Origin of the sequence: Enterococcus sp. B2E4, from assembly GCF_030499455.1 — a bacterium.
Lineage (GTDB): Bacteria > Bacillota > Bacilli > Lactobacillales > Enterococcaceae > Enterococcus_D > Enterococcus_D casseliflavus.
In genome coordinates, this window is record NZ_JAUKPK010000005.1 from 403,701 (window position 1) to 519,043 (window position 115,343).

The 115,343-nt window shown below is 44.3% G+C and carries 104 protein-coding genes, 1 pseudogene and 1 other annotated feature (2 of these 106 cut by a window edge); of the genes and pseudogenes, 85 read left to right on the forward strand and 20 right to left on the reverse strand.

Features of this window, described 5'->3' with window-relative positions; genetic code table 11:
• The 4 genes in view from Q1X33_RS05980 to Q1X33_RS05995 are tightly spaced (at most 58 nt apart) and all read left to right on the forward strand, a layout consistent with a single transcriptional unit that may run on beyond the window.
• Nucleotides 1-70, forward strand: the final stretch of a protein-coding gene (locus Q1X33_RS05980) for a methionine ABC transporter ATP-binding protein (protein ID WP_005227207.1). 1,007 nt of this gene lie to the left of the window's left edge; the window shows 70 of its 1,077 coding nt (coding positions 1,008-1,077); its start codon lies off the left edge, out of view; it ends in the stop codon at nt 68-70.
• Complete coding sequence (locus Q1X33_RS05985) at nt 71-751, forward strand: methionine ABC transporter permease (protein ID WP_301969585.1); 681 nt, start codon at nt 71-73, stop codon at nt 749-751.
• A 52-nt stretch (nt 752-803) separates the two neighbouring features.
• Nucleotides 804-1,643: a MetQ/NlpA family ABC transporter substrate-binding protein gene (locus Q1X33_RS05990; RefSeq protein ID WP_005227209.1), complete on the forward strand. Its 840-nt coding sequence runs from the start codon at nt 804-806 to the stop codon at nt 1,641-1,643.
• A gap of 58 nt (nt 1,644-1,701) precedes the next feature.
• Nucleotides 1,702-2,910 (forward strand): M20 family metallopeptidase, encoded by a 1,209-nt coding sequence (locus tag Q1X33_RS05995; protein ID WP_015508853.1) that lies wholly within the window; start codon nt 1,702-1,704, stop codon nt 2,908-2,910.
• Nucleotides 2,911-2,988: 78 nt separating this feature from the next.
• On the opposite strand, the gene def is transcribed toward Q1X33_RS05995, so the two are convergent.
• On the reverse strand, nt 2,989-3,552 hold the full coding sequence (def, locus tag Q1X33_RS06000) for a peptide deformylase (RefSeq protein ID WP_005227211.1): 564 nt from the start codon (nt 3,550-3,552) through the stop codon (nt 2,989-2,991).
• A 246-nt stretch (nt 3,553-3,798) separates the two neighbouring features.
• On the opposite strand from def, the gene Q1X33_RS06005 reads away from it, so the two are divergent.
• From Q1X33_RS06005 to Q1X33_RS06125, 25 genes are all read left to right on the forward strand, one after another.
• Nucleotides 3,799-4,863, forward strand: coding sequence for a DUF871 domain-containing protein (locus Q1X33_RS06005; protein WP_034868856.1), 1,065 nt, complete (start codon nt 3,799-3,801; stop codon nt 4,861-4,863).
• A complete protein-coding gene (gene murQ, locus Q1X33_RS06010) occupies nt 4,856-5,764 on the forward strand; it encodes an N-acetylmuramic acid 6-phosphate etherase (RefSeq protein ID WP_005227213.1) in 909 nt (302 codons plus the stop codon). The genes Q1X33_RS06005 and murQ overlap by 8 nt, the downstream gene beginning before the upstream one ends.
• Entirely contained in the window at nt 5,764-7,776 is a 2,013-nt protein-coding gene (locus Q1X33_RS06015) for a glucose PTS transporter subunit IIA (RefSeq protein ID WP_005227214.1), read from the forward strand. The genes murQ and Q1X33_RS06015 overlap by 1 nt, the downstream gene beginning before the upstream one ends.
• 128 nt (nt 7,777-7,904) lie before the next feature.
• Nucleotides 7,905-8,936: an LPXTG cell wall anchor domain-containing protein gene (locus Q1X33_RS06020; protein WP_034868854.1), complete on the forward strand. Its 1,032-nt coding sequence runs from the start codon at nt 7,905-7,907 to the stop codon at nt 8,934-8,936.
• Nucleotides 8,937-9,202: 266 nt separating this feature from the next.
• Entirely contained in the window at nt 9,203-9,871 is a 669-nt protein-coding gene (locus Q1X33_RS06025; RefSeq protein WP_005227217.1) for a TetR/AcrR family transcriptional regulator, read from the forward strand.
• Complete coding sequence (locus tag Q1X33_RS06030) at nt 9,864-11,591, forward strand: ABC transporter ATP-binding protein (protein ID WP_005227218.1); 1,728 nt, start codon at nt 9,864-9,866, stop codon at nt 11,589-11,591. The genes Q1X33_RS06025 and Q1X33_RS06030 overlap by 8 nt, the downstream gene beginning before the upstream one ends.
• Nucleotides 11,588-13,468 carry an ABC transporter ATP-binding protein gene (locus Q1X33_RS06035; RefSeq protein WP_005227219.1) on the forward strand — a complete coding sequence of 627 codons (1,881 nt, stop codon included), beginning with the start codon at nt 11,588-11,590 and terminating at the stop codon, nt 13,466-13,468. Before Q1X33_RS06030 ends, Q1X33_RS06035 begins: the two co-directional genes overlap by 4 nt.
• 204 nt (nt 13,469-13,672) lie before the next feature.
• Nucleotides 13,673-14,818: an acetylornithine transaminase gene (locus tag Q1X33_RS06040; RefSeq protein WP_005227220.1), complete on the forward strand. Its 1,146-nt coding sequence runs from the start codon at nt 13,673-13,675 to the stop codon at nt 14,816-14,818.
• A gap of 146 nt (nt 14,819-14,964) precedes the next feature.
• Nucleotides 14,965-15,987, forward strand: coding sequence for an N-acetyl-gamma-glutamyl-phosphate reductase (gene argC, locus Q1X33_RS06045; RefSeq protein ID WP_016609579.1), 1,023 nt, complete (start codon nt 14,965-14,967; stop codon nt 15,985-15,987).
• A gap of 78 nt (nt 15,988-16,065) precedes the next feature.
• Nucleotides 16,066-17,256, forward strand: a complete 1,191-nt coding sequence (gene argJ / locus Q1X33_RS06050; protein WP_034868852.1) for a bifunctional glutamate N-acetyltransferase/amino-acid acetyltransferase ArgJ — start codon at nt 16,066-16,068, stop codon at nt 17,254-17,256.
• A gap of 35 nt (nt 17,257-17,291) precedes the next feature.
• The gene (gene argB / locus Q1X33_RS06055; RefSeq protein ID WP_005227223.1) at nt 17,292-18,053 is read left to right on the forward strand and encodes an acetylglutamate kinase; all 762 of its coding nucleotides are present in this window, start codon (nt 17,292-17,294) and stop codon (nt 18,051-18,053) included.
• A gap of 175 nt (nt 18,054-18,228) precedes the next feature.
• Nucleotides 18,229-19,050, forward strand: coding sequence for a VOC family protein (locus Q1X33_RS06060; RefSeq protein ID WP_005227224.1), 822 nt, complete (start codon nt 18,229-18,231; stop codon nt 19,048-19,050).
• A gap of 416 nt (nt 19,051-19,466) precedes the next feature.
• Nucleotides 19,467-20,381 carry a sugar ABC transporter permease gene (locus tag Q1X33_RS06065; RefSeq protein WP_050759610.1) on the forward strand — a complete coding sequence of 305 codons (915 nt, stop codon included), beginning with the start codon at nt 19,467-19,469 and terminating at the stop codon, nt 20,379-20,381.
• Nucleotides 20,382-20,403: 22 nt separating this feature from the next.
• A complete protein-coding gene (locus tag Q1X33_RS06070; protein ID WP_005227226.1) occupies nt 20,404-21,297 on the forward strand; it encodes a carbohydrate ABC transporter permease in 894 nt (297 codons plus the stop codon).
• 65 nt (nt 21,298-21,362) lie between these two features.
• Entirely contained in the window at nt 21,363-22,994 is a 1,632-nt protein-coding gene (locus Q1X33_RS06075; protein WP_005227227.1) for an extracellular solute-binding protein, read from the forward strand.
• Between the two features lie 37 nt (nt 22,995-23,031).
• Nucleotides 23,032-23,733, forward strand: a complete 702-nt coding sequence (locus Q1X33_RS06080; RefSeq protein WP_005227228.1) for a DUF624 domain-containing protein — start codon at nt 23,032-23,034, stop codon at nt 23,731-23,733.
• A 119-nt stretch (nt 23,734-23,852) separates the two neighbouring features.
• Nucleotides 23,853-24,869: a serine hydrolase gene (locus Q1X33_RS06085; protein ID WP_153882985.1), complete on the forward strand. Its 1,017-nt coding sequence runs from the start codon at nt 23,853-23,855 to the stop codon at nt 24,867-24,869.
• Nucleotides 24,870-24,914: 45 nt separating this feature from the next.
• Nucleotides 24,915-25,868, forward strand: coding sequence for a mannose-6-phosphate isomerase, class I (gene manA / locus Q1X33_RS06090; protein WP_170920124.1), 954 nt, complete (start codon nt 24,915-24,917; stop codon nt 25,866-25,868).
• Between the two features lie 199 nt (nt 25,869-26,067).
• Nucleotides 26,068-27,207, forward strand: coding sequence for a cysteine desulfurase family protein (locus tag Q1X33_RS06095; protein ID WP_005227231.1), 1,140 nt, complete (start codon nt 26,068-26,070; stop codon nt 27,205-27,207).
• Between the two features lie 68 nt (nt 27,208-27,275).
• Nucleotides 27,276-27,617 (forward strand): DUF1831 domain-containing protein, encoded by a 342-nt coding sequence (locus Q1X33_RS06100; protein ID WP_005232263.1) that lies wholly within the window; start codon nt 27,276-27,278, stop codon nt 27,615-27,617.
• Between the two features lie 177 nt (nt 27,618-27,794).
• A complete protein-coding gene (locus tag Q1X33_RS06105; protein WP_005227233.1) occupies nt 27,795-28,640 on the forward strand; it encodes an aldo/keto reductase in 846 nt (281 codons plus the stop codon).
• Between the two features lie 41 nt (nt 28,641-28,681).
• Nucleotides 28,682-29,287 carry a metallophosphoesterase gene (locus Q1X33_RS06110; protein WP_005227234.1) on the forward strand — a complete coding sequence of 202 codons (606 nt, stop codon included), beginning with the start codon at nt 28,682-28,684 and terminating at the stop codon, nt 29,285-29,287.
• Between the two features lie 205 nt (nt 29,288-29,492).
• Complete coding sequence (gene amaP, locus Q1X33_RS06115) at nt 29,493-30,056, forward strand: alkaline shock response membrane anchor protein AmaP (RefSeq protein WP_005227235.1); 564 nt, start codon at nt 29,493-29,495, stop codon at nt 30,054-30,056.
• Between the two features lie 11 nt (nt 30,057-30,067).
• Nucleotides 30,068-30,262 (forward strand): DUF2273 domain-containing protein, encoded by a 195-nt coding sequence (locus Q1X33_RS06120; RefSeq protein ID WP_005227236.1) that lies wholly within the window; start codon nt 30,068-30,070, stop codon nt 30,260-30,262.
• Between the two features lie 56 nt (nt 30,263-30,318).
• A complete protein-coding gene (locus tag Q1X33_RS06125) occupies nt 30,319-30,837 on the forward strand; it encodes an Asp23/Gls24 family envelope stress response protein (RefSeq protein WP_005227237.1) in 519 nt (172 codons plus the stop codon).
• A gap of 86 nt (nt 30,838-30,923) precedes the next feature.
• On the opposite strand, the pseudogene Q1X33_RS06130 reads toward Q1X33_RS06125, so the two are convergent.
• Nucleotides 30,924-31,637 (reverse strand): annotated as a pseudogene (locus tag Q1X33_RS06130) (C39 family peptidase).
• A gap of 164 nt (nt 31,638-31,801) precedes the next feature.
• Between Q1X33_RS06130 and Q1X33_RS06135 the strand changes: the two are divergent.
• Both Q1X33_RS06135 and mnmA read left to right on the forward strand, forming a co-directional pair.
• Nucleotides 31,802-32,002: a hypothetical protein gene (locus tag Q1X33_RS06135; RefSeq protein WP_005227240.1), complete on the forward strand. Its 201-nt coding sequence runs from the start codon at nt 31,802-31,804 to the stop codon at nt 32,000-32,002.
• Nucleotides 32,003-32,141: 139 nt separating this feature from the next.
• On the forward strand, nt 32,142-33,260 hold the full coding sequence (gene mnmA, locus Q1X33_RS06140) for a tRNA 2-thiouridine(34) synthase MnmA (protein ID WP_005227241.1): 1,119 nt from the start codon (nt 32,142-32,144) through the stop codon (nt 33,258-33,260).
• Between the two features lie 125 nt (nt 33,261-33,385).
• Here mnmA and Q1X33_RS06145 read toward each other — a convergent pair whose 3' ends face one another.
• Both Q1X33_RS06145 and Q1X33_RS06150 read right to left on the reverse strand, forming a co-directional pair.
• Nucleotides 33,386-34,342 carry a 1-phosphofructokinase family hexose kinase gene (locus Q1X33_RS06145; protein WP_005227242.1) on the reverse strand — a complete coding sequence of 319 codons (957 nt, stop codon included), beginning with the start codon at nt 34,340-34,342 and terminating at the stop codon, nt 33,386-33,388.
• Nucleotides 34,339-35,100, reverse strand: a complete 762-nt coding sequence (locus Q1X33_RS06150; RefSeq protein WP_005227243.1) for a DeoR/GlpR family DNA-binding transcription regulator — start codon at nt 35,098-35,100, stop codon at nt 34,339-34,341. Before Q1X33_RS06150 ends, Q1X33_RS06145 begins: the two co-directional genes overlap by 4 nt.
• A 281-nt stretch (nt 35,101-35,381) precedes the next feature.
• Here Q1X33_RS06150 and Q1X33_RS06155 point away from each other — a divergent pair, with 281 nt between their 5' ends.
• The 6 genes from Q1X33_RS06155 to Q1X33_RS06180 all read left to right on the forward strand — a co-directional run bounded on the left by Q1X33_RS06155 (nt 35,382) and on the right by Q1X33_RS06180 (nt 39,087).
• A complete protein-coding gene (locus Q1X33_RS06155) occupies nt 35,382-35,843 on the forward strand; it encodes a PTS sugar transporter subunit IIA (RefSeq protein ID WP_005227244.1) in 462 nt (153 codons plus the stop codon).
• 20 nt (nt 35,844-35,863) lie between these two features.
• The gene (locus tag Q1X33_RS06160) at nt 35,864-36,163 is read left to right on the forward strand and encodes a PTS sugar transporter subunit IIB (RefSeq protein WP_005227245.1); all 300 of its coding nucleotides are present in this window, start codon (nt 35,864-35,866) and stop codon (nt 36,161-36,163) included.
• Nucleotides 36,164-36,199: 36 nt separating this feature from the next.
• A complete protein-coding gene (locus tag Q1X33_RS06165) occupies nt 36,200-37,591 on the forward strand; it encodes a PTS galactitol transporter subunit IIC (RefSeq protein WP_034868848.1) in 1,392 nt (463 codons plus the stop codon).
• Nucleotides 37,592-37,619: 28 nt separating this feature from the next.
• Nucleotides 37,620-37,871 carry a hypothetical protein gene (locus Q1X33_RS06170; protein WP_008376154.1) on the forward strand — a complete coding sequence of 84 codons (252 nt, stop codon included), beginning with the start codon at nt 37,620-37,622 and terminating at the stop codon, nt 37,869-37,871.
• A gap of 18 nt (nt 37,872-37,889) precedes the next feature.
• Nucleotides 37,890-38,642, forward strand: a complete 753-nt coding sequence (locus Q1X33_RS06175; RefSeq protein WP_010748701.1) for a class II aldolase/adducin family protein — start codon at nt 37,890-37,892, stop codon at nt 38,640-38,642.
• A 154-nt stretch (nt 38,643-38,796) separates the two neighbouring features.
• Nucleotides 38,797-39,087 carry a hypothetical protein gene (locus Q1X33_RS06180; RefSeq protein ID WP_241655670.1) on the forward strand — a complete coding sequence of 97 codons (291 nt, stop codon included), beginning with the start codon at nt 38,797-38,799 and terminating at the stop codon, nt 39,085-39,087.
• Nucleotides 39,088-39,145: 58 nt separating this feature from the next.
• Here the strand turns inward: Q1X33_RS06180 and Q1X33_RS06185 are convergent, their stop codons facing one another.
• The gene (locus Q1X33_RS06185; RefSeq protein ID WP_005227250.1) at nt 39,146-40,006 is read right to left on the reverse strand and encodes an AAA family ATPase; all 861 of its coding nucleotides are present in this window, start codon (nt 40,004-40,006) and stop codon (nt 39,146-39,148) included.
• A gap of 311 nt (nt 40,007-40,317) precedes the next feature.
• Between Q1X33_RS06185 and Q1X33_RS06190 the strand changes: the two genes are divergently transcribed.
• Both Q1X33_RS06190 and Q1X33_RS06195 read left to right on the forward strand, forming a co-directional pair.
• Entirely contained in the window at nt 40,318-40,695 is a 378-nt protein-coding gene (locus Q1X33_RS06190; protein WP_005227251.1) for a DUF1033 family protein, read from the forward strand.
• Complete coding sequence (locus tag Q1X33_RS06195; RefSeq protein ID WP_005227252.1) at nt 40,628-42,700, forward strand: DNA topoisomerase III; 2,073 nt, start codon at nt 40,628-40,630, stop codon at nt 42,698-42,700. The genes Q1X33_RS06190 and Q1X33_RS06195 overlap by 68 nt, the downstream gene beginning before the upstream one ends.
• A gap of 77 nt (nt 42,701-42,777) precedes the next feature.
• Here the strand turns inward: Q1X33_RS06195 and Q1X33_RS06200 are convergent, their stop codons facing one another.
• From Q1X33_RS06200 to Q1X33_RS06210, 3 genes are read right to left on the reverse strand one after another with little or no spacing between them, the layout of a single operon-like run.
• Nucleotides 42,778-44,331, reverse strand: a complete 1,554-nt coding sequence (locus tag Q1X33_RS06200; RefSeq protein ID WP_005227253.1) for a response regulator — start codon at nt 44,329-44,331, stop codon at nt 42,778-42,780.
• Nucleotides 44,309-45,757, reverse strand: a complete 1,449-nt coding sequence (locus Q1X33_RS06205; RefSeq protein ID WP_010748706.1) for a sensor histidine kinase — start codon at nt 45,755-45,757, stop codon at nt 44,309-44,311. The genes Q1X33_RS06200 and Q1X33_RS06205 overlap by 23 nt, the downstream gene beginning before the upstream one ends.
• Nucleotides 45,758-45,767: 10 nt before the next feature.
• Entirely contained in the window at nt 45,768-46,772 is a 1,005-nt protein-coding gene (locus tag Q1X33_RS06210) for an ABC transporter substrate-binding protein (RefSeq protein ID WP_005227255.1), read from the reverse strand.
• A gap of 232 nt (nt 46,773-47,004) precedes the next feature.
• On the opposite strand from Q1X33_RS06210, the gene chvE reads away from it, so the two are divergent.
• From chvE to Q1X33_RS06230, 4 genes are all read left to right on the forward strand, one after another.
• Nucleotides 47,005-48,105, forward strand: a complete 1,101-nt coding sequence (gene chvE, locus Q1X33_RS06215; protein ID WP_005231478.1) for a multiple monosaccharide ABC transporter substrate-binding protein — start codon at nt 47,005-47,007, stop codon at nt 48,103-48,105.
• A gap of 146 nt (nt 48,106-48,251) precedes the next feature.
• The gene (gene mmsA / locus Q1X33_RS06220) at nt 48,252-49,781 is read left to right on the forward strand and encodes a multiple monosaccharide ABC transporter ATP-binding protein (protein ID WP_005231476.1); all 1,530 of its coding nucleotides are present in this window, start codon (nt 48,252-48,254) and stop codon (nt 49,779-49,781) included.
• Nucleotide 49,782: 1 nt separating this feature from the next.
• Nucleotides 49,783-50,979: a multiple monosaccharide ABC transporter permease gene (gene mmsB, locus Q1X33_RS06225; RefSeq protein WP_005227258.1), complete on the forward strand. Its 1,197-nt coding sequence runs from the start codon at nt 49,783-49,785 to the stop codon at nt 50,977-50,979.
• Nucleotides 50,980-50,991: 12 nt separating this feature from the next.
• Complete coding sequence (locus tag Q1X33_RS06230; protein ID WP_010748708.1) at nt 50,992-51,327, forward strand: PTS sugar transporter subunit IIB; 336 nt, start codon at nt 50,992-50,994, stop codon at nt 51,325-51,327.
• Between the two features lie 502 nt (nt 51,328-51,829).
• Here the strand turns inward: Q1X33_RS06230 and Q1X33_RS06235 are convergent.
• The 3 genes from Q1X33_RS06235 to Q1X33_RS06245 all read right to left on the reverse strand — a co-directional run bounded on the left by Q1X33_RS06235 (nt 51,830) and on the right by Q1X33_RS06245 (nt 54,949).
• Nucleotides 51,830-52,939, reverse strand: a complete 1,110-nt coding sequence (locus Q1X33_RS06235; protein WP_005227260.1) for an ABC transporter ATP-binding protein — start codon at nt 52,937-52,939, stop codon at nt 51,830-51,832.
• A 107-nt stretch (nt 52,940-53,046) separates the two neighbouring features.
• Nucleotides 53,047-53,877 (reverse strand): helix-turn-helix domain-containing protein, encoded by an 831-nt coding sequence (locus Q1X33_RS06240; RefSeq protein WP_005227261.1) that lies wholly within the window; start codon nt 53,875-53,877, stop codon nt 53,047-53,049.
• Nucleotides 53,878-54,082: 205 nt separating this feature from the next.
• Entirely contained in the window at nt 54,083-54,949 is an 867-nt protein-coding gene (locus Q1X33_RS06245; protein WP_005227262.1) for an SHOCT domain-containing protein, read from the reverse strand.
• 182 nt (nt 54,950-55,131) lie between these two features.
• Between Q1X33_RS06245 and Q1X33_RS06250 the strand changes: the two genes are divergently transcribed.
• The 5 genes from Q1X33_RS06250 (at nt 55,132) to Q1X33_RS06270 (ending at nt 62,528) form a co-directional block, all read left to right on the forward strand.
• Nucleotides 55,132-56,205, forward strand: a complete 1,074-nt coding sequence (locus Q1X33_RS06250; RefSeq protein WP_034868844.1) for a GntR family transcriptional regulator — start codon at nt 55,132-55,134, stop codon at nt 56,203-56,205.
• A gap of 4 nt (nt 56,206-56,209) precedes the next feature.
• Nucleotides 56,210-57,805 (forward strand): xylulokinase, encoded by a 1,596-nt coding sequence (locus Q1X33_RS06255; RefSeq protein WP_005227264.1) that lies wholly within the window; start codon nt 56,210-56,212, stop codon nt 57,803-57,805.
• Between the two features lie 19 nt (nt 57,806-57,824).
• The gene (locus tag Q1X33_RS06260) at nt 57,825-58,520 is read left to right on the forward strand and encodes an L-ribulose-5-phosphate 4-epimerase (protein ID WP_005227265.1); all 696 of its coding nucleotides are present in this window, start codon (nt 57,825-57,827) and stop codon (nt 58,518-58,520) included.
• Between the two features lie 19 nt (nt 58,521-58,539).
• Complete coding sequence (gene araA / locus Q1X33_RS06265) at nt 58,540-59,964, forward strand: L-arabinose isomerase (protein WP_005227266.1); 1,425 nt, start codon at nt 58,540-58,542, stop codon at nt 59,962-59,964.
• A 197-nt stretch (nt 59,965-60,161) separates the two neighbouring features.
• Entirely contained in the window at nt 60,162-62,528 is a 2,367-nt protein-coding gene (locus Q1X33_RS06270; protein ID WP_005227267.1) for a phosphoketolase, read from the forward strand.
• Nucleotides 62,529-62,656: 128 nt separating this feature from the next.
• On the opposite strand, the gene Q1X33_RS06275 is transcribed toward Q1X33_RS06270, so the two are convergent.
• Nucleotides 62,657-63,577 carry a LysR family transcriptional regulator gene (locus Q1X33_RS06275; RefSeq protein ID WP_005227268.1) on the reverse strand — a complete coding sequence of 307 codons (921 nt, stop codon included), beginning with the start codon at nt 63,575-63,577 and terminating at the stop codon, nt 62,657-62,659.
• Nucleotides 63,578-63,703: 126 nt separating this feature from the next.
• On the opposite strand from Q1X33_RS06275, the gene Q1X33_RS06280 reads away from it, so the two are divergent.
• From Q1X33_RS06280 to Q1X33_RS06335, 12 genes are all read left to right on the forward strand, one after another.
• On the forward strand, nt 63,704-64,858 hold the full coding sequence (locus Q1X33_RS06280) for a cobalamin-independent methionine synthase II family protein (RefSeq protein ID WP_005227269.1): 1,155 nt from the start codon (nt 63,704-63,706) through the stop codon (nt 64,856-64,858).
• 126 nt (nt 64,859-64,984) lie between these two features.
• Nucleotides 64,985-65,219, forward strand: a binding site (T-box leader).
• A 308-nt stretch (nt 65,220-65,527) separates the two neighbouring features.
• Complete coding sequence (locus tag Q1X33_RS06285; protein WP_010748717.1) at nt 65,528-66,172, forward strand: amino acid ABC transporter permease; 645 nt, start codon at nt 65,528-65,530, stop codon at nt 66,170-66,172.
• Between the two features lie 12 nt (nt 66,173-66,184).
• The gene (locus tag Q1X33_RS06290) at nt 66,185-66,817 is read left to right on the forward strand and encodes an amino acid ABC transporter ATP-binding protein (RefSeq protein WP_005227272.1); all 633 of its coding nucleotides are present in this window, start codon (nt 66,185-66,187) and stop codon (nt 66,815-66,817) included.
• Between the two features lie 13 nt (nt 66,818-66,830).
• Nucleotides 66,831-67,634, forward strand: a complete 804-nt coding sequence (locus Q1X33_RS06295) for an amino acid ABC transporter substrate-binding protein (RefSeq protein WP_005227273.1) — start codon at nt 66,831-66,833, stop codon at nt 67,632-67,634.
• Between the two features lie 174 nt (nt 67,635-67,808).
• The gene (locus Q1X33_RS06300) at nt 67,809-68,126 is read left to right on the forward strand and encodes a hypothetical protein (protein ID WP_005227274.1); all 318 of its coding nucleotides are present in this window, start codon (nt 67,809-67,811) and stop codon (nt 68,124-68,126) included.
• Nucleotides 68,127-68,133: 7 nt separating this feature from the next.
• Nucleotides 68,134-68,571 (forward strand): PIN domain-containing protein, encoded by a 438-nt coding sequence (locus Q1X33_RS06305; RefSeq protein WP_005227275.1) that lies wholly within the window; start codon nt 68,134-68,136, stop codon nt 68,569-68,571.
• A gap of 130 nt (nt 68,572-68,701) precedes the next feature.
• Entirely contained in the window at nt 68,702-71,140 is a 2,439-nt protein-coding gene (locus tag Q1X33_RS06310) for a DNA translocase FtsK (RefSeq protein WP_301969586.1), read from the forward strand.
• Nucleotides 71,141-71,181: 41 nt separating this feature from the next.
• On the forward strand, nt 71,182-71,883 hold the full coding sequence (locus tag Q1X33_RS06315; protein ID WP_005227277.1) for a GntR family transcriptional regulator: 702 nt from the start codon (nt 71,182-71,184) through the stop codon (nt 71,881-71,883).
• Nucleotides 71,884-71,944: 61 nt separating this feature from the next.
• Complete coding sequence (gene proC, locus Q1X33_RS06320) at nt 71,945-72,745, forward strand: pyrroline-5-carboxylate reductase (protein ID WP_005227278.1); 801 nt, start codon at nt 71,945-71,947, stop codon at nt 72,743-72,745.
• Nucleotides 72,746-72,791: 46 nt separating this feature from the next.
• The gene (locus Q1X33_RS06325; RefSeq protein ID WP_005227279.1) at nt 72,792-73,466 is read left to right on the forward strand and encodes an HAD family phosphatase; all 675 of its coding nucleotides are present in this window, start codon (nt 72,792-72,794) and stop codon (nt 73,464-73,466) included.
• A 288-nt stretch (nt 73,467-73,754) separates the two neighbouring features.
• Nucleotides 73,755-76,460 carry a YhgE/Pip domain-containing protein gene (locus Q1X33_RS06330; protein ID WP_074934422.1) on the forward strand — a complete coding sequence of 902 codons (2,706 nt, stop codon included), beginning with the start codon at nt 73,755-73,757 and terminating at the stop codon, nt 76,458-76,460.
• Between the two features lie 217 nt (nt 76,461-76,677).
• Nucleotides 76,678-78,501 (forward strand): APC family permease, encoded by a 1,824-nt coding sequence (locus Q1X33_RS06335; RefSeq protein ID WP_005227281.1) that lies wholly within the window; start codon nt 76,678-76,680, stop codon nt 78,499-78,501.
• 71 nt (nt 78,502-78,572) lie between these two features.
• On the opposite strand, the gene Q1X33_RS06340 is transcribed toward Q1X33_RS06335, so the two are convergent.
• Complete coding sequence (locus Q1X33_RS06340; protein WP_005227282.1) at nt 78,573-79,463, reverse strand: transcriptional regulator; 891 nt, start codon at nt 79,461-79,463, stop codon at nt 78,573-78,575.
• A 315-nt stretch (nt 79,464-79,778) separates the two neighbouring features.
• Here Q1X33_RS06340 and Q1X33_RS06345 point away from each other — a divergent pair, with 315 nt between their 5' ends.
• The 10 genes from Q1X33_RS06345 (at nt 79,779) to Q1X33_RS06390 (ending at nt 90,692) form a co-directional block, all read left to right on the forward strand.
• Complete coding sequence (locus tag Q1X33_RS06345) at nt 79,779-81,029, forward strand: extracellular solute-binding protein (RefSeq protein WP_005227283.1); 1,251 nt, start codon at nt 79,779-79,781, stop codon at nt 81,027-81,029.
• A 46-nt stretch (nt 81,030-81,075) separates the two neighbouring features.
• A complete protein-coding gene (locus Q1X33_RS06350; protein ID WP_005227284.1) occupies nt 81,076-81,966 on the forward strand; it encodes a carbohydrate ABC transporter permease in 891 nt (296 codons plus the stop codon).
• A 12-nt stretch (nt 81,967-81,978) separates the two neighbouring features.
• Nucleotides 81,979-82,830: a carbohydrate ABC transporter permease gene (locus tag Q1X33_RS06355; RefSeq protein ID WP_005227285.1), complete on the forward strand. Its 852-nt coding sequence runs from the start codon at nt 81,979-81,981 to the stop codon at nt 82,828-82,830.
• Complete coding sequence (locus Q1X33_RS06360) at nt 82,830-83,255, forward strand: hypothetical protein (RefSeq protein ID WP_005227286.1); 426 nt, start codon at nt 82,830-82,832, stop codon at nt 83,253-83,255. Before Q1X33_RS06355 ends, Q1X33_RS06360 begins: the two co-directional genes overlap by 1 nt.
• A gap of 15 nt (nt 83,256-83,270) precedes the next feature.
• Entirely contained in the window at nt 83,271-84,227 is a 957-nt protein-coding gene (locus Q1X33_RS06365; RefSeq protein ID WP_005227287.1) for a family 43 glycosylhydrolase, read from the forward strand.
• Nucleotides 84,228-84,244: 17 nt separating this feature from the next.
• Nucleotides 84,245-85,867 (forward strand): glycoside hydrolase family 43 protein, encoded by a 1,623-nt coding sequence (locus Q1X33_RS06370; protein WP_005227288.1) that lies wholly within the window; start codon nt 84,245-84,247, stop codon nt 85,865-85,867.
• A 10-nt stretch (nt 85,868-85,877) separates the two neighbouring features.
• Nucleotides 85,878-87,323: an alpha-N-arabinofuranosidase gene (locus Q1X33_RS06375; RefSeq protein WP_034868841.1), complete on the forward strand. Its 1,446-nt coding sequence runs from the start codon at nt 85,878-85,880 to the stop codon at nt 87,321-87,323.
• 4 nt (nt 87,324-87,327) lie between these two features.
• Complete coding sequence (locus tag Q1X33_RS06380) at nt 87,328-87,594, forward strand: DUF6171 family protein (RefSeq protein ID WP_005227303.1); 267 nt, start codon at nt 87,328-87,330, stop codon at nt 87,592-87,594.
• A gap of 137 nt (nt 87,595-87,731) precedes the next feature.
• Entirely contained in the window at nt 87,732-88,658 is a 927-nt protein-coding gene (locus Q1X33_RS06385; RefSeq protein WP_005227306.1) for an AraC family transcriptional regulator, read from the forward strand.
• A gap of 33 nt (nt 88,659-88,691) precedes the next feature.
• On the forward strand, nt 88,692-90,692 hold the full coding sequence (locus tag Q1X33_RS06390; protein WP_005227307.1) for a TIM-barrel domain-containing protein: 2,001 nt from the start codon (nt 88,692-88,694) through the stop codon (nt 90,690-90,692).
• A 123-nt stretch (nt 90,693-90,815) separates the two neighbouring features.
• On the opposite strand, the gene Q1X33_RS06395 is transcribed toward Q1X33_RS06390, so the two are convergent.
• Nucleotides 90,816-92,081, reverse strand: coding sequence for a glycoside hydrolase family 27 protein (locus Q1X33_RS06395; RefSeq protein WP_005227309.1), 1,266 nt, complete (start codon nt 92,079-92,081; stop codon nt 90,816-90,818).
• Nucleotides 92,082-92,201: 120 nt separating this feature from the next.
• Here Q1X33_RS06395 and Q1X33_RS06400 point away from each other — a divergent pair, with 120 nt between their 5' ends.
• The 3 genes from Q1X33_RS06400 (at nt 92,202) to Q1X33_RS06410 (ending at nt 98,099) form a co-directional block, all read left to right on the forward strand.
• Entirely contained in the window at nt 92,202-93,101 is a 900-nt protein-coding gene (locus tag Q1X33_RS06400) for an AraC family transcriptional regulator (protein WP_301969588.1), read from the forward strand.
• 50 nt (nt 93,102-93,151) lie between these two features.
• Nucleotides 93,152-95,092 carry a glycoside hydrolase family 127 protein gene (locus tag Q1X33_RS06405; protein WP_301969589.1) on the forward strand — a complete coding sequence of 647 codons (1,941 nt, stop codon included), beginning with the start codon at nt 93,152-93,154 and terminating at the stop codon, nt 95,090-95,092.
• A 175-nt stretch (nt 95,093-95,267) separates the two neighbouring features.
• On the forward strand, nt 95,268-98,099 hold the full coding sequence (locus tag Q1X33_RS06410) for a discoidin domain-containing protein (protein WP_005227314.1): 2,832 nt from the start codon (nt 95,268-95,270) through the stop codon (nt 98,097-98,099).
• 130 nt (nt 98,100-98,229) lie between these two features.
• Here Q1X33_RS06410 and Q1X33_RS06415 read toward each other — a convergent pair whose 3' ends face one another.
• Genes Q1X33_RS06415 through Q1X33_RS06430 form a run of 4 tightly spaced genes read right to left on the reverse strand, consistent with a single transcriptional unit; the run spans nt 98,230 to nt 101,631 of the window.
• Nucleotides 98,230-98,892: an ABC transporter permease gene (locus Q1X33_RS06415; RefSeq protein WP_005227316.1), complete on the reverse strand. Its 663-nt coding sequence runs from the start codon at nt 98,890-98,892 to the stop codon at nt 98,230-98,232.
• A gap of 4 nt (nt 98,893-98,896) precedes the next feature.
• On the reverse strand, nt 98,897-99,817 hold the full coding sequence (locus tag Q1X33_RS06420; RefSeq protein ID WP_005227318.1) for an osmoprotectant ABC transporter substrate-binding protein: 921 nt from the start codon (nt 99,815-99,817) through the stop codon (nt 98,897-98,899).
• Nucleotides 99,817-100,452, reverse strand: coding sequence for an ABC transporter permease (locus tag Q1X33_RS06425; RefSeq protein WP_005227319.1), 636 nt, complete (start codon nt 100,450-100,452; stop codon nt 99,817-99,819). Before Q1X33_RS06425 ends, Q1X33_RS06420 begins: the two co-directional genes overlap by 1 nt.
• A gap of 3 nt (nt 100,453-100,455) precedes the next feature.
• Nucleotides 100,456-101,631: a betaine/proline/choline family ABC transporter ATP-binding protein gene (locus Q1X33_RS06430; protein ID WP_005227327.1), complete on the reverse strand. Its 1,176-nt coding sequence runs from the start codon at nt 101,629-101,631 to the stop codon at nt 100,456-100,458.
• A 352-nt stretch (nt 101,632-101,983) separates the two neighbouring features.
• Here Q1X33_RS06430 and queA point away from each other — a divergent pair, with 352 nt between their 5' ends.
• Nucleotides 101,984-103,015, forward strand: a complete 1,032-nt coding sequence (queA, locus tag Q1X33_RS06435) for a tRNA preQ1(34) S-adenosylmethionine ribosyltransferase-isomerase QueA (protein ID WP_005227329.1) — start codon at nt 101,984-101,986, stop codon at nt 103,013-103,015.
• 450 nt (nt 103,016-103,465) lie between these two features.
• Here queA and Q1X33_RS06440 read toward each other — a convergent pair whose 3' ends face one another.
• Complete coding sequence (locus Q1X33_RS06440) at nt 103,466-104,176, reverse strand: DUF975 family protein (RefSeq protein WP_005227331.1); 711 nt, start codon at nt 104,174-104,176, stop codon at nt 103,466-103,468.
• Between the two features lie 198 nt (nt 104,177-104,374).
• Between Q1X33_RS06440 and tgt the strand changes: the two genes are divergently transcribed.
• On the forward strand, nt 104,375-105,520 hold the full coding sequence (tgt, locus tag Q1X33_RS06445; protein ID WP_005227333.1) for a tRNA guanosine(34) transglycosylase Tgt: 1,146 nt from the start codon (nt 104,375-104,377) through the stop codon (nt 105,518-105,520).
• Between the two features lie 82 nt (nt 105,521-105,602).
• Nucleotides 105,603-105,944 (forward strand): preprotein translocase subunit YajC, encoded by a 342-nt coding sequence (gene yajC, locus Q1X33_RS06450; RefSeq protein WP_005232170.1) that lies wholly within the window; start codon nt 105,603-105,605, stop codon nt 105,942-105,944.
• A 131-nt stretch (nt 105,945-106,075) separates the two neighbouring features.
• Here yajC and Q1X33_RS06455 read toward each other — a convergent pair whose 3' ends face one another.
• Nucleotides 106,076-106,507 (reverse strand): Hsp20/alpha crystallin family protein, encoded by a 432-nt coding sequence (locus Q1X33_RS06455; RefSeq protein WP_005227339.1) that lies wholly within the window; start codon nt 106,505-106,507, stop codon nt 106,076-106,078.
• 247 nt (nt 106,508-106,754) lie between these two features.
• On the opposite strand from Q1X33_RS06455, the gene Q1X33_RS06460 reads away from it, so the two are divergent.
• The 9 genes from Q1X33_RS06460 to adhE all read left to right on the forward strand — a co-directional run.
• A complete protein-coding gene (locus tag Q1X33_RS06460; protein ID WP_005227341.1) occupies nt 106,755-107,597 on the forward strand; it encodes a YitT family protein in 843 nt (280 codons plus the stop codon).
• Between the two features lie 26 nt (nt 107,598-107,623).
• Entirely contained in the window at nt 107,624-108,352 is a 729-nt protein-coding gene (locus tag Q1X33_RS06465) for a GntR family transcriptional regulator, LSA1692 subfamily (protein ID WP_005227344.1), read from the forward strand.
• Nucleotides 108,353-108,377: 25 nt separating this feature from the next.
• Nucleotides 108,378-109,679, forward strand: coding sequence for a Sapep family Mn(2+)-dependent dipeptidase (locus Q1X33_RS06470; RefSeq protein WP_034868833.1), 1,302 nt, complete (start codon nt 108,378-108,380; stop codon nt 109,677-109,679).
• Nucleotides 109,680-109,803: 124 nt separating this feature from the next.
• Nucleotides 109,804-110,751 (forward strand): N(4)-(beta-N-acetylglucosaminyl)-L-asparaginase, encoded by a 948-nt coding sequence (locus Q1X33_RS06475; RefSeq protein WP_005227347.1) that lies wholly within the window; start codon nt 109,804-109,806, stop codon nt 110,749-110,751.
• A gap of 39 nt (nt 110,752-110,790) precedes the next feature.
• A complete protein-coding gene (locus Q1X33_RS06480; protein ID WP_005227348.1) occupies nt 110,791-111,123 on the forward strand; it encodes a PTS sugar transporter subunit IIB in 333 nt (110 codons plus the stop codon).
• A gap of 68 nt (nt 111,124-111,191) precedes the next feature.
• Nucleotides 111,192-112,547, forward strand: coding sequence for a PTS cellobiose transporter subunit IIC (gene celB / locus Q1X33_RS06485; RefSeq protein WP_005227350.1), 1,356 nt, complete (start codon nt 111,192-111,194; stop codon nt 112,545-112,547).
• A gap of 17 nt (nt 112,548-112,564) precedes the next feature.
• Nucleotides 112,565-113,083: a GrdB-related putative oxidoreductase gene (locus Q1X33_RS06490; protein ID WP_005232156.1), complete on the forward strand. Its 519-nt coding sequence runs from the start codon at nt 112,565-112,567 to the stop codon at nt 113,081-113,083.
• Nucleotides 113,084-113,225: 142 nt separating this feature from the next.
• Nucleotides 113,226-113,717, forward strand: a complete 492-nt coding sequence (locus tag Q1X33_RS06495; protein WP_005227355.1) for an NUDIX hydrolase — start codon at nt 113,226-113,228, stop codon at nt 113,715-113,717.
• Nucleotides 113,718-114,026: 309 nt separating this feature from the next.
• On the forward strand, nt 114,027-115,343 hold the 5' portion of the coding sequence (adhE, locus tag Q1X33_RS06500) for a bifunctional acetaldehyde-CoA/alcohol dehydrogenase (protein WP_010748754.1). 1,275 nt of this gene lie beyond the right edge of the window; 1,317 of the gene's 2,592 nt are visible here — the first part of the coding sequence; the start codon lies at nt 114,027-114,029; the stop codon falls past the right edge of the window.

Genomic DNA, 115,343 nt, shown 5'->3' on the forward strand with positions numbered 1-115,343 from the left:
AGTTTACACCAATATTTTAAAAGAAAATCATGCAGAACCATTAAACAATGTGATTAAAGGAGGATTTTAGATGGCTGCCTTATTAGAAAAATATTTTCCCAATGTTGTTGCGATCCAAGATGAATTTGTGACAGCAACGATCCAAACCTTGTATATGGTTTTTTGGACCTCTTTGATTGCGGGCATCTTAGGTATCTTGTTAGGGATCGTCTTGGTAGTGACTCGACCGAATGGGATTTCAGAAAATCGACCGCTCTTTGAATTTCTCGATAAAGTCATCAATGTGGTCCGCTCGATCCCCTTTATTATCTTATTGACGTTACTAGGAACCTTTACCCGATTCCTTGTTGGAACGACCATCGGCGAAACAGCAGCATTGGTTCCTTTGATTGCTGGGATCATTCCTTTCTTTGCTCGGCAGATCGAGATCGCCTTGCTAGAAGTTGACCCCGGTGTCGTAGAAGCAGCTGAAGCGATGGGCACCAGTCCTTTCGGTATCATTTTTCGGGTCTATTTACCAGAAGGCGTGGCGGGAATCATTCGGGTCTCTGCATTGACCGTGATCAATGTGATCGGATTGACCGCCATGGCAGGAGCTGTTGGCGCTGGTGGTTTAGGCAACTTAGCCATCACCCGCGGGTACAACCGATTCCAGACCGATGTCACGATCATGGCGACCTTGATCATCTTGGTATTCGTTTTTATCAGTCAATTTGTCAGCAACCTACTCATTAAACGAGTATCACACTGACCACTACTTACGTACAAATAAAAAAACAAGCAAGTCTATGGAGGAAGCAAAAATGAAAAAAATCGTACAATCAATCGTCTTAGGGGCAGCATTATTATTTATTACAGGATGCGGAAACAATGGCAGTGCCGCAGCCAATGATCAAGAAGAAGTGACGGTGAAATTAGGGGTGATCGGGGCGGACACCGACGTCTGGGACGATGTCAAGGATCGTTTGAAAGACGAAGGCATCAATTTAGAATATGTCCAATTCTCTGATTACAATCAACCCAATGCAGCTTTAGCTGATGGTTCCATCGACCTTAATTCATTCCAACACCAATTTTTCTTGGACAACTATAATGAAGAATTTGGTACTGATCTCGTATCGATCGGCAATACAGTCAATGCACCATTAGGCATTTATTCCGACAAAGTGACGGATGTCAACGATTTGGCGGAAGGAGCTAAAGTTGCGATCCCTAATGATGTGACCAATGGTGGTCGGGCATTGCTTTTGTTACAATCAGCTGGATTGATCAAAGTGGATGAAGCAGCCGGACAAACACCAACGGTCGCGGATATTACAGAAAACCGTTTGAACTTAGAAATTTCAGAACTTGATGCAGCGCAAACCGCCCGGGCACTTTCGGATGTCGATGTTTCGGTCATCAATAGCGGCATGGCGGTGGATGCAGGATTTGTACCAACCGAAGATGCGATCTTTTTAGAGCCTGTTGATGAAACGGCCCGTCCTTACGTCAACATCATTGCCGCCCGTAAAGAAGAGGAAGACAATGAAGTTTACCAAAAAGTGGTCGCTGCTTACCAAACAGAGGATACGAAAAAAGTCATCGAGGAAACGTCAAAAGGATCAAGCGTTCCTGCTTGGGAAACCTTTGGGGCAAAATAAGCACCATGTAATTTGATAAAAAACTGAAAAAGCATGTATAAAAAGGAGAGATTTGATTATGACAACAGCAACTATTACGAAAGCAGCCATCAAACCATTTATCCAAGAGCGTTTAGCCGCTTATCAAGCCTTGGCATTAGATATCCACAATCACCCAGAAGTCAGCAACTATGAGTTTTATTCAGCCGATGCCCTGATCGCCCAATTAGAAAAAGAAGGCTTTGCTGTTAAAAAGGATGTGGCAGGCCATCGCACCGGCTTTGATGCCCGCTATGTCAGTGGGAAACCGGGTCCGACGATTGCCTTTTTAGCCGAGTATGATGCTTTACCTGGCATCGGTCATGCCTGCGGACACAATCTCTTCGGGACTTATTCCGTCTTAGCTGCCAGTGCTCTGCAACCTTTCATCGATGAGCTAGGCGGGGAGATTCGAGTCTATGGGACGCCAGGAGAAGAAGGTGGAGAAAATGGTTCCGCTAAAGGCAGTTTTGTCCGTGAAGGGTTCTTCGATGATGTCGATGCCGCTCTTTGTGTCCATCCAGCCCATCGCTATGGCAAAACGACGGCTTCATTAGCCAATGATCCAGTGGATATCAAGTTCTATGGTCGGGCTTCCCATGCGGCAGCTGCACCAGAAAAAGGCATCAACGCGTTAGAAGCATTGCTGCAAGTCTTTAACGGGATCAATGGGTTGCGCCTGCATTTACCAAAAGATGTCAATATTCATGGTGTGATCACCGATGGCGGCGTGGCAGCCAATGTCGTGCCAGAATATGCAGCCGGTCGTTTTTATTTACGAGCTGCCAATCGAGCAACCTTGAATGATGTCTACGAGAAAGTCGAAAACATCGTAAAAGGAGCCGCTTTAGCTACGGGAGCGACCTATGAATTTGGTTTGTTCCAAAACTCCGTCGACGATGTGATCGTGACACCAAGTTTTGATGAGATCTTCTTCGCCCATGCCCAAGAAGCGGGCGTACCTGCCGATGAGATCGATACGGAAGCCAAAACAAGCCTTGGTTCGTCTGATGTCGGCAATGTCAGTCAAGTGATCCCGACGATCCAACCCACCGTTTCGATTTCAGATGACTACATTGCGGGTCATTCGGAAGAATTCAAAGCCGCTGCCAAGAGTGAAAAAGGCTTGCAATCGATCGCCATCGCGGCGGAACTTTTAGCGCTGACGGCATTAGACCTTTTTGAGCAGCCAGCGTTATTAGAAAAAATCAAAGCCGATCATCAAGAAAGCCTAGCGAAAGGCAATTAATGCCAAAACCGTGAAGGAAGATAGTCAATAGTATAGAAAAAAAGTCTCTGCCGCAAAATGTCGGTAGAGACTTTTTAGTTAGTCGATGACTAAAATGCCTTCTTTCAATGAAAAAGGATTTTGTTGATTGATATGATCGTAGAACATGACCCCGTTCAAATGATCGATCTCATGCTGAACGACGATCGCAGGATAGTTCTTCAAACGAACTTTTTTCTTTTTGCCGTTGATGTCGTAATAGCTGATCGTGATCCGGGCATGGCGTACCACGTAGCCAGGGACTTCACGGTCCACGGACAGACAGCCTTCGCCTTCACCCAAACAAGCTTCTTGCACGGAATGACTTAAAATTTTGGGGTTGTATAGAACATCTTTAAAATCAGGTTCTGTTTTTTCTGGGTCGCTACTAGGGACGAGGACCGCTGTGATTCGTTTTGAAATATCTAATTGAGGAGCTGCTAGACCAACGCCGCCTCTTAATTCAAGTTCTTCTGCCTTGACTGGGTCTTGGCTATTTTCTAAAAAGGTCATCATTTCTTTTCCTAGTGCAATATCTTCTTCGCTCAAAGGAAAAGGTACTTCTTTTGCTACTTCACGCAAGGTTGGATTGCCTTCGCGAATAATATCATCCATTGTAATCATTGATGATGTGATTCCTCCTACTATGTAAAAATGACGAAAGCAAGTTTCGTTCCTAATAAAGTGTACCATAAGTGTAGAAAGAAGGGCATAAGAAAGTTTAAACGGTAAAGCTTTCTTATTAAATGAAACGATATTTCTATATTAACGATTTAATTATGAAATATAGTTGCGGATGGGAAAAGAATCAGTTATAATGCTTTTATAGAAAACGGTATCACGAAAGTGACCCATCAAGGAGGCAAAGAGATGTTCGGCTTTTCTGTATTTATGAACGAAGACTTGACGGCAGCAGAACTTGAGCAGATGACTGCGATGGCATCAGGCTTTAAAGGGATTTTCACCTCCATGCACATACCAGAAGATGATCGCAGTACTTATCGGCAGCGTTTGACGGACTTGGGAGGTTTCGCAAAAGACCATCAGCTGTCTTTAATGGTAGATATTTCTGGAAACGCATTAGCAGAAGCGGGCTTTTCCATCGACAATCTGGCGGAACTAAGGGAGATCGGTGTCACTGGTTTACGAATGGATTATGCGATCGACAATCAGCAAATCGCAGCTTTTTCAAAAGAAATGACCATCAGTTTGAATGCCAGTACATTGACGGAAAAAGACATTCGAGAGCTGCAGGCGTATGGAGCCGATTTTACTCGTTTGGAAGCTTGGCACAATTATTACCCCCGACCAGAAACGGGACTGGATGTTGGCTGGTTTCAGGAGAAGAACCGCTGGTTGAAAGCACAAGGCTTTTTCGTCCAAGCCTTTGTTCCAGGGGATGCCAAGAAACGCGGACCGTTATTTCAAGGATTACCCACACTGGAAAAACACCGCAACTGGTCGCCTTTTGCCGCAGCGATCGACTTATTGGCAACTGGCTCAGTCGATGCTGTTTACATTGGCGATGGCATGGTTTCTGAAAAAAGTGCCCAGCAGTTTGCGACGTATCTGCAAGAAGCGCGGATCGTTTTGCGGGTCAAAGATCTTGGTTCCACTTACTTTGAACACGTCTTAGGGAATCACCAAAATCGTTACGATGAAGCTCGGGATGTCTTGCGCAGCGCCGATGCCCGTTTCAATGCCATTCCAGAAGTCAAACCTGAACTTAGTCAAGAGCGGCCAGTGGGGGCTGTGACGATCGATAACAAAGAGTACTTGCGCTATATGGGAGAGATCCAGGTGTGCAAACGACCTTTGCCGGCAGACCCAAAAGTCAACCTCGCCGCTCAGGTGATACCAGCCGATCTGCCGTTGATCCAACAAATCAAAGCAGGGATGCGATTTAAATTAGAAAGAGATGATTCCGATGAATAAAATCAATTTAGACAAATTAACGACCGAACGACGCAATAGCGAAACGAGCAATTTAGATGAAATGACGATTTTAGAAGCGTGTCAAAAAATGAACCAAGAAGATCAAAAAGTTGCCTATGCGGTGGAAAAAGAAATTCCTAGTATTGAAAAAGTGATTGAACAAACCATCGTCGCTTTTAAAAAGGGCGGACGCTTGATTTATCTTGGCGCTGGGACGAGTGGTCGATTAGGCGTCTTGGATGCGGCCGAATGTGTCCCAACCTTTGGGGTATCACCTGAGATGGTGGTCGGTTTGATCGCCGGTGGCGAAGAAGCGATGACGGTCGCTGTCGAAGGAGCAGAAGACTCCTTAACGCTAGGGAAACAAGACCTTATCGATTTGAAGTTGAACCAAAATGATATGGTGATCGGGATCGCTGCCAGTGGCAGAACCCCTTACGTGATTGGGGCGCTTGACTATGCCAATGAGCTCGGTGCCACAACGGCTACGATCGCTTGTAATAAAGATGCGGAGATCTCTCAGCATGCCAGCTTTCCAATCGAGGTCGATTGTGGACCAGAATTTCTGACAGGTTCGACTCGTTTGAAATCAGGGACTGCCCAAAAATTGATTTTGAATATGATTTCGACGTTATCGATGGTAGGGATCGGCAAAGTCTACAATAATTTGATGGTCGACGTGAAAGCGACCAACGAAAAATTGGTGGAACGCTCAAAACGGATCATCATGCAGGCGACTGAAGCTGATTATGAAACAGCCGCCGCGGCATTTGAAGAAGCAGATCAGAATGTCAAATTGGCGATCGTGATGCTGTTGACTGATAGCACGAAAGACGAAGCACAAGCAAAACTTGCCACGGCACAAGGGTTTGTCAAAACGGCGTTAGGGGGAGAAAAGTAATGGCAAAAGAAACACTAACGGTAGAAGAGTTAGCGGAGAAGATTTTTCAAGAAGCCGGCGGAATGGACAACGTAGAAACAGTCAATCACTGTATGACTCGCGTACGAATGACCGTCCGCGACCACGACAAGGTCGATCAACAAGGGTTAAAAGAGATTCCCGGTGTGATGGGTGTCGTCAATGACGAGCAGCTGCAAGTCATTATCGGACCAGGGAAAGTCAACAAAGTAGCCAATGCAATGGTGGCAAAAGCTGGTGTTGATTTAGGGCAAGAGATCCCACCGCAAAAATCAGGCAAAGAGGCGTTATCAGAAAAAACGGCAGAGATGAAAGCAGCCCAAAAAGCCAAACAAAAATCATCACCATTAAAGTCGCTGCTGAAAGATATTTCTAATATCTTTGTTCCAATGATTCCAGCCTTCGTTGGTGCAGGACTCGTCGCAGGGATCGCTTCTGTCCTGACCAACATGATCACGGCTGGCCGATTAGATGGAGATACTTGGAATTATTATGTCATGATTTTAAACGTCCTCAGAAATGGGATGTTCACCTATTTAGCGATCTTTACTGGGGTCAATGCAGCGCAGGTCTTTAAAGCCAATCCAACCCTTGGTGGCGTGATCGGTTCGATCATCTTGCTGACAGGTATGAACCCAGAAGCCCCGATCCAAAACTTGTTCACTGGCGAAGCTTTAGCTGCCAACCAAGGAGGGATCATCGGTGTGATCTTCGCAGTATGGCTTTTGGCGAAATTAGAGGCAGTGCTGCATCGAGTGATTCCTGAAGCGATCGATATTATCGTGACCCCGACGTTGTGTTTGCTGATCATCGGTTTGACGGAGATTTTCTTGATCATGCCATTGGCAGGTCTGATCTCTGACAGCTTAGTCGGTTCGATCACTTGGGTCTTGAACGTGGGCGGTGCTTTCTCTGGGTTTGTCTTAGGGGCGGCCTTCCTACCAATGGTCATGTTTGGTTTGCATCAAATTTTGACCCCGATCCACATTCAAATGATCGAAGCAACAGGCAGCACGCAATTATTACCGATCTTAGCCATGGCTGGTGCTGGTCAAGTCGGTGCAGCTTTAGCCTTATGGGTACGACTACGTAAAGACAAAGAGCTTTCTGAAATGATCAAAGGCGCATTGCCAGTTGGGATCTTAGGCATCGGCGAACCATTGATCTACGGAGTGACGTTGCCATTAGGTCGACCATTTATCACTGCTTGTATTGGTGGTGGGATCGGTGGTGCGGTCATTGGCGCTTTGACAAATATCGGCGCAACGGCGATTGGACCATCAGGGCTAGCTTTGATCCCCTTGATTGCCAACGGCCGTTGGATGGGCTATATTTTCGGCTTGTTAGCAGGCTATGCTGGCGGCTTCGTTGCCACCTACTTCTTTGGGATTCCGAAAGATCGCTTAGAAGCAGTCAAAGAAAGCGAGGCAGAAGAAGCAAAACCAGCTGCAACCGTTACTGTGCAACCGCAACCAAAAGAAACGAGTGAAACGGCTGCAAAGGAAACGACAGCAACTCCATCAAAAGAAACGATCGATACCCCTTTATACGCAGTAGCCACAGGCACGACAAAAGCGATCAGTGCATCAAGTGATCCGGTATTTTCGCAAAAAATGATGGGCGACGGGTATTTCGTCTTGCCAGACAATGGTGCGATCTATGCACCAGCAGCAGGAACCGTCACGACGATTTTTCCCACGAAACATGCATTGGGGATCAAGACTGCCAGCGGGCTAGAGATTCTGCTGCACATGGGTGTTGACACCGTCGAATTGCAAGGAGCCCCTTTTGAGATCCTGGTGGAGGAAGGCCAAGCCGTGACACCAGCTACCCAAGTTGCCCAAGTCGATTTGGCACAGTTGACGGCTAAAGGCAAAGCTTCTGAGATGCTCGTGATCATCACCAATATGGAGCAAGTAGCCAATGTCGAAGGGTTACCAGGAACAGAAACAAAAGCGGGTCAAGCCGTCATGCATGTGGCAACGATAAAATAATGTTAAAACCTCTATCGGATAAAGATAGAGGTTTTTTTTAAGAAGTTACTAAATAGATTGCGAAAAATTTTCCTTTATGTTACAGTTTCGTTACAAAGGGAGTGATCCCATTCGAGGAGGCAATGAGGATGAAAAAAATAATTTGGTTCGGACTAATGACGCTAGCTTTTTCACCACTGATGGTTCATGCAGATGAAACAGCTACGAGTGAAAGTGGCAATCAGGCTACCGTTAGCGAGACGCTTTCATCAGAGGAGCAATCAGGAACGGATCAGACACAAGCTCCTGTCCAAGAAAGTACAGTAGAAAATCAAGAGACGGATCAATCCGCTGCTTCAGAAACTACGACTACCGAGAATCAAGAACCAGTCGATTCCGAAGCTGTTATTGCCTCGATCCAAGCAGAGACGGGGACGCAAGATGTCAGTGAGATCAACACGTTAGCCGATGAACCTAGTTCGCTGCGTAGCGCCTTAACCCAAGGGATCACTGAAGGAAGTGTGACCGCATTTACCCAAGAACAGTTGGACCAGTTGACAGATGAAGAATTGACCAATGGCAATCGCCTGGCGCTACGTTATTCCAGTGATGCGATGGGCTTTGATATTGCTTACTTAGCAAAAATCATCGGTGCCTTGTTTGTCGATCAGACGTTATCCTGGGAAGCCATTGAGCCGCAACTGGCTTTTGATGCAAATAGCTACGCCAGTTTTGCTGACTTGATTCCTGTTGTGGATCAGCTGCAGGAATATTTACGGGTCGTCTATCCAGCAGACGGAGTCTTTTTACATTTGAATCAAGCCGTTTCCAACGAATGGATGATCTCAATTTTGACCAATTTAAATCAGATGGAACAAGAGATGCAAGTCGATCCAGGTGCCTTTGTCCCAGGACGGATCTCGTATATCATTCAAGCGGCAAATGATTCCATGTATCTGCCTACAGGCACGCAAACGAGTACGACTGAAGAAGCGACCGCAACATCGACGAGTGCTCAAGAAACAGCGACAACGACTTCTTCGAAAGAGGCCAACGCTACTGCCGATGGTGAAAAAACATTACCTAAAACCAATGAAGCGCCAAGCTATACCTTACTGATCGCAGGTGTTATCCTGCTGCTGATCGTTTTCTTGATTCTATGGCGCCGCAAGAAAAAATGATTGTTATTTATAATCGTCAGAATCAAAAAATAGCAACCTTCGTTTTCCATCAGGGAAACGAAGGTTTTTTGTTTTCAGAAATTTCATTGGTTATTTCTTTTCAAATAACACCCTTTATAAAAAGACCAGAATCGATTCCTTCATAAAAAAGTCAAATTTAAATTCTTGCATTCTCTGGTGAGGAGTGTATAATGACACAGTGTCATATGACAACGTGTCATATCGAGAGCTGTGATTTATTTTAAATTAGAAAGGAGTTGCTTGTGATGCCGACCGATACATTTTTTCACTTGCCGCCAGAAAAACAAAAGCGCATCTTAAATGCGGCGAAAAAAGAATTCTCAAGACTGCCGCTGAAAGACGCCTCGATCGCCAACATCATCAAAGATGCCGAGATTCCTCGCGGGAGTTTTTACCAATACTTCGAAAACAAAGAAGATCTTTATTACTATTATTTCCATACGTTGAAAAAAAATAGTCAGCGAGATCTGCTGAAATCGATCCAACATGAAAACGGGGATCTGTTTGCGGGGTTCGAATGGTACTTTTCACGGATGATCGCCGAGGTTTTCAAAGGCAAAAACGCAAACTTTTACCGCAATTTATTTATGAGTATGGATTATCGTTCCTTCCATAAAGTCGTGCCAGAGATGCAGCACAAGATGCATCAAGAAAACAAAGCCGATCGGCAGAAGCAGCAAGCCATCTTTTTGTCAGAGGTCGACAAAGATTTATTGAAAGTCAAAGACGACCATGAGTTGAAAATGCTGATCCAGCTGCTGATGCATACCGTTTTTTCGACGATTGCCGAAGCCTATCGCCAATCAGCGTTTGATCCAGACTATGATCCTGCCGAAGCGATCGCTGATTTCAACAGTAAAGTCCGCTGGTTAAGAGAGGGCGCAAAAAAAGAAAGAGGGGAAACCTATGATTAAGCTGATAAAACGCGTATCCGTCATTTCCATAATCATGGCAGTGGTGTTTATGGTGATCCAAGTCGTTTCTGATTTGTATCTACCGACATTGACTTCCAATATTATCAACAATGGGGTGGCGACAGGCGACATTGATTACATTTGGAAAACCGGCTTTTACATGATCGGCTTTTCATTGATCAGTATCATCGCCGCTTTAGGAAATACGTATTTCGCAACAAGAGAATCACAAAAATTAGGACAAAAACTACGTTCGGACATTTACCAAAAAGTTGAGAATTTTTCTTCTCGATCTTTTGATAAATTCGGGACCGCATCATTGATTACAAGAACCACCAACGACGTCAACCAAATTCAAATGGTGACGCAAATGTTTTTACGTATGATGATCAATGCACCGATCACACTGATTGGGGCGAGTTTCTTGGCCTATCAAAAAGATGCCCAATTAACAAGAATCTTTTTAGTTGTTATTCCTATCATGCTAGTATTGGTCGGCGGTATTATGTATTTTGCCGTTCCTTTATTCAAAAGTATGCAAAAGAAAACCGACCGTTTGAACTTAGTCTTTCGTGAAGGCTTGACGGGGGTCCGCGTTATTCGGGCATTTGACAAGACGGATTATGAAGCGAATCGCTTTGATGAAGCCAACAAAGATTACACCCACACCGCGATTAAAGTAAACACCATCGTGGCATTGATGATGCCATTGATGACGTTGATCATGAGTGGGACGAACATTGCTATCACATGGTTTGGGGGTCATTATATTGCCGAAATGACCTTAGAAGTCGGAAACTTGATTGCGTTTATGACCTATGCAATGCAAATTTTGATCAGCTTTATGATGCTGTCCATGATCTTCGTGATGGTGCCAAGAGCCCAAGCATCAGCTGATCGGATCAACGAAGTCTTAAATGAAGAAGATGAAATTCTCGATCCAAAAACACCAGCGACATTGAGCTTACAAGGGGACCAAGCAACCTTGGCCTTTGACCATGTGGCGTATCGCTACCAAGGCGCTGAGAAATTGGCGTTGGAAGATATCGATTTTCAAGCAAAATCTGGTGATTTTGTTGCCATCATCGGTGGGACGGGCTCAGGGAAAACGACCTTAGTCAATCTCTTGCCTCGTTTGTACGATGTGGAGTCTGGTGCAATCAAAATCAATGGGGTCAATATTGCAGAAGTCACCCAGCACAATCTACGAGAAGTCGTGGGCTTTGTTCCGCAAAAAGCGGTACTGTTTTCTGGTACCATTCGTGAAAATATGAAATACGGAAAACCCGATGCATCAGATGAAGAAATCTGGCAAGCCTTAGAGATCGCCCAAGCCAAAGATTTTGTCTCCGAACTGGCAGATGGCTTAGATAGCCGTGTAGAACAAGGCGGCGGCAACTTCTCTGGTGGACAACGTCAACGTTTAGCGATCGCTCGTGCGTTAGTGAAACAAGCAGATGTCTATGTCTTTGATGATTCCTTCTCCGCACTGGACTTCAAAACCGATGCTAACTTACGAGCAGCGCTGAAACGCGACATGCAAGACAGCATTATGGTCGTGGTTGCCCAACGGGTCAGCACCGTCATGGATGCCGATACGATCTTAGTATTGGATGAAGGAAAACTCGTAGGAAAAGGGACCCATGAATCATTAATGGCAGACAATGAAACCTACCAAGAAATCGTTTCTTCACAATTGAGAGAGGAGGATCTTGCATGAGTGAAAAGAAAACAACAACACAACACCGTGGCGGACCAATGGGCGGCGGTCCAGGCCGTAACATCGGTGCCAAAGGACCAAAACCAAAAAACTTTTGGGGGACGGTCAAACGGCTTTTCGGGTACATGTCGAAACGGTCCATCGCTATCATTGCCGTCTTCGTTTTAGCGATCGCAGCCGTGATCTTCCAAATCCAAACACCGAAAATTTTAGGGGAAGCGACCACTGAAATTTTTAAAGGTGTCATGATCGGTGCGCAGCAGATGCAAGCCGGCCAACAGGTAACAGAATTTCCTATCGATTTTGAGAAAGTTGGTCAAATCATTTTGATCGCGATCGGCATGTATGTGATTTCAGCCGTCTTCAACTTTCTACAACAGTTTATTATGACCCGTGTCTCGCAACGGACGGTTTATGAGCTGCGTCGAGACTTAGATGAAAAAATGAACCGCTTGCCGATCTCTTACTATGATACTCACTCAAATGGGGATATCATGTCACGGGCGATCAATGATATGGATAATATCGCAAGTACCCTGCAACAAAACTTGACCCAATTTATTACGAGTGTCGTGACCTTTATCGGGGTTTTGTGGATGATGCTGACGATCAGTTGGCAACTGACTTTGGTTGCTTTAGCAACGGTTCCTTTAAGCTTGATCGTCGTGATGATCGTCGCACCAAAATCGCAAAAATTCTTTGCGGCACAACAAAAAAGTTTAGGATTGCTCAATGACCAAGTCGAAGAAACTTACGGCGGTCATACCGTTGTCAAAACCTTCAACCATGAAGCCGCCGATCAAGTCGTTTTTGAAGAAGAAAATGACCGTCTGTATTCCGCTGGTTGGAAAGCCCAATTTATTTCAGCGATCATTATGCCCTTGATGAACTTCATTAAAAACTTAGGCTATGTCTTCGTGGCTGTCCTTGGTGGGATCAAAGTGGCGAATGGGAACATGACGTTAGGGGATGTGCAAGCATTCTTGCAATACACCAATCAATTCTCTCAACCGATCACTCAAATCGCTAGCTTGCTAAACACCATCCAATCAACCGTTGCATCTGCCGAACGGGTCTTTGAAGTCTTGGATGAAGAAGAAATGACTGATGAGCCTTCTGGATTGCCAGTGGAAGACAGTGAATACAAAGTTCGTTTCGATCATGTTCAATTTGGTTATGCCCCAGACAAATTATTGATGACCGATTTTAATCTGGATGTCAAAGCTGGTGAGATGGTGGCTATCGTAGGACCTACCGGCGCTGGGAAAACCACGCTGATCAATCTCTTGGAACGTTTTTATGATGTTTCTGGCGGTAGCATTCGTTACGATGGCAAAGATACCCGAGACTTGACTCGTGATGAGTTGCGTAGTAATATCTCGATGGTGCTGCAAGATACGTGGTTGTTTACTGGTTCCATCTATGACAACATTCATTATGGAAATGAAAAAGCAACCAAAGAGCAAGTGATCGCTGCGGCGAAAGCTGCCCATGTGGATGATTTTGTTCGCAAATTGCCAGAAGGCTATGATACGGTCTTGAATGAAGAAGCCAGCAACATTTCCCAAGGTCAACGTCAGCTGATCACGATCGCCCGCGCCTTCTTAGCGGATCCCGACGTTTTGATTTTGGATGAAGCAACTTCTAGTGTCGATACGCGGACGGAAATCTTGATCCAAAAAGCGATGGGTCGTTTGTTAGAAAATCGGACCAGCTTTGTGGTTGCTCACCGTCTCTCTACGATTCGTGATGCTGACAATATTATCGTGATGAATCACGGGTCCATTGTTGAGACTGGAAATCATGAGGAATTGATGGCACAAAACGGTTTCTATGCAGACCTGTATAACAGTCAATTTTCAGAAGAAGTGGCGTGATCCACTGTTTGTAATGAAAGAAATTCTTCCCCAAATGATGATAAACAGACCGCCAAAGGTTGACTGAAAGAAAGCAGTGATTGTCACTGCTTTCTTTTTTTTATGAATTTTTATCGCTTTAATTTAAATATTTATTGCAATTAACTGGATTAAAATGTATATTAATACATAATTTCGAATAATCCAAGACAAGGAGTGAACCCAATGAGTCATCTTTTTCCTAATTACAGCCGTTTACCCATCGATATCCAGCAAGGCAACGGCAGCTATGTGGTAGATTCGCAAGGCAACCAATATTTAGATTTAACAAGTGGCATCGGGGTCGTTAATCTCGGTTATGGGCATCCCAAAGTGCAAGCCGCGTTGATGACACAAGCAGAGCAGATTTGGCATGTGCCGAATTTGTATGACAGCCAGTTGCAAGAAAAAGTTGCCCAGAAGCTGACCCAAAATCAAAAGAGCGCTTCAGACGAGCCGTATCTGGCTTATTTTTGCAATAGTGGCGCTGAGGCGAACGAAGCTGCTTTAAAGTTGGCTCGCAAAGCGACTGGCCGCAGCAAAGTCATTAGTTTTGAACAATCTTTCCATGGTCGGACCTTTGGGGCGATGTCTTTGACTGGACAAAGTAGTATCCATGATGGGTTTGGACCGTTAGTACCAGAGATGGTGTATGTACCCTTTAATGACCTTGAGGCATTGCAAGCCGTTTTAGATGAGCAGACAGCAGCCGTGTTTTTAGAATTGATCCAAGGCGAAGGCGGTGTGATCCCTGCTGAGGTGGCGTGGGTCCAAGCGGTGGCAGCCCTTTGTCAGGAGTTGGGGGTACTACTGGTGGTGGATGAGATCCAAACCGGGATGGGGCGGACAGGAACACTGTTTGCTTTTGAAGGATATGGCATTGAACCTGATCTTTTTACCGTAGCAAAAGGGCTTGGTAACGGGATCCCTGTCGGAGCGATGCTAGGCAAAAGCCATTTGCAAACGGCTTTTGGACCTGGTAGTCACGGTTCGACCTTTGGTGGCAATAAATTAGCGATGGCCGTTGCTAGTGCCGTTTGCAGTGTGTTGCAAGAAGAGGGCATTCAAGTCAATGTTCAATTGCGCCAGCAGCAGTTTCTCGACGGATTGCAAGGACTATCTAAGGTGCAGGCGATTCGTGGGAAAGGATTGATGATCGGTATCGAATTAGCCGATTCGGAAAGCTTGCAATCCGTGTTGACCCAACTGCGGAACCAAGGCCTCCTCGCATTAAAAGCGGGAACCAAGGTTTTGCGCTTGCTGCCGCCTTTAACGATCTCGCAAGAGGAAACGACAGCAGCCTTGGCGATTTTGCAAGCTGTCTTAGCATAATTGCATAAAAATAGATTTTTCGGGCTTTTTTTCTTATAAAAACCGAATAATAGCGAGTTTATTTTGAATAGTTTTATAAATAATCATTGACAGAGCGATGGGAGTTTCTTATAATCTTAAGTAAATTCTTTTGAGGAGTGACGTGTTTGAAGGCAGCAATCGTTGGTGTAACAGGGTATACCGGAATTGAATTGATTCGTTTGATCCAGCAACATCCCCAATTGGAGGTGGGCACCTTGCATAGTCATTCTATGCATGAAAATTCATCTGTTTTGTATCCTCATTTAATTGGACTGACAGAGCGGCTGATCGAACCTTTTGATGCAGAAAAAATCCAAAAGGAAAATCAACTCGTGTTTTTTGCGACTCCTGCTGGAATCAGCAAAGAACTCGCAGCGACTCTTGTCGCAAATGACTTTCCAGTGATTGACCTTTCTGGTGATCTGCGATTGAAGGATCGGGATAGCTATCAAAAATGGTATCACCAAGAAGCTGCACCTGCCGAGTTGTTGGCACAAGCGACCTATTCGCTGCCTGAGTTTGCAACGACTCCTGGCAATTTGATCGCCAATCCAGGCTGTTATGCGACTGCTGCCATTTTAGCTGCTGCGCCGTTGGTTCAGCAAAAACTATTCAGCGGTACGTTGATTTTTGATGGCAAGTCGGGTTTGTCGGGTGCTGGTAAGAAATTGACGGACAGCAGTCACTTTGCAACCGCTGCGGATAACATGACGATGTATAAGCCAAATCAGCATCAGCATATTCCTGAGATCATGCAACAGTTTCAGCAATGGGATCAGGCAATGCCGCCGATCCAATTTTCTACCAGCTTACTGCCTGTCAAAAGAGGGATCTTTATGACGCTTTATGCGCCTATCAAAGACGCGATTTCGCAAGAGGACATCTATGAGCAGTACGTAAAAACGTATCAAGACCATCCGTTTGTCCGAGTGCAACCGTTAGGAAAGCTGCCCGAGCTGCGGCAAGTGACGGGAACGAATTTTTGTGACATTGGCATATGTTTCAATCCGCTGACCCAAGTGTTGACCGTTGTCGCAGTGATCGATAATTTAGGCAAAGGGGCTGCTGGCCAAGCGATCCAAAACTTCAATCGATGGGCAAAGATACCAGAAACGACTGGTCTTATGCAAGCACCGTTATATCCATAAAATAGCCAACAGACGCGTGAGGATACTCGTGTCAGCCAGTGGACAATCCGCAAAAAGGTGGCAGTAGGAGGAAAGAAAATGAAAGAAATCGAAGGAACGATCGCAACCCCCAAAGGTTTTTTTGCCGACGGTCTGCATTGCGGTCTGAAGAAAGAGAAAGTCGATCTTGGTTGGATCGTCTCTGAAGTGCCAGCCAGTGCTGCGGCAGTCTTTACCACCAATCAAGTACAAGCGGCACCCATTCTCGTTACAAAGGAAAAAATGCAAGCAGGCACCTTGCAAGGCGTGATCGTCAATGCGGGCAATGCCAATGCTTGTACCGGGGAGCAAGGTTTAAAAGATGCACAAGAGATGGCAGAATTGGCAGCAGCCCAGCTGCATACGAGTCCCGAAGCCTTTGCGGTAGCCTCCACCGGGATCATTGGTAAGAGCTTACCGATGGAAAAAATCACTGCAGGGATTCAGCAACTAAACAGGCAAGGGGATGCCCACCGATTTCAAAGAGCGATTTTGACGACGGATCTGACTGAAAAAAGCAGTGTCATCCAATCAACGATCGCTGACAAAACGGTGACTGTTGCGGGCTGTGCCAAAGGGTCTGGTATGATCCATCCCAATATGGCTACGATGCTGGCCTTTGTTACGACGGATGCGGCGATCGCTCCAGCACTCTTGCAAGCACTGCTGAAAGAATTAACCGACGTTACCTTCAATCAAATCACGGTCGATGGCGATACATCCACCAATGATATGGTGTTAGTTTTAGCTAACGGGTTAGCCAAAAATCCAACGATCGAAGCTGGCACGCCAGCTTATCATGAGTTTAAAGGGATGCTCAAAGCAGTTCTGACCGCACTAGCCAAAGCAGTTGCAAAGGACGGAGAAGGCGCCAGCAAATTGATCGAAGCTCATACGAGTGGAGCTGTGACCGATGAAGCAGCCCGAATGATCAGCAAAACCATCGTTGGTTCGCCACTGGTCAAAACAGCCCTCTTTGGCAAAGACCCGAACTGGGGGCGTATCTTATGTGCAGTGGGCTATAGTGGGCAGCCGATCGATCCAGCAACGGTATCGATTGCATTAGCCGACATTCCCGTCTTTGTCCAAGGGACACCGATAGCTTTTGACGAAACCATCATGCAAGAACAATTGGCGGAAAATGAAGTCAAGGTCGTTGTCGAGCTGAAAGAAGGGGCAGGTGTTGGCACCGCTTGGGGCTGTGATCTGACGTATGACTATGTGAAAATCAACGCACTATATCATACCTGAAAGAAATCAGGTACTAGACAAAAAGGAGCGAGTAGATGGAAACGATCGTAGTAAAAATCGGCGGTGTCGCCTCAGACAATTTAACCCCGTCATTCTTTGAGACGATAGCAGATTGGCAAGCTGCGGGCAAAAAAGTAGTCATCGTCCATGGCGGCGGTCACTACATCTCAGAAATGATGGAGAAAATGGCGTTGACAGTCACGATCAAAGACGGCCTGCGGGTGACCGACCCCCAGACGCTTGAAGTAACTAGAATGGTCCTTTTGGGACAAGTTCAACCGCTGATCACGACCGCTTTCCAGCAAGCTGGGTTCCATGCCGTAGGACTGAATGCTGGCTGTGATCAACTGATTCAAGGAGAAGTCATTGATGAAGAAAAATTAGGAGAGGTGGGGAAGGTTCAACAAATCAACGCTGCTTTCCTGCAGCTCTTGACAGAGAAAAAACATGTCCCGATCTTGGCACCGCTAGGAATTACCCCAGAGGGGCAATGGCTGAACATTAATGCCGATGAAGTAGCGTGTCAGGTTGCTGCCAGTTTACAAGCCGAAAAACTATATTTGTTGACGGATGTCCCTGGGATCAAGCAAGAAAGCAAGTGGTTATCGGCTGTTTCTTTTGAAGAGATCCCCCGTTTGATCACCGAAGAAGTAGTCACAGGCGGCATGCTGCCAAAACTAAAAAGTGCGCAGAAAGCCTTGAAAGCAGGGGTAGCTGCCGTTTGTATCACCGATCGAATCGATCATTTAGGAACCCAGATCCTCGCGGCAAGTCCAGCCGCAGCTGTCTGTAGCTGAAGCCATTAGCAACACCCAAATGCCTCTTCTCTACTCATAAAAATGCAAAATTCTGACTTTTCTGTGCTTTTCTTCTTATTTTCTCTAAAAAAAGAATAAAATAGGTAGGGATTTCATTTGCTAGAATTTCGTTTTATCAGTACAATGAGTACATATGTAAGTAGGGGGAGAAACAATGACAGATTTCTTATTGGGGAGCAGTACGAAGTTGCTGACTGTTGCAATCCGGGTAAAAGACCGCGATCAAGCGATTGCCTTTTATCGGGATGTACTTGGTTTTGAGTTGAAAAGAGAAGAAAATGAATTGGCCATCTTTGGTCTAAAAGGATTAGATAGAGAAGTTTTATGGTTGGAAGAAAGCCCGCGTGCCAACGATCACTTCGGCGAGATCAAAAAAATGCAGCGCATCGTCTTAGCCGTATCCTCATTAGAAGAAGCGGCAACTATCGCGAGCAATGCCCAACAAAAAGCGATTGCTTTCGAAGAAGCTCGTTATGAAGCGAATCAATTAGGCTTTATTATAGCTGATCCAGAAGGGAACAAAATTGAAGTCTTATTTACAGCACCCGCAGGAACTGCGGTACCAAAAGACGAAGCAGAATTGATCAAAGCGGCACCTGCAAAAGCGGCTGGCTTATCAAAAGAAACTCATTTTGGCAAGCTGTATTTAAACGTCAGTGATCTAGCCAAAGAGCAGCTTTTCTTAGAAGAAAGCTTAGGCTTGAAAACAAAAGAAGCCGAAACGAAGGAATTTATCCTCAATGATGGTGACTTCCAAGTCGGCTTGACTGAAGCACAAGGTGGTACGATCGATTTGCCGACCCATGAGGTGCTTGGCTTAGACTTCTTGAAAATCTCCATCAGTCAAGAAGATATCGATACATTGGAAAAACACTTGTCTGAGAAGAACCAAGAGTTCTTCATCGACAAAAAACGGAAGTTGTTGACGACCTACGATGCGATCGGTATCGAATGGTGGTTTATCGTTAAAAAATAATAGGTTATGAAAGAAAAAGCAGAGAGGCCGATTCTCTGCTTTTTCTTTTTTTTGTCAAAAAAAGAAACTTTTGTTTTTATTTCGCACGAAAGAGTGCAAAAACCTGTTACATCGATTTGAAGACCAATCATTGAAAAAACGGTAGTTTATCTGTATTAGCAGAGCAGGTCCAATCTATTTGACTTTTCTTGTTTTGTTATTTAATAGTTTGGGTGCTTGTTTTAAAACTTAATATAATAGCCATTATGATTCAAAAAACCTAAACATTATATTGAATTGTGGTTATTATTAATTTATAATAAAAAAGAATCGAGATTCGATGGCTCTGGACGCAGAGATTGTTCGTTGTTTATTTTGTATGCGGTTTCTATTGTGGGTGCGACAAGGTGGAATTGGGAAGACAAGGAGTAGATGTGATGGAAAAAAAGTGGATACAGCGATATTTTGCTCAGTGGGATCTGCAGATGATGGTACTGCCTGCGATCTTACTGGTAGGCATTTTTAGTTATATCCCAATGTACGGGATTTTGATGGCGTTTCAACAGTACAATATTTTTGAAGGTATGACAGGCAGTCCATGGATCGGCTTTGATAATTTTCGGCGCTTTTTTAGTGAACCACGTTTTTGGGAAATTTTACGGAATACCATTATGATCAGTGTGCTAAAGATTGCTATTTGTTTTCCAGCACCGATTTTGTTGGCATTGATGCTTAACGAGGTCAAGAACGTTGCCTTCAAGCGTGTGGTGCAGACGATTACTTATCTCCCACACTTTTTATCATGGGTGATCGTGGCGGGATTTACGATGTCGATTTTATCGATGGATAACGGTAGCTTAAATATTGCTTTGGAGAGTTTAAACCTGATCGATGAACCAATCAACTTTTTATCGATCCCTCGCTATTTCTGGACGATCATCGTTACGACAAATCTTTGGAAATCGATTGGCTTTGGCTCGATCGTCTATATGGCAGCCATTGCTGGGATCGATCCGCAACTGTACGAAGCAGCATCACTAGATGGCGCAACGAAATTTCAGCAAGTCTTTTTGATCACTCTGCCTTCGATCGTTCCAATCATTACGATTTTTCTCATTTTGGAGATCGGCAACTTATTGAATGCGGGCTTTGAAGATTTGCTTTTACTGGGGAGCAATCCAGCTCTTAGAAATGTGGCGGATGTCATTGATACCTATGTGTATCGGGTAGGGATCAGCAACTCTCAATATTCATACGCAACAGCTGTTGGTTTGTTCAAAGCAGTCATTAGTGTCACTCTTTTGAGCGGAGCAAACTTTTTCGCACGCAAAGTGGGTCACAGCTTATGGTAATCAGCAGAGGAGGAAATGAACAATGAAGAAAAATTGGGGCGACCAAGCGATGATGATTTTTATTTACCTCTTCTTGATAACGCTTGCATTCTTGACGTTTTATCCCTTCTGGAATTCGCTGGTGATTTCCTTTAATTCTGGACGTGACACGGTGACTGGTGGGATCACGTTTTGGCCAAGAGAATTCACGTTGGAAAACTATCAGATCGTCTTTCAAGATCAGCGCTTGATGAATGCCTTTTTCATCAGTGTCTTACGGACAGTGATCGGGACGTTTTCATCTATCATGCTGACAGCGATGGCAGCATATGGAATGTCAAAAAGAGAACTGATGGGGCGAAAATTTATTACGATTTTTTTCATCCTCACGATGTTCTTCAGCGGCGGCTTGATTCCAACCTTTTTAGTGGTACGTTCACTTGGACTGATGGATTCTTTTTGGGTAATGATCATTCCTGGTCTGATCAGTGTTTGGAATATGATCATCTTCCGTACGTTCTTTCAGCAACTGCCGAAAGGATTGGAGGATTCAGCGAAAATTGATGGGTGTGGGTATTGGGGCACGTTTTTCCGAATCATTTTGCCGTTATCAGGTCCAGTCATTGCCACTTTGTCGCTATTTACCGCCGTTGGGCATTGGAATGATTGGTTTATGCCAAGCATCTACATTACTTCAGATCATCTCATTCCCTTGCAGACCTTTTTGCAACGAGTCTTGAATTCGAATACGGTGAGTTCGCAAATGAGTCAAATCGATTCTGGCTCAGCAGCACGTTTGGCGGAAATGACTGGTGTCACTGGCAAGTCCTTATCAATGGCAATTATGATGGTGGCGACTTTGCCGATCGTAATGGTTTATCCGTTTGTCCAAAAGTATTTTGTAAAAGGTGTATTGATTGGTTCGTTGAAAGATTAGCAGAGCAGGAGGAACTCTCTTGATTAGAGGGGAGAAGGAACGAAACGTTGAAAGGGGATAAAAGAATGAAAGCAAAGGTATTAAAAAGCGTGCTGTCAGTGACTGCGATGAGTCTCTTACTGGCTGCTTGCGGCAGTGAGTCAGGGACAAAAGAAAGTGATGGGGCGGCAGCGAATGACCGTGACAGTTCGGAGGTCTTTGAATTAGGTAGTGAACCGTTGGAGATCACGATGTTTGGTAATTATGATTGGTACACGATGGATCGTTGGGGAGATGATCCAGCAACTGCTGCTATCAAAGAACTGACCAAGGTAGATATTCGCGCAATCGATGGTGGCGGGAATGCAGCACAGCGGCTAAGCACAATGATCGCTGGCGATGATCTACCTGATTTTATTTGGCTTGATCGAGGGTCGGATGTGGAACGGCTGCGAGAAGCGGGTGCCTTAGTGCCATTTGATGATTACTTGGATAAGTATCCAAACTTGAAAGAATGGGCGGGAGAAGACATCCTGAACATGCTTCGTTCAGAAGACGGCAAACTTTATCAGTTTCCCAACTGGTATAGCTCGGAGCCTTTCGGGAATGCCGGTTATGTCGTCAATAAAGAGATCCATGATGCTTTAGGTGCGCCAGAATTGAAAACAACAGAGGATCTTTATGAGTATTTGAAAGAAGTTCAAACAGAGTTTCCTGATGTCATTCCATTTGAAACAGATGTCAGCGGACAAGGGATCAATGTCTTGTACTCCGCATTTGCAGAAGGGCGTTCACCAGCAGATATCCGCATTCGCGCTGTTCCTGAAGGCGACGTATTGACCTCGATCTTTGCCAATGAAAACTACGTAGAATCGATTGAATATGCGTCAAGACTGTACCGTGAGCGCTTGATGACCCAAGATACCTTGACCCAAGATGCAGATATGGTGGCAGAAAAAGTAACCAGTGGTCGTGTAGCTGTCTATGCGGCTGCCAGCCCGTCCAACTATGCTCGCGATGCCCATTACATCTTGCAAGAACAAAACCCAGATGCGGGGTATTTCTATATCGAGCCGATTGCAAAACCAGGATTAGATCCTGACAATATTTTCCCAGGTTCCTATGAAATGCTAGGGTGGAATGTCAGTGTCATTACTAGAAATGCAGAAGACCCAGAAAAAGTCTTTGCCTTCTTAGACTGGTTGACAGGACCGTTGGGCCAATCGATCTTGATGTTTGGTCCAGAAGGCCAGTATTGGGATGGCTTTGACGAAGAAGGCTATACGCAATTTACGGATGCCTATGCAGAAGACAGTGCAGGCGTTTCAGAGATTGAGCAAGCAACATCAAGTTTCCAATGGAACGGCAACTCCGCCTTTTTAGACAATACCAAAACAAAATTTGAGTTAAATCTTCCAGAAGATCAAATGAACTGGGCAACGAAATGGCAGCATGCCATCACTTGGGACACGCAAAAAGACGACACGGAATTTGCGGCGATCAACCCGATGCCAGACTCACCAGAAGGAATTATTCAGCAACGGATCAACGATATTTTTGAAGAAGCCAATGCTTCAGCGATCTTTGCTGACAGCGATGAAGAAGTGCGTGCCATCTTTGCTGAGGCGGAAGCCCAAGCACAAGCAGCGGGCTATCAAGAGTTGCTGGATTATCAAACAGAGAAATGGCAGCAAAATCTACAAAACTTAGCCCGCTAGAGGGTAAATCAGTTGATTAGAGGAAGGAGACGGACTGATGGGAAATGAACGATGGTATCGTTGGTATGGTGCCAGTCAAGCGATAGCTAGTATGTTGCTTTTGAATGGCTACTGGTTACTGTTCAATCTGCCTGTTCTATTGCTAGCTTTGGGGCTGATTTTCCCCAGCTCTCCTCGTCAGTTTCTTTTCTCTTTGGTTGGTTTGATCATTAGTTTTCCTAGCATTCTTTTGCCAGCGACCTTTGCTTTATTTGGGGTCATGCGGCGTTGGTTGTACTATCAAGAACCACGTCAGGCCATCGGAGGGACCTTTTGGCGGCTCTATCGGGAAAATTATCGGCGCAGTTTTGCCGCAGGCCTCTTTTTCGGTAGTCTCGCTTTGCTGCTGTTAGGCTCTTATCGCCAAATCGATTCCTTTCAGTTGCCCTTATTGGCTGTCGGCTATTTGTTTTTAAGTATCATTTTACTCGTGTGGTTGCTGTATTTTATCTGCGACAGTGTGCATTTGGCGGCACCCATGCGGCTCGCCTTGATCAAAAGCTTTTTCATCATCTTTTGGGCACCGTTGCAGACACTGATGTTGCTAGGGCTGTTGAGTGGCCTCGCTTTACTGCTCGTCTTGATCAATCCCTTACTCGCGGGATTGATCGTAGGGGGACTAGGTAGCCAATGTGCCTGTTACAGTTATTTGAGAATCATCCAAAAGGCGCAAGCAAAAGCTGCACCAGCTGACGAGTAATCTATGTAACACTGATTAGAAAAAAATCTGAAAACTATCCTTAATGGGTAGTTTTTTTCATTGGCGAAAAGTGCTAAAGTTAGAAGCAAGACAAGCCTGAAAGGAGCGAGTATGGAACGATGACAATGTACCCAAAAACAGTACAGCTCATTCAAGAAAAAATGCCGACCGTTTTCCCAGGAGCGGTGCTGCGTTTTGTCGCTGGTGAAACCCAAGAGACCCATGTATTCGGACAGGCAGCGCTTCTTCCGAAAACCGAACCTATGACGAAAGATCATTTGTTTGATTTAGCCTCATTGACGAAAGTCGTTTGTACAACGAGTGTTCTGTTAAAATTGTGGGATCAAGGAAAAATCGAGATGGAGGCGCCGCTTACTCGTTGGCTGCCAGCGTTTAAAGACGATCGGGTAACGATCAAGCACTTGCTGACGCATACGGCAGCCATCAACACGTGGATTCCTCATCGAGACCAGTTGGATGCTGCTGCCTTGCGCAAGGCGTATTTGCAGCTTGAAAGCAGTGATACGATCGGTCAAACGGTCAGCTATACGGATACTGGGACGATTTTGCTGGGCTTTTTATTGGAGGAGCTGTATCAAAAACCAGTGACCGAGATTTTTCAAGAAGAAGTCTTGACGCCTTTAGGCATGAAGAACAGCGGCTTTCCGCCTTTTCCTCCCTCACAGCTGCCAATGATCGTGCCTACCCAGCAGCAGCCAGACGGCAGCATCCTTAGAGGAATCACCCACGATCCTAAAGCACGGGTGTTGGGAAACCATGCCGGCAACGCAGGGTTGTTTTCTACCGTGGATGACTTGACGCTTTTCGTTCAACTGTTACTGGCAAATGGTCAGCAGCAAGGGGCGCCGTTTTTCTCAGAAAAAGTCATGCAGGCGCTGGCTCAGCGGCAGACGCCTGAAAGCACAAAGCCCCGCACCTATGGCTGGGACTTATTGGGTGCGCCGTACCAATTATTTCATACAGGCTATACAGGCACGTTTCTCGCAGTAGATATCCCTAACAAAAAAGCGTTTATTTTCTTATCGAATCGGGTCCATCCAGTGGATCATCGAGAAAGCTACTTGGGTCATCGTGACGAAATCCTGCAATGTTACTTAAAAGAATCTGCCGAATAAGCGGATTCATGCTATAATATGCACGAACAACTAGAGAGGGGAACAATTATGGAACCATTGTTTATGAAACCTGTTTTTCAAGAAAAAATTTGGGGCGGCAGTCGCCTGCATTCTGTTTTTGGTTTTGATTTACCGAGCGACAAGATCGGTGAAGATTGGGCGATCAGTGCGCATCCTCATGGGGTGAGCGTCATTGAAAATGGTCCGTTTAAAGGCAAAACATTGGCGGATCTTTGGCAAGACCATCAAGAACTATTTGGTCATTCAGACGAACCAGTCTTTCCATTATTAATTAAAATTTTAGACGCGGAAGATGATCTATCCGTTCAAGTCCATCCTGATGACACGTATGGGTTAGCCCATGAAGGGGAATTAGGGAAAACGGAATGCTGGTACATCATTGATGCCGAACCAGGTGCGGAAATCATTTATGGCCACCATGCACAAACCAAAGAAGAACTTGCGGAAATGATCGAAGCGGGTCGTTGGGATGATTTGTTAACAAAAGTCCCTGTGAAAAAAGGCGATTTCTTCTATGTGCCAAGTGGAACGATCCATGCCATTGGAAAAGGGATTATGATCTTGGAAACCCAGCAGAGTTCGGATACGACTTATCGGGTGTACGACTATGATCGTACCGATGATCAAGGACAAACTCGGGAGCTGCATATCCAACAATCGATCGATGTGACGACGATTCCTGCACGGACGCCAGAATTATCGATCCGTGAGGTTAAACAAGGACAATCAGCAGTCGTTACCTATCTTGAAACGCCATTTTTCAATGTGTATGAGTGGGAAGTACGTGGAAAATTATCGTTGGCACAAAAGGCCGATTATACCTTGATGACCGTGATCGATGGGTATGGGCATTTGATGATCGACGGTCATTCCTATGAACTAAAAATGGGCACGAGCTGCATTTTGCCAAACCCGATCAAGAAATGGGAATTGGTTGGTGAATTGACTGTCATAGCCTCTGAACCTGGAAAAAAATAAAACGATCAGTAAGTGACGTGAGCCGCACAAGCAAAACAGCACACGTTCCTGATTTTTCGTAAGGCTGAACTCGTTCAGCTGCCTGTCATCATTGGCGATTTTTCCGCTTTTGACTGACAGGTTTTTTCGTATGGACACTCACGATAGACGTCTGAGGAAGATTTGTTATAATGGCAGTAATGAAGGATAGGTGAAAAGAATGGTTTACTTAGATCATGCAGCAACGACACCGTTGCATCCAGAAGTGATCAAAGTGATGAGTGAAACGATGCAGACATTTTTTGGCAATCCATCAAGCATTCATCATTATGGTCGAGACGCCCACACCCAATTAGAATTGGCTCGTCAAACGATCGCTCAGCAGCTAGGAGTCAAAGAACATGAGATCATTTTTAATAGTGGTGGTACCGAAAGTGATAATACAGCAATCATCGGTACAGCCCTTAGCAAACAAGCACAAGGCAAACATATCATTACGACCCAGATCGAACATCCGGCGGTCATTGAGAGTATGCGCTATTTAGAAGGCTTAGGCTTTGAGGTGACCTATTTGCCCGTAGATCAAAAGGGGCAATTGGCCGTCAGTGAAGTTGAGGCTGCCTTACGTCCCGATACGATTTTAGTATCCATAATGACGGCAAACAATGAAACGGGCAATTTGCTGCCGATTGCAGAAATTGGGGCCTTTTTACGGGAACATCCCGCCGTGTTTCATACCGATGCCGTGCAAGCTTATGGCAAGATCCCGCTTGAAATCAATGAAAACAGTATTGATCTTCTAAGCATTTCTGCTCACAAAATCAACGGACCAAAAGGGATCGGCTTTTTGTATAAACGAGATGGCTTGTCGCTGCCTGCGCTACTCCATGGCGGCGAGCAAGAAGAAAAACGGCGAGCAGGGACGGAAAACTTAGCAGCCATCATGGGAATGGCCAAAGCAGCTTCTTTGCATACCCCCGAAGCGCAGCAAGCAGCGGCGGAACAATATCAAACGTTTGCCGATGTGCTGATGGAGACCTTAGCAGCACAAGGCGTCGATGTTCAGTTGAATGGTGATCCAGCACACAAATTGCCGCATATTTTGAATCTGCGTTTCCCAGGTGTCAGCAGTGACTTGCTGCTGATGAAATTGGATTTAAAAGGGGCTGCGATCTCGACAGGCAGCGCTTGTACGGCGGGCAATGTGGAGCCCTCCCATGTGCTCGAAGCGATGGTGGGCAAAGAGCATCCAGCTATTCGGGAATCGGTCAGAGTCAGCTTTGGCTATGGCAACACATTGGCGGAAATCGAAGCATTTGCTCAGCTATTAGCAGAAACTGTCTTAGCCACGAAAAAGTAGGAGAACAGCTAGCAATCTCGCTGAAAACTATTTATAATGAAAGAAATGATGTTAAAGAGGTGAAGAACATGGCATTTGAAACAACAGCAACCGTTTTAGGCGCAGCAACCCAATACCGCATTGCTCCTGAAGCAAAAAAATATACGTTGCGGGACAATGGCTTTACAGAAACGAACGGCGGCAACTTCCAATTGATTCGCGGCCTTGAAGCAACACCCCAAAGCAAAGAAGGCTTTAAATTAAAAATCACTGTTGCAAAAGATCTGCAAACCTTCAAGATGTCCATCACGACAGCCAATGGGTTAAAAGCAGTCAACATTTTCAAAGATGAACAGCACAAAATGCTGCAAGAAAAATTTTACTTTTTAATGGATGGTTTTATCAGCCGCGGGTTGTTTGTCAAAGCGTAAGCTTTTGTCAAAAGCAGCTATATCGTTCAAAGGGCAAGAAGTGTGTCACTCCGCCAAGCAGGCATGGGATTGATACACTTCTTTTGTATCTTTGGCGGTTTCTTTTTATACTATAGAAAACAAACCCAAGGTGTTCGCAGGAACAGGATGAGTTAAGACGAGAAAGAGGGAATCAAGATGAAACGAACCTTAAACAAGCAATCAGTGCTAGCCGTCGGCATGGGGACTTGGCATATGGGGGATGACCCAGCTAAGGAAAAAGCCGAGATCGATGCGTTGCAAGCGGGCATCAAAGCTGGAGCGGCTGTCATCGATACCGCAGAAATGTACGGCGAGGGAAACGCAGAAACGCTAGTTGGCAAGGCGATCCAGCCCTTTACACGAGGGGATCTTTATTTGATTTCAAAAGTCTATCCCTGGAATGCCTCCGCAGATGAATTGCCGAAAGCTTTAGACCGCAGCTTAACGCGTTTAGGCACCGACTATCTTGATCTGTATCTGCTCCACTGGCGAGGAGATGTGCCGTTAGCAGAAACAGTTGACGCACTAGAAGCTGCCAAAGCCTCTGGAAAGATTCGTGCATGGGGTGTCTCTAATTTTGACGTGGCAGATATGGAGGAGCTGTTGCGGTTAGAAAACGGCGATCAATGTGCCGCCAACCAAGTACTCTATAATTTAGGTGCCCGGGGGATCGAATACGATCTTTTGCCTTGGCAGGCAGAGGCTGAGATTCCTGTGATTGCCTACTCACCCATTGCTCAAGGCGATCGGCTAGGGCACCACTTCAAAAATGATGAAGTGTTGAAAGAGCTGGCAGAAGCCAAAGGCTGCACGATCTTTCAGCTGCTTTTGGCATGGACCCTTCGACAACCCCACGTCTTAGCGATCCCCCAAACCAGTGACTCGCTGCATATGCTGCAGAACATTGAAGCTTGCAAAATCGTTTTTTCCCAAAGCGAATTGGCAGCAATCGATGCGCGGTTTCCTGCACCGACGAAAAAGCAGCCGCTAGCGATGATTTAAAGACGCTGATCACAGAAAAAGCACCAAGGTAAGGAGCGACTATGAAATTTTTTACGTCTGATACCCACTATTTTCATGCAGCCTTGCTCGGGGACAATGACTTTGCCCCACGCCCCTTTGAGACAGTGACGCAAATGCATGAAACGATGATCGCCAGCTGGAATGAGGTCGTTGCGGATAAAGATGTCGTCTATCATTTAGGGGATGTCGCGATGCACCCTGATTACGAAGCGGGCTTTCCAGAAATTGCTGCGCTGTTAGCACAGCTGCAGGGCAAAATCGTTTTTATCAAAGGCAATCATGATACCCGAGCTTTCTTTGCGTACTTGCGCAAGCATGATCCTGGTTGTTTGGGAGCCGAAAAGTATGCGTTTGAAGATGTCGGTGTCTTGCTGAAGTTTGCTCATCAGCAATTTATACTGACCCATTATCCTATGCTGCTGGGGATCACCAAAAACAGCCGTAATCTGCATGGGCATATTCATCATCACAGTGTACCGATCGCTGAGAATCTCAACGTAGGAGTCGATGCACCAGAATTGGCGTTTCTGCCACAGCCGCGTCCTTTTGGTCGGCCAGTTTCCGAAAATGAACTGGCGGTGTTGTATCATGCAAAACAACAAGAACTTACTAAGCTGGCTCGTTAACAGATAACAAAAAAAGCAAGCGTCCAAACAGATTTGGGCGGCTTGCTTTTTTTGTGATGACTTTGACAGCAAGCTTTGATTAAGGAAATTTTTTTGATAAAAATAAACTTTATATGTAAAAAATAATCGATTCCAAGAGTTATTATTTGATGGATATTTAAGAAATGTGTATGCTTTAAGTAGAAAGCAGTAAAGGAGGTTGCCAATGCGTAAGATTTCTAAAGTGATTTTTATCATCGGATTGCTTTTACTCTTACTTGTCTTTTATTTTGGGATCATCGCCAATCAGCAAGCGGCTTCATTGCCTGTTTACTTGATTCCTTTGGATGAATATCCTTGGGTCGGATCTTCCATGAGTATGCTGCTCTTTTGGTTATCTGTTGGCTTTGCCATTTTTACCGTGATCGCGCTCTTTGTCGTTTTGTTTTATCCAAAACGTTCGGACCGCTTGATCATTTCCCATAAGACAGGCGATTTAGTGATTCAGAAGAAGGCGTTAGAGCATTTTGTGCTTGAACGGGTGAAACAAGCAGATTTCATCCATCAGCCGTCCGTAAAAATCAAAATCGTCAAGAATAAAGTATCCGTAAAAATCGATGGAGAAATGAAACAAACAGCAGCCATCCCGCAAAAACAAGAAGCATTGGTTGGTGAGATCAGCAGCAGTCTGCAGCAGCTTTTCGGTATCGAAAGCAATATCCAAACGGAAGTTGTCTTAAAAGATACGCAAGAAACGCCAGCAGCCCATAACCAGCCGCGTGTAGTTTAGGAGGAACAGGTATGAGTGAATGGTTCTACCACTATAAGATCCCGCTTATCTTTGCAGGTTTCGGTTTGATCCTAGCGATCCTGTTTCTAACGATCGGCTTTTTGAAAACCATACTGCTGGTGCTGTTTACGGCACTAGGTATGTATCTGGGATTTTATCTCAAAGAAGTCGGATTCTTTGAACAATTTCAAAGACCGCGCCGTTAACTTTGGTAACATTATTAGTTTAATTTATATCAAGATTATAGTAGGAGGAATGTACGATGGAAAACCAAACAAAACCAACAACAGGTGTTAAAGGAGAATTAACTTACGAAGATAAAGTGATTCAAAAAATCGTAGGCATTGCATTAGAATCTGTAGACGGACTCTTAACAGTCGATGGCGGTTTCTTCTCAAATATTGCAGGTAAATTAGTCAACACCGATGATGTGACTTCAGGGATCAACGTTGAAGTTGGGAAAAAACAAGTGGCAGTCGATCTTGATATCGTTGCAGAATACGGCAGCGACATGACCACGATCTACGACCAAATCAAAGAGGTTGTTTCAACACAAGTCAACAAAATGACGAATTTAGACGTCATCGAAGTAAACGTGAACGTAGCAGATGTCAAAACACGTGAACAATTCGAAAAAGACTCTGAAACAGTTCAAGACAAAGTAAGCAGTGCGGCAGAAACAACTGGCGACTTTGCGTCAAAACAAACACGTAAAGCCAAAGGTGCCTTCAACCGAACAACGACGCGTATTCAAGAAAACAACGAACCACGCGTTCAATAATAGTAAGATAAGCAAAAGACTAGCTTCGGCTAGTCTTTTTTTGTCGCAAAAATGGCGTGTTTTTGCAGCTTCAGCCGATCAGAACATCAAAGCCAAAAGCTCCAATAATGGATTCCTTCTGCTTGAAAGACATCGTTAGGATAGCTTTTCTCATAATGGGCTTTTTCGGGGGAATCATTAGGATCGAATACTTGAATCGCTCCTTCTTTGTTCAAAGCCAATACCATGATATGTCCTGAGGTCGTAAAGGTTCCTGCTTGAACCGAGACCACAACGGGGATGCCTTGTGTCATTTTCTCATAGGCAGCCGCAAAGGAACTTCCTAAATCGGCAAATTGGTAACCAAAAGCTTCGGCAAACTGAGGAAAGATTTGCCAACTCGTTCCTTATTTGGGAAGATAAAATTGATCGCCAGCCCACTTTAATAGTTTGTCAGGATTCGACGGATGATCCGTCCAAAAAGAATCGATCATCGCTAAAGAAGCAATAGCGCACCCGTTTGCTGCAAACGTATTTTGCGTTTCTCCATATCCATATGTGTCATTGCCCCAGCGTCGATCGGCTTGTACAATCAATGGCACTTGCTGCGTGTCTGCCATCGCTTGTTGAATCACTTGATTGGCTTGGTGAGTGAACTCTTTTGAGACAAGCGCTGTCTGATTAAACGCAACATCCCTGACCTGATCAATCACGTAATGAATGACAAAAACACCACCGATGAGAAAAAACAGCAGTGCAAGGCTCTTTCTTTTCTTTCCGTCGTTTCTCCTAGTTTTCGATATCCCTGTGTGTGATCTCATGAAATACCCCTCCTCATAAAGTAGTATCTAAAAGAAGTATAGTCTTTTTCTGATAGCGGCATTTCTGCTTTTCCTGAAGAATTCCATACGATTTTATGACAAACGACCGTTTAAAAGGTAAAATGCGGCTTCTTAGCATTCGCTTATCTAGTTGTCTTTGAACAATGGGAGTCGTTTGGACGGCTGTCGATAAGATACACAAAAAGCAGCGCTTCTTCTATTGGGCTGAATGGGGGGAAGAACGGACAGCGGGTATCCATCAGATGACTTTTCTAAAAATGATTTTGCCCCTAGTGATTTATTACGCCAAGAACAGCAGTAATAAGAGGACGGCTGTGGATCGAATGAAAGAAGAACTTATCTAGTAACAAGGAATTTATAAGAAAAGACAGCAAACAGTGAACTTTTTTGTGTTTTGTTGTATAATGCAAATTACTGAAAAGTTGCGACCTTCAAATCGTAGATGATTTCAGAATCTATAATTGAAATGATGGTGAAACGATCATGTCTAACGAAAACACCCGTGTGGTGGTTGGAATGAGTGGCGGGGTAGACTCGTCAGTAACAGCACTTTTGCTGAAAGAACAAGGGTATGATGTTGTCGGGATCTTTATGAAAAATTGGGATGATACCGATGAAAACGGTGTTTGTACCGCAACAGAAGACTACAAAGACGTAGCCAAAGTGGCTGCGCAAATCGGGATTCCTTATTATTCAGTGAATTTCGAAAAAGAATATTGGGACCGTGTATTTGAATATTTTCTTGCAGAATACCGTGCCGGACGGACGCCAAATCCAGATGTCATGTGTAACAAGGAAATCAAGTTCAAAGCCTTTTTGGATTATGCGATGGATCTTGGTGCCGATTATGTAGCAACTGGCCATTATGCGCAAGTGACCGTTGATGAAAACGGCGTGACTCATATGTTGCGAGGCGTGGATAACAACAAAGATCAAACGTATTTCTTAAGCCAATTGTCACAAGAACAATTGAGCAAAACCATGTTCCCACTAGGCGGCATGGAAAAATCAGAAGTACGAGCGATCGCTGAACGGGCAGGTCTAGCAACAGCCCAGAAAAAAGATTCCACGGGTGTCTGCTTTATCGGAGAAAAGAATTTCAAACAATTTTTGAGTAATTACTTGCCAGCGAAAAAAGGCAATATGGTTACATTAGATGGCGAAGTCAAAGGACAACACGATGGCTTGATGTACTACACCATCGGACAACGTCAAGGCTTAGGTATTGGCGGCGGCGGTGCCACTCAAGAACCATGGTTTGTCGTAGGAAAAGACTTGGCGACCAACACTTTGTATGTGGGGCAAGGATTCCATCACCCCGCATTGTATGCAGATCGCTTGGAAGCAAGCCAAATCCACTTTACTACAGAACAAGACCGCGGCACGGAATTTTCATGCACAGCAAAATTCCGCTACCGTCAACAAGATGTACCAGTAACGGTGCGTCTATTAGATGGAGATCGAGCAGAAGTGATTTTTGACGAACCAGTCCGCGCCATCACTCCTGGACAAGCAGTCGTTTTTTATGACGGGATGGAATGCTTGGGCGGCGGTTTGATCGATGCAGCCTACAAAGAAGCCAAAGAATTACAATATGTTTAACCACTAACACAATCAGCCCTAGCTAAGAACACTGAACCAATCAGTTGCACTTAGCTAGGGCTTTTTTTTTATTTGTACCAACGAATGTTTTGCGTAATCAAGAGAACCAAAAAATAGGTAGCCGATTATTCTTTGATCTTGAAAAGGTGGATCTGTTCGCTAAATGTAGCGACTTGTGCAGGATCGATCGTACCGTTTGTTTTCGAAAGCGCATTAGACATGCCACAAGCCATCGAATAGGTCAATGCTTGTTCCATTGGATACTGTTTATTCAATGCAACAGCCATGCCACCAACAGTTGAATCGCCACAGCCAGTCGTATTAACGATGGCGATTTTAGGAATCTCAATCTTATAAAAAGTCGACTGATGTTTAACGATTGCCCCATCGCCGCCTTGAGATACCATGACGGTGTCGATTCCTTCGAAAAGAGTGCTTTCTAAGACAGAGAAAATGTCTTGAGATGAATGTAATTTTTGACCTATTAGTTCTTCCAATTCCTGTTGATTCGGTTTAATAAAATTCGGACGAGCATTCGTTTGAGTCAAACAATTTTTTAGTTGTTCACCTGCTATATCCATGAGGATTGGTACCTGCTCACCTAATGTCTTACGGATGAATTGAAGCAATTGATCGTGAAAATGCCCATTATCAGAATTTACTGATCCAGAAATACAGACGACCGTGATGGGATGTTGTTCAATTAATGCTGCAAGGTGTTGGTAAAAAAGTTGTTCGTTTTTCTCCGATAGATAAAGTCCTTTTTCTACTAGCTCTGTATGGGTGTTACCGTCATGCATGATTGTGATCGCATTGCGAGAATTACCATCGATGGTTAGGAAATCCAATACATAACGTTCTTCGGCTAGTAAAGAATCAAGGATCGTTTTGCCTACAGGTCCACCTAAAATACCTGTCAATAAAACGTCTTCCCCAGATTGTGCGATGACTCTGCCAGCATTGATACCTTTTCCCCCAATTGATGTATGTGGGTTATCTACCCGATTTACTTGATCCAATTTCAACGAAGGAACCAAATAGTTGTAGTCCATGGAAGGGTTCATTGTGATGGTTAAAATCATTTTTGTTCCTCCTTGAGGATCTCTGTAAAGGAGCGATAATACTCAAAAGTAGTCTCAGAAAGTTTATCATCAGTGATCAAATAGTCGATATCTGAAAGTGAGTAAAAGGTGTAAACGTCGGAGCGATTAAACTTGGAGCTATCCGCAACGATGCATTTTTTGCGGGAATGCTTGAAAGCGACTCGTTGAATCGAACCTTCAACAAGATTCGCAGTGGTGATATTATTTTCAAAGATCCCATTTGTAGCAGCAAAAGCGATATCGATATTTAGATTTTCAAAACTCTTCTCTGCCGTTTCCCCATAAAATTCTTCCGTCGTGCGGGAAAATTCTCCGCCTGTCAATAAGACACGATAGTCTGTGTTGTAAATCAAATAATTAAAAGCAAGCAAACTATTTGTGATCACGAATAAGTTTGCTTTTTTTAGTTCAGGTAAAGCGTGAAGCATCGTAGTTCCAGCACCGATATAGATAGTATCGTTGTCTGAAATGATACTGTTCATCACTTTTCCGATGAATTTTTTTTCAGCAACATTCGTATCGATTTTTTCTTGAGTAGAAAGCTCGTGTTCGATTTTTTCGAGTTTTTGGGCGCCACCATAGATTTTTACCAATAAAGATTGATTCGCTAACTCTGTAATATCTCTACGAATGGTCATATCGGAAACGTCTAATGTTTTGGCTATTTCTGCAATGGATAAGTAATCGTGCTGATTCACTAGCGCTAGAATTTTTTCTTGCCGTTCTTTCTTTAACATAGTTTCACCTCTGGTTGATTAACGATTTTTTTAAGTTTCTTTTTCAACTGTCTTCTTTATACATTAATTAATAGCATTTACTTTTGGAAAAAGCAAGGATAAATGTTCATCTTTGTTAAAGTTTGATAATTTTATGTATCGATAAAAGTAATCAGTTTGGAAAAAATACGAAAAGAAAGCGTTGACAAGAAAAATTAACTATTGTATATTTACATTGTAAAACACATTGTAACAAAGTTTAACAATGTTTATCATTAAAGTTGAACAAGGAGGAAGAATAGGTGGGCTATACGAGCATGTTTGATGAAAGGCTGATTTTTCTCGACGTGGAAGGAGAGGATTTGAAAGAACTATTTGAAGAGATAGCCAAACGATTACAGGAACAAGGTTTTGTGAATGAACAGTATGTAGAAGGATTACTAGCAAGAGAACAAGCCTTTCCAACTGGGCTGATTACACAGTATTTGAATATTGGCTTGCCTCATTCAGAACCAGCGTATGTCGAAAAGCCTTTTATAGCGATCGTGCGTCTGAAAAACGAGGTGAAGATGAAGCAAATGGGTGACAGTCAAGAAATGCAGGTCAAGAATCTCTTTTTTCTAGGGATCAAAGAACCAAAAGAGCAAGTCGGCTTACTGCAATCGTTAATGGCATTATTTATGGATGAAGGATTTGTAAAGGCATTCATTGGAACACAAGAAGTACAGGCAATTTATCAATTAGTTACACAGTATACAAAATAAAATTTTTGGAGGGATTCAAGATGAAAAGAAGATTGATCGTAGCATGTGGAAGTGGCGTTGCAACAAGTCAAACGATCGCAAGTAAAATTGCTGGGATGCTTGAAGATGACGGGATCGATTTCCCCGTTGAAGCAGTTGATTACAAGTCGATCCAAAATGAATTGCCGTCGACAGGAATTTATGTGTATGTTGCACAGCCAGATGATGAAGTATTGGAAAAAGCGGCTGAGCTAGGTGTACACGTTTTTGCTGGAATTCCGTTTCTTACAGGTATGGGTATGGATACGATTTATGAAGAAATCAAAGAATTGATTGGCTAGCACAAAACATCCTATCAAAAGAAAGAAGTGAAAAAAATGCAAATATTTCAAGACATTATCAATTATATCTTAGGTTTAGGTTCCGCTATTTTTGTGCCGCTAATCATTTTAATCCTAGGCTTGGTTGCAGGGATGAAATTCAAAAAAGCCTTTATGTCTGCGATCACGTTAGGTATTGCTTTTACTGGGATGTCGATGGTCATCGGCTTTATGTCAAATGCAGTTAGTCCAGCTTCCGAAGCATTGGCGAAAAATACTGGCTTGAACTTGCCTGCGCTAGATTTAGGGTGGACAGGAGCAGCAAGTATCACCTGGTCATGGTCTTATGCATTTGTTTTCTTTGCCGTCGTTCTTGGTGTGAATTTTGTCATGTTGATTTTGAACTGGACCAAGACGTTGAATGTCGATATGTGGAATGTATGGGGCAAAGCGCTGACTGCCTATCTGGTCTACTTTATCAGTGGGAGTTTACTTGCTGGGTTTATCACCGCCGTCGTACAGGTTATCTTGGAACTTAAGATGGGGGATATGTTCCAACGCCACATTGAGGACTTGACTGGTATTCCTTTAGTAACAGTGACCCACTTGATGAATATTTCAGCAGTACTTTTATTACCGATCAATGTGATTATGGATAAAATTCCTTTCTTTAATCGACGTGCCGATACCAAAGCCTTAAAAAAGAAAATCGGTATCTTCTCTGAAAATTCGGTGATGGGCTTTCTCATCGGCTTAGGCTTGGGGTTAGCCGCAGCCTATGGCGTGTCAGGTTCATTGAATTTAGCTATTCAAATCGCGACGGCAATGGCTTTGTTCCCAATGATCTCAAAAATGTTTATGCAGTCCCTTTCACCACTTGCTGATGCAATGTCGGAAATGATGAAAAAACGCTTTAAAGATCGGGAAGTTTACATTGGGTTAGATTGGCCTGTATTAGCTGGTCGCTCTGAGATTTGGGTCACTGCTATCTTGTTGGTACCTGTCTTTATTGGCTATGCCATCATCTTGCCAGGAAATGCTGTGTTGCCTTTAGCAGGAATCATTAACTATTCGATCGCAGTAGGTGGATTATTGCTTACCGGCGGAAACTTGGTTCGTATGCTGATCATGGGGGTTATTTCGATGCCAATCTATCTATATGCAGCTACGTATTTGACGCCGATCTTAACGGGCTTAGCAGATCGAACCGGCGCAGTAGAAGGAATACAAAAAGGGCAGCAAATCACTTGGTCTTCGATCGAAGGACCAGAATTTCGAATTTTATTTGCAGAAGCGTTTAAAGGAAATATCTTGGGTATCGTCGGTTCCGTTGTGTTTATCGCAATGTTTGTCTGGTTGTATAAATATATGAGTAAGGTAAAGGTACCAAGTCAAAGATATGAAGAACAAGGGACCCAATCGACGCAAGTGCGTGCGACGAATGGCTAATATTTTCAAAAAGGAAAGGGCGACAGGAATGGGAAAGAGCGAAAAAATAAAATGGCAATTGCTTCTTTTTCTAGCAATTGGCTGCTATCTCTTAGCTTTGGTGACACAACAGTACCTATTTAATGTCGTAGCGATTGGTCTAGCAGTCTGTGTGTATAAATATGGCAGTCCAGTACTTTTTAAAGAATATGATGAACGGAAAAAGAAAAAAGAGGAAGAAGCAGCAAAAGTAAGAGAAGCTGTTCAAACAATCTTACGCAACAAAACGTTTGAAAAATAAAAAAAGGTGGTCTTGAATATGTCAGATGGACGGATGATTTTTGAAAGAGAACGGGAAGATTTAGCACGAATCGTAAAATTGATTTTTACTAGGAAGAATACAAATGTTGCAGGCGGTAATTTTTCTTTTAAAACAACCGATGAAACTGGAAAAGAATACATTATTATGACACCAACTATGATGTCAGAAGCCTATTTAGGAGAAGTCTCACCAGCCCAGATTTTAGTCGTTGAGCCTCATACGAGAAAGGTGATTGATGGGGTAGGTCAGCTGACACGAGAAATCAACTTACACGAAGCGGTTTATGATACGAATCCAGCGATAAAAGCAGTCTTACATGCCCATTCTCCTCACTCGATGTTTTGGGCAACCGCCGGATTGGATATGCCTAACTTAACGGAAGCGACCCAAAAAATTGGCTATATTCCTGTACTAGACTTTGAACCTAATTGCTCACCAGAATTAGCAGAATTAGTTTCTGATTATATGAAAAAAGAACAACTCGCCTTACCGAATATGTTGCTCCTCAACAGTCATGGGGTACTGATCAGTGCGCCAGGAGCATCTGGCATCGAAGCAATCCATAAAGCTTTGCAAATACTAGATACCACGGAATGGAATGCGGAAATTGCCTATAAGCAAACGATTTTTCAATCTTTAGGCTTGTTAGATGGTTTTTACTCCAAAGGGAGACAAGTAGGAACCCTTGAAGACTTGAAAAAACATACACCGATTTATAATAAAGAAGAAATTTTTGCTGGTGGTGATTAGCCAGCAAGTAATCATCTTTTTCGATTGATAAAAATCCAAGAACATTCGTTTACGAGTTCTTGGATTTTATTTTTTTAGTCAAATTATGCTATAATTTAGATAGAAAATGAATGTTTTTGATGCATTGGCATTTTTAAAAGAAAGGAGGAGGAGCATGAATCGTACCAAAGCCAATCTCATGAAATGGGGGTTTGTCGTTAGTGTCGTAGGGGTGGTGATGCTTCATCAGACTCAGGTCATTTCAAGCCAAATCAACCATCTTGCCTTAGCCGTACTATGGGGTTTAGCCGGGTATTTGCTTGTTTTTAAAAAGTTCTACTTTTTGTCCTCTCAGATTGCGGGGCATTCCGATCAGTATAACCAAGCAGAAGTCAAGTGGGGCAAAATTGCGGGAGTTGTCGCCTTCTTTATTGCTCTGATCAATTTGATTTTGGTCTTTGTGTGAGTGTGGCGGAAAAAAAAGCCGCCAAAAGAAATCTTTGACGGAAACTGGGTTGCTTGGCTCATGATCGATCATCAAATTCGGCTTGGTGTGCTTGAAAAAAGCGGTAATACTGCTGGACACTGGCTAACTGGGTCCACTTCCGAACATCGACGGGCGTTTGATCCAAATCATAGATTTTGGCTTCCTTTAAAGATAAAACGAAAGGACTATGGGTAGCAATGATGAATTGGCACTGCTCATAGCGGACAAAATCTTCTAGTAACTGCACCAGTTCCAGCTGACGCTCAGCAGAAAGAGAATTTTCTGGTTCATCTAATAAGTAAAGGCTGTTGGGACGAATCTTTTCTTGAAAGAAGCGAAAGGCACTTTCACCATTGGAATATTCTCGGACATTGTCGATCAAGTGCTTGCGGGTGAATTTGGACTGTGTGTTGGATCGTGCAAGATTGATTTTCTTCAATTCATGGTAATCGTCAAAACCCGTGAAACGAAAGTCTGCATACTTTGCTTGGTAGTATTCTTGGAATACTTCTTCTCGGCGATGATCGATCCCTTGTTTCAAGTTTCGAATAGCCAGCATGTAATCAAAGACATCATCGCTGGTCAAAAGTACTTTTTCTTGCGGTTCGTCGATGCTGCCAGTAGTACAGTAGGCTAAGTAGTCCTCGAAAAAATTCGAGCGATTATACGCAGCAAAGCGCTGCGCGTGGATCTTTTCGGCAATCACGTTCAATGCGGTGGTTTTGCCAGAACCATTGCCGCCATATAAGATCGTGACCGGCTCAAAATCGATCTGCTGAAAAAGGCGGGCACTGAGAATCTGAAAAGGGTAGTAAGAATCATAAACGGTTCGTTTGATGGAAAGGAAAAAATCAAACTCGGTCTCTTGATCGGGAAAAGTGATTTGTTCGAGATACATGGGGCACCTCCTGGCAATTTCGTGGTTGTCATTATTGTAGCATATCCATCGCAGACAAATTTTTTTTACGAGGTTAAAATAAATCTTGTTTGATATTTTTTTAATCTTTTGATGTTATATTCACAACAGGAAACATCTGTGCTAGACTATAGGGGCATAGAAATGATGTAATCTTAAACAACCGATAAATCGTACAAAAAAACGAGGGTTTAATGAATTTTTAAAGCAATGTTTAAATGCTGAAACTTATTCCTTGCAAGTTTAAGTAAAAGTGACTAATATGAGGAAGGAATCGTGAAAGGAGCAATGAAATGTATCAAGTAGTAGTCATGTATGGGGACAATGAACCGTGGTGGTTTTTTGAGGGATGGCAGTCAGATATTCAAGAGGCGTTCACATTTGCAACTTTCAGCGAGGCGCAGTCATTTTATGAACAAAAATGGCAAGAAATCAGAGAAGAGTATTCGTACATAAATGCAAAATCAAACTTTATGACGGCTTTTTGGAATGAAGAAGACGAACGCTGGTGCGAAGAATGCGACGATTACCTCCAACAATATATTGGACTGGCATTGCTTAAAGAATATCAGCAAGTCGTCGATGAAAGCAGGAAAGATTTTTATGAAACAACTAATTCTAGCGGAAAAGCCAAGCGTTGCCAAAGACCTCAGCAAAGTTTTGGGCTGTGAGCAAAAACATAAAAATTATTACGAAGGACCCAAGGCGATCGTTACTTGGGCCCTTGGTCATTTATTGGGCTTGAAAATGCCTGAAGATTTAAACAAAGACTGGGCATCATGGCAGATGGAAACGTTACCGATGATCCCTAAGTCCATCGGGATCAAGCCGTTGCCAAAAACCGGTCATCAACTAAAAGCCATCAAACAATTGGCTCAAAGAAAAGATGTCGGGGAAGTCGTGATCGCTACCGATGCGGGAAGAGAAGGGGAGCTAGTCGCTCGCTGGATTTTGGAGTGGGTTCGTTTTGACAAACCAGTCAAACGTTTGTGGATTTCTTCGCAAACCCCTAAAGCCATCAAAGAAGGCTTTGCAAAATTGCAGTCAGCCAAGCACTACGACAATCTTTACTACTCCGCCCTTGCGCGGGCAAAAGCCGACTGGCTGGTAGGGTTGAATGTCACCCGGGCATTGACGGTCAAATATCAAGACAATCTTAGTGCGGGTCGGGTCCAAACCCCTACCTTAGCTTTGGTGCGCAGTCAGGAAATGCAAATCGAGAGTTTCCGTCCGCAAACCTATCATGTGATTACCCTAAACGTAGGCGATGCCAAGGCCCGCCTGCAGCAAAAAAATCCCTATCAACTAAAAGAACGCAGCGACGCCGAAGCATTGGTCAAGCAAATGAGTCAACAAAATGGTCGCGTGACAGCGATCGAAGAAAAGGTCAAAACAGAAAGTGCACCATTGCCTTATGATTTGACCGAGATCCAACGAGAAGCCAATCAGCGTTATGGGTTTTCAGCCAAGAAGACCTTGTCGCTTGTTCAAAGCTTGTATGAAACCCATAAAATCGTCACTTACCCAAGGACGGATTCCAAGTATTTGACCAATGATATGAAGGCAACTATGAAGGAACGCCTGCAGGCAGTTGCGGATTTTGCCCCAGAAGTCAAAGGATACTTGAAAAATGGCGGACAAGTAGTGCAGCAAGCTGTCTTCAATGATAAAAAAGTTACCGATCACCATGCCTTATTGCCAACGGAACAGCGGGCACGTTATGAAAAATTAACTACCGATGAACAACGGATCTATCAAATGATCGTTAGTCGTTTCTTAATGCTCTTTGCGAAACCCCATAAAAAGCAGCAGCAGAAAGTGACCGTGACCTTTGGTTCAGAAACCTTTGTATTCAACCGCAATACCGTGTTAGAAGCGGGGTGGAAAACGACTTCTGAAGAAGAAACCAGTGATGTGGCTTGGCAAAAAGGCAGTACTGTCAAGCCTGAGTTCACCATCCAAAAAGAGTTGACTACACCACCAAAACCGTTGAATGAAGGAACTCTTTTAGGCAAAATGGAAAAACATAGTCTCGGTACGCCGGCAACCCGTGCGGAGATCATTGAAAAGCTGATCAAATCTGAGCTGATGGAGCGGACCCCAAGCGGCTTGCAAGTATCGCCAAAAGGCAAGCAGCTGTTAGTCTTAGTCAATCCATCCTTGGTGACACCAGAATTGACGGAAAAATGGGAGAAGGAACTGGAAGCCATTGCGAAAGGCACCTATTCTGCCCAAACCTTCCTCGCACAAATCGAAGCAGACACAAAACAACTGGTCAAAGAAATCAAGCAAAGCGAAAGCAAGTACCAAGATTTCTCATTGACCCAAAAACGGTGTCCCGAATGCGGCGAACCCTTGCGGGAGAAAAATACCCGTGATGGCAAGATCTATGTTTGCTCCAGTGGGACCTGCAAGTACCGTCGTCGGAAAGACCCGAAAGTTTCAAACCGACGCTGCCCGCAATGCCACCGAAAGATGGAGATCATTGAAGGCAAAAACGGCGCCTATTTCCGCTGTAAATTCGATGGGACCACCGAAAAAATGGCGGATAAAAAGGAACGCAGCAAAAAGCTGTCGAAACACGAAGAACGCCGCTTGATGAACAAAATCAATCAAGAAGAACCGCAAGAAAGCCCATTAGCAGCTGCTTTAAAAGCTGCTATGGAGAAGAAATAACTGCATGAGGTAGAAAATGAAAAAGAGTGAGGACGATTTTGCTGTCCCTCACTCTTTTTTTGCATCCCTTCACTCATCTAGGCATTTTTTTGACGGTATTCTTTCGGTGAGATTTTTTCTTTCTTCTTGAACAAAAAGGAAAAATAATTTGGGTCATTGTAGCCAACATCAAAGGCGATCTCAGATAGCCGTAGATTGGTCGTTAACAGCAGTTCCTTAGCTAAGGTCAACCGTTGCTCGGTCAAGTATTCGATAAACGTAGAATCAGTGGCTTGCGAGAAGATGGTGCTGAAATGTGCTGGACTCAAATGAACTTTTTCAGCAACTACATTTAAGGAAATATTGGGATCAGAAAAGTGCTCACTAATAAAGGCTTTGGCTTGATTGATGACACTTTGATATTTCGCCATTGCAGGATTGATGGGTTGTTTGGTCAATAGCGGCAACAGTTCTGCCAGAGTCGTTTGATAGTTCTCTGGCTCATGGGTCAATGCCGCTAGATAGTCTAAGTCATGGGCGTGCTGAACGATCTGGGGCAGCGAATGACTGTCTTTTTTCTTCAATAATGCCAGCAGTTCGACTAAGACGAACAAACGGTACATTTGCGTTCGCTCAACGGTTCCTTGAGGCGCCATCAATTCAGCGATCAGCTCAGGGATCGTCTGTTTCCCAGCATTTGCCAGCCGTGAAGCAAGGTCGGTTTTGAAGGGATTGGTGGGGGATAGTTCCCCTTCGCGAATGTCGTCTTCATAGCTGATGATTTTTTCCTTGCGGATGCTACCATAGGTTTTTAGCATGTCACGAGCTTTCTGATAAGAAAGAGGGATGCCCGAGAAGCGATCTGCTACCGGTCCGATCGCCACTGCTACTTCTTCCCCAGAACCATGAACGAGGCTTTGAGCGATCTGATAGGCTTTTTCTAAAACTTGTTCTCGGTCATGGTCAAAAAGCAAAAACTTGATGAAGCGGCTAGAAACACTGGAGAACAAGACGGCATCATCTTGTTCATAGGCTTTGGTCAGCTGCTGGCTAAAGCGAGTGTAGTCAGAAAAGCTTTGATTGAAGGGGGTTTTTGCTAATAGCACACAAAACTGTTTGCCTGAAAAGCGCCGGCCCAGTTCTTCTGCTTGCAAAAAGGCTTCTGAGATCGTGATCTTTTGTTTAAAGAGGTGATTTAGAAAGTGATTTTTTTTGATTTCCATTTCGAATAAATCGTCTTCTTTGGATAATTGCTGATGAGTGGCTTGTTGTTCATCTAAGTGTTGAACGACGGTTTTGATGGCTTGTTCTAATTCTTCGTTTTTGATGGGCTTGAGCAAGTAATCGTCTGCTTGCAGCTGCAGTGCCGTTTTTGCATAGTCAAAATCATCAAAGCCGCTAACGAAAATAATGCGAACTTGCGGCAATAATTTCTTGGCTTCTTTCGCAAAGACCAAGCCGTCCATAAACGGCATTTTGATATCACTGATAATAATATCAGGACGCAGATCAAGGATCGAAGCCAGCGCCAATTCGCCATCTGCGGCTTCATCGCTATAAACGATCGGGTATTGTTTGGCGAGAGTCATGATTTGGTGGCGCAAACTATCGCGAATCAGATGTTCATCTTCAACTATGAACACTTTGTACATGGTTGGGTTCCTCCCTTTTTGGTACTGTGACGTTAATCGTGGTGCCTTCTTGGTATTGACTGTGGATCGTCAGCTGCGCTTCGCTGCCGTAGTTCAGCTGGAGACGGCGATAGACGTTATATAGGCCATAGCCGCTCTCAGAGGCGGGATCAGTGGTTTCTTTAAGGTTACGACGAATCTCCTGCAAACGCTCAGGGTCGATCCCAACACCGTTGTCACTGATGGTCATTTGAATCTGGTGAGGCAATTCTGACACTGTGATTCGAATCATGCCGACACGACGGACAAATTTGGTGCCATGATATACGGCGTTTTCAACAAGGGGCTGCAGGACCATTTTCAAAACCTGTAGTTCTGGACTGACAGTTTGATCTTCAATGGTGTAAGACAGCATCCTGCCATAGCGGATCTGCAAAATCTTCAAGTAATCGTCCACATGCCGCAATTCTTTTTCCAGCGGAATCCAGTCTTGCCCTTTGCTTAAGGAGATGCGGAAAAAATCTGACAGCGCATAAGTCATTTCGGTTGCTTGCTCGTAACGGGCAGCTTCGATCAAAGAAACGATCGCATCTAAACTATTATAGATGAAATGTGGAGTGATCTGGGCTTGTAAGACCCGCACCTCACTTTGGGCTAAGTGATACTGCTTCAAGGCATTTTCTTCCAAGAGCCGAGTCAAGTCATCTGCCATTCGATTCAAGCTACTCGTCAGAGTCCGCAGCTCTGGGGTTTCGGGCAGTTCTGCTCGGTAGCTCAAATGTCCTTGGGATAGTTCATTGGAAAGGTCTAACAACCGATCCAGCGGGTATTGCAGATTGTCACGAACAAAGCGGCGGTTTTTATTGATGATCGCAAAGATGATCAAAAGCAACACGACCTGAAAAAGGATCAGCAGCAACACGGATTGGACCAATTCGTGATTGGTTTGGCTGGCTAAGCTGATCTCTACCCCGACAAACTGCTGCAAAATATCGGATAGCAAATCGATCACCGAATCCACTTGGATCATGACGTATTGGTTTTGTTCCACCGGTTCATCGTTGAGAATATTATCGATCAACTGTTGCTGATAGGTTTCTAAAGAATCGAGCGTCCGAAAGGCGACTGCTAAAATATTGAGCTCTTTGGCAGTGCTGGTATTTTCTTGAATGTGCTGCAGATCGCTCCTTAGTTCATCGATCACATTGGTTTCTTGGACTTGTGCGACGGTTTTTTGACCAAAGACTAAATCCCACATTTCTTCCAAGACAATGGCATCGACTTTTTCCGATAATTGATTGGCTTCTTCAATATTGTTGATGGTGTTTTGGTAAATAAAAATCTGTCGCGAGTAAAAGACACTGCTTACTACGAGGGGGATAAAGGCGACGAGGATCATCAGTTTGTTGGTCTGCTGGAAGATGCCCTTGATACTTTTTGTTTTCATCTTCGTCTCCTCAATAATTTCTCGGTGGAATTTGATCAAAGTCCATATCACTGGAAAAAACTGTTTCATGGACATAGATTTCACGAGGAATGGCATCGGCGCCGCGAGCCAAGTAGCGCGAGATGGCATTTTTGACGAACACACCAGCGTCTGGGTTGCATTCAACGACACAATTGACGATCCCTTGCTTCAATTTGTCGATCATTTCTTTTTGGGCATCGATCGATACGATCACCAAATCCTTCCCTGGCTCAATATCGGTTTTTTCGAGGGCTTCAAGAGCGCCAAGAGTCATCTCGTCATTGTGACTGAACAAGACATCGATCTGCTCCATTTTGCCTTCTGCGATGTATTGTTCAATGACTTCTTTGCCTTTGCGGCGAATGAAGTCACCATTTAGCTCATCTTTGACTTGGATCGTTACATTGTTGTGGGCATAATCACGCTTGATGGTTTCTCGGAACCCTTCTGAGCGCAAATACGTCGGAGAAGTAGCATCCAGTCCCGTCAATTCTAAAACATTGATCGTTTCATTTTGATGTTCTTTATAATAATTGCTGACGTAGAGACCTGCACGATTGCCCTCGGCTTTGAAGCTTGGCCCGATATGAGTCAGAAACAAGGAGGGATCGCTGACGTTGACATGACGGTCCACCACGAAAACGGGAATCCCCGCTTGCGCAGCTTCTTCCAAAATCGGTTCCCAATTGTTTTCCTGAATCGGGGTAAAGACGATGGCATCGACTTGATACACGATAAAACTGCGGATATCTTGAATCTGACGTTCTTGATTCATATAGCCGTTACGATAGAGCACTTCATAGCCTTCCTTCTCTAATTCAGTGCGAATCGATTCGGTGTGGCGCTTGCGCCAGCTGCTTTCTGTTCCCGATTGAGAAAAACCGATCACGATACTTTCTTCCGATGTTTCAGCGGTCGTTTCTTTGACTGCTTGGCAACCAGCCAAGAAAGACAAACACAACCAAACGAGTAACCCAATTTTTATATTCCTCATTTTTTTCACCTCTATGGTCTATTCTACTAAAAAATACGGAAGCGCTTTACACAAAATATCAAATCAAATAAAAACCAAGGGAATCTTAAAAAATCCAAGATTACGAAAAGAAATGGGGGCAACTGAGTCGTTTTTTCTCAAGAAATCCAAGAAACCTCGAAAAAATCTAAATGTAAGCGATTCCTTAACTGGCTATACTGAGAATGTAAGAAAAAGACATGGAGGGATCACAATGAAAGGTACTTTTGGTAAATTGGTCGTCCTAGCATCCACCTTATTGGTTGGCGGATTGTTAGCAGCTTGTGGGAATGGATCAGACAGCGGGGCAAACGGTGACGGAGACAAAGGATTTGTTGGGATCGCGATGCCGACCAAATCGGCAGAACGGTGGATCGCAGATGGCGACAACATGGTAGAAGAATTAGAGAAGCTCGGCTATAAAACTGACCTGCAATATGGAGAAGACAAAGTAGAAAACCAAGTGGCACAAATTGAGAATATGATCACCAAAGGCGTTGATACTTTAGTGATCGCCTCGATCGATGGTTCGGCACTGACAGACGTGTTGGAAAAAGCCCATAACGAAGATATCACAGTCATCGCCTATGACCGTTTACTGATGAACTCGGAATACGTCGATTATTATGCCACCTTTGATAATTTTGGAGTCGGCGTGCTGCAAGCGTCTTATATTGAAGACAAATTGGGTCTCAAAGACGGTGAAGGACCATTTAACATTGAATTATTCGGCGGCTCTCCAGATGATAACAATGCACTGATCAATTATAATGGGGTCCTTTCGGTCTTCCAACAATACTTTGACAGCGGACAGCTAGTCGTTCCTTCTGGTCAAACCAACTTCAACCAAATCGCTACTTTGCGTTGGGATGGTTCAACTGCGCAAGCTCGGATGGACAACTTGTTGAGTGCCAACTATACGGATCAAACATTGGATGCCGTTCTTTCACCTTATGATCCAATCAGCCTAGGAATCATTTCATCGCTTAAAGGCGTTGGCTATGGTTCTTCCGATAAACCACTACCTGTGATTACCGGTCAAGATGCGACGGTGGCAGGGGTGAAATCGATCATCGCGGGCGAACAGACCCAAACGATTTTCAAAGATACACGGGTGTTGGCGAAAAACACGATCGAAATGATCGAAGCTATCACCAATGGCGAGGAAGTGCCAGTCAACGATACGGAAACCTATGACAATGGCGTCAAAGTCGTACCAACCTACTTGTCAAATCCCGTTTCTGTGGATAGCGATAACTACAAAGAAGAACTGATCGATACCGATTACTATACAGAAGAAGAGCTAGGCATTTAAGCAAGAAGCGCTGATCCAGCGAGAAAAGATACTAGTTTCCCCGAAAGCAGTAGGGAAGAACGAATCATCCCCACTATTCGTTCTTTCCGCTTTTCTTACAAAGGCAGCGCACCACTTTTACATAAAAAGGAAAAGGGTGAAAGAACATGGCAGATAATATTTTGATGATGAAAGGCATCGTCAAAGAGTTTTCAGGGGTTCGCGCCCTTGATAACGTCAACCTCTCGATCGAGCGAGGAGAGATCCACGCACTGTGTGGAGAAAATGGCGCTGGCAAGTCCACGCTGATGAATGTCTTAAGCGGACTCTATCCTTACGGCAGCTATGACGGAGAGATCTATTATGAAGGGGAGTTATGCAAGTTCAAAGATTTGCGGGACAGTGAGGACAAAGGAATCGTTATTATTCATCAAGAGTTAGCATTAAGTCCTTACCTGTCGATCAAAGAAAATATCTTTCTAGGAAACGAACAAGCCAAACACGGCATCATTGATTGGGATCTGACCGAAAAGAAAACAGACAACCTCTTAAAGATCGTTGGCTTGAAATTAGACCCGAATACGCTGGTTTCACAAATCGGTGTCGGGCATCAACAGCTGGTGGAAATTGCCAAAGCATTTTCAAAATCCGTCCGATTGTTGATTTTAGATGAGCCAACCGCGGCGTTGAATGAAGAAGAAAGTGCCAATCTGTTAGAGCTGATCAAAGAGTTCCGCAACCAAGGGATCACCTCGATCATCATCTCTCACAAGTTGAATGAAATCGTCAATGTGGCGGATCGCATCACGATTTTACGTGACGGGCAAACGATCGAGACGCTGAGTGGTGCCGAAATCTCTGAAGAGCGCATCATTCGCGGCATGGTTGGGCGAGATTTGACCAATCGCTACCCCGAGCGGAACCCCACTATTGGTGAACCTTTTTTTGAAGTCAAAAATTGGACGGTCCATCATCCAATCGACCATACCCGTGTGGTGAATGAGAATTTGAACTTGATGATCCGCAAAGGAGAGATCATCGGCATCGCTGGTTTGATGGGGGCGGGACGGACTGAGTTTGCCATGAGTGTCTTCGGTCATTCCTACGGCAGTTCGATTTCGGGGGAAGTCTATAAAGACGGCCAACCGATTTCTGTCAAAGACGTGCCAACCGCCATCAAAAATGGGTTAGCCTATGTGTCGGAAGATCGAAAAGCGCTGGGCTTGAATCTGCTGATGGATATTCGCGAGAATACCACCATTGCTAGTCTTGCCAAAATCAGCCGCCAAGGGGTCATCGATAAAGAAAAAGAAGTCACGATGGCTGAAGAATTCCGCAAAAAAATGCGGACGAAAACCAATTCGATCTATCAAAACGTCGGCAGCTTGAGCGGCGGGAATCAGCAAAAGGTCGTTTTGGCAAAATGGCTGATGACCACACCAGACATCTTATTTTTAGATGAACCGACCCGTGGGATCGATGTCGGGGCGAAATACGAAATCTATACGATCATCGAAGAGATGGCAGCAGCTGGCAAAGCCATTTGCATCATCTCCTCGGAGCTGCCAGAACTATTAGGCATGTGTGACCGAATCTATACGATGAACGAAGGCCGCTTCACTGGCGAGGTCCTGCGGGAAGAGGCGGACCAAGAACGATTGATGAATCTAATGACATTAGAAGAGAGTGGGGTTTGAGATGGAAACAACCAATAAATTAAAAAAAGAACGCAGCCATTCGCTGAAAGAAAAGGCACTGGAAATCTTTAGCAAATACAGTATGATCATTATCTTAGCAGTGCTGCTGGTGGCCTTTCAGCTCATGACCGACGGGATTTTCTGGCGGCCGCTGAATATCACCAACCTCGTGTTGCAAAACAGTCATATTCTCGTTTTGGCAGCTGGTATGCTCTTGGTCGTCTTGTTAGGACACGTTGATTTATCCGTAGGGTCCGTGATGGCGTTTGTCGGTGCGATTGCAGGCGTCTTAATGGTCAATAACGGCATCAGTCCTTGGCTGGCAGTGCCTCTTTGCTTACTGATGGGCGCAGTGATCGGTGCCTGGCAAGGGTTCTGGGTCGCGTATGTCGGTATCCCAGCATTTATCGTGACCTTGTCTGGTTTACTGATGTTTCGAGGACTGACCCAAGTCGTCTTAGGGGGTCAATCATTGGCGCCGTTTCCCAAGGCATTCCAACAAATTTCTACTGGGTATTTGCCAGATATTGCAGGCGGTCAGATCCATTTACTTTCCATGATTTTAGGTGTAGTGATCACGGGCATCCTGATTTTAGGCCAATGGCGGACCCGTGAGCGTCGCAAAAAAAATCTTTTTGAAGTGGAATCAATGGCAGCCTTTGCCTTTAAAGCCGTCTTTACTGCGGTCGTATTTCTCGGCGCTACCTATATCTTTGCCTCTTATCAAGGGTATCCGATCATTTTGATCGTCTTAGGGGTGATCGTGGCTGCTTATGGCTTTTTGACTAACAAAACCGTTGCTGGTCGTCAAATCTATGCAACCGGCGGCAACAAAAAAGCAGCCGAACTTTCTGGGATCAAGACGAAGAAAATCACCTTCTGGGTCTTCGTGAACATGGGGATGATGGCAGCTTTGGCGGGCTTGGTTTTAGCCGCTCGGTTGAACGCAGCCACCCCGCAAGCAGGAACGTCAATGGAATTAGATGCAATGGCCGCAGTGTATTTCGGCGGTGCTTCCACCTCAGGCGGTATTGGTACTGTGATGGGTGCGATCGTTGGTGGGCTCGTGATGGGTGTCTTAAACAATGGGATGTCGATCTTAGGAGTCGGTGTCGATTGGCAGCAAGCCATCAAAGGGTTGATTTTGCTTCTGGCCGTCGTGTTGGATATCTACAATAAGAAAAAGAAAATATCGTAGGAGGGCCTGTTTATGGAGGAACAAGCACAAAAGACGATTTTATTGATTTGTACCGCAGGTATCACTACGGGTCTCTTAGTGAAAAACATGCAGCGGGCTGCAGATGAAAAAGGATTAGCCGTGCATATCTATTCGGCACCAGCCATCATTGCTGAACAGATCCTGCAACAGCAGACTGTCGATGCCTTGCTGATCGGTCCGCAGTCGAAGTACGAAGTCAATCGATTGAAAGACTTTCTCATGGTCAAAGCGGTGCCTTATAAATTGATCAAAGAAACAGATTACGAGTTGTTAGATGGCGAAGCTGTCCTTGCAGACAGCCTGACCCTCTTGCAAAACGATCGCTAACCAGCAGCTTGGCAAAAAGCTAGGTGGTCAGCAGTTGAATAGGCTCCCCAGAGTAGTGCTTGTCATCCCCCACAAGCACTACTCTTTTTGTGGTGCTTTTCTGCCTACACTAGCCAAGAAAGCCCCTCTTAAGCAGCAATGCGTGGCAAGCCCGTTGGTTCGTTTTCTCGTGTTTAGGACATCGCATCATAGACAAACAAAAGAGAAGTTGAGGGGGAAGAGGACGAAGCTGACACCACGCGTATGCTGTCTAAAGGCAAGTGATGGGCGAGTGTTTCACGTACTTAAAGCATCGTGGTTGTGGGCGGGAAATGAGCGGATTACACCGCTTCTGGTTTCTCGTTCGTAACTAAGCGTTTCGTAGGAAACACAACGAAACCCAAAAACAGACAGTCTGCTGACTGTCTGTTTTTGGGGGATACAAATAAGGAATAAAAGTGGATATTAGTTAAATGCGACTGCCTAGGGGGCAAATCCGAGAACAGTGCATGGTAACTACAAATTAAGGAAGTGTGATGACATTTTCTGAATCTTTGTCGAAGAAGTGTGCTTTGTTGATGTTGAAAGCCAAATCAACTGTTTCACCTGGACGGTGGAAGTCACGAGCATCAACTTTCGAAATAAATTCAGTCGCACCTACGCGTGTATAAAGCATCGTTTCTGCACCTAATAATTCAGATACGACTACTTCGGCACGTACAGTTGCTTCAGGAGAAGCTTCCAATGCGATTTGTTCACTGTGAATATCTTCTGGACGAATACCAAAGACTAATTGTTTGCCTTCATACCCTTTTTCCACAAGAATCTTGTTCTTGCCTTCAGGAATACGTAAGTTCAAGCTTTGTCCATCAGAGATCATACCGTTTTTCAACGTAACATTGAAGAAGTTCATTGCTGGTGAACCGATAAAGCCGGCAACGAAAATATTTTTCGGTGTATTGTAGACTTCTTTTGGTGAACCGATTTGTTGAATGAAGCCATCTTTCATGATAACGATCCGGTCAGCCATGGTCATCGCTTCTGTTTGGTCATGGGTTACATAGATCGTCGTTGTTTCTAAACGTTGGTGTAATTTTGCGATTTCCGCACGCATGGCAACCCGCAATTTCGCATCTAAGTTTGACAACGGCTCATCCATCAAGAAGACTTTGGCATCACGGACGATGGCACGGCCTAGGGCAACCCGTTGACGCTGACCACCTGAAAGGGCAGCTGGTTTACGATCTAAGTATTCTGTCAATCCTAAGATCTCAGCGGCATTTTCTACCCGTTTTTTAATTTCTTCTTTGTCGTATTTACGCAATTTCAAACCAAATGCCATGTTGTTGAAAACAGTCATATGGGGATACAATGCGTAGTTCTGGAAAACCATCGCGATGTCGCGGTCTTTTGGTGCCACATCGTTCATTACTTTTCCACCGATGCTCAATTCGCCTTCAGAAATATCTTCTAAACCAGCGATCATTCGAAGCGTTGTTGATTTTCCGCAACCAGAAGGTCCAACGAAAACGATGAATTCGCGATCTGCGATATCTAAATTAAAATCAGTTACCGAATACGCATCATTATTATCATATTTTTTGTGGATATTTTTTAAGGCCATTTCTACCATTGGGATTACCTCTTTCCATTTAGTTTACATGAACATCATAAATGAAAACGCTTCGAAGGTGCAACGGAAACATGCACAAGAAAAAAACGTTTTCTTGTGCATGTTGTTTAATTGCTCTGATGGGTGAACTGATCGATCAATAAATAGCAAAGCAGCAGATCATCCATATTTTTTAAATTTAAGCGCGTCAGTGTTTGAAACTTATCGATCTTATATAGGAGAGAATTCCGATGCATGAACAGTTCTTTGGCTGTGGAGCTTGCATTGCCTTGATTGCGCCACAGGGATTGAATGATCGTTTCGGTCTCTTCTTCAAACCAATCTAGATACAAGGTACGAAACAAGGAAATATACTCGGAAAAGCCGTTGCGAAAAAGAGAGAAGACCACTTTGGGCAGATCCATACTTTTACTGGTGGTTTTCGTTTTTAACTCATTTTTGAACAGGCTAGACTCACTTGCCCATAAGGCAGTGAAATCGTGGCGTGGATGATGGAAGGGACCGACGAACAGCTGGGAATAGCAGTCGAAATCCATATCCAAAGCGACGAATAAGCCGTTGAGATCTTCGATGGGCAAATTGGCACCATCTTGTTTTTCTACGATCACTGCATGGTCTTCGGTGAGGAAAAAAAGATCCACCACGCTAGGGAGCATTTGCTGAATCTCTGCGAGCCATTCGGATTGCAAAGAGTCGATGGTTCGGGTGAAATGAACTTGCAGCAGGCGAATCCACTCTGGCTCTTGAACGGGCTGATGTTCAAATAAAATCGGATACCATGGATGGTTTCGGTTATCGATTTCTGGTTGCAAAGAGCCGTTTCCCAGTTGGATCAGCAATTTTTCACTGTCACTTAATTGGTCAGTTGGCAGCCAAATATATTTTTTGCCGAAGGCGATGGATTCGATATCCTTCGTTGTGGCAACTTTGTCATGCAACGTTGCCTGGGGGAAACGTGCTTTGATGTCATTAAAAGAAAAAATGAGAAAGACCTCCTTTGAGATACTCTACGTATTCTTCAATTAGTATAGCATGTTCTAAAAAAACCGTTCAAAATTTTCCCAGGAAAAAAGCACAGCCCTTCACCGAAAGCTCTGTCTTCTCATGGCAGGAGGGCGGCTTTTTTCTCCGAAGCGATTGCTTCTATAATCCCAACAGTTGTTTTTTCTTGAATGCAAATTCTTCTTCAGTCAAAATTCCTTCGTCGACCAACACTTTTAGTTCACGTAGTTCAGCAATGAGCGCTTCCGTCGGCTTCGCAGCTGGCGGCGGCGATGGGTTCGTTAACGGGACCGACCGCTCCCGAGGGAAGTTGGTGAGGTAGCGCTGTATGATCCGAGCAATCACCAGGTCTTTTTCGGCAAAGCAAAGAGAGTGATTCGGTTCCATTCGTCTGAAGGAATGGGTTTCTCTGATCGCTCCGCCGCCAATATACAATTCTAAAAAGCCATTGCCTTTCCAAAGACCTGATTCAGCAACTTCTTTCAGATTGACACTGGTGATTTGTGGAATCTGCAGAACCTGTTTCGCTTTCTTCTTGTAATCGATGATTGTGAGGGTATCTTCTGAAATGACCCAAGCATCACGATAATGATAGGAAAGTAATTTGATTTTTCCAGCCTCTTCATCCACGTAACTTTTGGCTGATTGCCCACCAAGTGCTGCCAAATGATCCGTTAAAAATTCATAGGCTTTTTGAGCATCGATTCGATTGGTGAAATAGAGCAATTGAGAATTACCTGGTACCTGCAGTCGGAGGTAGTCCACTAAGAGACCTTTGCCTATATGTAATTCCACATCGGCAATTTTTGCCATGGGGATCTTTTCATCTGGGATTTTCGGATGGGTGTTGTTTATCCAGACGCCTTTTTTCGTAATGAGCCAACGACAGCTGGCATCATGTTTGCGATTTTCTCGATATTTTTTTGAATACAAAATAATGGGTTCCTCGTAGGTTTCATTAGGTGTTCTCGTCAAAATACTTACCTCCTTAAACGTAATAAGCAACATTTTCTACAATTATATAACAAATATCATTTCGATTCGTTTTATTCTGATGAAAATAAGGGGAATTTATCATTTGCCTTCTTTTCGTTAGGTTTTTTTAGAAAAAAAGCCATAGCAGCAATTGACACGGAAGCGGTTTCTTGGTATCTTAGATGTACGGACAACTTTTGAAAGATGGGATTAAAATGGCGAATAAGTACGGACAACTTGCGGATATCTTAAGAGAGAAGATCCGCTTAGGCACCTATCAAGAAGGCGATGCGATCCCTTCAGAAGCAACCTTACAGGAAGAATTTCATTATAGCCGTCACACGGTACGCCAAGCGATCGCTGTTTTGGTCAATGAAGGCTATTTAAGAAAAGAACGGGGCTCAGGCACCTACGTTTCAAAACCTGAGACTGTCAATCATAAAAACCGCAAAACGATTGGGATCATCATGACCTATTTGTCTGATTATATTTTCCCTTCGATCATGCGCGGCGTAGAGCAGACATTGCGGGAGCAAGGCTATTCACTGCTTCTAGGATCAACCAACAATGACCATGAGCAAGAAAGAGCGTGCTTGCAGCAAATGATGGATCAAGGGGTAGACGGGTTGATCGTTGAACCAACGAAGAGCAGCCAGTACAACCCGAATCTTGCCTATTATGTCGCCCTCCAAGAAGCCGGGATTCCTCTCGTCATGATCAATGCCTATTATGAAGAACTAGACTTGCCGCATATTTGTGTCAACGATATACGTTCTGGTTTTTTAGCAACCAATTATTTATTAGAACAACAGCATCAACAGTTGATGATGATCACGAAAATCGATGACTTACAAGGGAAATATCGGATGAAAGGGTTTGTCAAAGCATTGACCCAAGCCAAGCGGACGTTTGCAGCAGAAGACGTCTTGACGTATACGACCGAGACGAAAGAAGCCGTTATTGAACAAGCGATCCAGCGCTTGACGGCTGCCGATAATCAAGTTACAGGCATCGTTTGTTACAACGATGAGATCGCGCATCGCTTGATTCAAGCATTGACGGCTGCTGGGAAGAACGTTCCTACTGATTTTTCGATCGTGGGTAACGATGACTCGCCTCTTAGCACCTTGTCCACACCGACGATCACCACACTGACTCACCCGAAAGAAGCGATGGGGGAATTGGCGGCACAATGGATCACTACAGGTAAGGCAACAGAAGCGCAACGCTTTTATTTTGAACCGGAGCTGATCGTTCGCGGTTCAGTCAATAACCAAAAAGGAGAATAAGAAGATGACGCAACAAGTAAGGCAAGCAATTATTGACGGGCGCACGTCTCTTGGGATCGAGCTAGGCTCGACACGGATCAAAGCTGTCTTGATCGATGAGCAGTTTCAGACGATCGCTTCAGGTAGCTTTGAATGGGAAAATCAATTGGAGCAAGGGATTTGGACCTACTCACTAGAGGCGATTTGGCAAGGACTGCAAGCCAGCTACCAAGAGTTGGCGCACAACATCCAACAGCAATTTGAGGTACCTTTGACGACGATCGGCAGTATCGGTTTTTCTGCAATGATGCACGGCTATATGGCTTTTGATCAGCAAGGCACGCTGTTGGTACCTTTTCGGACATGGCGCAATGCGATCACGGAAGAAGCAGAAAAAGCCTTGACGGCATTGTTCCAATACAACATCCCGCAGCGTTGGAGTATCGCGCATTTGTATCAAGCGATTTTGAATCAAGAAGCCCACGTCCCAGAGGTTGCTTTTTTCACTACCTTAGCCGGCTATGTCCATTGGCAGCTGACAGGGGAAAAAGTTATCGGAATCGGCGATGCATCAGGGATGTTCCCAATCGACAGTACGACAAAAAACTATGATGCGAATATGCTGCAGCAATTTGATGCACAAATCAGCAGTCAGGGGTATCCTTGGCAGATCAAAGACCTTTTGCCACAAGTGTTGACAGCAGGCGAACCAGCCGGCACATTAACGGCAGCAGGCGCAAAAAAACTCGACCCAACTGGTACTTTGCAAGCTGGCATCCCGTTATGTCCGCCAGAAGGCGATGCGGGCACTGGCATGGTTGCCACGAATAGTGTGGCACAGCGAAGCGGGAATGTTTCAGCCGGTACGTCTGCTTTTGCCATGATCGTCTTAGAAGAACCCTTAACTAAAGTGTATCCAGAGATCGATTTGGTCACGACGCCTTCTGGTGATTTGGTGGGGATGGTCCATACGAATAACTGTACCTCGGAGATCAATGCCTGGGTCAAACTTTTCCGCGAATTTGCCGACGCAGCTGGAATGAAACTCTCCACGGAAGAATTGTTTACGACCTTATTCAACGAAGCATTGAAAGGGGATTCAGACTGTGGCGGGATGCTTTCTTATGGCTATTATTCTGGTGAAAATATCACTAAGATCCCTGAAGGACGGCCGCTTTTCGTCCGATCGCCAGAGAGTTCTTTTACTTTAGCAAATTTCATGCGCTTACATCTGTTTAGTGCCTTTGGTGCGATGAAGATCGGGATGAAGATTCTGGAAGCTGAAGACGTCGCGATTGATCGAATCGTTGGTCACGGTGGGATCTTCAAAACGCCAGAAGTTGCCCAACGTGTCTTGGCAGCTGTCATGGAAGCCCCAGTCACGGTCATGGAAACGGCTGGTGAAGGCGGCGCCTGGGGGATCGCCCTTTTAGCAGCGTACCTTCGCCGTCATACGCCAGAACAATCCTTGGCAGCATTCTTAGCAGATCAAGTGTTTAAAAATGACCACGGCGTGACCTTAGCCCCGACAGAAGCCGACATTCAGGGGTTCACCGTCTTTACCCAACGTTACCAAGCAGGGTTGCCGATCGAGCAAGCGGCAATCGATGCGTTGATTTAAAAAGAAAGAAGGGAATTTTGTGTTAGAAGGATTAAAAGAAGAAGTCTTTCAGGCCAATTTGGCATTGCCGAAGCAAGGATTGATCAAATACACCTGGGGCAATGTGTCAGCAGTGGATCGCCAACAGCAATTGTTTGTCATCAAACCTAGCGGTGTTGACTATGAAACCATGCAAGCCAGTGATATGGTGGTTTGTGATTTTGAGGGCAACGTAGTGGAAGGAGGGAAAAATCCTTCCTCCGATACGCCAACGCATGCCGTTTTATACAAAGCATTTCCAGAAATTGGTGGAATAGTCCATACCCATTCTACTTGGGCGACGAGCTGGGCTCAGGCAGGACTCGATCTGCCAGCGATGGGCACGACCCATGCCGATACGTTTTATGGAGCAGTCCCATGTGCGCGCTTTTTGACGCAAGCCGAGATCGATGAAGGCTATGAAGCACAAACAGGACAGGTGATCGTCGAAACCTTTAAGGAACGCGGCATCACGCCAGAAGAAATTCCTGGTGTCTTGCTTCACGGTCATGGACCGTTTACCTGGGGCAAAACGGCGGATGCGGCGGTGATGAACGCAGTGGTCTTAGAAGAAGTTGCTAAGATGAATTTTATCACGCGTCAGCTGAACAGTTACGCACCCGAATTGCCGCAGCGGGTCTTAGACAAACATTATTTACGCAAACATGGAGAAAATGCCTATTACGGGCAAAAATAACGAAAAAGGAGCAAGTAGAATGTTAGAAATCGGGAAAAAAGAATTTTGGTTCGTCGTAGGATCACAGCACTTATACGGAGAAGAAGCATTACAAGAAGTACGGGACCATGCAGAAGAAATGGTCAAAAGCTTAAATGACAGCTCAAAGCTGCCTTATCCAGTCGTTTTACAAGAACTCGCTGTTACTGCCGATACGATTACGAAAATCATGAAAGAAGTCAACTATCGGGATGAAGTCGCTGGGGTGATCACCTGGATGCATACCTTCTCACCAGCAAAAATGTGGATTCGCGGCACGAAATTATTACAAAAACCATTGCTGCACCTTGCCACTCAATACAATGAACAAATTCCATGGGAAACCATCGATATGGACTTCATGAACTTGAACCAAGCGGCTCATGGTGACCGAGAATATGGATTTATCAATGCCCGTTTGAAAAAGCAAAACAAAATCGTTGTCGGCTATTGGAAAAATGAAGCCATCCAAAAAGAAATCGCTGCTTGGATGGACGTGGCAGTCGGCTACAATGAAAGCTTCCAAATCAAAGTCGCTCGTTTTGGCGACAACATGCGTAACGTTGGGGTGACCGAAGGCGATAAAGTCGAAGCACAGATCCAATTTGGCTGGACCGTTGATTATTTTGGGATCGGCGATTTGGTTCAAGTCGTCGATGCGGTGACTGACGAAGAAGTCGATGCACTCTTTGAAGAATACAGCCAGCTGTATGATTTCGATTATGGCGATTACGACAAAGAAGAATGGGCACGTCATGTCAAAGCCCAAGCCAAACAAGAAATCGGTCTGCGCCGCTTCCTTGAAGCAGGCGGCTATACGGCATTTACCACGAACTTTGAAGACCTATATGGTATGCAGCAGTTGCCTGGTTTAGCTGTACAACGTTTGATGGCAGAAGGCTATGGGTTTGCTGGTGAAGGGGACTGGAAAACCGCCGCTATTGACCGCTTGATGAAAATCATGGCCCACAATAAAGCGACTGGCTTTATGGAAGACTATACCTATGAGCTGACACCAGGAAAAGAAGCCATCTTGCAATCCCACATGATGGAAGTCGATCCAGTATTAGCAGCCAACAAACCAAAAATCGTGGTTTCGCCATTGTCGATGGGGGATCGTGAAGACCCAGCCCGACTCGTCTTTGACGGCCAAGGCGGCGAAGGTGTCGTGGTTTCGATGGCCGACTTTGGCACCCACTACAAATTATTGATCAATGAAGTCGATGCCTTTGAGCCAACTGAAGAAGCACCAAAACTACCGGTTGCACGAGTAATGTGGACACCAAAACCAAACTTCCACGATGGCGTCAAACAGTGGATCGAAACAGGCGGTGGCCATCACACCGTTGTCTCACTTGTCCTAAATTCTGATCAGATCGAAACATGGGCGAAGCTTGTGGGATTAGAATACGTAACGATCAAATAAGTACCCAATCACAAAAGAAACCGTTGGCGATGGTCGGCGGTTTCTTTGCGTTTTTCTTAAGCTTTCTTGCCTTCTAGCTGCAAAGTGCGGATAAGCAGACCCCTGAAAGCACCAGCAATCAGCAAAATTGACTTTTAAATATAGGGGGCATAGACTTTTATGTAAGAGTGGAACAATGGACTAAAAGGAGGAGCACAATGAAGACAACCTACGATACACCAGAGTATTATCAGAAAATGAACGCTTGGTGGCGAGCAGCCAACTACCTTTCCGTTGGTCAGATTTATTTGAAAGACAATCCCTTATTGCGCCGCCCCATCGAAGAAAAAGATTTGAAAGTGAATCCGATTGGTCACTGGGGAACGATTGCAGGGCAAAATTTTATTTACACCCATCTCAATCGCGTCATCAATAAGTACGACTTAAACATGTTTTATATCGAAGGACCAGGCCATGGCGGACAAGTCATGGTTGCGAATGCTTATTTAGACGGCAGCTACAGCGAGATCTATCCAAAAGCCACCCAAGACGAAGCAGGAATGAAACATCTATTCAAAACCTTCTCTTTCCCAGGTGGGATCGCTTCTCATGCGGCACCTGAAACGCCAGGTTCGATCCATGAAGGCGGCGAGCTAGGCTATTCCATCGCCCACGCTACCGGAGCTATTTTAGACAATCCCGATGTCATTGCAGCAGTAGTGGTCGGTGATGGCGAAGCCGAAACTGGACCATTAGCGGGCAGCTGGTTTTCAAATACCTTTATTAATCCAGTCAATGATGGCGCAATTTTGCCTATCTTGCATTTGAATGGCGCCAAGATTGCCAATCCAACGATTTTGGCTCGTAAAAGTGACCAAGATCTCACGAAATATTTTGAAGGCATGGGTTGGACCCCTTATTTCGTAGAAGGGGACGATCCAGAAGCCGTTCATCCGCAATTGGCACAGAAAATGGATCAAGCCATCGAACAGATCCACGCGATCCAAGCAGAAGCCCGCAAAGGTTCTGCGGAAGAAGCCGCTATGCCTCATTGGCCTGTTTTGATCGTTCGCACACCGAAAGGCTGGACTGGACCGAAAGTCTGGGATGGCGAGCCGATTGAAGGGGGCTTCCGTGCCCACCAAGTGCCGATCCCTGTCAATGCGAAACATATGGAACACGTGGATGCTTTGACGGATTGGCTGCAGTCTTATCGTCCAGAAGAGCTTTTTGACGAAAACGGCCGCATCAAAGCTGAGATTCAAGAATTGGCACCAAAAGGAGAGCAGCGGATGGCGGTCAACCCAATCACCAATGGGGGGATCGATCCGCAACCGCTACGCTTGCCAGATTGGCAAGCACATGCCATTGCGATCGAGACACCAGGGGAAACGACTGCCCAAGACATGATGGTCTTTGGGAAATTTGCTCGTGACATCATCAAAGAAAATCCTGACAACTTCCGCATTTTTGGCCCAGATGAAGCCAAATCTAATCGGTTGAACCATGTGTTTGAAGTCACGGACCGCCAATGGTTGGAGCCAAAACATCCTGATTATGATGAATGGCTGTCTTCAGTGGGCCGTGTGATTGATTCACAATTATCAGAGCATCAAGCAGAAGGCTTCTTGGAAGGCTATGTGCTGACGGGTCGTCATGGCTTCTTTGCCAGCTACGAGTCATTCTTAAGAGTCGTTGATTCTATGATCACGCAACACTTCAAATGGTTACGAAAAGCCCATGATCTTGACTGGCGCAACCCGTACCCCTCATTGAATTTGATCGCTTCATCAACGGTCTTCCAACAAGACCATAATGGGTACACCCACCAAGATCCAGGGATCATGACCCATATTGCAGAGAAAAAAGCCGACTTTGTGCGGGTCTACTTACCAGCCGATGCCAATAGCTTGATGGCTGTCATGGCAGAAACGCTCGCTTCTGAAGAAAAGATCAATCTAGTGGTCTCTTCAAAACACCCACGTCCGCAGTTTTATTCGGCGGATGAAGCGAAAGTGCTTGTCAAAGATGGCTTGAAAGTCATCGACTGGGCATCGACAGATGAAGGACAAGAACCCGATATTGTGATCGCAGCTGCTGGGACGGAACCGAATTTGGAAGCTTTAGCTGCTGTTTCGTTGCTGATTGAAGCCTTCCCAGAGTTGAAAGTCCGCTTCATCAATGTGGTTGATCTATTGAAATTGCGTCGTCCAGAAGTCGATCCTCGTGGGTTGAGCGATGAAGCATTCGAAGCCTACTTTACGAAAGACAAACCGATCGTGTTTGCTTTCCACGGGTATGAAGGACTGATTCGCGACATCTTCTTTGGCCGTCGCAACCAACAGCTTCATATTCATGGGTACCGAGAAAATGGCGACATCACGACACCGTTTGATATGCGGATCCTTTCTGAATTGGATCGCTTCCACTTAGCCAAAGACGCCGCCGAATGGGTCTATGGAGAAAAAGCAACGGACTTTGCCCAAAAAATGGCAGACACCGTTGCGTATCACCATGACTTTATTCGAGAAAACGGCTATGATATCGCCGAAGTCGAAGAGTGGGAATGGAAACCATTGCGTTGATTTATTCTCCACAACGCCAACGTAAGACAGTTTAAGAACAAAAAAAGCACAAAAGAAACAAAACGATCCGCAACAGGGTCGGGACACCTTACTAAGGAAGCCCGACCGACTGTCTGCGGATCGTTTTTTTAAAAGACGTCGAAACCGTAGTTTTTGATATGCTGCTTCAACAAGGCGAGATAGTCCAAAGCCATCTCACTCAGTTCCATTTTCTTGTGTTTGAGGTAACCTAGTGTCATCGCATCATCGACTTCCAAAGGGATCGCAACGATTTTTTCATCATTCAGCTCACTGCTGATGATCCCAGAGCTGATGGTATAGCCGTTGAGACCCACCATCAAATTGAAGATCGTGGCACGATCGCTGATGCGGATGTGTTTTTTGCGCTGTAAAGTGCTTAAGATCTCTTCAGAAAAGTAGAAGGAATTGGTTTCCCCTTGTTCGTACGACAGATAGGTATATGGTTCCAAATCAGCTAATGTGATGCTTTTTTTCTGAGTCAGGGGATTTTCTCGGCCGATGAAGACGTGGGGTTTGGCTTCAAATAAAGGAATGAATTGCAGGTCTTTTTCGTGGATCAAACGGGTCAAGACCGTCGTGTTGAAATCATTCAGATAAATGACCCCCAATTCGCTCTTAAACGTCTGGATATCATCCAGTACATTTTGTGTCTGGGTCTCCCGCAAGGTGAATTGAAATTCATCTTCCCCTAACTGTTTGACCAGTTCCACGAAGGCGTGGACGACGAAGGCATAGTGTTGTGCGGAAACACTGAAAACATGCTTGCGATGGCTGTCTTTGCGAAAGCGTTCGTCCAAGAGATTGACTTGGTCTAAAACATTTCGAGCATAGTTGAGAAAGGAACGGCCATCATCGGTCAAAGTCACCCCTAATTTACTGCGGTAAAACAGCTGCAGATCATACTCTTTTTCCAACTCTTTCATGGCTTGAGAGAGGGAGGGCTGACTGATGAAAAGCTGTTTGGCGGCTTCATTGAAAGAGCCAGTTTCTACGATTTTTTCCAAATATTCAAGCTGCTGGATACGCATGGGATACAACCTCCTTTTTATGTTATAGGTATTGCCTATGGAATATATAAGTTTATAAGTATTATCTATAGTATAAGATGTTTGCTAGAATAAATCTAACAATTTTGAAAACTTTGTATAGGAGGAATGGATATGGCAACAGACAAATTTCAGCTTGTGGGGTCATTGTTACGACCACAAGATTTATTGGACTACAAAAATCAAATCGAGCATCGGGAGGATATCCGCTACCCGTTTTATGATGCGTTTCCTGGCTACCAAGAAACGGAAGCAAAAGCGATCGCTGACATCATTGCAGCGCAAAAAGAACACGGCATCACAGTCATCACAGACGGCGAACACGGCCGCTCAATGTGGCACCTGGATTTTCTTTGGGGATTAAAAGGCGTTGAGCGCTATATCTCCGATCATGGGTATGCCTTTGAAGATTTGGACGGTGGACATTTTGAGACACGTAAAGACATCGGCATCCGAATCACAGAACCATTATCTGGCAAAAACCATCATTACTTGACGTTGTTTAAAGAAACCAAACGCCAAGCTGGCGACCTGCCAGTCAAAATCACCGTCTGGGGGGCTGCCCACGCCTTTACCGAGCTGACTGTCTTTAACGACCTCGTTGGTGAAGGTCAGGTGTATCCAACGAAAGAAGCCTTGCGGGAAGGGCTGCTTAACGCCTACAAAGAATTCTTGCAGGAATACCGAGAAGCAGGTGGTGAAATCGTTCAGTTCGATGATTGTTTATGGGAATTATTTGCCGAAGACAATGACAAGAGCTTCTTCACCCAAGGCAATGACGGCTTAGAAGCGTTAGCCGATGAATTCGTGGCGATCAACAACGAAGTCGCTGACTACGCCCACGAATTAGGATTAAAAGTCTGGACCCACAATTGTCGCGGCAATTACCAAAGCCGCGCGGCAGCCAGCGGTACTTACAAAGCGATCGCCGAAAAATTCTTGCGTGATCAGCATTATGACCGCTTTTTCCTAGAGTGGGACGATGACCGTGCTGGTGATATCTCGGCTTTAGAAGCGCTGAAAGATCGTCCAGAAGTGGAAGTTGTCTTAGGCTTATTATCCAGCAAAACCGCCACATTAGACGATGAAGAGCGAGTGATCGCTTTATTAGACAAAGCCAGCCAAATCATTCCTAAGGAGCGGCTTTATCTTTCTCATCAATGCGGCTTTGCCTCTTGTGACTGCGGCAATGAGCTTTCGACTGAGCAGCAATGGGCAAAAATCAAGCAAGGGCAAGCCTTAGCTGAAGCGTACTTCGGTTAAGCAGCTGCGTCTTCTTTTCCCTAAATCTTCCCCTCGAAACCGGTGCATGCGACAAAGTTTCGAAAATTTCAGAAAAAATGTTTGACATTTTCTTTAAGAGCGAGTAAAGTAAGACACAACTTAATGAAACAGACATCGAAAAGAAGAGTAGCAAGGCTTGCTGTTTGAAGAGAGTCTCTGGTTGGTGCAAAGAGATAACGCATGGTTGTGAAACACATCTTGGAGTCGTTTTTCCGAAAGAAAAGTAGGAGAGACCGGGTTTGCCCGTTACAGCAGCAGTCATTGATTGATGACTTTCTGAGTTCAGTTGCTGTGAAGCACTGATAAACAAAGGTGGAACCGCGTTGATAACGTCCTTTAGCTGTAATGGCTAGGGGACGTTTTTTTTCTCTTTTTTTGCATCTCACCGAAAACCGAAAGTGGAAGGATCACAAGGACTGCACGAGGCCTTTTCCTGTGAAGGAAAGGCAAATTGAGGTGGAACCACGTATCAAGCGTCCTCTGGCAAATGCCAGTGTGCGCTTTTTTTGTTTTTCTTTTTTAGAAAAATGAAACTTGCCAGTTGCCCCTCACCAGCCAACGCCCAGCGTCACATAAGCGTCGGAGCAAACCGTCGCGAAGCTGTATCGCTGCCAATCGAAATTGAAACCTATCAAGGAGGAAGTCACCATGTTTGAGTATTTAGTCAATGTTATGCCCCAACTAATTTCAGGAACTGGAATCACCGTTAAATTGTTCGCACTGACCTTAATCGGGTCCATTCCCTTAGGCATCTTGTTGGCCTTTGTTTTAGCCAGTCGCCTGCGTATTTTGAAATTGATCGTGCAAGTCTACGTTTGGTTGATGCGAGGAACGCCTTTATTGCTACAGCTGATCTTCGTATTCTACGGTCTGCCGATCTTAGGGATCGTCTTTGACCGCTTTGAAGCAGCCTTGATCGCCTTTATTATCAATTACGCTGCTTATTTTGCCGAGATTTTCCGTGGAGGGATCCAATCGATTCCAGCCGGACAATACGAAGCCGCGAAAGTCTTGCGTTTGTCCCCGATCCAAACGATCCAAAAAATTATCATCCCACAAGTCGTCAAGATCACCCTGCCATCTGTCGGCAATGAAGTCATCAATCTTGTCAAAGACACATCCCTCGTTTACATCTTAGGATTGTCAGACGTGATGCGAATCGGGAAAATCGCCATGGAGCGAGACAGTACCTTGCTTCCGTTAGTTGGGGTCGGCTTGATTTACTTGGTGATGACAGGCGTCTTTACGTTATTGTTAAAACAAATCGAGACCAAACTGGACTATTACCGTTAGGAGGAACCACATATGTTAGAACTAAAACAAGTATCAAAGTCATTTGGCGCTAAAAAAGTCATCGATCAGCTAGACTTGACGATCGAAGACGGCAGTATCTTAGCGGTGGTCGGTCCTTCCGGTGGCGGGAAAACCACCTTGCTTCGGACACTGGCTGGTTTAGAAACGATCGATTCTGGAAGCTTTTTACTGGATGGCAAAGCCTTTGATCCCACCGACACAAAAGAACAAGAACAAGTCGTCGGTGTCGTCTTCCAAGACTTCCAATTGTTTCCGCACTTGTCAGTTTTTGAAAACATCACTTTGGCGCCAAAAATGGTGCTAAAACAAGACAAGGCCGCGTATACAGCAAAAGCCGAACAGTTGGCAGAAAAACTAGGGTTAAGTGACCTACTAGCCCAATATCCCTTCCAATTGTCCGGGGGGCAGCGGCAACGGGTGGCTATCGCACGAGCGATGGCGATGAATCCCAAAGTGTTGGCCTATGACGAGCCTACCAGCGCCTTAGATCCAGGCTTGAGACAGCAAGTCGAACAGCTGATCTTGGATCTGAAAAAAGAAGGAGTGACCCAGATCGTGGTGACCCATGATTTGGTTTTTGCCGAAAATATCGGTGATCAATTATTAAAAGTAGCAGGAGAATAAGGGGGAGAACAAAATGAAAAAATTACTATTGACGGGAATCGCAGCAGCAAGTGTATTTTTATTAGGGGCGTGTGGCAGCAGCAATGACACCACAACCAGTGCCGCTGACAAAGAAGAAGTGATCGTCGGCCTAGACGATACCTTCGTACCGATGGGCTTTAAAGACGACCAAGGCAACATCGTTGGGTTTGATGTGGATTTAGCCACAGCGATTTTGGATCTAACAGGAACCAAAGTCAAATTTCAACCAATCGATTGGTCCATGAAAGAAACCGAACTAAGCAATGGCACCATCGATATGATCTGGAACGGGTATACCAAAACCGCAGCTCGTGAAGAAAAAGTATTGTTTACAGATACTTATATGGAAAACAAACAAGTCTTAGTCACAGCAAAAGCCAGCGGCATTACTAGCTTTGATGATATGGAGGGCAAAGTCTTAGGTGCCCAAGAAGGTTCTTCTGGTTATGAGACCTTCAACAACCAACCGGAAGTTTTGAAGGATCTCGTAGACGGCAATGACGCAACCTTGTATGCTAGCTTTAATGAAGCCTTTATCGATCTAGAAAACGGTCGGATCGACGGTCTTTTGATCGACCGCGTCTACGCAGAATATTATTTGACTCAAACAGGCAAAACCGATGACTTCAACGAAATCGAAAGCCCCTTTGAAGCAGAAGATTTTGCTGTAGGTGTGCGTAAAGACGATCAAGCCATGGCAGATAAAATCAATGATGGCTTGAAAGAATTGCAAGACAATGGCACCTTTGCTGAAATCTCTGAAAAGTGGTTTGGCGAAGATGTCACACCAAACTAAAACAAGTCAACAAGATACACTGGCTGCTTAGCAGCTGGTGTTTTTTTTACATTCATTTCTTTTGCGTATTTAAGGAAAGAAGGAACGATTGAAGTATATACTTGTGTATACATATGCGTGCTCATGTTATAATGATCGGTAGTAAGGAAAATCCGATAAAGAGGGGGGAGCCGAGTGGAACATTATAAAGAGACCGCTCATTTGATTAAGTGGGGCAATGGACAGGGGGTTCGCTTGTCTAAGAAAATGATTCGGAAATTGGATCTCCAGGTAGGTTCTGAACTAGAAATGGAACTGGCAGAAGAAGTCAATGGAAAAAAACAGTTAGTTATTACAGAAAAGCAGTCAGTAGGAGAGTTGTCCCCAGAGGAGAAACTTCGTTTAGTCGATTCTTTGCAAGGCATTTTAGCAGATTCATTTGAAACACCTGACGTTGTGGACATCAAAAAAGTAAGAAACGAACGGCGTAGGAAAAAATATCTGGGAGAATAAAATAAGCATGACCAAATACAAAGCCAAACGAGTCGTGATTGACACCAATGTGATCCTTGACTATTTATTAGGAAGAGGGTCTAAAAGCCATCAAGAAGCCATCAAACAGATATACAACAGTTCCATTTATGGACTTTGCGAGGGCGTGATTACGGCAAGTACCTTAACGGATCTTTTCTATATTCTCGATGGAGCAGCAGGAGTCGATGCTCGGAGGGAAGTCAAAAAACTGATCCAAGTGCATACCGTCTTAACAGTTACGGAAGCAGATTGCGTTCAGGCGCTTGATTCAACAATGACAGATTTTGAGGATGCTGTTTTAGCAGCTTGTGCGAAGCGAAATCAAATCGACAGTCTAGTAACGACCAATACCGCTGATTTTGAATCATCGGGACTGATTGTCTATACAGTCGCTGAATTTGTGCAGCAGCTAAAAAGAGGATGATCACTGCTATATCTGGCAGACATCCTCTTTTTTCCTTAAATTCCAACAGCTAACCAAAATTTCTCACAGGAAAACTTTTGTTCGCCTTCTTTTTTCGTTATAATAGGGAAAGATGAAAAGAGGGATAGAAATGGCGCAAAAAAAACGCGCAAAGAAACGCAAAACAAAAAAACAACAAAAACAGCAAGAGAAATTAATGCTGGTCGGCGTCGGCCTGCTCTTTGTCTTGTTTTCGATATTTGGCTTTTTCCATTTAGGTTTTTTAGGAACCTTGATTGCCAACGGGTTTCGGATCGTTGGCGGAAACACGTACCAATTTTTGAGTGTTGCCCTAGCCGCTTATGGTGTCTGGTTAGCGATCAAAACGACCGATGCTCGCTTTAAGAGTATTCGGCGAGTGATTGGCTGTGTATTGGTGTATTTTGGTTTACTGATCATCCTCCATGCGCAAATCTTTAGTAATGTGGTGGGAGAACAAGCCAATATCTTCCAAACGACGTGGATGACGCTGTTAGGCGATATTCGGCGCAGCCAAGTGACCCAAAATGTCGGGGGCGGAATGATTGGCGCCATGCTCTATGGGTCGACCTATTTTCTTGTTTCCCAGATCGGCAGCTACATCATCGCTGTTTTACTCATGATGATTGGGGCGTTCTTGTTCAGCCAAATGAGCAGCCACGAGTTAGTCGAGCACCTGCAAGCAGCTGGTGACAAGCTGCAGCGGTTGTTAGAAGGCTCTCCAGAAAAGCAAGCCGAACGAGAAGCCCGCAAAGCGGAACGAGCAGCAGAGAAACAAGCTGCGAAAGAAGCCAAAAAAGAAGCCGAACGAGCAGCAGTCATGGCGGAGATCAAAGAAAAGAATCAAGTCCGACCAATGACAGAAGACGAAAAATCAGCAAAAGAACAACAGATGCAAGCGCCAGCTGATTTTGAACCAGAGCAGCTGAGCTTTGTACCCATCGACCACTTCCAGGAATTGCCGCAAGCGGCGGGACCAGAGGCCGCTCAAGCACCACATCCAGCAGGAAACAAACCAGGACCAAGCAAAAAGGTCAATGAAGACGGGGAGATCCTCGATGATGATGGTGAAGTATTGGAATTTGAGATTTCGGAAGAAGCTGAAAATCGTGATTATGAATTGCCTTCAGCGCAATTACTCGATTCGATCCCTTCAACGGATCAAAGCAGCGAGTACAAAAAGATCGAACAAAATATCGGTGTGTTAGAAACCACCTTCCAAAGCTTCGGTGTTGATGCAAAAGTCGTCAAAGCCAGCTTAGGACCAGCAGTAACCAAATTCGAAGTTCAACCAGCAGTAGGGGTCAAAGTAAGCAAAATCGTCGGGTTGACCGACGATATCGCCTTGGCCTTAGCTGCCAAAGATGTGCGGATGGAAGCGCCGATCCCAGGGAAATCATTGATTGGGATCGAAGTTCCAAACAGTGCAGTCAGCATGGTTTCATTCCGAGAAGTGATCGAAGCCCAACCGGATCATCCAGATAAACTATTAGAAGTACCTTTAGGACGCGATATTTCTGGCCGTGTCCAAACGGCAGACTTAACGAAAATGCCCCATCTCTTGATTGCTGGATCGACCGGGAGCGGGAAGTCCGTAGCCATCAACGGCATCATCACCAGTATTTTGATGCGGGCAAAACCCCATGAAGTCAAACTGATGATGATCGACCCGAAAATGGTTGAATTAAATGTTTACAATGGGATTCCCCATCTCTTGACACCTGTCGTGACCAATCCCCGCAAAGCGGCGCAAGCGTTGCAAAAAGTGGTCAAGGAAATGGAAGAGCGCTACGAAAAATTTGCGGCAACTGGGGTCCGAAACATTACTGGCTACAACGATTTAGTGATCAATAAGAATTTAGAAGACGGCGAAAATCGTCCGATCTTGCCATTCATTGTAGTGATCGTCGATGAGTTAGCCGACTTGATGATGGTTGCCAGCAACGAAGTCGAAGATGCCATCATTCGTTTGGCGCAAATGGCACGGGCAGCAGGTATCCATATGATCCTAGCAACGCAACGACCAAGTGTGGATGTCATTACAGGGATCATCAAAGCCAATGTTCCATCACGGATGGCGTTTGCTGTTTCCAGCGGTGTCGATTCGCGGACCATCATTGATGGGAACGGAGCCGAAAAACTGCTGGGACGCGGCGACATGCTGTATCTGCCGATGGGTGAGAACAAACCGATTCGGGTCCAAGGGGCCTTTATCTCCGACCAAGAAGTCGAACGAGTGGTTGAATTCGTGACCGATCAGCAAGAAGCCAATTATGAAGAAAAAATGATGGTTACTGAGGAAGAAACGAGTACCGGCAGCAGCGGACAACCGCAAGATGAGCTATTCGAAGATGCCAAAGCCCTTGTGGTGGAAATGCAGACCGCCAGCGTTTCTCTCTTGCAGCGACGTTTTCGCATCGGCTATAACCGAGCGGCTCGGTTAGTGGATGAATTAGAAGATCAAGGTGTCGTTGGCCCTTCTGAAGGCAGCAAGCCACGGAAAGTCTTGATCGAGCCGCAACCAGAAGACATTCCTACCTTTGATGAATAAGGAGAACAAGACCAATCCAATGAGAGAAAGGCGAGATAGCAATGAAACGCAAACACATTCTTTACCGTGATGTTGCCGATAAGCTCAAAGAAGACATCATGTCGGGTCGCTACCCGATTGGTTCATTTTTACCGACGGAAACAGAATTGGAAGCCACCTTCAATGTCAGCAAGATCACTGTCCGCAAAGCCATCGAATTGTTAGCGGTAGATGAGTATGTGGAAAAACGCAGCGGACGTGGGACGACGGTTTTAAGCAATCGCCCTTATAACAAGCTGTCAAAAGGCACGACGTTTAGCCAATTGCTTGAAAAGACTGGCAAGGAATACACGAAGAAAAACCTCAGCTATGAATTAGTCGAACTTGCGCCTGAGCACCCCGCGTATTCTTTGATGGGCAAAGAAGTCATGCGTTTACGTCGCATGTATTATTTTGACCACCAACCCTTTATTTACTATGAGTACCATTTGCCAAAGCAGCTAAAGGGTACCTCCATCGAGGTCTTTGAAGAAAAATCATTGTATCGCCTATTGGATGAACATCGAATGATCATCGATCGCTTTCAAGATGCGTTCGTGGCAACGACCTTGACCGAAGAGCAACAGAAGTTTATGATCACGCCAGAGGTCGCTGCCTTGAAACGAACCCGTTATTCGTATGATCTACAAGGAGAAGTGGTAGAATATACAGAAGGGATCTATAACACCGCCTTGCATCCGTATATGATCGAGTTTGAAGCCTAGTCATTGATTAGGCTTTTTTAGCAAAAAGTGATACCAAAATCAGAAGTGGAGCGTGAAAACTATGAGAAAAATCGCCTTTTTAGGAGCCGGTAACATGGCAAAAGCCATCATCAACGGCTTGATTGCAGCAAACCTGTATGAACCAGCAGAGATCTTGGTTTATAACCATCGCTACGAGCCGACTTTGGCACAATTAGAAAAAGAAACTGGGATCACTGGGACAACTAAGCTAGCAGATGTCACCGGAAAAGCGGAGATCCTCGTCTTAGCAGTTAAACCTTTTGTCTTTCCCCGCTTGCTTGCTGATTTAAAAGACGGCTTGACCAAGGAGCATTTGCTAGTATCTATTGCCGCGGGTGTGACGATCGCGCAAATGGAAGAAATCATCGGTGCGCACAAAATCGTGCGGGTCATGCCAAATACCCCTGCACTGGTGGGGGAAGGGATGTCTTCTATCAGTCCCAACGGTCAAGTGACGGAAGCCGAAGCCAACGAAGTCAAACAGCTTTTTGAAAGCCTAGGCAAAGCCGAGCAAGTACCAGAAAGCATGATCGATGCAGTCATTGGTGTCAGCGGTTCTTCACCAGCCTACACGTATTTGTTCATTGAAGCTTTGGCAGATGGAGCAGTGGCAGAAGGAATGCCGCGGCCGATGGCGTATGAATTTGCTGCTCAAGCGGTATTAGGCGCAGCGAAGATGGTATTAGAGACGAAGGAACACCCAGGCGTCTTAAAGGATCGTGTCAGCTCGCCAGGGGGCACAACGATCCAAGCAGTCAAAACCTTAGAGGAAAATGGCTTTCGTGCGGCTGTCATCAAAGCAGTGCAAGCAGCTGCTGACAAAAGTCGAGAGATGTCTTGATCCCCAATGAGTGAGGAAAAAATCTTAGCAAAACGAAGGAGCGTTTATGAAAGAACTTTTGATTTTTGATTTTGATGGATTGTTAGTCGATACTGAAAGAGTCTATTTTGATGGGTGGTTGGCGCTATTTAAAAAGTATGAGCTTCCGATTACAGCCGCTGATATTTTTGGTTGGCGTGGTCAAAGTTGGCAACAGACTGCCACTAAATTAGCCGACCTCGTAGGCGGTCAGCAGCGGGTGCAGGAATTACGAGCAGAACGAGAAGTCTATATTGCCCAGCAAATAACCGATGGCACCTTCAAAACCAAACCCTATGCGAAAGAAACCATCGCATTGGCTCGTGAGAAAGGCTTCCAAACGGCATTAGCCACCTCGACGATGAAAAAAAGAGCCTCTGAATTGTTGGCGCATTTCGATTTGTTGCAGGCCTTTGACTATCAGACCTTTGGCGATGACGTCTCCGCCCATAAACCTGATCCAGCACCTTACTTGCTGACTTTAGAAAAAGCGCAAGTCGCAGCAGAAAAAGCTTTAGTCATGGAAGATTCTCTTGTGGGAGCAACAGCCGCGACGCGTGCGGGCATCGATGTCGTGCTGATTCCCGATCAAAGCTTTGATCAAGTCTATTCCCCAGAGGAAAAAGCAGATCTTCAGTTATATGGCGAAGCTACCTCATTGAAGTATGTGTATGAGTTATTGGCAAAGGATCAACTGAAATAATGCCTAAAAAAGCTTCCTTTTTCGTTGCAGAAAAAGGAAGCTTTTTTTGTATAGGAAAGGCCTGTAAAAAAACAGATCAAAGGATATGAGTGGTGTGTTTTTCGCCATCATGGTAAAGTTAAAGAAAGTTTAACAATAAGCGAAAAAAAACAAAAAGTAAAGGGGTTTCATTTTGACAAAAACGTCCATTTGTCAAAAGGACTTTTCTTGGTCGATCCTAGCCGTTGGCGGCGGGGGAAAAACATGGTAAATTATCCTTCGACGAAGAACTAGTGGGGGAAGAAAAAAATGAATAAACTAAAGAATGTTTTCTATTTATATAAACTGGACTGGAAACGAATTTTCAGCAATCCAATCTCTGCATTTTTGATCATTGCCTTAATGATTTTACCCTCGCTTTATGCGTGGTTCAATATCAAAGCCCTCTGGGACCCATACGGCAACACCAGTGAATTGCCGATTGCCGTTTACAGTGCGGATAAAGGGGCAGAATTTCAAGACAAGCACATCGATATCGGTGATGAAGTCATCGATACCCTCCATAAAAACAAGCAGTTGGGCTGGCGTTTCTTGGATTCAAAAGAGGACTTAGTAGAAGGGGTCAAGTCAGGAAAATATTACGCGGGTATTTATCTGCCAGCGGATTTTTCAGATGATCTGATCAGCTTTACCAGCGGGAAAATCGAAAAACCGACCATCGAGTATTACAGCAACCAAAAAATCAACGCTATCGCACCAAAAATCACCGATAAAGGAGCCAGCAGCCTTCAAGAAGAGATCTCACAAAACTTTATTGAAACCGCCAGCTCCACGTTGATAAAAGTCTTCAATGAAATCGGCTATGACATTGATTCCAACTTAGTTAGCATCAACAAAGTCAAATCGATGATCTTAGACACCGATGACAATTTGGCTACGATCGATGGCTATACGAAAGAGATCGTCACCTTGCACGATAAGTTTCCAGAAATCAAAGAAAAGATCGCAAAAGCCGAAGAATTCACCGATTATATCCCACAAGTGGATGCCATGGGGGAAAAACTGATCGGCTTAAACGATAAGCTGCCTGCATTGAAGAAAGAAGCCAGCATCATTTTGACCTTGCAAGAAAAGATCCCAGAGATCCAAAATGCTGGCAAACAATTGAAGATGATCGACGATGATTTCGATGACATTGCCAGCACCATGACGGACGGCATCGACACCGCCAAGCAAGGACTGCAAGTCATTGAACAAGTGCAAGCCGCTTTACCACAGATCGAACAACTAGGCGACCAAGCCGCCAGCTTCGCCACCGCGACCAAAGATGGGGCGCAACAATTGCAAGATGCCCTGCCAAGTATTTCTAGCAGTGTGAAGGTGACGATTGAGTCGATCAGTCAAGTGGCAACCACCACAGCCGGTCTAACAAGTACGATTCGCCAAGCGCTGGCTGACAATGAACTAACAGATGAAGAGCGTCAAGCAATCAGTGCAACGATCACTGACTTTCAAAAGAACATCCAACAACAACAAGCAGCCTTGGATTCCTTGATTGCCTTTTTAACCAATATTCAGAATTCTGGCAGTAACGCCGACCTAGAAGGTATCATTGCACAACTAAGCAATGCCAAAACAACGTTAGGTGTTTTATCTGACCGCTTATCGCAATTGAATAACCTTGTTCAAAATGGGTCTGTTGATGAAATTACAGCGTATCTCGATCAAGTTACCGCAGCTGCTCAAAACGTTGCCAATCTCATGAACAGCATCAATGTTGATTCAATCACCACCACCATCAACGACATTCTAACCAAACTAATCGAAACCATCACCACCGCCGAAGATGTCTTGAAAAAAGCCCAAGAGATCGATTTTGACTCGTTGCTGTCTTCCACCAAATCAGTGGTCAGCAATGCCGTGACGATTTTGGAAAAATACCAAAAAGAATTGCCTGCCATCAAGCAAGAATTGCACGATGCCAATACGATGCTGAATGGTCACATGGATGAAATCGTCAATGCCATCAACAAAGGAGCCGACCTGTACAACAACGAATTGCCAGTGGTCGAAGAAAAATTAGGGCTGGCCGTAAACTTCTTGCAAAACGATTGGCCAACTATCAAATCAGAAATCAGCTCTACGATGGCAATGGTGGATGAAAAACTACCAGAAGTTGAAAAAGCTTTGGATGCGGCCGTTGATTTGATCAATAACGATTGGCCAAGTATCAAAGCAGGTATCCACAAAGCCGCTGATGCGATCCGAGCAGGCGAAAATGAAGTCGATCTCGGGGAAGTCATCAAATTATTGAAACTTGATGCCACCGATGAAGCCGACTTCTTCAAACAACCAGTGGAATTAAAAAGCAATGAAATCTATCCAATCGCCAACAATGGTTCAGCTAGCACACCGTTTTATACCGCATTGTGTTTGTGGGTAGGGGCATTATTGTTGTCAAGTGTCGCTACAACGGAGTATCATTTAGAGAAGAAAGACAAAAAACGATTTACCCAACGTGAAACCTTTGTGGCACGAATGCTGACGTTCTTGACGATGGCAGTCGCCCAAAGTTTGATCGTGACCCTAGGAAATATGTTTTTATTAGGCGTTGATGTCCACAATCCAGTGTACAGTGTCTTCTTCGCATTACTCGTCGGACTCGCCTTTATGATGATCGTTTACGTACTGGCAGGACTGTTCGGCAACCTCGGGAAAGGGATCGCCATCATCATTTTGGTTCTCTCCATCTCAGGCGGGGGAGGAAACTACCCGATCCAAGTTTCTGGGAAGTTCTTCCAATTCATTAATCCGCTGCTGCCATTTACCCATGCAGTCAATCTGTTAAGAGAATCAGCTGGCGGGATCTATTGGCCAAATGCCGTGCCACAATTGGTTATTTTAACGATTTTGTTCCTGGTCTTTGGGATCGTCGGTACCTACGCGTATCCTTATCTAGTCAACTCTACGAAGAAATTAAGCGACATTTCCAAAGAAAGTCATTTCTTCCACTAACATCGAAAAGCAGAAAGAGCATTTGTTCTTTCTGCTTTTGTGCCATCACGTGAAATTTCTAATAATCAAAAGAGGGAAAAAGGGCCGTTTTTTCATCTGATTTTCATTGACTTTTCGCGGTTACAAGAGTAGCATACAGTCTTGATAATTCAATATTTGTGAGGATATCGTTACAAGTTTAACGAAGGATTTTTTCATGAAAAGGAGTGTAGAAAAAGTGGAGTATTTGAAACGTTTGTTGGTCGGACGTCCATTGAAATCCGCAGAGAATGATGAACAAAAACTGAGCCGGACGGCGGCCCTTGCGTTGCTATCTTCTGATGCTTTGTCTTCGATTGCTTATGGGACAGAGCAGATCGTTGTCGTATTAGTGGCACTTTCCGCTGCTGCTATCTGGTATTCATTACCGATCGCTGCTTTTGTTATTATTCTTTTGATTTCATTGACCTTGTCTTACCGTCAGATCATTCATGCATACCCTCACGGTGGTGGGGCGTATGTAGTAAGTAGTGAAAATTTAGGGAAAAATGCGGGCCTGATTGCCGGCGGCTCACTGTTGATCGATTATATGCTGACAGTAGCAGTATCCGTCTCAGCAGGGGCGGAAGCCATCACTTCTGCTGTGCCAGCGTTGTTCGGCCATCAAGTGGCCATTTCTGTCGTGATCGTACTCTTGATCATGATGATGAATCTGCGAGGGCTGCGAGAATCAGCTAGCTTCTTAATGATTCCAGTCTACACCTTTATCGCAGTGATCACAGTCTTGATCGTGGTCGGCTTGTACAACATCGTAACTGGTGCGCAACCGTTGAATGCAACCGCACTGCCGGGAGCTGTGGTGCCTGGGGTATCCGTAGCCTTGATCTTACGGGCTTTCTCATCAGGTTCCTCTTCTTTGACGGGGGTCGAAGCGATCAGTAACGCGGTGCCATTTTTCAAAAAACCACGGGCGAAAAATGCAGCTGCGACCTTGACGATCATGGCTGCGATCTTAGGGTTCTTCTTCGTCGGTATCACTTTTATCAACTATTGGTACGGTATCGTACCAGAAGCAGAAGTGACCGTCCTATCTCAAATCGGCTCTGCTGTTTTTGGTCATGGGTTTATGTACTACGTTTTGCAATTTGCCACAGCGTTGATTTTAGCAGTTGCCGCAAATACAGGATTTTCCGCCTTCCCCGTGTTGGCGTATAACTTAGCCAAAGACAAATATATGCCACACATGTATCAAGACCGTGGGGATCGTCTCGGCTACTCAAACGGGATCATCACCTTAGCTGCTGGTTCCATCGTCCTATTGTTTATCTTCCAAGGATCGACCGAGCGTTTGATTCCGTTGTATTCCATCGGGGTATTCATTCCTTTTGCACTATCCCAAAGCGGAATGGTCGTCAAATGGAAAAAAGAAGGCAAAGGCTGGTTCTTTAAATCGATCGCCAACATCATTGGGGCTTTGATTTCTTTTGCGATCATTGCCATCTTGTTCGTGTATCGCTTAGGCGATATTTGGCCATTCTTCATTATCATGCCGATCCTCTTGTATATCTTTTACAAGATCCATGATCATTATAAAAAAGTCGCAGAACAGCTGCGATTGGAAAAACAAGAAGCACTGCATGTTTATGAAGGAAATACCGTGATCGTTCTCGTCGGAAATGTTACCCGAGTAAATATCGGCGCATTGAACTATGCCCAATCGATTGGTGATTATGTCGTGGCGATGCACGTCTCGTTGGATGAAGATGTGAAGAAAGAAAAAGAGATCGAACAAGAATTTAAGCAAAAATTCCCAGACGTGCGTTTCTCCGTCGTTCATTCTTCGTATCGTTCGATTGAAAATCCCATCTTGCGTTATGTGGATCTAGTCAGCCGCAATGCAGCCAAACACAATTACACAACGACCGTCATCATTCCACAGTTTGTCCCAAGACGTCGCTGGCAAAATATTTTGCACAACCAAACAAGCCTGCGCTTGCGTTTCAGACTCTCTTGGCGTGAGAACATCATTGTAAGTACGTACAGTTACCATTTGAAGAAATAACAAAAACGCTAGTTTAGCGACCTGATTCCCAAAAGAAATGTTTGGGTCAGCCGCTAAGACTAGCGTTTTTTTTAGCTATAAAACATTTTCAGTTTGATATCCTGATCGTAATTCCCAAACCCCTTGCCAAAGAGGGTACAACCGCCGACATGCTCGGCATCTTCTTTGACTTCCACTTTTAAGTGCCACGTATCTTCGTAGGCAGGTATATCCTTGATCGTAATGTCGGAAAGAGGAACACCTTCCATGTAGGTTCCGTGATCCATGATGCGGATCGTCTTCAATAACCCGTACTGATTGAGATTGTCTGGATACCAATCCGGTGTATACTTGCCGCGAATATCTGCAAAATCCCCTGGGCTAGTCCATGTACCAAGCTCCACACCATTTAAGCTGAAGGTGATGTCTGACGGCCAGTTGTTATTGGAAAAAGGAAATTCAGACGAAACTTCCATTGAAATCTCCATCATTTCCAGTTTTTCTTCTCTTGCTAAAAAGTTTGGCGATTGGTATTCAACAAATCCTTTAGTAAACCACAAGATGCGGGCATCCATTCGTCGAGGATCCATGAAAAACTTCGGTTCATCCACCATTCCCACAAAATCAGCTGAAGTAGCAAGCCCGCACGTTGGTTCTACCGAATAATTTGTATAATGACCGATCGGTATCGCCGTTTCTTTTGTATCAAAGGCATTAAAGATTTTCTCAGGAAAGTTGATATCGATATGATCCACTCTTAAACTGGAAATCTTTTTTTGCCCCACACGCTCTGTTTTGATAATTTTGGCTTCTTCTAATTTTTTGATGTGCATCGTAATGATGGCGCTGCTTAAGCCCAACTCCTGTGCCAACTCTTTGACATTCATCTTGTTTTTAGCCAGCAATTGAATGATTTTGATTCGCACGTTACTGGCAAGTGCCTCATAGACAGGCAATGCTTCTTGATTGATTTCTAATTGCATCGTGTCACCTCCGCTTAAACTGTTTGATTTACTTGAATGTTAACATATTTGCTAATTTGTGTAAATAGCGTTGTTTATTTCGCTAGTTATTAATATATTTATTAATTAATATAGATATTATCCTAGATAAATTAATCAAAATATTGTTGACAGCGATTACAAATCAAGTTATGATTTATTTGTAAATTGAAAGTGTTTGCAAACACTAGAAATGAATAATGCAATTATAAATGCTGGGATAGCAAATAAGAGAAGGAGGATAGGCGTGTTCGGCTTCAAAGACCAAAATTCAATTTCTATGAAAGAGGGAAAAACATGAAGAAGAAACTTATTATTATTGGTGCTTTAGTTGCAGTCGTTGCAGTTGCCCTTATTGGTTTTAATCGTTATCAGGCAGCGGAAAAAGAAAAATACACGATTAATTTTTGGTCACCCCTTACTGGTGATGATGGCGCTTATATGGATCAGATCGTAAATGAATTCAATGAACAATCAGGTTCCGATTATACAATCAATCATGTGATCACGTCTGATATGTACACTAAATTAAGTACGGTCGTAAGTTCTAAAAGTGGGATTCCAGATTTGACTTTGATGCATTCTTATAAAGTAGAGGAATTTGTCAATTCCGATATTATTGATCCGGTTGATCGTCTGGTTTCTTATCAACCTGAGTTAGAAGAAAGCAATTATTTAGATACGGCGTGGAATGCAGGGAAAATCGGCGATACTCAATATACGATCCCATTAGATATCCATGCCAGTGCCATGTATTACAATCAAGATCTTTTAGAAAAATACAATGTCACTTCTTGGTTAGACGATAACATCGTGACGTTTGATGAAATGATGTCATTAGCAGGGCAGATGGAAGAAGGCGATTATGTCGTAAATAATGCGTTACTTTCTTGGGTTATCTTAGCGCAAATCCGTAACTTAGGCGGCGCGATTTCTGACGATGCTGGGAACCCGACGGTGAATACGCCAGAAATGAAAGAAGCGTTAGAAAGAATTAAAGCGTTAACAGATGCAGGCCTGATGACACCTTATGGAGAAGATGGGTATTTGATGTTCCAAGGCGGAAACGTACTCTTATCAACAGATGGTACTTGGACTTCTACCGCTCATGATGCGGTTGAGGGCTTGAATTGGGGCGTAACAAATATTTATTCGACTTCAGATGACATCGCAACCAACCGAGCAGCTTCTCATATGTTTGGCATGTTGAAGAGTGAAAGCAGAACAGAAGAAAAAGAAGAAGTAATCGCACAATTTTTAGAATTTGTTCGTACAAACTCGATCGAATGGGCAAAAGCCGGTCAAATCGTTGCAAGTAAAGATATTTTAGAAAGTGATGATTACCAACAATACCCACAATCATTCTTTACTTCTACACCAGAGGAAGAAGAAACACTTTACATCTTTGACTACGTTTATTTCTCTTATGTCTTAGAAGCATTAGATGTTTATAGTACAGATATCGCTTACGGTGAATTAGATATGGATGAAGGATTAGAAACGATGCAACAATATGTCGAAGATAAGATTGCAGAAGTAGCTAGATAAGTGAAGGGGGGATAATTCTATCCCCTTTTCCAATTTTTAGAAGGGAATGAAAGGAATGAAAAAAAAGAGCATTAACTGGGCATCGATCGCATTCATTGGACCACACATGGTACTCTTTATTATTTTTGTATGTATTCCAACGATCTATGGTATTTATGCTTCATTTACGCAATGGAATTTGATCTCTGATCCAGTCTGGGTCGGTTTTAACAACTATAAAACATTATTGTTTGATAGTTCCTCGACGTTCTATACCCAATTTTGGAATGGTTTGAAAAATACCTTTATTTTCGTTTTGATCATGGTGCCGTTACAAATCATCATTCCACTGATGATTGCAGCTGCATTGCAACATAAAAAAGTGAAGCTGAAAGGACTTTTTCAAGCAATTCTATATATTCCAGGTCTTATCTCTGTTTCAGCAGGTTCTTTGATTTGGTCATTGATTTTCCACTCTCGATTAGGTGCCGTCAATAATATTTTTGGGTTCGATTTCTCTTGGGCTTCGCGACAACCCTATGCTTGGATCTTAATTTTTGTTGTCAGCATTTGGGGAGCAATCGGTGGTAACATGATCATTTATCGCTCAGCTTTAGCGGGTGTCAATGAAGACCTTTATGAAGCGGCAGAGATCGACGGAGCGGGAGCATTCCAAAAATTCTTGAATGTGACCTTGCCATCTATTCGCTTTCCACTGTTATATACGATCGTGATGACAACTGCTGGAGCATTTAATGTCTTTGCGCAGCCTTTGATGATGACAGGTGGAGGTCCAAACCAAAGCACGACTGTATTGATGATGTATATCCGCTCACTGGCTTTTAGTCAAGGAGAGTCAATTGCAGGAATGGCTTCGGCAATGGCAGTCATCTTAGGATTGATCATTATGTGTGTGTCCGTATTTCAATATTTTCTTTTAGATAGAAGCAATACTTAAGGGGGCAAAAAAATGAATACACAAAAGAAACATATACCTAGTATGGTCATCGCATATTTGTTTCTGATCGTTTTATGTATCATCTGGGTTATTCCATTGATTTTTAGCTTCGCCACTTCTTTTCGTTCTCAAACCGAAATCGTCTCCACTGGGTTTCGTTTATTACCCGTAAACTGGATATTAGATAACTATGTAGCGATTTTGACTAATACGTCTACTGCACCAATAATGCAGTGGTTATGGAATTCAATGTTTATCGCAGTCACGCACACTGTTTTAGTTGTGATCGTTGTTTCAGTGACCGCTTATGGCTATGGCAGAATGCGGTTTAAATACCGTGATCGTATCTTTTATCTTTTGATGGGCATCTCGATGTTTCCCGGTGTAGTGAATTTGATTCCGTCTTACAAAATCATTGAAACCTTCGGCTGGGTCAACTCTTCTCTTGCCATGATCATTCCAGGCTTAGCAGGAATGGGAAATATCTTTCTTGTGCGACAGTTTATGAAAGGTATCCCGCTTGAATTTGACGAGTCAGCACGAATGGATGGTGCAGATGAATTTACAATTTTTGCAGAGATCATCGTTCCTTTGATCAAACCTGTGTTGATCGTTGCAGGCCTCTTTTCTTTCACAGGTTCATGGAATGATTTCTTGTGGCCAGTGATCGTGTATACGGATGTTAGTAAAATGCCGATCACAGCCGGTTTGCTATTACTACAAGACATTTATGGCAACTACCGAATGATTGGTCAATTGATGGGCTCGGCATTGATTGCGATCATTCCCACCGTCATGCTGTTTCTATTTGCTCAAAAATACTTCATTGAATCTATGAACTTAAATGCAGGAATAAAAGGATAGTGAAGATCATGAATCGAAAATTGGAAAGAAATTTACTACGTGCCAGTGCGGTCTGGGATGTCTGTATTGGTCTTGTAACGATGTTTGGGTATTATCCTTGGTTTGAAGAACAAGGGATCGCAGCATTTCAAAATCAAAATCAGTATGAATACTTGCAGTCAAGTCTGGTAGGAATGATATCGAAGGTAGTTATGATCGTTGCGTTAGCGACGATTTTGATGGGCGTTATCAGTTGGATCAACGCGAAGAATATGCGAGACAAACAAATAAACAAAGGAACGATACGTTGGATGATCGCCTGTGTCATCATCCATTTGATCATCTATGATGTGATCGGTGTCGTCCTCTATTTACTAGCTACGACGATGTATATGTCTAAAAACAAAGCAATAAAAATACTAAAAACGGAAAATGGAATTATTTAAGAAGGTGTAGAATTTATGGCAGAAAATTATTTGGAACCGATTGTATTAGAACGTGCAGACCCATGGATATACAAGCATACCGATGGATATTATTACTTCACTGGATCAAAACCAGGGTATCAGGAAATCGAATTAAGGCGTGCGAAAACCTTGAAAGGACTGGCTGACGGTGAAGTAAAAGTCATCTGGACGGCTCATGCCGAAGGCCCCATGAGTGAACTGATTTGGGCACCAGAGATTCATTTTATTCAAGGGAAATGGTACATCTATTTTGCTGCTGCAGATCATAGAGAAGTCAGAAATGATCAGCATCATCATCGGATGTTTGCGATCGAAAATGCGAATGAAGATCCCTTTGCAGGCGAGTGGGTAGAAAAAGGACAGATCAAGACGCAATTTGAGAGTTTCAGTTTAGATGCTACGGTATTCGAACACAGGAACCGATTGTATTATGTCTGGGCACAAGCAGATCCAAACATTCCAGGCAATTCCAATCTTTATTTATCAGAGATGGAAAATCCTTGGACATTGAAAGGAAAGCAGATTCTGCTGAGCATTCCTTATTATGAATGGGAAAAAATTGGCTTCAAAGTGAACGAGGCACCAGCTGCTTTGATTAGAAATGGAAAAGTGATCATTACTTATTCAGCCAGTGCGACGGATGAAAACTACGCGATGGGACTGTTGTGGGCAGATGAGGATAGTGATTTATTGAATGGGTATTCTTGGCATAAGTTGAAGGAACCAGTCTTTTCAAGTTCTGAACAAAATTCCCTATACGGACCAGGACATAACTCCTTTACAGTCGATGAGGAGGGGAAACAAGAGATCTTAGTGTATCATGCAAGACCAGAAAAAAATGATTACAGTAATCCTTTAGAAAATCCCAATCGACATGCGTATGTCCAACCGTTTACTTGGAAAAAAAATGGATTACCTGATTTTGGCGAACCCGGTGCAGTCAAAGGATAGATAAAAGAGAGGGAAAAATGAATACAAAAAGAAAAATGCTCTGTTTAACCATGTCCGTTTTTTTTACTAGTTTATTTCTTGCTGGCTGTCAAACAGGAGATGCTGCTGAGCAACTTTCACAAAAGGAGTGGGAAACAACGACAAAAAATCGAGTGTCGATTCATGACCCATCGATTACTTCTATTCATGTTGGTGACCAAGAGCTATTTTACGTATTTGGTTCGCATCTCGCCCAAGCGAAAACAGAAGATTTACAAACTTGGGAAGTGCCTTTCACTCACGAATATGAATCAATGGAAGACAATATGATCTATGGTAACACAAAAGAAAATCTAGCTGAGACTTTTGAATGGGCAGGCTATGATGATGCCGATTCACAAGGTGGTTACAGCCTTTGGGCACCAGATGTCATTTGGAATGCTGATTATGAATGGTCAAATGGAGACAAAGGAGCCTACATGCTCTACTACTCAGCTAGTTCTACTTGGCGGCGTTCAGCGATTGGATTGGCCGTAGCTAAAACGATCGAAGGACCTTACAGCTATGCGGATACCGTGATCTATTCTGGCTTTACAGAAAAAGATTCGACAGATGGTAGTGAACGCAATACCAACTATCAAAATACCCATTTGGCCAAATTGATCAAAGAGGGGAAAATCAGTGGGTTCAGTGAAAACTGGGCGATCGAAGATGGTCTGACGTATAACACCGATTATGCGCCAAACGCCATTGATCCAGCGTTGTTTTATGATGAAGAAGGGAAACTATGGATGACCTATGGTTCTTGGTCTGGCGGTATCTTTTTATTGGAAGTTGATCCAGCCACTGGAAAACCAATGTATCCTGGGGAAGATAGCACGACGGAAGATGGGCGTATCATTGATCGCTATTTCGGGATCAAGCTTTTTGGCGGCTATCATCAATCAGGAGAAGGTCCCTATATTGTATATGATGAGGAAACCGATTATTATTACCTATTCGTCACTTACGGTGGTTTAGCAGCAAAAGGTGGTTACAATATGCGACTGTTTCGCGCTGAAAAACCAGAAGGACCTTACCTTGATGCCCAAGGAAATAGCCCAATCTTAGAACAAGGGGACCAAAATTCAAACTACGGCATCAAATTGATTGGCAACTACCAATTCTCGTTTCAACAAATGGGGTATCGAGCAGCGGGACACAATTCGGCGATCATCGATGAGAATGGTCAGTGGTCCTTGGTGTACCATACGCGCTTTAACAATGGAACCGAAGCCCATGAAGTGCGGGTCAACAGAATGTATATGAATGAGGAGGGCTGGCCAGTTCCAGCACCCTACGAGTATCGAGGCAATGAACAAGTAGCGGATGCTTTGACAGAAGATGACATTATCGGGCACTATGAAATCATTAACCATGGTACCGACAATGGAACGACCATGCTAAAAACGCAGACGATCGAGCTTCAAAAAGATGGAAGCGTTACTGGTGACCTGACCGGAACTTGGACGTACGATGCGGGATACTTGGCATTGACTTTTGAAGAAGCGACCTTCAAAGGAATTTTATTAACTCAGGAAATAACAGAATTTGAGCAGCAAAAATTAACGTTCTCAACGATTGGCGATAATAATGAGTCCATTTGGGGAATCAAAGAATAGGAGTATAACAATGACGATTAACATTCAAAACACAAAATCAGGAACAACGATTAGCAAATATATCTACGGTCATTTTGCAGAGCATCTAGGCCGTTGTATCTATGAAGGATTATACGTTGGAGAAGATTCGCAAATCCCAAATAAAAATGGGATGCGGATCGATGTGGTTGAAGCACTGAAAAACATTCAAATCCCTGTGCTTCGTTGGCCAGGCGGCTGCTTCGCCGATGAATACCATTGGAAAGACGGGATTGGTCCTAAAGAAAACCGCAAAACGATGGTCAACACTCACTGGGGCGGCGTGACTGAAAACAATCATTTCGGGACCCATGAATTTTTTGAATTGATCAAGCAGCTGGAATGTGACGCGTATGTCAACGGCAATGTCGGCAGCGGAACGGTGCAAGAAATGTCGGAATGGGTGGAATACATCACGATGGATGGCATTTCTCCGATGGCTGATCTTCGCAGAGAAAATGGCCATGAAGATGCGTGGGAAATGAAATTCTTTGGCGTAGGAAACGAAAACTGGGGCTGCGGCGGCAATATGCGGCCAGAGTATTATGCGGATCTGTATCGCCGCTATCAAACCTATGTCCGCCAATACGGTGACAAAAAAATCTACAAAGTTGCTGGCGGAGCGAATGTCGCAGACTATCATTGGACAGAAACACTGATGAAAAACGCCCATTGGTTGATGGACGGCCTAAGCTTGCACTACTACGTTCATCCGCAGGGCTGGGAAGAAAAAGGGAGCGCCTTGAAATTTGATGAGGCAGAGTGGCAAGTGACCTGTGAAAAAGCAGCCTACATGGATGAATTATTGACCCGCCACAGCGCGATCATGGACCAGTATGACCCAGAACAGCGTGTGGGAATCATTGTTGATGAATGGGGCACTTGGTTCTCAGCAGAACCTGGGACGAATCCAGGCTTCTTATACCAACAAAATACGATCCGTGATGCCATGGTCGCAGCGATCACCTTGAATATTTTCCATAAACATGCCAAGCGAGTGCATATGGCAAATATCGCACAAACCGTCAACGTTCTGCAGGCGATGATTTTGACAGATGGCGAACAAATGGTGAAAACCCCAAGCTATCATGTCTTTGATTTGTACAAAGTCCATCAAGATGCTGAAACCGTTGATAGCCATGGAACTAGCAGTGATACCATTACGTATACGATTTCGAAAAAAGAGGATACGATCCATCTATCGGTTTGTAATTTTGCTACCCAAGGCACGGAAGAATTATCCTTCTCCCTGGAAACAGCGATCAATGAAGTGAAAGAAGCTCGTTATATCGTGGGGGACAAAATGAACGCACACAATGATTTTGATCATCCTGAAGATGTGGTGATCCAAGACTTCACCGCTTACGATGTTGAAGAGAACAAAGTCAGCTTGCGGGTGCCAGCAATGAGTGTTCTAACGATCTCATTGACAGTCTGAGCCCATGACTTGTAAAGGATGCGAAGTGAAAGATGCTGCTGCAGCAGCACAGGAAGACATTGAATCCTTGATTGCAGAACAACTTTCTTTAGAAAGCGACTTGGCTTCGCCGGAGATCGTCAGTAGGAGAATCGCTGTTTGTGAGACTTGTCCATTGCGATTGAATCATACCTGTACCAAATGCGGCTGCTTTTATCGGTTTCGCGCAAATTTAGCTAAGAAAAACTGTCCTGCAGGAATGTGGGAACAAACAGGACAGCTCGTCAAGTAGCTGTCCTGTTTGTTTCAATTGGTCAGAAGGATCAACAGATAAACTATTTTTTCGATTACGCTTACATAATCGTTGTAGATACGCTATGATAAAACGAAAAACACTGTTAACAAAGTGGAAAGTGAGCGAGTGATTCAATGAAAATAAATCAACCTGCAGCGCTTGCTTATTATGAAGCTGCGAACCATGGCACGGAAGATTTCCCATTAGCATATTATCCTAATTTAGTGAGTGTTTGGCGAGAATTCTTTTTTGTGCCACATTGGCATAAAGAAATCGAAATTTTATGTGTCCATCAAGGACAGCTAGAATTAGTCGTTAATGGATTCTCACGCAAGATTAAGGCAAATACGATCGTCCTGATTCCTCCCAACACTTTACACACTGCCTATCGAATCGCACAACAAAGCTGCCGTTTTTCGTGTATCGTTTTTTCTGAACAATTAATCACGAGTCGACAATCAGATAGAATTCAAAGCCAACAAATCGATCCTTTTTTGATACAAGAAGGTGTTACTTCTTATGTGGATTTTCCAGATAAAAGTCAACAAAGTCTCACCTTGTTTCAACTATTTGATCAATGCTTTATGGGGAAATCGTCCTATCGTGAATTACGTCTGAAAGGGATTGTTATCCAACTCTTGTCACATCTATTAGAAGTTGGGACCGACCAGCCAGCAAAAAAATCAAGCGAGCGCCTCCAAGAAAAACGGGAAAAAATAGTTTTATCTTATATTCATAGTAATTATCATGAAATGATCCAATTACAAGATTTGGCCGATTCTGTTTCCTTAAGTAAAGAGCAATTTACACGATTTTTTAAACAATCATTTCGAACTTCCCCAATGGCTTATCTAAATCATTATCGCTTGATCCGATCGGCAGAATTGTTGCGAGAGACTGATTTGACCATGGTGGCGATCGCTCAAGCTGTCGGTTTTTGTAATAGTAATCATTTTTCTGTGTGCTTCAAAAAGATGTTTGGTGAGACCCCTACACAATATCGGAAAAATGACATGATTACGATAGAACACGCCATAAAATCGAAGGATAGCCCTCTGTAATCCAGCTATACTGAAAAAAAGGAGGGTTCAAAAATGTCGTTTTTTTCAATAGGTGAGAATTACCTCGAATTTCAAAATGGAAATGAAGTCGTGCGCATTATTGCTTGGGGCACGAACAGTTTGCGGGTGGTGAGTGCACCGTCTGGTGAACTAGATTTATCCTGCTGTGCATTATTAACACAAGATTCTAAGGCCGAGGTTGCGATTGAGGGGGATGTAGGATCTATCGGTAATGGAAAAATCCACGCAGTAGTCACCAAAGAGTCAGGCTGGAACAACTATGGCAAGATCACTTTTTACAATCAAAAAGGTGAAGTGATTTTGAAAGAAGCAGCATCTGGCGGTGCGCTCTTGAAAAAGGCGCGGTTTTTCAAGTCGATTATTGGAGGAGATTTTCAACTAAAAGCTACTTTCGAAGCCAATCATGAGGAGAAAATCTATGGTATGGGGCAATATCAACAGGATATTTTTGATCTAAAAGGGTGTAATTTAGAATTAGCGCATCGAAATTCACAAGCTTCGATCCCCTTTTATTTATCAAACAAAGGATACGGCTTTTTTTGGCACAATCCAGCAATCGGTTCGGTCTCTTTTGGTAAAAATACGACCGAATGGCGTGCCGAAAGTACGAAGCAATTGGATTACTGGATCACTGCTGGAGAGACACCAGCTCAAATCGAAGAACAATTTAGCCAAGTGACAGGACGGGCACCTATGATGCCCGAATATGGTCTAGGATTTTGGCAATGTAAACTTCGCTATGCGACACAAGCGGAAGTAGTGGCGATCGCTAGGGAACACAAAGAGCGGAACATTCCCGTTGATGTACTAGTGATCGATTATTATCATTGGCCGCGCTGTGGTGATTTTCGCTTTGATGAAAATTTCTTTCCAGACCCCAAGGCGATGGCAGAAGAAGTACGAGATAAATATGGAATCGAGCTAATGGTATCGATCTGGCCCCAAATCGACACGCGTAGTGAGAATTTTCAAGAGATGAAAGAAAAAGGCTTATTAGTCAAAACGGATCGCGGCATTGATGTACAGATGTTGTTTCATGGGAATAACATTTTTTATGATCCAACAAATCCTAAAGCTCGAAACTATGTCTGGGAGAAAGCATCAAAAAATTATGTCAATAACGGCATTCGCTTGTTTTGGTTGGATGAGGCTGAACCAGAATTTGGTACGTATGACTATGATTCCTATCGTTATTATGTAGGGAGTGTGTTGCAAAAAGGCAATATTTATCCCCGTGAGTATGTTCGTGGTTTTGATGAGGGAGAAGCCTCCTCACAAAAAGAACATTCAATCAAATTGGTTCGTTGTGCTTGGGCGGGCAGCCAACGATATGGGGCATTGGTTTGGTCCGGCGATATTCATTCGACTTATCAAGACTTTCGCAACCAAATCGTTGCTGGCATGCAAATGGGGTTAGCAGGCATCCCGTGGTGGACAAGTGACATCGGCGGATTTCATGGTGGTTCTGTGACAAGTCTAGATTTTCAAGATTTATTGATCCGCTGGTTTCAATACGGGACTTTTTGTCCAGTCATGCGATTGCATGGTTCACGTACTCCCCATAAAAAAATCTTCAAGGCAGATGGTGAAGAAACAGAGCAAACCGGAGCAGCTAACGAAATATGGGCGTTTGGGGAAAAGAACTATGAGATTATGAAAAAATTTATTGGAATTCGTGAATTGATGCGGGACTACTCGCGTGAATTGATGCGCGCAGCTCATGAAAAAGGAACGCCAGTCATTCGCCCAACTTTTTATGAATTTCCAGAGGATCACCAGGCATGGGAACTGACAACACAGTATCTCTATGGTTCTGATATTCTAGTAGCGCCCATCGTTGTAGCGCATGCTACTGAGCGTGAGGTATATTTGCCAACAGGAGCAAAATGGACCGATGCTCGAGATGGAACTATCTATGAAGGTGGACAATGGATTGTCGCACAGGCACAAATTGATTCCTTACCAATCTTTTTACGAGAGGGAAAACAGAGTTACTTGATTCATGAAGTGTAACTGGAAATGGTTACGGTGAGTTGTTTGTAAGACTAGTAGGTACCTTGTTGAGAGGGGAAGAACCATATGAATAGAAAAGCAACACAATGTGCTCAGCACATTGTGTTGCTTTCATTGAGAGGACTATTGTAATGGGCTTTTGAGTAACAAGACACCATGAGTAGGAACCTCAGCATCGGCAATTGTTTGTTCTTTTTGTTGCCATAACTCAGTGCCGCTTTTAATTGGTAGTAAAGCAGCGATCGATTTTGGGATGGTTTGCGTTTGATCAGAAACATTGAAAATGGCATAGTAGACGGCTGTGTCGCTCAACGCCTCCCAAATGATCCACTCTTGATCACGATAGAACTCTTTTTTCGTATGAATTCTTCGATACATTTCTAAGACTTCAGTATTCGTCAATAAACGTAAGGTAAAGGGATCGATGTCTGGTAAAGTACCACCGAACATCAATGGAGATTGGAAGATCGTCCATAAACTCATCAATAAGTATTGCTCGTCTTCCGTAAAACGTGTCCAGCTATCACCACCGCCACCATCAACTGCCCGAATGCCGATATGACCCAACGGCAGCATATCACAGTCAGGCCAGTTACCTGGACGGACGAAAGGTGCCCACTCTGCTGCTCGGTCAAACATGGCGTAAAGGGCGTCCCAATGATCCCAAAAGTCATCCGTCAAGCGCCACATATTGGCATGATTTTGAAAGAAACTACCATTTTTGAGGGCAGCTGGTCCGGGAGACAAAGAAAGGACGATCTCTCGACCCGATCGATCGATCGCACGGCGAATCGCTTTGATTTCTGCTTTATGGGCATCACCGTAAATTTTCGAATCGCCGATATCATCCACCTTTATAAAGTCAACACCCCAAGAAGCATATAATTCGAGCAAAGAATCATAATAAAGCTGTCCTTCAGGCAATGAAACATCGACCCCATACATATCGGAATTCCAAGGGCAGATTGAATTCATAGCAATGTCCCGTGCCCGTTTATCCGTTCCTTTGATCGGCGTATTTTGATGAACTGCTTGTCGTGGAATGCCGCGCATGATATGGATACCAAACTTCAGCCCTTTTTGATGCAGATAATCACCAAGTTTTTTGAAACCAGCGCCATCTTTTGCTGAAGGGAAACGGTTCTCAGCAGGAATCAAGCGAGAATAGTCGTCCATACACAACGGATAAAAATCATTGTACCTTGTAGACTTTGCTTCTGGTTCGCTCCATTGAATATCCACGACGACGTACTCCCAACCATAAGCTTTCAAATGCTCTGCCATAAAATCTGCATGGGCGATCACTTCTGCTTCGGTTACAGAAGCGCCATAGCAGTCCCAAGAATTCCATCCCATTGGGGGTGTTTGTGCAAAATGTAAAAAAGACATTGATTTCCTCCTAGTACGTTTTTCTTATAGTATAGTAAGCAATAAAAAAGAGAGGGAAAGTTTTGTCTACTAGAAATAAAAAAGAAAGAAATCGTCAACGAATGAAAAAGGAGTTGATCAATGGTGTTTCCACAAGAAACAAACTATGCGAAGATTACAGCATACTATAGTGTTGCCCTTGAGCGTTTTTCCATGGATCCACATCAACACCCAGCGTGTGAGATCATGTTTGTGACCAAAGGGAAGTGTAAGATAAAGGTGCAAGATCAAGTAATTGTTCTGGAAAGAAATGATTTCGTTTTCATAAACGCGTTTGTGGAACACGCCTTACTCGTTGAAGGAGATTCCTGCACCATACTGAATATTGAATTTCTTCTGAGTGAGACACCGTCCGGCCTTTGTGTTCGTGATGTTTTTGCATACATCAAAGGAAATGTACAATTGAATGAGCCTTACGCGAAAAGTCGCGATGTCCGCCAATTTGGACAAGCGATCAAATCATTGCTGCAGCTGCTAATGATCTATGATACTCAAGAGCAACCGTCTGCTGAACGGCAATTTACGATCGAGCTCTTGTTTAAGCGGATGTTGATGGAATTAGCCTTTTCATTACGTACGAAAGAAACCAAACGGGGCAATTGCTATGTGAACGCTGCGATCAACTATATTCAACAGCATTTTGATGAAGATATTCAAGTCTCCCAAATCGCAGCGGCGGTGGGGATTACGAAAACCTACTTGCATAAACTCTTTCATGAGCAACTGGGAGTGACGGTCAACCATTTTCTCACCAGTGAGCGTCTGAAGCAGGCAGCATTTTTACTAAGCAATAGTCAGCTGCCAATCGTCGAAATTGCCGCTCAAGCAGGATTCAACAGTAGGCAGCACTTTACCAATACCTTTAAACAGAAAAAAGGCATGAGTCCTAAAGCCTACCAGCTCTTATATAAGCAAACGATCAAAGAAGAGGCAGGGCAACATATCACAGGAGATGATCCGGCCTTTTTATTAATGAAGTAAATATAGAACGAATGATTAAACATAAAAAAGTAAAAGAACAGGAGAACGAAATGAAAGAATTCGCATTAAACAAGATCCAGCTTACGGACGAGTTTTGGCAAGGATACCAAGAGCTTGTTCGCAAAGAAACGATTCCTTACCAATACCAAGTCCTAAATGATGAAATCGATGTAGATGTTCAAGCAGAACGGGAAGATCCCAATTTGCCAGCTGGGAAAAGCCATGCATTGGCGAATTTTCGCATCGCTGCAGGGCAAATGGAAGGGGAACATTTTGGCTGGTTTTTCCAAGATAGTGATGTCTACAAATGGATCGAGTCGGCTGGGTATAGCTTGTTGAATACTAGCGATCCGCAATTGGAAAAGACAGTAGATGAAGTGGTTGACTTAGTTGCTGCTGCGCAAGAAGCGGACGGCTACTTAAATACCTTCTTTCAATTGACCCGACCGAAGTTAAAATACCGTCAGCTGTATTTCAGTCATGAACTTTATTGTGCCGGGCATCTAGTCGAAGCGGCTATCGCTTATGATCAAGCAACAGGCAAGGATAAATTACTGACCGTGGCAGAGAAAAATATCGCCAATATTTGCACGTATTTTGGGCGGGAGCCTGGAAAAATTCAAGGTGCTGATGGCCATCAAGAGATCGAATTGGCTCTGGTGCGTTTGTATGAATACACCGGTAAACAAACCTATTTGACATTAGCTGATTTCTTTCTTGAAGTACGTGGGGAAGATCCTGCCTTTTACGAAAAAGAAATCTTGAAAAACCAAGCGGATGGCTTATCGGATGAAACGCCAAGGGTAGACCTCACCTATTTACAAGCCTACGATCAACCTAAAAAGCAGCATGAAGCCAAAGGTCATGCGGTACGAATGCTGTATATGGCAAGCGGGATGGCAAAAGTCGCCCAGCATACCCAAGATCAAGCATTAATCGACGCTTGCGAAGCGATTTGGGAAGACATCGCCTGTAAGAAAATGTATGTGACCGGTGGCGTCGGCTCAACCGTTCACGGGGAAGCCTTTGTCGGTCCCTATGATTTGCCAAATGATACGATGTATTGTGAAACCTGTGCAGCTATTGCATTGGTCCAATTTTCTTTTGAGCTGTTCAAACTAACCAATGAACCAAAATATTTAGCGACGATGGAACGAGCGTTGTATAATAGCGTCCTTTCTGGTGCGGCAATTGACGGTAAACACTTTTTCTACGTGAATCCTTTGGAGGTCAATCCCCAACGAGATCAAGAAAATCCTGGCAAAGGTCACGTCAAAGCCCAACGACCCGATTGGCTCGGTTGTGCGTGTTGTCCGCCGAATTTTGCGCGGATGGTCGCTTCGCTGCAGCGCTTGGTTTACACTTGCGATCAAGAGAAGCTTTACGTGAATTTATTTGTAGCAAGCCGTTTAGAAGAACCTGATCAATTTACGTTTGAACAAACGGGCGGGTTTCCTTTTACAGAGGACCTCACGATTCGCTATCAAGGCATTCCAAAGACGCTCATCATCCACAAACCTAACGGACTAAGTAAGTTTCAAATCGATAGTGAACACGAATGGCAGGAGACGAGCGAGGCAATCATCTTTGAGGCAGTCGAAAACGTGACGGCCAATATCCGTTTTGAACAACCATTGCAAATCTTGCGTGCGAATCCTCAAGTTATTCAAGACATCAATCAAGTCGCATTGCAACGTGGCCCATTCGTGTATTGCATAGAAGAAGCCGACAATGGTCAAGCACTCTGGCGTTGCCGCATCGACCCACAGGCGCTGGAGGCGACCTTTTCGAAAGAGGATACGTTGTTGCCAACTACTTTACGCTTGGCGATCAAAGGCTACCAAAGCGAAGAATGGTCGGGAACAACCCTTTACGAAGAACGAGCGGAAACGGTCATACCTCGTACGTGGCAACTGATCCCATACAATTTATGGGGCAATCGGGGCATAGGCGAAATGCGCGTTTGGCTGCCGCTCGTTGGAAAGAAGTAAGAAGTAAGCAGGGCCAAAGAGCTTCCCTAAAAGGAGGCTCTTTTTTTTCTAAACTCAACCTTCTTGGATTTGTTGCATGATTTCTTTAATTTGTTCCTATATTCCGATCTTTGAAAGCGTTATCGTTTTAGTGTAGGAATGTTGGCGAGTTTATGTAAAACAAGGAGGAAAAAGTGTGACAAGGAAAATCAGTAAAGTTGGCGCATCTTTGTTGGTATTAGCAGCGGCAACGGCAATCGGCGGCTGCACTCAAAGTGAGGCGAAGACAACTGGAAAAGTCGTTTACCAAGAAACAGCCAAAAGTACGTTGGAAAAAGCGATGGACAATCAACCGGAGTCGTCTTATTGGTTCCCAGAGGATTTGTTGGCATGGTCTTTTGAAAAAGATCCAGATGCGAAATACAATACCAGCGTTGTTCCATTAGCGCAGCGGGCAGCTAAAGAGACGTTGCCGAAGATGAATGACACGCAAACGGCAGAAACCAAAGTCGTGGCGCTTTCGATCATGAATAGCAGTACGAGCGGCAATGCACCACGTGGGATCAATACCTTTGATGCCAATGTCTTTTCTTATTGGCAATACATCGATCAATTGGTTTATTGGGGCGGCTCTTCTGGCGAAGGGATCATCGTACCACCAAGTCCTGATGTGACAGATGCTGCTCATAGGAATGGCGTGCCGGTTTTAGGAACGATCTTCTTTCCGCAAACTGCCCATGGTGGGAAGCTGGAATGGCTAGATACGTTTTTAGCTAAGGATGAGGACGGCAACTTTCCGATCGTAGAAAAAATGATCGAAGTTGCCAATACGTATGGCTTTGATGGCTGGTTCATCAATCAAGAAACCGATACGGCGGTCACTAGTTTTGATGATGCAGCGGAAGGTGTCGAACAATCGGGGACTGATGGTAAAGGATTAAATGAAAGCCACGCCAAAGCGATGCAAGAATTGATTGCCCAATTCAAAGAACAAGCCGACGAGCATTTAGAGATCATGTGGTATGATTCCATGACGAGTGATGGGAAAATGGATTGGCAAAACGCTTTGACGGATAAGAACAAAGCCTATTTAGTGGATGCAGAGATGAACCCATTGGCAGATAGTATGTTCTTGAATTTCTGGTGGACCACTGACAAACTGGCGGACAAAGAGCTGTTGAAGGCCTCCAATGAAAAAGCCCGTGAAATCGGTGTCGATCCTTACAATCTTTTTGCTGGGATTGATGTGCAAGAAAATGGCTATTCAACGCCTGTACGCTGGGATCTGTTTACGGATGAAAAAGGCGTTCCTTATACCTCATTGGGCCTGTATGTGCCTAGCTGGACCTATTCTTCTGCTAGTACGCCGGATGATTTCCAAAGCAAAGAGAATGCTTTTTGGGTCAATAACACGGGCGATCCTCGGGAAAGCCAGCTGCCAGAAGCGACAGAGTGGCCTGGGATCTCCACCTATGCCCTGGAACAGACCGCTATCACAGAGCTGCCTTTTGTGACGAATTTTAGTCTGGGGAATGGCTACAACTATTTTATCGAGGGAGAAAAAGTGTCCAGCCGCAATTGGAACAACCGAAGCTTGCAAGCTGTTTTGCCGACCTATCGTTGGGTCTTTGACCATGGAAAAGACAATGATCTGGCTGTATCAATCAATTATGCGGATGCCTATAATGGCGGAAATGCACTGAAACTACGTGGACAGATGACAAAAGGCAGTACCAGTCACATGGCATTGTATCAGACAGCATTTCCTGTGACGAAAAAGACGAAATTGACGACGACTGTCAAAGCAACGGTACCGACAGCTCTTGATTTGGTCGTGACTTTAGCTGATGGTTCAACACAAACGATCAAAGGAGACAAAGAGGTCGCAACAGACTGGACGACGATCACTTACTCATTGAAAGACATCAAAGGGGAAGTGACAGCGATTGGTTATGACATAACCACGAAAGAAACCAGTGATGTCTATGAGTTGAATTTAGGGCAATTAACGATCGGAGATCAGAAAGCGGAGAAATTCGCTGCCGAAGCATTGACGGTTGAGGATGTGCTCTTTGATGAAGAAGAGGGCAACTATGCGGGGGTCCGTTTAACGTGGGAAGCTGCCAAGGACAAGACAGCTGCGGTTTATGAGATCTACCAATTGAACGATGACGGCTCACGCTCCTTCTTAGCAGCTACGCCAGCAACCAACCACTATTTGAATGCCGTTGAACGACCCAAAGGAACGAAAACCAAGTTCGCGGTGGTGGCAGTGGATCGCTATGGCAATCGTGACAAGCTATCCGATACGGTGGAGATCACTTGGCCGAACAATCAGCTGCCAAAAGCAGCCTTTACAGCCTCTAAAACCTTAGCGGCACCGGGGGAAACGATCACCTTCACGAATACCTCATCTGCGAATGCCGAAGCATTTGAATGGACGTTTGAAGGCGGCGATATCACCAGCAGTACAGAAGAAAATCCCCAAGTGACCTATTCGGAACCAGGTACCTACAAAGTCACGCTTGTTGCCAAAAACGAAGCAGGAGAGACCCCTCTGGAAATGGCGGGATTGATCACGATTTCTGCTGATGCGCCGAAAGAGTTGCTACTGCTTTCAAAAGATGCCGAAGCAACTGCTTCATCGTTTGTCAATGATGCCGAAGCACCAGCTTTTGCCCTGGATGGTGATTTGAGTACGAAGTGGTGTGCGACAGGCAATGCGCCTCATGAGTTGATGATCGATCTCGGTCGACCACAAACGGTCAGTGAAGTCCGCCTCGCCCATGCGGAAGCTGGTGGAGAAGGCCCAGACATGAATACGCGGGCGTATACGGTGCTCGTCAGTGAAGATGGCAAAGACTATGAGCCAGTTTCACGAACGTTGAAAAATGAAGCGGGCACTAGCACCAATACATTTGCCGTCAAGAAGGTGCAATATGTAAAAATCAGTATCGATAAACCAACACAAGGAGCAGATTCGGCAGCCCGAATCTATGAAATCGAAGTATACGGAATGGATAAATAGCGAAAAAGAGCAGGGCGTTAACCCTAAGAAGGGAAGCGTCTGAAGCATGCTTTTCTGAAAAATGACCGAACCAAAAAAGCCGTTGCGACCAATAAATGGTCACAACGGCTTTTGCTTTTTCCAAATAAGTTTAGCGTGACGTACGGCTGGCTGGATCTAAGCGGCGTTCAATAAAGCTTAGCCCAAGATCCGTAATGATCGCCATCAAGGCAGTTGGTAAAGCACCGGCTAAGATGATCGATGCACCATCTGTCGCATTGGTTCCGCGGATGATGATGTCCCCCAGTCCACCAGCACCAACGAAAGCGCCAATAGCGGTGATACCGATCGCCACGACTAAGGCGTTTCGAATCCCTGCCATGATCACCGAAACAGACAATGGCAATTCGATCATATACAATCGCTGCCAGCTAGTCATCCCCATCCCTTTGCCGACATCTAACGTATTGCGGTCGACTTGGCGCATGCCAGTATAGGTATTTTTGATGATCGGTAACAAAGAATAAAGGAAAATCGTTAAAATCACGACATTCACACCTAAGCCCATGCCGATCATTAAAATCGAGATCATCGCTAAAGATGGAATCGTCTGGATGATATTGGCGAAACGAATCACCCAATCTGCCAAACGCATTTTTTTAGAAATCAAGATCCCGATTGGAATCCCGACGATCGAGGCAAAAAGTACCCCGTAGATTGAAATCAAGAAGTGACGAATGAACTGAGCAAAAACATAGCCGCCATTTTCTTGAAAATAGAAAAGAAATTGTTGGAATAAATTCATGTCTGCCATTTCGTCACTCTCCTTCGAAGTAATTATTTTCTTCTAAGAAACGTTCGGCAACTACCGTTGGTTCTAGAAGGTCATTATCCACTTGGTAATTCAATTCTTGCATTTTTTCGGTATCGATTTTGCCTGCTAATTTGTTCAGGGCATCGCCAATTTCAGGTGTTTCTTTCAACAATTTGTCATCGACGATCGGTGCGGCATCATAAGGCGGGAAGAAGTTTAGATCATCTTCCAGCATCACGAGATCGTAACTGCCGATCCGGCCGTCGGTTGAGTACCCTAAAACGATATCCATTTTTCCGTTATCAACAGCATCATAGACGAGACCGATCTGCATCGGTAGGATATTTTGGAAAGAGAACCCATAGGCTTTCTGGAAGCCATCGTACCCATCGCCGACCCGTGTGATCCACGCGGTATCGACCCCTGCAACCAATTGATCCGCGACATCTTTCAAGTCACTGACTTTTTCCAATCCGTATTCTTCGGCAGTGTCTTTCCTGACAAGAAAGACATACGTGTTATCAAAGCCGTAAGAAGGGAACCAAGTCTGTTGGTACCGTTGCTCAAATTCTGATTTGACTTTGTCAAAGGCGGCTTGCGGATCAGATTCTGGTTCCAACCCTAACGTCGTGGTCAAGTCAGTTCCTGTGTAGCGAGCAGCTGAGATCGACGCATCGCCATTCATCATCGCTTGGTGATTGATGGTCGTTGTTGCTAAGTTGTTAATGACGGTTGTGTTTTTATCCGTATAGTGTTCGACCATACCTGCAACCACCGCGCCAAGAATTTGGGCTTCGGAAGTGATGCCACCTGTGATCGCCACGGTATTCTCATCAGAAGTCGAGGCTAAACCGGGAAAGGAACAGCCGGACAGTAAAGCGACACTTAAGGAAAACAACAGCGCTAATTTTGAAGTTTTTTTCATTACGCATCCCCCCTTAAGGCAGCTGGTGTCAGTTTGTTTTCTAACAAACCCAGTAACCAGTCAGCTAATAAAGCAAAGATCGTCACTGGAATCGTCCCAGCAAAAATCAAAGGCGGTTGGTAGTTGTTTAGTCCGCTAAAGATCAAATCACCAAGTCCACCGGCGCCAATGTAAGAAGCCAAGGTAGCCCAGGCTAAAACATACACGGCCGATAAGCGGATCCCTGCCATGATCGTTGGGATCGCTAGAGGTAATTCCACACTGATGATCGACTGTAAGTTGGTCATCCCCATCCCTTTGGCAACATCGCGGTAATTCCAATCGACTTTTTTCATTCCAATGTAGGTATTTCGTAAAATCGGCAACAAGGAATAAATGAAAAGAGCGACGATAGCAGGGACTTTTCCCACACCTAAAATCGGGATCATCAATGCCAATAGTGCCAAAGAAGGCACGGTTTGCAGCGCACTGGTGATGCCGATCACGATCGTTGCTGCTTTGGGGAAACGGGTCAAGATCACACCGATCGGTACGGCAACAAGAATCCCTAAGAGCAAAGCCGCAAAGGAGATATACAAATGTTCAAGACTTTTGGTGACCAATTGGCCGCCATATTCATTAAAGAAGCTTTGCATGCGCTAGACCTCCTCAGTTTCTTCAGGTTTCGCCGACTCAATGGCTTCCATGATCGATGGCTCATCGCCCCAAATCACGTCATAAACGATATCAACTAAGGAAGCACGGGTCAAAATCCCGACTAAATGTTTGTCGGCATCTACTACCGGCACATATTTTAAGCCCCGTTTTAAGATGCGTTGCAAGGTATCCCGCAACAAGGCGGTTTCGCGAACGAAAAAGACATCTTTGTTCAAGATATCGCCGACACTAGTAACTTTGCCACGGTTGCGGTCGATGGATTCGACATCGATGTAGCCTTTTAGCACGTTGCTATTGTCGGTAACAAGCAAGGTATCGACCCGTTTTTCCCGCATCAAGTGAATCGCTTCTTGTAAGGATTTTTCTGGTGTGATAGCGATCGGGGTATTTAACATTACGTCTTTGACTGGCGTCGTGTCAGGTTTTGCTTGTAACAAGCGGTCTTCACCGATCAATTCTTCCACAAACGGTGTTGCTGGGTGTTGCAGAATATTTTCTGGTGTATCAAATTGAATGACTTTTCCTTCACTCATGATCACGATACGGCTAGCAAGCTTCAATGCTTCGTCCATATCATGGGTAACGAAGACGACGGTTTTTCCAAGCCGTTCTTGCAAGTCTTTGACCAAATCTTGTAGGGAATCACGAGTGATTGGGTCTAGTGCGCCAAAAGGCTCATCCATTAAAATGACATCTTGGTCAGCTGCCAAGGCACGGACAACACCGATCCGTTGCTGTTGCCCCCCAGACAATTCGTTGGGGTAACGGTCGAGCATTTCTCGCGGCAATTCCACCAAGTCGATCATGCGCTCGGCAGTTTTGTTGCGTTCTTCTTGGCTGACTTTTAACAATTTTTGAACCAATGTGATGTTTTCCCGAATCGTCATGTGAGGCATCAAACCGATGCTTTGGATCACATAGCCGATTTGACGGCGCAATTCCACTGGGTTGATCTCTGTAACACTTTTTCCATTGATCAAGATTTTTCCTTTAGAAGGATCCGTCATACGGTTGATCATCCGCATACAAGTCGTCTTTCCGCTACCACTTGTCCCGATGAAGCAAATGAATTCGCCTTTTTCAAAGGAAAGATTCACATCTTCAACAGCGACTTTACCACCTTTGTAAATTTTGGATACCTGCTGAAACTCAATCATGATGTCACCTCTATTTTTATTTAAGCAATCTGAATAATGGCTTAGAATCTGTACTAAGTATGCCGAAAAGTCACGTGTTATTCAAATAATCTGCCCATTTTTTTCATAATTGTATAGACAAAACTGAAAATAGCGCCATAAGCAAGTCCAAATTAAGGAGCGATGCATAGAGAAAAGAAGCAGCGGAAATATGTCGTTATTTTTCATTGGGAAAAGGGGTGCTTTTTTGTAGAACGCCTTGGCAGCAGTCTCTTTATTTTTTTCTAAGAAAGGGCAGAATTAAAAGCTGTTTTTTCAATTTTTATAAAAACATGCTAGAATAGAGAAGAATTTAGGGAAAGAGAGGAACAACATGCTTACAACTGAAGATTTTGATTTTGACTTACCGGAAGAACTGATCGCTCAAACGCCATTAAGTGATCGCTCAAGTTCCCGTTTATTAGTGGTTGACCGCGAGACTGGCAAATTTGAGGACAAGCACTTCTATAACATCATTGATGAATTGGCACCCGGTGATGCCTTGGTGATGAATGATACGCGGGTGCTACCAGCTCGTATTTATGGCGAAAAACAAGAAACAGGTGCCCATCTGGAAATCCTTTTACTGAACAATATTGAAGGGGATACGTGGGAAACCTTGATCAAGCCAGCCAAAAGAGCCAAAGTCGGCACGAAGATCACCTTCGGCGACGGACGATTAGAGGCAGTGGTGGAAGAAGAGCTCGATCACGGCGGCCGGATCATTCGTTTTCAATACAAAGGAATCTTTTTAGAGATTCTGGAATCACTTGGCGAAATGCCGTTACCGCCTTACATCAAAGAACGGCTAGAAGACCCAGACCGCTATCAAACGGTTTATGCCAAAGAAAACGGCTCAGCTGCTGCACCGACTGCCGGCTTGCATTTTACCCCAGAATTGCTGGAGCAGATCGCAGCGAAAGGCGTTAAACTGGTTTATCTGACTTTGCACGTTGGTTTAGGAACGTTTCGTCCAGTCAGTGTCGATAATATCGCTGATCATGAGATGCACAGCGAATTTTACCGTTTGACAGAAGAAGCTGCCGCGCAATTGAACGAGGTTCGGGCAAATGGCGGCAAGATCGTTGCAGTCGGTACGACTTCGATCCGTACGTTAGAAACCATTGGGACCAAGTTTGATGGGCAAATCAAAGCCGATAGTGGGTGGACGAGTATTTTTATCACGCCAGGCTATCAGTTTAAAATCGTGGAAGCTTTTTCTACCAACTTCCACCTACCAAAATCAACCTTAGTGATGTTAGTCAGTGCCTTTGCAGGACGCGACCTAACACTTTCTGCCTACCAGCATGCCATCGATGAGCGATATCGCTTCTTTAGCTTTGGCGATGCGATGTTCTTAAAATAAACAAAAAAACTGAGCGACGTAAGCGGCTCTTTAAGTTGAATCAATTTCTCAACTTTTAGAACTGCTTTTTTTGTCGCCCAGCTTACTACTAGAGGAAGGTATAAGTGGTGGTCGCTTTTTGTGGTCCATGCAAAGCAATGTTTCTCGAAAATTTGTTTTCATTTACAAACTTACACATGTTTCGTGTATTCCGATACAAAATGAGACGTATCATTTTTCGATATGGAAATGTTCGATCCTTGTTACGTTTTTCTTCTTGTTACTTTACACGTTTGGTACTAGGTGAAACTTGTACGTTCAACAACTTTTAGTAGATTGAGTTTGCGATATTTACGAAAACCACCAACAGAGTTGCTACCTTCCTTACACGTATACTATAACACGAAACGGAAGCGTTTGCAAAAGAAAACGATTCTTTTCTTCAAAAAAAAAGACCGGCGAACCGATCTTTTAAGCAAGTGCTCGTTTAGGCAGATTGTCATAGAATGCTGCTTTGGTTGCACTGATGTATGGCGTCAACCATAAGTAGCCAATTCCTGCTGTCATGATGGCCAAAATGTGCCAGCCGATGAAGCTCAGATCAAGGATGAACAGTTGACCTTTGTAGCCTTTCATTAAATGACGGCTACCTGTGATGCAGCTGAGAAAATCTGGCCGCATGCCCGTTTCTTCATAGGTATCATAAAAGACAAAATATGCTTGAGAATAAGAATAAGCTTTAATGATCCCAGGAATGATAAACAGGAACGTCCACAACGTCGTGAAAATAGTCGACAGAATATAGATGACGATGATCCCTAACACGAAAGCGCCACTGAAGCCGCGAAAGACATCAGAAAAAGGCTGGATCGATTGCTTCTTACCGCGTAAAATGTCAAGGAAAGTCCAAGAGATCCCAGCACCGAATAAGGCAGAAAATAGACCGCTGATCAAACCGCCACCACTGCCGCTGCCACTTCCTCCTGCGGAATTGACTGCGTCAGTGGAACCAAGATCATTAAACATACCGCTTTGATACAATGGAATAACAGCAAGAACGATAATGACGAGTGCGATAGCGATCGAGATCAAAGTCGGTACAATACACATCAAAACACTGTCTTTCCAGCGGCCTCTCAGGATTGCTTTTGCTTCTGCTTTTAGTTCTCTATTTGATTTCATTTCAAAAAACCTCCCTTCAATATAAATAACATGATAGCAAACTTTCGCTAAATCTTCAAAAAAAAGTAATAGATGTTTCGCATAACTAGGAGAAAATACTCTTAGTTTCTTTAAACTTCCTTGCAAAATGTAAGGGCAACCCTTATCATAGATAGCGTTGCACAGTTAATTGAGTTTAGAGAGAAAGTAGGGAAATGAATGACGGAACCAGCCATTCGTTATCGTCTGATAAAGAAAGAAAAGCATACCGGTGCCCGTTTAGGCGAACTGATCACGCCTCACGGAACCTTTCCAACGCCAATGTTCATGCCAGTCGGCACATTAGCAACGGTTAAAACCCTTGCCCCTGAAGAGTTGAAAGAAATGGGTGCAGGCGTCATTTTAAGCAATACCTATCACTTGTGGTTGCGTCCAGGAGAAGACATTGTTGCAGAAGCAGGCGGCTTACATAAATTTATGAATTGGGATCAACCGATCTTAACAGATTCAGGTGGTTTCCAAGTCTTTTCATTAGCCGAAATGCGCAACATCGTCGAAGAAGGTGTCCATTTCAAAAACCATTTGAATGGGTCGAAAATGTTTTTATCTCCTGAAAAAGCGATTGATATCCAAAACAAATTAGGATCAGATATCATGATGAGTTTTGATGAGTGTCCGCCATTTGATGAAAGCTATGACTACGTCAAAAAATCGGTGGAACGGACGTCTCGCTGGGCAGAACGTGGCTTGAAAGCTCATGCCAATCCAGATCGTCAAGGCTTGTTTGGGATCATTCAAGGTGCAGGCTTTGAAGACTTGCGCAAGCAAAGTGCCCAAGACTTGATTAGTATGGACTTCCCAGGGTATTCTATCGGCGGCCTGTCAGTTGGCGAACCAAAAGCGGAAATGAATCGCGTGTTGGAATTTACGACTCCTTGGATTCCAGAAAACAAACCACGTTACCTGATGGGCGTTGGGGCAGCCGACTCCTTGATCGATGGCGTGATTCGCGGTGTCGATATGTTCGACTGCGTTTTACCAACACGGATCGCAAGAAACGGTACCTGTATGACTTCAAAAGGTCGTTTAGTCGTGAAAAATGCGCAATATGCCCGTGACTTTCGACCAATTGACGAGAAGTGTGATTGCTATACATGTAAAAACTATTCTCGTGCGTACATCCGCCACTTGATCAAATGTGATGAAACCTTTGGTATGCGTTTGACGTCTTACCACAATGTCTACTTCTTATTGAATCTGATGAAAAATGTCCGTCAAGCCATCATGGACGACAACTTGTTGGAGTTCCGTGAGCATTTTATTGAAGAGTATGGGTTCAACAAGGAAAATGCGAGGAATTTCTAACATTCTCTACTAAAATGGTGGGAATAATAGAGGAATTCTGATAAAGTATCTTATAGAAAGAAAATAAATCGAGGTGAAAAAAATGGCACAATCTTTACCAATGCTCTTTATGCTGGTTGCTTTAGTGGCAATGTGGTTCTTTATGAGTCGTTCACAAAAGAAACAACAGCAAGAGCGTAAAAATCTTTTAGAAAATATGAAAGCTGGCGATGAAGTCGTAACCATCGGCGGACTCCACGGCGTTCTTTCTGAAGTCAACACAGAAAAAAGCACCGTGATCATCGACTGTGAAGGAATTTTCTTAGAGTTTGATCGTTCAGCGATCCGCACAGTGAAACCTGGAACTGTTGCATCCGTTGAAACACAAATCGAACCAGCTGATGTCGAAGACGCAACGAGCATCCAAGACGAAACCAAAGAATAAGCACAAACGCACCGTCGCTTTCTCAGAAGCGATGGTGCGTTTTTTTAGTAGTCGGACAGTTTCTAAAATAAAACAAGCACCGCAGCAAAACAGAGATCGCTCGTTTTGCTGCGGTGCTTTGATTGCCTTCGTTACTCGATCGGAATCAGTTTCTTTGACGCTTGTTTGCCTTGGTCTTTTGGCAACGTCAATTTCAAAATTCCTTCAGCGTAAGAGGCTTTGATTTCATCCTCTTTGACGTTTTCTAACAGGTATTGCCGCCGAACGCTTGTCAAGCTGCGCTCGCTGCGAACCAGACGTCCTTTTTCATCTTCGGTCGCATGATCCGTCTGGTGTTGTCCCGTAATCGTTAAAACCCCATTTTCATAGGTTACTTGAATATTTTCCTTAGGGATGCCAGGCAGTTCTGCTTCAACGAGAAATTCCTTGTCATTCTCGTGAATATCGGTTTTGATCAGGTTCGATGGAAACCCATCAAAAAAACTGCGGCCAAAATCTTCAAAGAAATCAAAAGGTGTCATACTGTATGAATCTGAGCGGCGTGGCACAATCTCATGTGTCATAAGAATCATCCTTTCTTTATTCTTTTGTTTTTACACTTTTTATTTTATTCATTTTTTAGCGAATTTCAAGTGATTTACTCGCTTTAAAAAAATCTTAAAAAACCTTTGATACCAACGTTTTGCTCCTTGATTTTGGCGTGTTTTTACATTGCTTCGTTCCTGTTTTTCCCCTCATTTCGCCTGCTTTTTCTTCGTGACAGTATATACTTAATGATATATACTAAAAGCGAAGTGGAGGAGGAAAAACATGGCACGTTATAGAAAACGAATGCTTGTTGCTTTGATCTATGCATTGCTGTCGTCGATTGCCCTAAATCTCTTTTGGCTGCCGGGAAATATTTATGCGAGTGGGATCACTGGTTTGTCGCAATTGCTGTCGCAGCTTTTAGATGAGCAGTTGAATCTGCAGCTTTCGATCCCGCTTTTGGTGCTTTTTTTTAATGCGCCATTGTTAGCGGTTGCTTGGGTCAAAATCGATCGAGAATTTACCATCATGACGGTTTGTACCGTCGTCCTGTCTTCTGTTATGATGAAGGTGGTCCCGGTCATTGCTTTAACGACCGATCCGGTGATCTGTGCCGTGTTTGGCGGATTGCTGCACGGGGTGTCGGTGGGCTTGACATTGAACGACGATTTTTCAACGGGTGGGCTTGACATTTTAGGGATTTTAGTGAAAAAAGCCACTGGTAGAAGTATCGGCAGTTTCTTTATCGGCTTCAATGTCAGTTTGCAGCTAGCAGCTGGGCTGATCTTTGGCTGGCCTTATGCTTTTTATAGTGCTATTTCCTTCTTCATCAGTGGGCGGATGGTCGACTACGTCAACCTGAAGCAGCGGCGTGTACAGCTGCTGGTCGTTACAGAAAAAGCAGAACCCGTCATTACGACGTTGCAATGTGCCTTGCAGCGAGGCATCACGGTCATCAACGATGTCGAAGGTGGATTTGATCATCAACAGAAAAAACTATTATTACTGGTCATTTCCCATAGAGAACTCAAGACCGTCGAAGGCATGATCCAAGGAATCGATGAACAAGCGTTTGTCAGTGTTTCTTCTGGCGTCAGTGCCAATCGATCGTTTTATGAATGGTAGCAAAGTGAAAGAAAGTAGGAGAGACGTTGAAAAAACAAGCAGTATTTCAAGAAGTTGCCCAGCAGATTGCGCAACGGGTTCATGAAGGTACGTACGTGACGAGCCAAAAGCTTCCTTCCGATTATGATTTAGCAGAGGAATTTCAGTGCAGCCGTTTAACGGTGCGCAAAGCCATCGATCTATTGATTGGCCAGAATTTGTTAGTGAAAGAAAAAGGCAAAGGAACCTATGTCATGAAACAGCCCAAGATCCAAAGCGGCTCTGGCGGGCTCCAAAGTTTTACCGAGACCGCCAAAATCCAAGGGAAAAAGACCCGTACGGAAGTTTTGCATATCGAAACCGTCAAAGAGCTCCCGATAGAGATTGGTCAGCTGTTTGGCGATTACGCCAAGGAACCGATCGTTTATTTGGTGCGCTTGCGCTACTTTGATGATGAGCCGATGACGGTGGAAAATCTTTACGTACTGAAACGCTATCTGCAAGAAGACACCGCAGAACTCACGAAAGCTCAATTAGAGTCGTCTTTGTATCAAGTCATTGAAGCCAACATCGAGATTGGTTATTCCCATCAAGAGGTGGAAGCTGTGAAAAGTCCTGCCGATATTGCGAAACTTTTACAGGTGCCTCAAGAGGAACCGATGCTTTTGGTCCATTCGATGACCTATTCCGCATCAGCCAAACCGATCTTATACGATATATCCTATTACCGAGCAGACAAATATACCTTCAAAAATACATTAGTGCGTCAAAAATAAAATCAATCCTTTAGAGGTGAAGACAATGGATCCACTCACAGCAAGTATTGAAGCCAATTGGTCAGAATTTCTCACGCTTTTGAGCGAGGTGATGCAGATCGCAAGCGTCAAAGGTGAGCCGGCGCCTCATGCGCCTTATGGCACAGGACCACGAGAAGTGTTAGCATACGTCATGGAAAAAAGCGCAGCATACGGGTTTCAAACAACGGTCATTGATGATGCGATCGGCTATGCCCATTGGGGACCAACAGATACCGACTATATCGGTGTGTTAGGACACTTGGATGTCGTCTCGGCAGGTTCTGGCTGGAGCTACCCACCGTTTGCACTAACTGAAAAAGACGGCAACTTTTATGGCCGAGGGATCTTAGATAACAAAGGCCCGATCATCAGCTGTTTGTTTGCCATGAAATTATTGAAAGGCCTTGGTCATCAACCGCAATTACCGCTGCGGATCATTTTCGGTACAGATGAAGAAAGCGGCATGTCGGATATCCCGCATTATCTAGCGGTTGAGCAGCCACCGCGTTTTGGTTTTACGCCAGACTGCAAGTATCCAGTGGTTTACGGCGAACGGGGTGTCGTCAATGTGCAACTTGATTTTCCATTGCCCGTCCAAGAACAGCAGCTGTTAGCTGCGTTTTCTGGCGATCAATTCCGCGATCATGTGCCAGACCACCTATCGGTAACCGTAGGCAGCCAGTCCTTTGAAGCACTAGGCAAACGCTCCCCTAGCAATGCCCCTGAGCTAGGGGACAATGCCATTACAAAACTTGCGCAGCAAGCGGCACCGCAACTGGCGGCGACACCGTCATTGCAAGCAGCTTTGCAGTGGATCACCCAAAGTTTTCACCAGCAGCACTATGGCGAAGGCATTGATTTGGTACTAGAAGATGCCGACTCAGGAAAATTGATCTTGACCCCTGTGGTTCTCCAAAAATCCGCCAGTGGACTAGCGTTAGAAGTGGCCTTTCGCTATCCTGTATCGGTAACGGAGGAACAAGTGCTCGCTGGGGTGCAAAAGGCATTGCCAAAAGGGGCAAGCCTTACGATCCTTCGCAGCATTCCAGGGTTCTGCCGATCAAAAGATGCCCCCGAAATCCAAAAGCTATCGACAATCTATCACCAAGTAACGGGCAATGATCCAACCCCCGTGACGACTACAGGAGCAACCTACGCCCGCAAGATGCCAAACATCCTTGCTTTTGGTCCGTCTTTTCCAGGGCAAAAAGGGATCGCTCATAACCAAGATGAGTACATGGCGGTTGCCGATCTACGGACGAATCTTGAAATTTATTTGCGCAGCTTACAAGCACTGACAAAATAAGCGAAGACACGAACGAAGAAGAGTTTTTCCAATTTTTTTGAGAAACTCTTTTTTTAGTATAGACATACTAGTATATACCGTATAGAATATACTTGAAAGCGCTATGAAAAATGGAGGGATATTTATGTGGGGAATGATTGCTACATGGCGGATGGCACACGATGGCGTGCTCGCTGCTAAAGCAATATTAGAGCAACAAGGCTCCTGCCAAGATGCAGTAGAAACAGCCATTAAAGCAGTGGAAGATTATCCATTTTATAAATCGGTGGGGTATGGCGGACTGCCAAACGAAGAAGGCGTGTTGGAAATGGACGCTGCCTTCATGGATGGTGATACCTTCAAAATTGGTGCCGTCGCTGGGATCGTCGATGTGGAAAATCCTATTTCCGTGGCACGCAGCCTAAGTGAGGAAAAATTCAATAGTTTTCGGATCGGCCAAGGAGCGGTCGCTTATGCGCTTGCCGAAGGATTCCAGCCCAAAGAGATGCTGACACCGCGAGCCAAAACCATTTGGGAAAAGCGCAAAGCAGAGATCGCTGCCAACAACCTCGATCCCTATGACGGCCACGATACAGTGGGAGTAGTTGCGCTGGATGAACACCAAAGCATGGCAGCAGGAACCTCTAGTTCTGGTTTATTTATGAAAAAAAGCGGTCGTGTTGGCGATTCACCTTTATCTGGATCTGGTTTTTATGTGGATAGTGAAATCGGCGGCGCCGCTGCCACAGGGTTAGGGGAAGACTTGATGAAAGGCTGCCTTTCCTACGAGATCGTCCGTTTGATGGGAGAAGGGCTAGCACCGCAAGAAGCATGTGATCAAGCCGTTTACGACTTTGAAGCGCGATTGAAGAAGCGCTACGGCAAAGCCGGCGCCTTCTCGCTGATCGCCTTAGATAAACAGGGTCGCTGGGGGGTGGCAACCAATGTAGAATTTACCTTTAGTGTCGCAACCACCAATCAAGAGCCTGCTATTTTTATGGCAACGCCAGGACCTGAGCAGACAACCGTGATCGAACCCATCACGAAAGAATGGTTGGAGGCGTATGAAGAACGAATCAAAGCGCCGGTCTAACAACCGCGATTGAGAAAAACAAACATTGGAGGAATGGATATGGCAACGAAAAAAATCTATTTGTTTTGTGAAGCTGGAATGTCAACGAGTATCATGGTCAATAAAATGATGGAAGTCGTCAAAAAGCACAACATGCCTTTGACGATCGAAGCATTCCCTGCGATCCATGCAGAAGAAAAAGTCGAACAAGAAAAACCAGTCGCTATTTTGTTAGGTCCACAAGTACGACACTTAGATAGCAAAATGAAAGCAACTTTCGAGCCAATGGGGATTCCAGTCGGCACGATCGCGACAGAAGCATACGGCATGATGGATGGCGAACGAGCGTTGAAAGATGCCTTAAGCTTGATCAAAAAAGCCAAAGCAAAGTAATAAAAGTGTTGGAGTAACAGGGGACTACGTGTTATCTGCCAGATAGCACGCAGATGGGAGGAAGAAAAATGCAGAAATTTTTAAACTGGTTAGAAAAAGTGTTAACACCGATGGCAAAGACGATCGGTGAAAACAAATACTTGATTGCGATTCGTGATGGTTTCTTATTATCCACACCGTTGTTGATCGTGGGTTCACTCTTTTTAGTCTTGACCAATTTTCCGATTCCAAATTGGAACGAGATGATGAGCAGTTTGCTGGGAGACAACTGGGCAACGATGTTGAATATGCCAGCAACAGCCAGCTTTGACATTATGACGATTTTAGCCGTTGGTGGGATCGGGTATAGTTTGGCAAAACAGTTTAAAGTTGATGCCATGCAAGCAGCCATTATTTCACTCGTTTCTTTTTTTATCGTGACACCATTTACGACCGTTTTCACACCAGAAGGCTCTACGGAAGTATATGAAGTTGGCAGCCTGCCATTACGATGGATGGGTTCTAGCGGTTTGTTCTTAGGGATGGTTGTTGCCTTGATTTCCACCAGAATGTTCGTTGCGTTATTACGCAAAGGGTGGACGATCAAAATGCCTGACGGTGTTCCCCCAACTGTGGTGAAATCCTTTGAGGCGTTGATTCCCAGCTTTGTGATCGTGACGGTCTTTATGATCGCCAACTGGTTAGCCAACTTGACGTCTTATGGCAATCTCCAAGAGATCCTCTTTAAGTTCTTACAGACACCGTTGTTAAGTTTAGGAAATACTTTAGGTGCCATGATCATAGCCTACCTATTTTTGCATTTTTTCTGGTTCTTTGGGATCAATGGTTCCAGTGTGGTCGGCGCTGTCTTCAACCCTATCTTACGAGCATTATCTATTGAAAATTTAGATGCTTTCAAGAATGGCGCAGAAATTCCTAACATCATCACCGGTCAATTTCAAGACATGTTCGCGACCTTTGGTGGGGGCGGTTCGACATTATCTTTGATTTTAGTCATGATCTTAGTCTGTAAAAGCCAACGGGTCAAAAAACTATCACAGTTATCGTTAATCCCAGGTATTTTCGGGATCAATGAACCCATCATCTTTGGGTTACCGATCGTCTTGAATCCAGTTCTGCTGATTCCTTTTGCTTTAGTGCCAACGATCAATATTATAATCTCATACTTCTGTATGGATCTTGGGTTAGTCAACTATACCAATGGAATTCAACTGCCATGGACCACGCCACCGATTATTTCTGGTTTCTTAGTCAGTGGTTGGCAAGCGTCCGTGTTACAAGTCTTGTTGATCCTCTTAGGAATGGCTATTTATTATCCGTTTATCAAAGTCTTAGATAATCAATATCTAAAAGAAGAAGCGGATGCCGTTGAACAAGAAGAAGAGGAAATCAATTTTGACGATTTCGATTTTGATGATCTATAAGAAGAGAGGCACCGCTCATGAAAAAAATAATTTTGATTCTCAATCATGTCACTGCAGGGATGGGAAGTGATGAAAATGCTCAGTTGCCGCCAAGCGGCAAAAAAGCTGCCCTTGGTCCAGGTCGAACCTTGAATCCACTTTTTCAAGAGCAAGACGCACAAATCGTTGCAACGCTTTATTGTGGTGACCAATATTATCACGAGCATCAAGAAGAAGTGAACAAAAAATTTGTGGGGTTTGCTAAAAAATTTGACGCCGATGCCGTTCTTTGCGGACCTGCGATGCATTATCCTAATTTTGGCGAAATGGCAGCAGGATTGACGAAAGTATTCAATGCACAAGGAATTCCAGGGGCTGCAGCGATGTCAGAGGAAAACCCAGCAGTGGCAATCTATGCCAAAGACATCTATATCTTGAAGATGCCGAAAAAAGGCGGAATCGGATTGAATGATTCCTACAAAAAGATGGCGCACGTTGTTTCCCAGCTTGCCCACGGAAAGCCTCTAACAGAAGCAGACCAAGAGGATTTGTTTTAAAGAGAAAGACGATCAGCGATGGCTGGTCGTTTTTTTTTTATGAATCAAGCCAAGCATGTTCGATGTAAGACATAAATCGATTAAGCCTGTTGATGATTTGTTTTGATTTACGTAGAATAGATACAAGTTAGGAGGGATTCGGTTGTACCATACCGCATTTGGAGTATATGGAATTTTGTTTCAAGGCAACTGCTTGGCCGTCATCAAAAAGAAGGCGGGACCTTATCAAAACCGCTATGATTTGCCAGGCGGCAGCATGGAGGCAGGTGAATTGCTGGAAGACACGCTGTGCCGAGAATTTAAAGAAGAAACCGGCATGACCGTCACTAGCTATCATCAATTAGGAACAATTAATTTTCTGTACCCCTGGCACTATCAAGGAATGTCCATGAATAATCACATCTGTGTCTTTTATGAGATTAAAGCAACCACTGGCAACCTTGAGAAAAACGTTTCTCAATTTGCAGGACAAGATTCATTGGGTGCAGCTTTTTTTCCAATCGAACAGCTAAATGAAGAAAATTCATCACCGCTTGTATTAAAAGCTTGTGAGGTGTTCAAACAGGATACATTCACGGCAAAAAGTCAACGCCTAAAGAAATGGAGTGTACTAGATTTGCCGTCATATGAATAATTACTTAAGAGAGTTAGTCTTTTAACAGAAAATGGGAAAAAGATGAAGAGATAATATTTATTAAGGATATAATATTTTTGCAAATCTTCCGTTTGTTCAATCAAGCACATGATATATTTCTTAAGAAAAACCGAAACTTTTGTCCACTTCTTTTCTTTAGAAACCCTTGAAAACGGTTTTAAAAAAGTAAAATCATAATAACTGTGAAAAAAATCACAAAAACTATTTACAAACGAAAAAAGATGTTGTATGATCTGTATGTGAAGTAGTTAACAAACAAAACATGTTTAAAAACTAGGAGGACATACAATGGCTAAGACATTGGAAAAAGAAGTGACAATCGACGTACAAGCAATGATCGACGATTTAGCAACGAAGGCAAATGTGGCGTTAAAAGAAATGGAAAGCTTTGATCAAGAAAAAGTGGACCACATTGTTCATGAAATGGCAATGGCAGCATTAGACAAACATATGCCTTTAGCTAAAATGGCAGTAGAAGAAACTGGCCGTGGTATCTATGAAGATAAAGCGATCAAAAACATGTACGCTTCAGAATATATTTGGAACAGTATCAAACATGACAAAACAGTCGGCGTGATCAATGAAGACAAACAAAAAGGCTTGATCGAAATCGCTGAACCAGTTGGTGTCGTTTGTGGGGTAACACCAACAACTAACCCAACATCTACAACGATCTTTAAAGCAATGATCGCTTTGAAAACACGTAACCCGATCGTTTTTGCTTTCCACCCATCTGCACAAAAATGTTCAGCAGAAGCTGCACGTATCGTTCGTGATGCAGCCATCGCTGCTGGGGCACCTGAAAACTGTGTGCAATGGATCGAACATCCATCGATCGAAGCGACTGGCTTATTGATGAACCACCCAGGAATTGCGATCGTATTAGCAACTGGTGGCGCTGGCATGGTCAAAGCAGCATACTCAACTGGTAAACCTGCATTAGGTGTTGGACCAGGGAACGTACCTGCATATATCGAAAAAACAGCGAAAGTAAAACGAGCAGTCAATGACTTGATCGTATCAAAAACTTTTGATAACGGAATGATCTGTGCCTCTGAACAAGCAGTGATCGTTGATAAAGAAGTCTATGCCTCTGTGAAAGCAGAATTTGAAGCACATCAAGTCTATGTTGTAAAAGCAAAAGAATTACAAAAACTTGAAGATGCCGTGATGAACGAAGGAAAATATGCCGTAAATCCAGCAATCGTTGGACATTCAGCAATGGAAATTGCGAAATTAGCAGGCATCAACGTACCAGAAGGAACAAAATTATTGATCGCTGAACTTGACGGTGTCGGTGCTGATTACCCACTATCAAGAGAAAAACTTTCTCCAGTTTTAGCAATGATCAAAGCAAACAACACAGAAGACGCGTTCGAAAAATGTGAAGCAATGCTTGATTTAGGCGGATTAGGCCATACAGCGGTGATCCACACTGAAAACGAAGACTTGCAATTAGCATTCGGCCTACGCATGAAAGCTTGCCGTATCTTAGTTAACACACCATCTGCAGAAGGTGGTATCGGAAATATCTACAACGAAATGATTCCATCATTGACACTTGGTTGTGGTTCATACGGGAAAAATTCTGTATCACGAAATGTT

Excerpts from the sequence above, each read along its gene's own strand:
- Q1X33_RS05985 (WP_301969585.1), top strand. The coding sequence starts at position 71 with ATGGCTGCCTTATTAGAAAAATATTTTCCCAATGTTGTTGCGATCCAA.
- Q1X33_RS05990 (WP_005227209.1), top strand. The coding sequence starts at position 804 with ATGAAAAAAATCGTACAATCAATCGTCTTAGGGGCAGCATTATTATTT.
- Q1X33_RS05995 (WP_015508853.1), top strand. The coding sequence starts at position 1,702 with ATGACAACAGCAACTATTACGAAAGCAGCCATCAAACCATTTATCCAA.
- def (WP_005227211.1), bottom strand. The coding sequence starts at position 3,552 with ATGATTACAATGGATGATATTATTCGCGAAGGCAATCCAACCTTGCGT.
- Q1X33_RS06005 (WP_034868856.1), top strand. The coding sequence starts at position 3,799 with ATGTTCGGCTTTTCTGTATTTATGAACGAAGACTTGACGGCAGCAGAA.
- murQ (WP_005227213.1), top strand. The coding sequence starts at position 4,856 with ATGAATAAAATCAATTTAGACAAATTAACGACCGAACGACGCAATAGC.
- Q1X33_RS06015 (WP_005227214.1), top strand. The coding sequence starts at position 5,764 with ATGGCAAAAGAAACACTAACGGTAGAAGAGTTAGCGGAGAAGATTTTT.
- Q1X33_RS06020 (WP_034868854.1), top strand. The coding sequence starts at position 7,905 with ATGAAAAAAATAATTTGGTTCGGACTAATGACGCTAGCTTTTTCACCA.
- Q1X33_RS06025 (WP_005227217.1), top strand. The coding sequence starts at position 9,203 with ATGCCGACCGATACATTTTTTCACTTGCCGCCAGAAAAACAAAAGCGC.
- Q1X33_RS06030 (WP_005227218.1), top strand. The coding sequence starts at position 9,864 with ATGATTAAGCTGATAAAACGCGTATCCGTCATTTCCATAATCATGGCA.
- Q1X33_RS06035 (WP_005227219.1), top strand. The coding sequence starts at position 11,588 with ATGAGTGAAAAGAAAACAACAACACAACACCGTGGCGGACCAATGGGC.
- Q1X33_RS06040 (WP_005227220.1), top strand. The coding sequence starts at position 13,673 with ATGAGTCATCTTTTTCCTAATTACAGCCGTTTACCCATCGATATCCAG.
- argJ (WP_034868852.1), top strand. The coding sequence starts at position 16,066 with ATGAAAGAAATCGAAGGAACGATCGCAACCCCCAAAGGTTTTTTTGCC.
- argB (WP_005227223.1), top strand. The coding sequence starts at position 17,292 with ATGGAAACGATCGTAGTAAAAATCGGCGGTGTCGCCTCAGACAATTTA.
- Q1X33_RS06060 (WP_005227224.1), top strand. The coding sequence starts at position 18,229 with ATGACAGATTTCTTATTGGGGAGCAGTACGAAGTTGCTGACTGTTGCA.
- Q1X33_RS06065 (WP_050759610.1), top strand. The coding sequence starts at position 19,467 with ATGGAAAAAAAGTGGATACAGCGATATTTTGCTCAGTGGGATCTGCAG.
- Q1X33_RS06070 (WP_005227226.1), top strand. The coding sequence starts at position 20,404 with ATGAAGAAAAATTGGGGCGACCAAGCGATGATGATTTTTATTTACCTC.
- Q1X33_RS06075 (WP_005227227.1), top strand. The coding sequence starts at position 21,363 with ATGAAAGCAAAGGTATTAAAAAGCGTGCTGTCAGTGACTGCGATGAGT.
- Q1X33_RS06080 (WP_005227228.1), top strand. The coding sequence starts at position 23,032 with ATGGGAAATGAACGATGGTATCGTTGGTATGGTGCCAGTCAAGCGATA.
- Q1X33_RS06085 (WP_153882985.1), top strand. The coding sequence starts at position 23,853 with ATGACAATGTACCCAAAAACAGTACAGCTCATTCAAGAAAAAATGCCG.
- Q1X33_RS06095 (WP_005227231.1), top strand. The coding sequence starts at position 26,068 with ATGGTTTACTTAGATCATGCAGCAACGACACCGTTGCATCCAGAAGTG.
- Q1X33_RS06100 (WP_005232263.1), top strand. The coding sequence starts at position 27,276 with ATGGCATTTGAAACAACAGCAACCGTTTTAGGCGCAGCAACCCAATAC.
- Q1X33_RS06105 (WP_005227233.1), top strand. The coding sequence starts at position 27,795 with ATGAAACGAACCTTAAACAAGCAATCAGTGCTAGCCGTCGGCATGGGG.
- Q1X33_RS06110 (WP_005227234.1), top strand. The coding sequence starts at position 28,682 with ATGAAATTTTTTACGTCTGATACCCACTATTTTCATGCAGCCTTGCTC.
- amaP (WP_005227235.1), top strand. The coding sequence starts at position 29,493 with ATGCGTAAGATTTCTAAAGTGATTTTTATCATCGGATTGCTTTTACTC.
- Q1X33_RS06120 (WP_005227236.1), top strand. The coding sequence starts at position 30,068 with ATGAGTGAATGGTTCTACCACTATAAGATCCCGCTTATCTTTGCAGGT.
- Q1X33_RS06125 (WP_005227237.1), top strand. The coding sequence starts at position 30,319 with ATGGAAAACCAAACAAAACCAACAACAGGTGTTAAAGGAGAATTAACT.
- Q1X33_RS06135 (WP_005227240.1), top strand. The coding sequence starts at position 31,802 with ATGGGAGTCGTTTGGACGGCTGTCGATAAGATACACAAAAAGCAGCGC.
- mnmA (WP_005227241.1), top strand. The coding sequence starts at position 32,142 with ATGTCTAACGAAAACACCCGTGTGGTGGTTGGAATGAGTGGCGGGGTA.
- Q1X33_RS06145 (WP_005227242.1), bottom strand. The coding sequence starts at position 34,342 with ATGATTTTAACCATCACAATGAACCCTTCCATGGACTACAACTATTTG.
- Q1X33_RS06150 (WP_005227243.1), bottom strand. The coding sequence starts at position 35,100 with ATGTTAAAGAAAGAACGGCAAGAAAAAATTCTAGCGCTAGTGAATCAG.
- Q1X33_RS06160 (WP_005227245.1), top strand. The coding sequence starts at position 35,864 with ATGAAAAGAAGATTGATCGTAGCATGTGGAAGTGGCGTTGCAACAAGT.
- Q1X33_RS06165 (WP_034868848.1), top strand. The coding sequence starts at position 36,200 with ATGCAAATATTTCAAGACATTATCAATTATATCTTAGGTTTAGGTTCC.
- Q1X33_RS06170 (WP_008376154.1), top strand. The coding sequence starts at position 37,620 with ATGGGAAAGAGCGAAAAAATAAAATGGCAATTGCTTCTTTTTCTAGCA.
- Q1X33_RS06175 (WP_010748701.1), top strand. The coding sequence starts at position 37,890 with ATGTCAGATGGACGGATGATTTTTGAAAGAGAACGGGAAGATTTAGCA.
- Q1X33_RS06180 (WP_241655670.1), top strand. The coding sequence starts at position 38,797 with ATGAATCGTACCAAAGCCAATCTCATGAAATGGGGGTTTGTCGTTAGT.
- Q1X33_RS06185 (WP_005227250.1), bottom strand. The coding sequence starts at position 40,006 with ATGTATCTCGAACAAATCACTTTTCCCGATCAAGAGACCGAGTTTGAT.
- Q1X33_RS06190 (WP_005227251.1), top strand. The coding sequence starts at position 40,318 with ATGTATCAAGTAGTAGTCATGTATGGGGACAATGAACCGTGGTGGTTT.
- Q1X33_RS06195 (WP_005227252.1), top strand. The coding sequence starts at position 40,628 with ATGAAACAACTAATTCTAGCGGAAAAGCCAAGCGTTGCCAAAGACCTC.
- Q1X33_RS06200 (WP_005227253.1), bottom strand. The coding sequence starts at position 44,331 with ATGTACAAAGTGTTCATAGTTGAAGATGAACATCTGATTCGCGATAGT.
- Q1X33_RS06205 (WP_010748706.1), bottom strand. The coding sequence starts at position 45,757 with ATGAAAACAAAAAGTATCAAGGGCATCTTCCAGCAGACCAACAAACTG.
- Q1X33_RS06210 (WP_005227255.1), bottom strand. The coding sequence starts at position 46,772 with ATGAGGAATATAAAAATTGGGTTACTCGTTTGGTTGTGTTTGTCTTTC.
- chvE (WP_005231478.1), top strand. The coding sequence starts at position 47,005 with ATGAAAGGTACTTTTGGTAAATTGGTCGTCCTAGCATCCACCTTATTG.
- mmsA (WP_005231476.1), top strand. The coding sequence starts at position 48,252 with ATGGCAGATAATATTTTGATGATGAAAGGCATCGTCAAAGAGTTTTCA.
- mmsB (WP_005227258.1), top strand. The coding sequence starts at position 49,783 with ATGGAAACAACCAATAAATTAAAAAAAGAACGCAGCCATTCGCTGAAA.
- Q1X33_RS06230 (WP_010748708.1), top strand. The coding sequence starts at position 50,992 with ATGGAGGAACAAGCACAAAAGACGATTTTATTGATTTGTACCGCAGGT.
- Q1X33_RS06235 (WP_005227260.1), bottom strand. The coding sequence starts at position 52,939 with ATGGTAGAAATGGCCTTAAAAAATATCCACAAAAAATATGATAATAAT.
- Q1X33_RS06245 (WP_005227262.1), bottom strand. The coding sequence starts at position 54,949 with ATGTTGCTTATTACGTTTAAGGAGGTAAGTATTTTGACGAGAACACCT.
- Q1X33_RS06250 (WP_034868844.1), top strand. The coding sequence starts at position 55,132 with ATGGCGAATAAGTACGGACAACTTGCGGATATCTTAAGAGAGAAGATC.
- Q1X33_RS06255 (WP_005227264.1), top strand. The coding sequence starts at position 56,210 with ATGACGCAACAAGTAAGGCAAGCAATTATTGACGGGCGCACGTCTCTT.
- araA (WP_005227266.1), top strand. The coding sequence starts at position 58,540 with ATGTTAGAAATCGGGAAAAAAGAATTTTGGTTCGTCGTAGGATCACAG.
- Q1X33_RS06270 (WP_005227267.1), top strand. The coding sequence starts at position 60,162 with ATGAAGACAACCTACGATACACCAGAGTATTATCAGAAAATGAACGCT.
- Q1X33_RS06275 (WP_005227268.1), bottom strand. The coding sequence starts at position 63,577 with ATGCGTATCCAGCAGCTTGAATATTTGGAAAAAATCGTAGAAACTGGC.
- Q1X33_RS06280 (WP_005227269.1), top strand. The coding sequence starts at position 63,704 with ATGGATATGGCAACAGACAAATTTCAGCTTGTGGGGTCATTGTTACGA.
- Q1X33_RS06285 (WP_010748717.1), top strand. The coding sequence starts at position 65,528 with ATGTTTGAGTATTTAGTCAATGTTATGCCCCAACTAATTTCAGGAACT.
- Q1X33_RS06290 (WP_005227272.1), top strand. The coding sequence starts at position 66,185 with ATGTTAGAACTAAAACAAGTATCAAAGTCATTTGGCGCTAAAAAAGTC.
- Q1X33_RS06295 (WP_005227273.1), top strand. The coding sequence starts at position 66,831 with ATGAAAAAATTACTATTGACGGGAATCGCAGCAGCAAGTGTATTTTTA.
- Q1X33_RS06305 (WP_005227275.1), top strand. The coding sequence starts at position 68,134 with ATGACCAAATACAAAGCCAAACGAGTCGTGATTGACACCAATGTGATC.
- Q1X33_RS06310 (WP_301969586.1), top strand. The coding sequence starts at position 68,702 with ATGGCGCAAAAAAAACGCGCAAAGAAACGCAAAACAAAAAAACAACAA.
- Q1X33_RS06315 (WP_005227277.1), top strand. The coding sequence starts at position 71,182 with ATGAAACGCAAACACATTCTTTACCGTGATGTTGCCGATAAGCTCAAA.
- proC (WP_005227278.1), top strand. The coding sequence starts at position 71,945 with ATGAGAAAAATCGCCTTTTTAGGAGCCGGTAACATGGCAAAAGCCATC.
- Q1X33_RS06325 (WP_005227279.1), top strand. The coding sequence starts at position 72,792 with ATGAAAGAACTTTTGATTTTTGATTTTGATGGATTGTTAGTCGATACT.
- Q1X33_RS06330 (WP_074934422.1), top strand. The coding sequence starts at position 73,755 with ATGAATAAACTAAAGAATGTTTTCTATTTATATAAACTGGACTGGAAA.
- Q1X33_RS06340 (WP_005227282.1), bottom strand. The coding sequence starts at position 79,463 with ATGCAATTAGAAATCAATCAAGAAGCATTGCCTGTCTATGAGGCACTT.
- Q1X33_RS06345 (WP_005227283.1), top strand. The coding sequence starts at position 79,779 with ATGAAGAAGAAACTTATTATTATTGGTGCTTTAGTTGCAGTCGTTGCA.
- Q1X33_RS06350 (WP_005227284.1), top strand. The coding sequence starts at position 81,076 with ATGAAAGGAATGAAAAAAAAGAGCATTAACTGGGCATCGATCGCATTC.
- Q1X33_RS06355 (WP_005227285.1), top strand. The coding sequence starts at position 81,979 with ATGAATACACAAAAGAAACATATACCTAGTATGGTCATCGCATATTTG.
- Q1X33_RS06365 (WP_005227287.1), top strand. The coding sequence starts at position 83,271 with ATGGCAGAAAATTATTTGGAACCGATTGTATTAGAACGTGCAGACCCA.
- Q1X33_RS06370 (WP_005227288.1), top strand. The coding sequence starts at position 84,245 with ATGAATACAAAAAGAAAAATGCTCTGTTTAACCATGTCCGTTTTTTTT.
- Q1X33_RS06375 (WP_034868841.1), top strand. The coding sequence starts at position 85,878 with ATGACGATTAACATTCAAAACACAAAATCAGGAACAACGATTAGCAAA.
- Q1X33_RS06380 (WP_005227303.1), top strand. The coding sequence starts at position 87,328 with ATGACTTGTAAAGGATGCGAAGTGAAAGATGCTGCTGCAGCAGCACAG.
- Q1X33_RS06385 (WP_005227306.1), top strand. The coding sequence starts at position 87,732 with ATGAAAATAAATCAACCTGCAGCGCTTGCTTATTATGAAGCTGCGAAC.
- Q1X33_RS06390 (WP_005227307.1), top strand. The coding sequence starts at position 88,692 with ATGTCGTTTTTTTCAATAGGTGAGAATTACCTCGAATTTCAAAATGGA.
- Q1X33_RS06395 (WP_005227309.1), bottom strand. The coding sequence starts at position 92,081 with ATGTCTTTTTTACATTTTGCACAAACACCCCCAATGGGATGGAATTCT.
- Q1X33_RS06400 (WP_301969588.1), top strand. The coding sequence starts at position 92,202 with ATGGTGTTTCCACAAGAAACAAACTATGCGAAGATTACAGCATACTAT.
- Q1X33_RS06405 (WP_301969589.1), top strand. The coding sequence starts at position 93,152 with ATGAAAGAATTCGCATTAAACAAGATCCAGCTTACGGACGAGTTTTGG.
- Q1X33_RS06415 (WP_005227316.1), bottom strand. The coding sequence starts at position 98,892 with ATGGCAGACATGAATTTATTCCAACAATTTCTTTTCTATTTTCAAGAA.
- Q1X33_RS06420 (WP_005227318.1), bottom strand. The coding sequence starts at position 99,817 with ATGAAAAAAACTTCAAAATTAGCGCTGTTGTTTTCCTTAAGTGTCGCT.
- Q1X33_RS06425 (WP_005227319.1), bottom strand. The coding sequence starts at position 100,452 with ATGCAAAGCTTCTTTAATGAATATGGCGGCCAATTGGTCACCAAAAGT.
- Q1X33_RS06430 (WP_005227327.1), bottom strand. The coding sequence starts at position 101,631 with ATGATTGAGTTTCAGCAGGTATCCAAAATTTACAAAGGTGGTAAAGTC.
- queA (WP_005227329.1), top strand. The coding sequence starts at position 101,984 with ATGCTTACAACTGAAGATTTTGATTTTGACTTACCGGAAGAACTGATC.
- Q1X33_RS06440 (WP_005227331.1), bottom strand. The coding sequence starts at position 104,176 with ATGAAATCAAATAGAGAACTAAAAGCAGAAGCAAAAGCAATCCTGAGA.
- tgt (WP_005227333.1), top strand. The coding sequence starts at position 104,375 with ATGACGGAACCAGCCATTCGTTATCGTCTGATAAAGAAAGAAAAGCAT.
- yajC (WP_005232170.1), top strand. The coding sequence starts at position 105,603 with ATGGCACAATCTTTACCAATGCTCTTTATGCTGGTTGCTTTAGTGGCA.
- Q1X33_RS06455 (WP_005227339.1), bottom strand. The coding sequence starts at position 106,507 with ATGACACATGAGATTGTGCCACGCCGCTCAGATTCATACAGTATGACA.
- Q1X33_RS06460 (WP_005227341.1), top strand. The coding sequence starts at position 106,755 with ATGGCACGTTATAGAAAACGAATGCTTGTTGCTTTGATCTATGCATTG.
- Q1X33_RS06470 (WP_034868833.1), top strand. The coding sequence starts at position 108,378 with ATGGATCCACTCACAGCAAGTATTGAAGCCAATTGGTCAGAATTTCTC.
- Q1X33_RS06475 (WP_005227347.1), top strand. The coding sequence starts at position 109,804 with ATGTGGGGAATGATTGCTACATGGCGGATGGCACACGATGGCGTGCTC.
- Q1X33_RS06480 (WP_005227348.1), top strand. The coding sequence starts at position 110,791 with ATGGCAACGAAAAAAATCTATTTGTTTTGTGAAGCTGGAATGTCAACG.
- celB (WP_005227350.1), top strand. The coding sequence starts at position 111,192 with ATGCAGAAATTTTTAAACTGGTTAGAAAAAGTGTTAACACCGATGGCA.
- Q1X33_RS06490 (WP_005232156.1), top strand. The coding sequence starts at position 112,565 with ATGAAAAAAATAATTTTGATTCTCAATCATGTCACTGCAGGGATGGGA.